The 111209-nt window shown below is 61.7% G+C and carries 116 protein-coding genes and 3 pseudogenes (1 of these 119 cut by a window edge); 77 read left to right on the forward strand and 42 right to left on the reverse strand.

The window, feature by feature from the left end:
* The 31 genes and pseudogenes from BLQ92_RS40680 to BLQ92_RS17550 all read left to right on the forward strand — a co-directional run.
* Positions 1–288 (forward strand): annotated as a pseudogene (locus tag BLQ92_RS40680) (DUF7666 domain-containing protein); the annotation flags it as partial.
* Between the two features lie 3 nt (positions 289–291).
* The gene (locus tag BLQ92_RS40035; RefSeq protein ID WP_176860767.1) at positions 292–432 is read left to right on the forward strand and encodes a hypothetical protein; all 141 of its coding nucleotides are present in this window, start codon (positions 292–294) and stop codon (positions 430–432) included.
* Positions 433–673: 241 nt separating this feature from the next.
* Positions 674–1006, forward strand: a complete 333-nt coding sequence (locus BLQ92_RS17405) for a hypothetical protein (protein WP_090685777.1) — start codon at positions 674–676, stop codon at positions 1004–1006.
* Position 1007: 1 nt separating this feature from the next.
* The gene (locus BLQ92_RS17410) at positions 1008–1355 is read left to right on the forward strand and encodes a hypothetical protein (RefSeq protein ID WP_090685778.1); all 348 of its coding nucleotides are present in this window, start codon (positions 1008–1010) and stop codon (positions 1353–1355) included.
* A complete protein-coding gene (locus BLQ92_RS17415; protein ID WP_090685779.1) occupies positions 1352–1582 on the forward strand; it encodes an acyl carrier protein in 231 nt (76 codons plus the stop codon). The genes BLQ92_RS17410 and BLQ92_RS17415 overlap by 4 nt, the downstream gene beginning before the upstream one ends.
* A gap of 281 nt (positions 1583–1863) precedes the next feature.
* Entirely contained in the window at positions 1864–2049 is a 186-nt protein-coding gene (locus tag BLQ92_RS17420) for a hypothetical protein (protein ID WP_090685780.1), read from the forward strand.
* Positions 2046–2468: a hypothetical protein gene (locus tag BLQ92_RS17425; protein ID WP_090685781.1), complete on the forward strand. Its 423-nt coding sequence runs from the start codon at positions 2046–2048 to the stop codon at positions 2466–2468. Before BLQ92_RS17420 ends, BLQ92_RS17425 begins: the two co-directional genes overlap by 4 nt.
* A gap of 211 nt (positions 2469–2679) precedes the next feature.
* The gene (locus BLQ92_RS17430; protein WP_090685782.1) at positions 2680–3075 is read left to right on the forward strand and encodes a hypothetical protein; all 396 of its coding nucleotides are present in this window, start codon (positions 2680–2682) and stop codon (positions 3073–3075) included.
* Positions 3072–3269, forward strand: coding sequence for a hypothetical protein (locus BLQ92_RS17435; protein WP_090685783.1), 198 nt, complete (start codon positions 3072–3074; stop codon positions 3267–3269). Before BLQ92_RS17430 ends, BLQ92_RS17435 begins: the two co-directional genes overlap by 4 nt.
* Before the next feature lie 3 nt (positions 3270–3272).
* The gene (locus BLQ92_RS17440) at positions 3273–3464 is read left to right on the forward strand and encodes a hypothetical protein (protein WP_090685784.1); all 192 of its coding nucleotides are present in this window, start codon (positions 3273–3275) and stop codon (positions 3462–3464) included.
* Positions 3461–4288: a hypothetical protein gene (locus BLQ92_RS17445; RefSeq protein ID WP_090685785.1), complete on the forward strand. Its 828-nt coding sequence runs from the start codon at positions 3461–3463 to the stop codon at positions 4286–4288. The genes BLQ92_RS17440 and BLQ92_RS17445 overlap by 4 nt, the downstream gene beginning before the upstream one ends.
* Positions 4289–4469: 181 nt before the next feature.
* A complete protein-coding gene (locus BLQ92_RS17455) occupies positions 4470–4757 on the forward strand; it encodes a hypothetical protein (protein WP_090685787.1) in 288 nt (95 codons plus the stop codon).
* The gene (locus BLQ92_RS17460) at positions 4754–4936 is read left to right on the forward strand and encodes a hypothetical protein (RefSeq protein WP_090685788.1); all 183 of its coding nucleotides are present in this window, start codon (positions 4754–4756) and stop codon (positions 4934–4936) included. Before BLQ92_RS17455 ends, BLQ92_RS17460 begins: the two co-directional genes overlap by 4 nt.
* Entirely contained in the window at positions 4933–6093 is a 1161-nt protein-coding gene (locus BLQ92_RS17465) for a hypothetical protein (RefSeq protein WP_090685789.1), read from the forward strand. Before BLQ92_RS17460 ends, BLQ92_RS17465 begins: the two co-directional genes overlap by 4 nt.
* A gap of 49 nt (positions 6094–6142) precedes the next feature.
* The gene (locus BLQ92_RS17470; protein WP_090685790.1) at positions 6143–6652 is read left to right on the forward strand and encodes a hypothetical protein; all 510 of its coding nucleotides are present in this window, start codon (positions 6143–6145) and stop codon (positions 6650–6652) included.
* A gap of 28 nt (positions 6653–6680) precedes the next feature.
* Positions 6681–7274, forward strand: coding sequence for a hypothetical protein (locus BLQ92_RS17475; RefSeq protein ID WP_143016621.1), 594 nt, complete (start codon positions 6681–6683; stop codon positions 7272–7274).
* Positions 7275–7353: 79 nt separating this feature from the next.
* Positions 7354–7638, forward strand: coding sequence for a hypothetical protein (locus tag BLQ92_RS17480; protein WP_090685792.1), 285 nt, complete (start codon positions 7354–7356; stop codon positions 7636–7638).
* A 58-nt stretch (positions 7639–7696) separates the two neighbouring features.
* Complete coding sequence (locus tag BLQ92_RS17485; protein WP_090685793.1) at positions 7697–8020, forward strand: hypothetical protein; 324 nt, start codon at positions 7697–7699, stop codon at positions 8018–8020.
* A complete protein-coding gene (locus tag BLQ92_RS17490; protein WP_090685794.1) occupies positions 8017–8331 on the forward strand; it encodes a hypothetical protein in 315 nt (104 codons plus the stop codon). The genes BLQ92_RS17485 and BLQ92_RS17490 overlap by 4 nt, the downstream gene beginning before the upstream one ends.
* The gene (locus BLQ92_RS40040; protein WP_176860768.1) at positions 8328–9737 is read left to right on the forward strand and encodes an HNH endonuclease signature motif containing protein; all 1410 of its coding nucleotides are present in this window, start codon (positions 8328–8330) and stop codon (positions 9735–9737) included. The genes BLQ92_RS17490 and BLQ92_RS40040 overlap by 4 nt, the downstream gene beginning before the upstream one ends.
* Entirely contained in the window at positions 9734–9973 is a 240-nt protein-coding gene (locus BLQ92_RS17500; protein WP_090685795.1) for a hypothetical protein, read from the forward strand. Before BLQ92_RS40040 ends, BLQ92_RS17500 begins: the two co-directional genes overlap by 4 nt.
* Entirely contained in the window at positions 9970–10269 is a 300-nt protein-coding gene (locus tag BLQ92_RS17505) for a hypothetical protein (protein ID WP_143016622.1), read from the forward strand. Before BLQ92_RS17500 ends, BLQ92_RS17505 begins: the two co-directional genes overlap by 4 nt.
* Complete coding sequence (locus BLQ92_RS17510) at positions 10266–10547, forward strand: hypothetical protein (RefSeq protein ID WP_090685797.1); 282 nt, start codon at positions 10266–10268, stop codon at positions 10545–10547. Before BLQ92_RS17505 ends, BLQ92_RS17510 begins: the two co-directional genes overlap by 4 nt.
* Entirely contained in the window at positions 10544–10828 is a 285-nt protein-coding gene (locus BLQ92_RS17515; RefSeq protein WP_090685798.1) for an RNA-binding protein, read from the forward strand. Before BLQ92_RS17510 ends, BLQ92_RS17515 begins: the two co-directional genes overlap by 4 nt.
* Positions 10829–11128, forward strand: coding sequence for a hypothetical protein (locus BLQ92_RS17520; protein WP_090685799.1), 300 nt, complete (start codon positions 10829–10831; stop codon positions 11126–11128).
* On the forward strand, positions 11125–11400 hold the full coding sequence (locus tag BLQ92_RS17525; protein ID WP_090685800.1) for a hypothetical protein: 276 nt from the start codon (positions 11125–11127) through the stop codon (positions 11398–11400). The genes BLQ92_RS17520 and BLQ92_RS17525 overlap by 4 nt, the downstream gene beginning before the upstream one ends.
* Positions 11397–11645 (forward strand): hypothetical protein, encoded by a 249-nt coding sequence (locus BLQ92_RS17530; RefSeq protein ID WP_090685801.1) that lies wholly within the window; start codon positions 11397–11399, stop codon positions 11643–11645. The genes BLQ92_RS17525 and BLQ92_RS17530 overlap by 4 nt, the downstream gene beginning before the upstream one ends.
* A complete protein-coding gene (locus tag BLQ92_RS17535; protein WP_090685802.1) occupies positions 11642–11944 on the forward strand; it encodes a hypothetical protein in 303 nt (100 codons plus the stop codon). Before BLQ92_RS17530 ends, BLQ92_RS17535 begins: the two co-directional genes overlap by 4 nt.
* Entirely contained in the window at positions 11926–12171 is a 246-nt protein-coding gene (locus BLQ92_RS17540) for a hypothetical protein (protein ID WP_090685803.1), read from the forward strand. Before BLQ92_RS17535 ends, BLQ92_RS17540 begins: the two co-directional genes overlap by 19 nt.
* A 72-nt stretch (positions 12172–12243) precedes the next feature.
* Positions 12244–12456 carry a DUF4224 domain-containing protein gene (locus BLQ92_RS17545; RefSeq protein ID WP_090685804.1) on the forward strand — a complete coding sequence of 71 codons (213 nt, stop codon included), beginning with the start codon at positions 12244–12246 and terminating at the stop codon, positions 12454–12456.
* A 35-nt stretch (positions 12457–12491) separates the two neighbouring features.
* The gene (locus BLQ92_RS17550; RefSeq protein ID WP_244896658.1) at positions 12492–13511 is read left to right on the forward strand and encodes a tyrosine-type recombinase/integrase; all 1020 of its coding nucleotides are present in this window, start codon (positions 12492–12494) and stop codon (positions 13509–13511) included.
* Positions 13512–13850: 339 nt separating this feature from the next.
* Here the strand turns inward: BLQ92_RS17550 and BLQ92_RS17555 are convergent, their stop codons facing one another.
* The 3 genes from BLQ92_RS17555 to BLQ92_RS17565 are packed head-to-tail and all read right to left on the reverse strand — an operon-like array spanning position 13851 to position 15848.
* Positions 13851–14282, reverse strand: coding sequence for a hypothetical protein (locus tag BLQ92_RS17555; protein ID WP_090685806.1), 432 nt, complete (start codon positions 14280–14282; stop codon positions 13851–13853).
* A gap of 40 nt (positions 14283–14322) precedes the next feature.
* Entirely contained in the window at positions 14323–15546 is a 1224-nt protein-coding gene (locus tag BLQ92_RS17560) for a type II toxin-antitoxin system HipA family toxin (protein WP_090685807.1), read from the reverse strand.
* Between the two features lie 2 nt (positions 15547–15548).
* A complete protein-coding gene (locus tag BLQ92_RS17565; RefSeq protein ID WP_175772954.1) occupies positions 15549–15848 on the reverse strand; it encodes a helix-turn-helix domain-containing protein in 300 nt (99 codons plus the stop codon).
* 392 nt (positions 15849–16240) lie between these two features.
* Between BLQ92_RS17565 and BLQ92_RS17570 the strand changes: the two genes are divergently transcribed.
* A complete protein-coding gene (locus BLQ92_RS17570; RefSeq protein ID WP_090685808.1) occupies positions 16241–16828 on the forward strand; it encodes a hypothetical protein in 588 nt (195 codons plus the stop codon).
* Positions 16829–16944: 116 nt separating this feature from the next.
* On the opposite strand, the gene BLQ92_RS17575 is transcribed toward BLQ92_RS17570, so the two are convergent.
* Positions 16945–17568 carry a hypothetical protein gene (locus BLQ92_RS17575; protein WP_090685809.1) on the reverse strand — a complete coding sequence of 208 codons (624 nt, stop codon included), beginning with the start codon at positions 17566–17568 and terminating at the stop codon, positions 16945–16947.
* A gap of 192 nt (positions 17569–17760) precedes the next feature.
* Positions 17761–17979 (reverse strand): hypothetical protein, encoded by a 219-nt coding sequence (locus BLQ92_RS39435; RefSeq protein ID WP_143016623.1) that lies wholly within the window; start codon positions 17977–17979, stop codon positions 17761–17763.
* 142 nt (positions 17980–18121) lie between these two features.
* Between BLQ92_RS39435 and BLQ92_RS17580 the strand changes: the two genes are divergently transcribed.
* Entirely contained in the window at positions 18122–18424 is a 303-nt protein-coding gene (locus tag BLQ92_RS17580; RefSeq protein WP_090685810.1) for a DUF4148 domain-containing protein, read from the forward strand.
* A gap of 65 nt (positions 18425–18489) precedes the next feature.
* On the opposite strand, the gene BLQ92_RS17585 is transcribed toward BLQ92_RS17580, so the two are convergent.
* Complete coding sequence (locus BLQ92_RS17585) at positions 18490–19194, reverse strand: alpha/beta fold hydrolase (protein ID WP_208449398.1); 705 nt, start codon at positions 19192–19194, stop codon at positions 18490–18492.
* Positions 19195–19566: 372 nt separating this feature from the next.
* Between BLQ92_RS17585 and BLQ92_RS17590 the strand changes: the two genes are divergently transcribed.
* Positions 19567–20130, forward strand: coding sequence for a YbaK/EbsC family protein (locus BLQ92_RS17590; RefSeq protein ID WP_090685811.1), 564 nt, complete (start codon positions 19567–19569; stop codon positions 20128–20130).
* Between the two features lie 184 nt (positions 20131–20314).
* Complete coding sequence (locus BLQ92_RS17595; RefSeq protein WP_090685812.1) at positions 20315–20950, forward strand: hypothetical protein; 636 nt, start codon at positions 20315–20317, stop codon at positions 20948–20950.
* Between the two features lie 66 nt (positions 20951–21016).
* On the opposite strand, the gene pstS is transcribed toward BLQ92_RS17595, so the two are convergent.
* From pstS to BLQ92_RS17615, 4 genes are all read right to left on the reverse strand, one after another.
* The gene (pstS, locus tag BLQ92_RS17600; RefSeq protein WP_090685813.1) at positions 21017–22108 is read right to left on the reverse strand and encodes a phosphate ABC transporter substrate-binding protein PstS; all 1092 of its coding nucleotides are present in this window, start codon (positions 22106–22108) and stop codon (positions 21017–21019) included.
* Positions 22109–22174: 66 nt separating this feature from the next.
* Entirely contained in the window at positions 22175–23617 is a 1443-nt protein-coding gene (locus BLQ92_RS17605; protein ID WP_208449397.1) for an MFS transporter, read from the reverse strand.
* 513 nt (positions 23618–24130) lie between these two features.
* Positions 24131–25528, reverse strand: a complete 1398-nt coding sequence (locus BLQ92_RS17610) for an MFS transporter (protein WP_090685815.1) — start codon at positions 25526–25528, stop codon at positions 24131–24133.
* 218 nt (positions 25529–25746) lie between these two features.
* Positions 25747–27318, reverse strand: a complete 1572-nt coding sequence (locus BLQ92_RS17615) for an amidase (protein ID WP_090685985.1) — start codon at positions 27316–27318, stop codon at positions 25747–25749.
* 252 nt (positions 27319–27570) lie between these two features.
* Between BLQ92_RS17615 and BLQ92_RS17620 the strand changes: the two genes are divergently transcribed.
* From BLQ92_RS17620 to BLQ92_RS17640, 5 genes are all read left to right on the forward strand, one after another.
* Entirely contained in the window at positions 27571–28746 is a 1176-nt protein-coding gene (locus BLQ92_RS17620; protein WP_090685816.1) for a glutathionylspermidine synthase family protein, read from the forward strand.
* 4 nt (positions 28747–28750) lie between these two features.
* Positions 28751–29227 carry a hypothetical protein gene (locus BLQ92_RS17625; RefSeq protein WP_090685817.1) on the forward strand — a complete coding sequence of 159 codons (477 nt, stop codon included), beginning with the start codon at positions 28751–28753 and terminating at the stop codon, positions 29225–29227.
* 70 nt (positions 29228–29297) lie between these two features.
* Positions 29298–30239 (forward strand): LysR substrate-binding domain-containing protein, encoded by a 942-nt coding sequence (locus tag BLQ92_RS17630; protein ID WP_090685818.1) that lies wholly within the window; start codon positions 29298–29300, stop codon positions 30237–30239.
* Between the two features lie 167 nt (positions 30240–30406).
* Positions 30407–31714 (forward strand): MFS transporter, encoded by a 1308-nt coding sequence (locus tag BLQ92_RS17635; RefSeq protein ID WP_090685819.1) that lies wholly within the window; start codon positions 30407–30409, stop codon positions 31712–31714.
* Positions 31715–31763: 49 nt separating this feature from the next.
* Positions 31764–33011, forward strand: a complete 1248-nt coding sequence (locus tag BLQ92_RS17640; RefSeq protein ID WP_090685820.1) for a metal-dependent hydrolase family protein — start codon at positions 31764–31766, stop codon at positions 33009–33011.
* Positions 33012–33047: 36 nt separating this feature from the next.
* Here the strand turns inward: BLQ92_RS17640 and BLQ92_RS17645 are convergent, their stop codons facing one another.
* Positions 33048–33974 carry a DMT family transporter gene (locus tag BLQ92_RS17645; RefSeq protein ID WP_090685821.1) on the reverse strand — a complete coding sequence of 309 codons (927 nt, stop codon included), beginning with the start codon at positions 33972–33974 and terminating at the stop codon, positions 33048–33050.
* A gap of 147 nt (positions 33975–34121) precedes the next feature.
* Between BLQ92_RS17645 and BLQ92_RS17650 the strand changes: the two genes are divergently transcribed.
* Together BLQ92_RS17650 and BLQ92_RS17655 are read left to right on the forward strand one after the other, a co-directional pair.
* A complete protein-coding gene (locus BLQ92_RS17650; protein ID WP_090685822.1) occupies positions 34122–35042 on the forward strand; it encodes a LysR family transcriptional regulator in 921 nt (306 codons plus the stop codon).
* A 106-nt stretch (positions 35043–35148) separates the two neighbouring features.
* A complete protein-coding gene (locus BLQ92_RS17655; RefSeq protein WP_090685823.1) occupies positions 35149–35544 on the forward strand; it encodes a PPC domain-containing DNA-binding protein in 396 nt (131 codons plus the stop codon).
* On the opposite strand, the gene BLQ92_RS17660 is transcribed toward BLQ92_RS17655, so the two are convergent.
* On the reverse strand, positions 35514–36314 hold the full coding sequence (locus tag BLQ92_RS17660; RefSeq protein ID WP_244106468.1) for a helix-turn-helix transcriptional regulator: 801 nt from the start codon (positions 36312–36314) through the stop codon (positions 35514–35516). The genes BLQ92_RS17655 and BLQ92_RS17660 overlap by 31 nt on opposite strands.
* A 102-nt stretch (positions 36315–36416) precedes the next feature.
* Between BLQ92_RS17660 and BLQ92_RS17665 the strand changes: the two genes are divergently transcribed.
* Positions 36417–37484: a zinc-binding dehydrogenase gene (locus BLQ92_RS17665; RefSeq protein ID WP_090685824.1), complete on the forward strand. Its 1068-nt coding sequence runs from the start codon at positions 36417–36419 to the stop codon at positions 37482–37484.
* A gap of 42 nt (positions 37485–37526) precedes the next feature.
* Here the strand turns inward: BLQ92_RS17665 and BLQ92_RS17670 are convergent, their stop codons facing one another.
* The 4 genes from BLQ92_RS17670 to BLQ92_RS17685 form a co-directional block, all read right to left on the reverse strand.
* Positions 37527–38390: a helix-turn-helix domain-containing protein gene (locus tag BLQ92_RS17670; RefSeq protein WP_090685825.1), complete on the reverse strand. Its 864-nt coding sequence runs from the start codon at positions 38388–38390 to the stop codon at positions 37527–37529.
* A gap of 114 nt (positions 38391–38504) precedes the next feature.
* Positions 38505–39056, reverse strand: coding sequence for a carboxymuconolactone decarboxylase family protein (locus BLQ92_RS17675; RefSeq protein WP_090685826.1), 552 nt, complete (start codon positions 39054–39056; stop codon positions 38505–38507).
* A gap of 173 nt (positions 39057–39229) precedes the next feature.
* Positions 39230–40024 (reverse strand): hypothetical protein, encoded by a 795-nt coding sequence (locus tag BLQ92_RS17680; RefSeq protein ID WP_090685827.1) that lies wholly within the window; start codon positions 40022–40024, stop codon positions 39230–39232.
* Between the two features lie 139 nt (positions 40025–40163).
* Entirely contained in the window at positions 40164–41135 is a 972-nt protein-coding gene (locus BLQ92_RS17685) for a LysR family transcriptional regulator (RefSeq protein WP_090685828.1), read from the reverse strand.
* A 102-nt stretch (positions 41136–41237) separates the two neighbouring features.
* Here BLQ92_RS17685 and BLQ92_RS17690 point away from each other — a divergent pair, with 102 nt between their 5' ends.
* From BLQ92_RS17690 to BLQ92_RS17700, 3 genes are all read left to right on the forward strand, one after another.
* Positions 41238–41933, forward strand: a complete 696-nt coding sequence (locus tag BLQ92_RS17690) for an SDR family oxidoreductase (protein WP_090685829.1) — start codon at positions 41238–41240, stop codon at positions 41931–41933.
* A gap of 96 nt (positions 41934–42029) precedes the next feature.
* Positions 42030–42821 (forward strand): SDR family NAD(P)-dependent oxidoreductase, encoded by a 792-nt coding sequence (locus tag BLQ92_RS17695; protein WP_090685830.1) that lies wholly within the window; start codon positions 42030–42032, stop codon positions 42819–42821.
* A gap of 86 nt (positions 42822–42907) precedes the next feature.
* Complete coding sequence (locus tag BLQ92_RS17700; protein ID WP_090685831.1) at positions 42908–43276, forward strand: single-stranded DNA-binding protein; 369 nt, start codon at positions 42908–42910, stop codon at positions 43274–43276.
* Between the two features lie 24 nt (positions 43277–43300).
* Here the strand turns inward: BLQ92_RS17700 and BLQ92_RS17705 are convergent, their stop codons facing one another.
* Positions 43301–44197 carry a LysR family transcriptional regulator gene (locus BLQ92_RS17705; protein ID WP_090685832.1) on the reverse strand — a complete coding sequence of 299 codons (897 nt, stop codon included), beginning with the start codon at positions 44195–44197 and terminating at the stop codon, positions 43301–43303.
* Between the two features lie 122 nt (positions 44198–44319).
* Between BLQ92_RS17705 and BLQ92_RS17710 the strand changes: the two genes are divergently transcribed.
* The 3 genes from BLQ92_RS17710 (at position 44320) to BLQ92_RS17720 (ending at position 48704) form a co-directional block, all read left to right on the forward strand.
* Positions 44320–46074 (forward strand): acyl-CoA dehydrogenase family protein, encoded by a 1755-nt coding sequence (locus BLQ92_RS17710; protein ID WP_090685833.1) that lies wholly within the window; start codon positions 44320–44322, stop codon positions 46072–46074.
* Positions 46071–47291 carry a CaiB/BaiF CoA transferase family protein gene (locus BLQ92_RS17715; protein ID WP_090685834.1) on the forward strand — a complete coding sequence of 407 codons (1221 nt, stop codon included), beginning with the start codon at positions 46071–46073 and terminating at the stop codon, positions 47289–47291. Before BLQ92_RS17710 ends, BLQ92_RS17715 begins: the two co-directional genes overlap by 4 nt.
* A 99-nt stretch (positions 47292–47390) precedes the next feature.
* Positions 47391–48704, forward strand: a complete 1314-nt coding sequence (locus BLQ92_RS17720) for an MFS transporter (RefSeq protein WP_090685835.1) — start codon at positions 47391–47393, stop codon at positions 48702–48704.
* A gap of 28 nt (positions 48705–48732) precedes the next feature.
* On the opposite strand, the gene BLQ92_RS40045 is transcribed toward BLQ92_RS17720, so the two are convergent.
* Positions 48733–48879 (reverse strand): hypothetical protein, encoded by a 147-nt coding sequence (locus tag BLQ92_RS40045; protein ID WP_175772951.1) that lies wholly within the window; start codon positions 48877–48879, stop codon positions 48733–48735.
* A 312-nt stretch (positions 48880–49191) separates the two neighbouring features.
* On the opposite strand from BLQ92_RS40045, the gene uvrA reads away from it, so the two are divergent.
* From uvrA to BLQ92_RS17780, 12 genes are all read left to right on the forward strand, one after another.
* The gene (uvrA, locus tag BLQ92_RS17725; protein WP_090685836.1) at positions 49192–55071 is read left to right on the forward strand and encodes an excinuclease ABC subunit UvrA; all 5880 of its coding nucleotides are present in this window, start codon (positions 49192–49194) and stop codon (positions 55069–55071) included.
* Positions 55072–55579: 508 nt separating this feature from the next.
* A complete protein-coding gene (locus BLQ92_RS17730) occupies positions 55580–56155 on the forward strand; it encodes a helix-turn-helix domain-containing protein (protein WP_090685837.1) in 576 nt (191 codons plus the stop codon).
* A 378-nt stretch (positions 56156–56533) separates the two neighbouring features.
* Complete coding sequence (locus BLQ92_RS17735; RefSeq protein WP_090685838.1) at positions 56534–59305, forward strand: TonB-dependent receptor; 2772 nt, start codon at positions 56534–56536, stop codon at positions 59303–59305.
* 444 nt (positions 59306–59749) lie between these two features.
* On the forward strand, positions 59750–61573 hold the full coding sequence (locus BLQ92_RS17740) for an extracellular solute-binding protein (protein WP_244106475.1): 1824 nt from the start codon (positions 59750–59752) through the stop codon (positions 61571–61573).
* An 8-nt stretch (positions 61574–61581) separates the two neighbouring features.
* Entirely contained in the window at positions 61582–62634 is a 1053-nt protein-coding gene (locus BLQ92_RS17745; RefSeq protein ID WP_090685839.1) for a microcin C ABC transporter permease YejB, read from the forward strand.
* Complete coding sequence (locus BLQ92_RS17750) at positions 62588–63700, forward strand: ABC transporter permease (RefSeq protein ID WP_090685840.1); 1113 nt, start codon at positions 62588–62590, stop codon at positions 63698–63700. Before BLQ92_RS17745 ends, BLQ92_RS17750 begins: the two co-directional genes overlap by 47 nt.
* Entirely contained in the window at positions 63700–65331 is a 1632-nt protein-coding gene (locus BLQ92_RS17755; RefSeq protein ID WP_090685841.1) for an ABC transporter ATP-binding protein, read from the forward strand. The genes BLQ92_RS17750 and BLQ92_RS17755 overlap by 1 nt, the downstream gene beginning before the upstream one ends.
* Complete coding sequence (locus tag BLQ92_RS17760) at positions 65328–66764, forward strand: TldD/PmbA family protein (RefSeq protein WP_090685842.1); 1437 nt, start codon at positions 65328–65330, stop codon at positions 66762–66764. The genes BLQ92_RS17755 and BLQ92_RS17760 overlap by 4 nt, the downstream gene beginning before the upstream one ends.
* On the forward strand, positions 66764–68125 hold the full coding sequence (locus tag BLQ92_RS17765) for a TldD/PmbA family protein (protein ID WP_090685843.1): 1362 nt from the start codon (positions 66764–66766) through the stop codon (positions 68123–68125). The genes BLQ92_RS17760 and BLQ92_RS17765 overlap by 1 nt, the downstream gene beginning before the upstream one ends.
* Positions 68126–68129: 4 nt before the next feature.
* On the forward strand, positions 68130–68702 hold the full coding sequence (locus tag BLQ92_RS17770) for a GNAT family N-acetyltransferase (RefSeq protein WP_090685844.1): 573 nt from the start codon (positions 68130–68132) through the stop codon (positions 68700–68702).
* Positions 68677–69231: a GNAT family N-acetyltransferase gene (locus BLQ92_RS17775; protein ID WP_090685845.1), complete on the forward strand. Its 555-nt coding sequence runs from the start codon at positions 68677–68679 to the stop codon at positions 69229–69231. Before BLQ92_RS17770 ends, BLQ92_RS17775 begins: the two co-directional genes overlap by 26 nt.
* 12 nt (positions 69232–69243) lie before the next feature.
* Positions 69244–72447, forward strand: a complete 3204-nt coding sequence (locus tag BLQ92_RS17780) for a multidrug efflux RND transporter permease subunit (protein WP_090685846.1) — start codon at positions 69244–69246, stop codon at positions 72445–72447.
* Between the two features lie 91 nt (positions 72448–72538).
* Here BLQ92_RS17780 and BLQ92_RS17785 read toward each other — a convergent pair whose 3' ends face one another.
* The 7 genes from BLQ92_RS17785 to BLQ92_RS17815 form a co-directional block, all read right to left on the reverse strand.
* Positions 72539–73924, reverse strand: coding sequence for a Fic family protein (locus tag BLQ92_RS17785; RefSeq protein ID WP_090685847.1), 1386 nt, complete (start codon positions 73922–73924; stop codon positions 72539–72541).
* A 325-nt stretch (positions 73925–74249) separates the two neighbouring features.
* Positions 74250–75452: a tetratricopeptide repeat protein gene (locus tag BLQ92_RS17790; RefSeq protein WP_175772950.1), complete on the reverse strand. Its 1203-nt coding sequence runs from the start codon at positions 75450–75452 to the stop codon at positions 74250–74252.
* 16 nt (positions 75453–75468) lie between these two features.
* Positions 75469–75897 (reverse strand): ExbD/TolR family protein, encoded by a 429-nt coding sequence (locus BLQ92_RS17795; RefSeq protein WP_090685849.1) that lies wholly within the window; start codon positions 75895–75897, stop codon positions 75469–75471.
* Between the two features lie 72 nt (positions 75898–75969).
* Positions 75970–76395 (reverse strand): ExbD/TolR family protein, encoded by a 426-nt coding sequence (locus tag BLQ92_RS17800; RefSeq protein ID WP_090685850.1) that lies wholly within the window; start codon positions 76393–76395, stop codon positions 75970–75972.
* A gap of 3 nt (positions 76396–76398) precedes the next feature.
* Entirely contained in the window at positions 76399–77322 is a 924-nt protein-coding gene (locus BLQ92_RS17805; RefSeq protein WP_090685851.1) for a MotA/TolQ/ExbB proton channel family protein, read from the reverse strand.
* A 75-nt stretch (positions 77323–77397) separates the two neighbouring features.
* On the reverse strand, positions 77398–78096 hold the full coding sequence (locus BLQ92_RS17810; RefSeq protein ID WP_090685852.1) for an energy transducer TonB: 699 nt from the start codon (positions 78094–78096) through the stop codon (positions 77398–77400).
* An 822-nt stretch (positions 78097–78918) separates the two neighbouring features.
* Positions 78919–79281, reverse strand: coding sequence for a DUF4148 domain-containing protein (locus BLQ92_RS17815; RefSeq protein WP_090685853.1), 363 nt, complete (start codon positions 79279–79281; stop codon positions 78919–78921).
* 405 nt (positions 79282–79686) lie between these two features.
* On the opposite strand from BLQ92_RS17815, the gene BLQ92_RS17820 reads away from it, so the two are divergent.
* The 5 genes from BLQ92_RS17820 (at position 79687) to BLQ92_RS17840 (ending at position 84938) form a co-directional block, all read left to right on the forward strand.
* Positions 79687–80364: a response regulator transcription factor gene (locus tag BLQ92_RS17820; protein WP_090685988.1), complete on the forward strand. Its 678-nt coding sequence runs from the start codon at positions 79687–79689 to the stop codon at positions 80362–80364.
* A gap of 115 nt (positions 80365–80479) precedes the next feature.
* Positions 80480–81775 (forward strand): HAMP domain-containing sensor histidine kinase, encoded by a 1296-nt coding sequence (locus BLQ92_RS17825; protein WP_090685989.1) that lies wholly within the window; start codon positions 80480–80482, stop codon positions 81773–81775.
* Positions 81776–81825: 50 nt separating this feature from the next.
* Positions 81826–82521 (forward strand): winged helix-turn-helix transcriptional regulator, encoded by a 696-nt coding sequence (locus BLQ92_RS17830; protein ID WP_090685854.1) that lies wholly within the window; start codon positions 81826–81828, stop codon positions 82519–82521.
* Between the two features lie 86 nt (positions 82522–82607).
* Positions 82608–82997 (forward strand): P-loop nucleotide/nucleoside kinase family protein, encoded by a 390-nt coding sequence (locus BLQ92_RS17835; protein ID WP_244106464.1) that lies wholly within the window; start codon positions 82608–82610, stop codon positions 82995–82997.
* Between the two features lie 594 nt (positions 82998–83591).
* A complete protein-coding gene (locus tag BLQ92_RS17840; RefSeq protein ID WP_218133041.1) occupies positions 83592–84938 on the forward strand; it encodes a hypothetical protein in 1347 nt (448 codons plus the stop codon).
* A gap of 71 nt (positions 84939–85009) precedes the next feature.
* Here the strand turns inward: BLQ92_RS17840 and BLQ92_RS17845 are convergent, their stop codons facing one another.
* Positions 85010–85942, reverse strand: coding sequence for a LysR family transcriptional regulator (locus BLQ92_RS17845; RefSeq protein WP_090685856.1), 933 nt, complete (start codon positions 85940–85942; stop codon positions 85010–85012).
* Between the two features lie 112 nt (positions 85943–86054).
* Between BLQ92_RS17845 and BLQ92_RS17850 the strand changes: the two genes are divergently transcribed.
* The gene (locus BLQ92_RS17850; protein WP_090685857.1) at positions 86055–87038 is read left to right on the forward strand and encodes an aldo/keto reductase; all 984 of its coding nucleotides are present in this window, start codon (positions 86055–86057) and stop codon (positions 87036–87038) included.
* Between the two features lie 98 nt (positions 87039–87136).
* On the opposite strand, the gene BLQ92_RS17855 is transcribed toward BLQ92_RS17850, so the two are convergent.
* The 4 genes from BLQ92_RS17855 to BLQ92_RS17870 form a co-directional block, all read right to left on the reverse strand.
* A complete protein-coding gene (locus BLQ92_RS17855) occupies positions 87137–88687 on the reverse strand; it encodes an efflux transporter outer membrane subunit (protein WP_090685858.1) in 1551 nt (516 codons plus the stop codon).
* Positions 88684–89760, reverse strand: coding sequence for an HlyD family secretion protein (locus BLQ92_RS17860; protein WP_090685859.1), 1077 nt, complete (start codon positions 89758–89760; stop codon positions 88684–88686). The genes BLQ92_RS17855 and BLQ92_RS17860 overlap by 4 nt, the downstream gene beginning before the upstream one ends.
* A gap of 12 nt (positions 89761–89772) precedes the next feature.
* Positions 89773–91398, reverse strand: coding sequence for an MFS transporter (locus BLQ92_RS17865; RefSeq protein ID WP_090685860.1), 1626 nt, complete (start codon positions 91396–91398; stop codon positions 89773–89775).
* A gap of 105 nt (positions 91399–91503) precedes the next feature.
* A complete protein-coding gene (locus tag BLQ92_RS17870) occupies positions 91504–92178 on the reverse strand; it encodes an antibiotic biosynthesis monooxygenase family protein (RefSeq protein WP_090685861.1) in 675 nt (224 codons plus the stop codon).
* Positions 92179–92428: 250 nt separating this feature from the next.
* On the opposite strand from BLQ92_RS17870, the gene BLQ92_RS17875 reads away from it, so the two are divergent.
* The gene (locus BLQ92_RS17875) at positions 92429–93361 is read left to right on the forward strand and encodes a LysR family transcriptional regulator (protein ID WP_090685862.1); all 933 of its coding nucleotides are present in this window, start codon (positions 92429–92431) and stop codon (positions 93359–93361) included.
* Here the strand turns inward: BLQ92_RS17875 and mug are convergent.
* Positions 93322–93852: a G/U mismatch-specific DNA glycosylase gene (gene mug / locus BLQ92_RS17880; RefSeq protein WP_090685863.1), complete on the reverse strand. Its 531-nt coding sequence runs from the start codon at positions 93850–93852 to the stop codon at positions 93322–93324. The genes BLQ92_RS17875 and mug overlap by 40 nt on opposite strands.
* Complete coding sequence (locus BLQ92_RS17885; protein ID WP_090685864.1) at positions 93849–94844, reverse strand: GlxA family transcriptional regulator; 996 nt, start codon at positions 94842–94844, stop codon at positions 93849–93851. Before BLQ92_RS17885 ends, mug begins: the two co-directional genes overlap by 4 nt.
* Positions 94845–95337: 493 nt before the next feature.
* On the opposite strand from BLQ92_RS17885, the gene BLQ92_RS17890 reads away from it, so the two are divergent.
* Positions 95338–95913: an AraC family transcriptional regulator gene (locus BLQ92_RS17890; RefSeq protein ID WP_090685865.1), complete on the forward strand. Its 576-nt coding sequence runs from the start codon at positions 95338–95340 to the stop codon at positions 95911–95913.
* A gap of 31 nt (positions 95914–95944) precedes the next feature.
* Positions 95945–96244, forward strand: coding sequence for an ArsR/SmtB family transcription factor (locus BLQ92_RS17895; protein WP_090685866.1), 300 nt, complete (start codon positions 95945–95947; stop codon positions 96242–96244).
* Positions 96245–96286: 42 nt separating this feature from the next.
* Here the strand turns inward: BLQ92_RS17895 and BLQ92_RS17900 are convergent, their stop codons facing one another.
* Entirely contained in the window at positions 96287–96649 is a 363-nt protein-coding gene (locus tag BLQ92_RS17900; RefSeq protein WP_090685867.1) for a DUF6176 family protein, read from the reverse strand.
* A 44-nt stretch (positions 96650–96693) separates the two neighbouring features.
* Here BLQ92_RS17900 and BLQ92_RS17905 point away from each other — a divergent pair, with 44 nt between their 5' ends.
* On the forward strand, positions 96694–97095 hold the full coding sequence (locus BLQ92_RS17905; protein WP_090685868.1) for a DUF302 domain-containing protein: 402 nt from the start codon (positions 96694–96696) through the stop codon (positions 97093–97095).
* 29 nt (positions 97096–97124) lie between these two features.
* Here the strand turns inward: BLQ92_RS17905 and BLQ92_RS17910 are convergent.
* The 3 genes and pseudogenes from BLQ92_RS17910 to BLQ92_RS17920 form a co-directional block, all read right to left on the reverse strand.
* Positions 97125–97421: pseudogene (locus tag BLQ92_RS17910) on the reverse strand (aromatic-ring hydroxylase C-terminal domain-containing protein); the annotation flags it as partial.
* 158 nt (positions 97422–97579) lie between these two features.
* Positions 97580–98548, reverse strand: coding sequence for a glycoside hydrolase family 18 protein (locus tag BLQ92_RS40050; RefSeq protein WP_244106400.1), 969 nt, complete (start codon positions 98546–98548; stop codon positions 97580–97582).
* Positions 98549–99548: 1000 nt separating this feature from the next.
* Positions 99549–100007 (reverse strand): tautomerase, encoded by a 459-nt coding sequence (locus BLQ92_RS17920; protein WP_090685871.1) that lies wholly within the window; start codon positions 100005–100007, stop codon positions 99549–99551.
* A 906-nt stretch (positions 100008–100913) separates the two neighbouring features.
* Between BLQ92_RS17920 and BLQ92_RS17925 the strand changes: the two genes are divergently transcribed.
* From BLQ92_RS17925 to BLQ92_RS17940, 4 genes and pseudogenes are all read left to right on the forward strand, one after another.
* On the forward strand, positions 100914–102320 hold the full coding sequence (locus tag BLQ92_RS17925; protein WP_090685872.1) for a selenium-binding protein SBP56-related protein: 1407 nt from the start codon (positions 100914–100916) through the stop codon (positions 102318–102320).
* On the forward strand, positions 102317–102997 hold the full coding sequence (locus BLQ92_RS17930; protein WP_090685873.1) for a hypothetical protein: 681 nt from the start codon (positions 102317–102319) through the stop codon (positions 102995–102997). Before BLQ92_RS17925 ends, BLQ92_RS17930 begins: the two co-directional genes overlap by 4 nt.
* A gap of 264 nt (positions 102998–103261) precedes the next feature.
* Positions 103262–103759 carry a GNAT family N-acetyltransferase gene (locus tag BLQ92_RS17935; protein WP_244106399.1) on the forward strand — a complete coding sequence of 166 codons (498 nt, stop codon included), beginning with the start codon at positions 103262–103264 and terminating at the stop codon, positions 103757–103759.
* 460 nt (positions 103760–104219) lie between these two features.
* A pseudogene (locus BLQ92_RS17940) lies at positions 104220–104486 on the forward strand (ABC transporter); the annotation flags it as partial.
* Between the two features lie 39 nt (positions 104487–104525).
* Here the strand turns inward: BLQ92_RS17940 and BLQ92_RS17945 are convergent.
* Positions 104526–105827 carry an aspartate aminotransferase family protein gene (locus tag BLQ92_RS17945; RefSeq protein ID WP_090685875.1) on the reverse strand — a complete coding sequence of 434 codons (1302 nt, stop codon included), beginning with the start codon at positions 105825–105827 and terminating at the stop codon, positions 104526–104528.
* A gap of 78 nt (positions 105828–105905) precedes the next feature.
* Here BLQ92_RS17945 and BLQ92_RS17950 point away from each other — a divergent pair, with 78 nt between their 5' ends.
* Positions 105906–106790, forward strand: a complete 885-nt coding sequence (locus BLQ92_RS17950) for a LysR family transcriptional regulator (RefSeq protein WP_175772754.1) — start codon at positions 105906–105908, stop codon at positions 106788–106790.
* A gap of 64 nt (positions 106791–106854) precedes the next feature.
* Here BLQ92_RS17950 and BLQ92_RS40055 read toward each other — a convergent pair whose 3' ends face one another.
* The 3 genes from BLQ92_RS40055 to BLQ92_RS40425 all read right to left on the reverse strand — a co-directional run bounded on the left by BLQ92_RS40055 (position 106855) and on the right by BLQ92_RS40425 (position 107619).
* The gene (locus tag BLQ92_RS40055) at positions 106855–107010 is read right to left on the reverse strand and encodes a hypothetical protein (RefSeq protein WP_175772753.1); all 156 of its coding nucleotides are present in this window, start codon (positions 107008–107010) and stop codon (positions 106855–106857) included.
* 53 nt (positions 107011–107063) lie between these two features.
* On the reverse strand, positions 107064–107336 hold the full coding sequence (locus BLQ92_RS17955; RefSeq protein WP_090685876.1) for a DUF4148 domain-containing protein: 273 nt from the start codon (positions 107334–107336) through the stop codon (positions 107064–107066).
* A 112-nt stretch (positions 107337–107448) separates the two neighbouring features.
* Positions 107449–107619, reverse strand: a complete 171-nt coding sequence (locus tag BLQ92_RS40425) for a hypothetical protein (RefSeq protein ID WP_218133042.1) — start codon at positions 107617–107619, stop codon at positions 107449–107451.
* A gap of 123 nt (positions 107620–107742) precedes the next feature.
* On the opposite strand from BLQ92_RS40425, the gene BLQ92_RS17960 reads away from it, so the two are divergent.
* A complete protein-coding gene (locus BLQ92_RS17960; protein WP_090685877.1) occupies positions 107743–108921 on the forward strand; it encodes a porin in 1179 nt (392 codons plus the stop codon).
* Between the two features lie 155 nt (positions 108922–109076).
* On the opposite strand, the gene BLQ92_RS17965 is transcribed toward BLQ92_RS17960, so the two are convergent.
* Positions 109077–110588 (reverse strand): efflux transporter outer membrane subunit, encoded by a 1512-nt coding sequence (locus tag BLQ92_RS17965; protein ID WP_090685878.1) that lies wholly within the window; start codon positions 110586–110588, stop codon positions 109077–109079.
* On the reverse strand, positions 110581–111209 hold the 3' portion of the coding sequence (locus BLQ92_RS17970; RefSeq protein ID WP_090685879.1) for an efflux RND transporter periplasmic adaptor subunit. 589 nt of this gene lie beyond the right edge of the window; only the last 629 of its 1218 coding nucleotides appear in the window; its start codon lies beyond the right edge, outside the window; its stop codon occupies positions 110581–110583. Before BLQ92_RS17970 ends, BLQ92_RS17965 begins: the two co-directional genes overlap by 8 nt.

Here is a 111209-nt window from a genome sequence, read left to right on the forward strand (position 1 = left end):
GGTGCTGCCACGGCCAGCGGCGACAGCGGTGCTGCCACGGCCAGCGGCGACAGCGGTGCTGCCACGGCAGAAGGCAAGCATTCCGTCGCGACCGCCTCTGGTTTTCACGGGAAGGCTCGAGGCGTCGAAGGTGCTGCGCTGTTCCTCGTCTACCGCGACGAAACATATGCCGACGACACACACGGCCGAATCCTTCACGCCAAGGCTGCAATCGTCGGACAGGCCGGAATCAAGGAGATGGTTTTTTACGCGCTGAATGCTAGCGGCGAAATTGTTGAAGCGGAGTAAATCATGTTCTACACCGAGTTCGGCTTTCGGACGTACCGCGTCCGTACATCGCATTACATTTTGCGGTTCGTGAATCACTACGACGAGTATGTCAACTCGGTCCTGGTGCGCAGCGCGGACTACAGCCAGATCTGTTTGCAGTGAGGACGACATGGATCAGAAAGAGCGAGACGCGTGGAACGCACGACCGATGGTCGTCACTGTGAAAGAGCATTGTCTGGAATGCAAAACACTGCAGGGGACGGTAGAGCCGCGCGAATACGCATCGTACTGGCCCACTGTTTCCTTGAAATTGACGAGTTGCGCCCCTTGTTTCGAGATCGCCAAACAAAAGGCGATTACCGAGGCCAAGGCTGAGAGTAGTGCTTATTGCTGAGGAGGTGAAATGAGCCCATTCGAAGAAGCGCTTAGCCACGCCGCCCAGCAATCGATTCTGAAGGTTGTCATGGACGGTCGCTGGATCGAGCCTGACTATGCGAACCGCTTCAAGATTCCCGCCGATCTAATTCGGGACATCTACGGCCTGGTCGACCGCGAAGCGTTAAAGGTGGCGATCGGCAAGCGTCTCGAAGAAGAACTCGCGGACCGGATCGTCAATGCGCTGGCCGCTGAAATTGCAACTGACATCAAGCAGATCCTGTCGGTCAAGGAGCGCCGCGAGGAAATCCGCGAAGTCGCACGGAAACATCTGCAGCACATCGCCAAAGAGGGGGTCTGACATGTCCAAATTCGAACTCGCCCTAGCTATCTGGGCATTCCTTGCGGTATTTGCTGTCGTATTCAACCACGGCGGTCATCGCCGGAAAATTGAGGGGGAGCAAATGCCGCATTTCACTGATGAACAACTGGCCGAACTTGAAACGGCGTTCGGTATCAAGCGCCAGGACTCGTTGCCTGTACGCGATGGTCGAGTGACGCGTGAATCGATGGTCTGGTGGCGCGCGTTGACTGGCCCGGAATGTGTGCGCGCCGACAGCGGGACGCATTGGCACAACATCAGCCAGTTTCCGCATGTGTATCAGATCACCAAGCCGATCTACAAAATTCAGTACACGGATGAATCATGATCCTTGCCGACCAGCTCCGCTCAATCGTCGCCGAACAACTCTGCATGTCTCCCGCCGAGATAGCCGACCACGATTCCCTGTCGCAGAAACACAAGATGGACAGCCTGGATCGCGTCGAGATCGGCCTGACAGTGGAGCATGTCCTGAAGGTCGAACTGGATGATGACGTGATGTTTCGGTTCGATACGATTGCCGCGCTGATTGAGGCGGTCGAAGTGGCGGCTTGAAGAATTGACGGGTTGCGGTCGCGCATCCCTTAACCGGTGGCCTGGTAATCAGGGCAATCCGGGGCCTTGAGCCCCGCGAGAAATACGGGTGCAACAGTTGGGCGACCGCGTGGTCCACGTCACGGACCGCCCTGACGAGTGCGTTCGCGTAGTCGCCAGGGCCAAAGCGGATTCTATCCGTTGATCCCGCAGCCGTTATTGCGCACCCGGGCGTAGGCGGGAAGTGCGCGGGTGAGGATGGTGTAGCGAGTAAGTCCTGACTAAATTTCGGAGTACACATCATGGGTAAGAGAAACAACGAACTGCTCTGGGAGCAATTCCAGCCCGCACCCGAGCCGGACGAGGAAAACTCCGGCGTCGCACTGTGGGACGACGACGCATGGGGAAACCGGAACGAGGCTGATACCCATCAGAAACGCCTGCAAGCCGAGGCTGCTGGAGTGGGGATAGGGGAGTGGTACGCATGAGCGCGCACGGAATCGAAGAGGGCGACGTGTGCGGTCGTGACGGGTGCGCAGGGCGAATCGAGTTCACGAAGCCCGATAACTGCTCTTGTCACCTTTCGGCGCCGTGTAGCGCCTGCACCAGAACCTATCTGCACTGTCCAGATTGTGACTGGGAGGCAGAACAGTACGTCATCAATGATTACTTGGTGACGGAGAATGTCAAGACGAATGTCTATGAGGATTGGAAGCCACGCCCACTGGACCCATCGAAACTCGACTGGCACAGCAAGCCGCATTCGAGCGCGTCGATGATTAAAGAGGGTGTTTATCCGCCTCACATGACTCACGCCGAGGTTGAGGAAAAGGTGCGCGGCACATTTGGCGGCCGATTCGAATATTTCGGCGACGGCAGATTCAAGTACGTCGCTTACACGGATTGAGGCCGACCATGCCAAGACCCTTCTTTCTCCGCCGCCCCTCCTCCCGCATCGCCCGCCAGATAAGCGGCGAAGAGCGGGAGCCTATAAGCGGTGCTCGCGGCGACGTATTTGCCGGTGCGCTAATTCTTCTCTGCTGCGTCGGCGTAGGTTCCGCAGTCTTAATCCTGGTGCTTGGTGCGCCGCTTCTAAATCTGGTTTGCTGGGGTGTGAGATGAGCAATCTAACTGATGAACAGGTCTCGGGCCTTCCGCAACTTCCCGAGCCGTTGGAAATCGACTGGCCGGAGCTGCATTCGCAAGGGCTCGGTTGCGGAGTCGAGGATCGGAACATTACGAACCGGTATGAAGCCGCTGAATATGGCTGGCAGCACGGCGTAGACCAAGCCATCGAGCGCGTTCCTGAAGACATTTTCACTACCGACCAGATGCGCGAGTACGCCCGCACCGCTCTCGAATCCGTGAGCAACGCGCTCTACAGTCACCTGATGGGCGGCACATTCGATATCGGCGAAGCGTATCTGAATCTGAAGTGCGTCGGCTCATGCCCGAGCAAGGATGACTTTCTGGCTGCGCTGCTGGCACTTGCTGCTGAAAAGGAGCCGACATGACCACCTGGACCATCGTCGACGACGACCGCGAAGGCGTCGTGACACACATCAGCGACGCCGGGCACACGGCCCTCGCCACCGAACAACGCGCAGACACCAACGCCAGGAATCACCAGGTCACTGCTGCAGTCATTGGCGGTCTGATCGTCGGCGCGATTTTGATTGAAGCGGTAAGACTGACTTTTGGAGGGTAGGCCATGTTTCGCACACCACATAAGAACGAAGACTTGCGCCACGTTGCGACTTCGCTTGAGCCGAGCGAGCGCCTCGCCGCGGTCAACGAGAACAAGCGGCTGCAGGCTATCCGGGCGCTGGGAAATCGCTGGTTGCTGGCGAAGGACTATGACGGCCACTATCAGCCGGAATTGCATGCGCGAGGCGCGCGATGAGCGAACTCAAACAGATGCAGTCTGGCGACGAGGTTTTTGATATTCGGGGCCGAGCCGCCAGCTACGTCGCGCTCACGCTGGACGGCCATGTCGTGCAGCCCATCTATACACGCGGCGATGAGGGCGACGAATACTACGGCGCGCCGGAAGTCTGGCGCGAGGTGTTCAGCACCCCACCCGTGGAGAAGCTGCACGGAGAGATTGCGGCGATGCAAAGCCGTCTCGCTACCGAGCGGGCATCGCTCGATGCCGTTCGCAAGACGCGCGGTGACGAAGACCGCGAATACGCTGCGCGCGCAGCCGAGCGCAAGCGCTTCACCCAGCTACAGACCCTTGACGACTTCATTGCAGGGAAGATCACGCATTTCTTCGTGGTCGAAGGCTATGCCGAACGCATGTCGATACAGACGTTCGAGCAATTCATGAAGCCCAAAGACAACGATGGATTCAGCTACGACCGGAAGATGCGGCTGCTGTCGCTATTCGGTGGGTCGAATGGCGATCTTGCCTGGTATGTCGATCGGTATTCGGACGGCTCTGGCGGCAGTAGCGGTCGTTGTTTCCCTGCTATTTCATACGAAGACGCGCTGGCCCACGCCGCACAGTGGATCAACGGGCGAGTCGCTGAAATCCGCAAACAGGAGAAAAAGTATCAGGCGCTTGACCTTGCTAACTCCGCCGAGAAACTCGGACTCGCTGTGCCAGATGACATTGCTGGTTGGGCCAAAGGCTTCGCGGACGAGCGCCATCAAGCCAGCCTCAAGGAGGCGCGCAAACAGTTTGATGCGGCCAAGGCCAAGCTTCAGGAATTGGAGGCATCGTGACCATGCTTGTTGACTGTGACCCCGACCCGGTTGAAGAGGCCGCCTACGGCTATTGCCGGCGTTGCGAGTGCGAAGTTCCGATTGAAGAGCGGGACTTCGGGATTGGCCGCGACGAGGCTTATGGCCGTCCGATCGTTCACGTGGATATGCAGTGGTGTTGCTGTGAGTGTGGAGACCAACTATGAGCGACTACACACGACTGACCACCAGCGCCGAAGTCTATGCAGTGATTATGGCGCGCCACCGTGACCAGATGGTTGCCTTCGCGACGTTCAGTGATCCCGATGGCACATTCAACGGTGGACCGGGAATCCGGGGCCGCATGGATACCACCTGGGGCATCGCCGGTTGTGACTATCCGATCCTCGAAATCAATACGTACTGGGACATTGACCCAACGCAACCACATAAGCGGGTCAACCAGACGCATTCGTATTTTCTGCTGATGGCGGAGAAGGACGAGACGTGAACGAAATATCCGCCTATCGCGTCGCCCAGGCCGTCAGTGCGATGAAGGCCATTGATGAAGCGTGGAATGCGAATCCGAATGGCGCGATGCGCTCTAGTCTCATAACGGATCTGGCAATAGCGCGAATAGATTTTGAGTCGACCTTGCTGCTTTTGAAATTAACTGTGGAGGAAGTGTGACAACCGAACTGACATTGCCCGAACGCGCCGCCCTGGCGCTAGGCACGGCAAAGCATGAAAAGGAGCTGATCGAACTGGCCGAGCAATCGAGGTCGATCACCGAGATCAAGAACAAGGATGCGCGCGAGCAGTGTCACAGCACGGCCATGGTCCTGAAGACCCGGCGCACCAGCATTCGAAAGGCTGGCAAGGATGCGCGCGACGACGCGACAAAGTTCTCTAAAGCCGTGATCGCGGAAGAGGACCGGCTAGTTGCTCTCATCGAACCGGACGAAACACGGTTGATCGCCTTGCGCGACGCGTGGGACGACGAGCGCGAGGCAGAGCGACAAGCCAAGCTAGCCGCCGAGAAAGCCCGTGTCGATGCCATCCGCCGAAAGATTGACGAGATCAAGGCTTGCCCCGCTGAATCTGTCGGCCACCCCTCCGCTAGCCTGGCCGCAGTCATCGAACTGATGGAGCGGCACGAAGTCACGCTTGAGGAATTCGCGGAATTCGCTGGCGAAGCGGAGATGGCAAAGGTTGCTGCGCTGGCGAGGCTTGGTGAAATGCTGACGGCACAGCAGGCACACGAAGCCGAACAGGCCCGCATCGCCGCCGAACGCGCCCAACTCGCCAAAGAACGCGAAGAAGCCGCCGAACGCGAACGTCAGGCCGCCGCCGAACGCCAACGGATTGCCGACGAAGAACGGATTGCCCGAGCCAAGGCACACGCCGCGATGCTGGCAGAGCAGCAGGCGCACGAAGCGCGACTCCGGGCCGAACGTGAAGCGGCAGAAGCTGAATTGCGCAAGCAGCGAGAGGCCGAAGAGGCGCGACTCGCAGAGCAACGTGCGGAACTGGCCCGTCAGCAGGCTGCGATTGACGCAGCCAACGCGGAACGCGAGAGAGTCGAGCGGGAGGCTAGGGAGGCGGCAGAGGCCGAAGCCCGAGCCGAAGCCCAGCGCATCGCAGATGAACAGGCCGCCGAGGAAGCGGCAGCCGAGGCTGAGCGCCAGCGTCGCGAGCGGGTCCAGTTTGAATTGAACGGTCCGGGCGATGTGGAAATCGTTACCACCTTGGCGCTCGAATATGCCACCAACACGACTGTCGTTGTCGGCTGGCTCGAAAAATTCAATGCGGCGGCGTTTAAGTCGCCGACCGAAAAAGCCGCTTAACCGTTTCACTTAGACCCTGTCGGATTACGGCCAAAAGGAGTGCCGTTATATGGACAAGCCACAAACCAAAACCCATTGGAAACGCCTCGTCAACCCGGATTACATCGGCGCCTATGCGCTGAACCCGGACGAGGATTTGACTGTCACGATTGATTATGTTCGCCGTGAGGAAGTTGTCGGGGCGGGCGGTAAGAAAGAGGAATGCACCGTCGCGCACCTGGTCGGGCATAAGCCACTGATTCTGAACGCGACTAACTCAAAGTCGATCCACAAGCTCTATGGGCCGTACATCGAGGAATGGGCGGGCAAGCAGATCACGCTATTTGCAAGCACGGCAAAACTGGCTGGCGATGTGGTCGAGTGCCTGCGGATTCGCCCGAATGTAGCCAGGCAAACGAAGCCCAAGATCATGCCGGATCGCCTTAAGAAGGCAATCGCATCGATTGTGGCAGGGCAGTACACCACCGAGAAGTTGCGCGCCCAGTTCGACCTGACGGATGCGCAAGAGAAGGAAGTCGAGGAAGCAGTCAAGAAAGCCGTGGAGGGCAGCAATGTTTAGGATCCGGTGTTCATCGCTCAGCAAGATCATGACCGAACCGAAAAGCAAGGATGAAGTCCTGTCAGTCGGAGCCAAGACGTACATCGAAGACCTTGCCAAGGAATTCGTCTACAACTTCCAGCGCATCGTCAGCAGCAAGGAAATGGAGAAGGGCACTATCGTCGAAGATCAATCGATTGCGCTTCTGAACGAGGTTCTGTTCACGAACTTTGTGAAGAACACGGAGCGCAAGACAAACGACTGGATCACTGGCGAGTGCGACATTTTTAGCGGCGTAAAGATTCACGATATCAAGTCGCCGTGGTCGCTCGCCACTTTCCCGGCAACGGTGTTCGCCGGCCGCGACAAGGATTACGAGTGGCAATTACGCGGCTACATGATGCTGTGGGACTGCGACCAGTCGGAAATCGATTACTGCATGGTCAACACGCCCGATGAACTGATCCGGTTCGAAGACGTGTCGATGCACTACGTCGATCACATTGACCCGACTTTGCGCGTTACGCGTGTCCCGTATGCGCGTGACAAATCGCTCGAAGACAAGATCAAGACGAAAGTCGATGCCGCGCGAGTCTATTTCGACAATATCTGCGCGCAGATCGCAATCGAGCACGCCGCCTGAAGTTTCACCGCCGCCACCTCTCTGCTAGGCGAAAGCGGGTCCAGAGTTTAAAGGGTGGCGGCACCTAATTGAGGTTCATATGAACAAAGAACAGATTTACGACGAACAGATTTCCCCGCTGATGACCCAGATCATCGCTATCTGCCGCGCGCACAAGATCGCGCACGTCGCATGCTTCGCGATCCCGACCGAAGATGATCCGGATCTTCGTTGCTCAACCGCTCAACTGACCTCCGACTTCGAGCCGCCCGAAGAATTCCTTCAGGCATGGAAGCATCTTCGACCGGCCAGCAGATCGTCGACGATGATGCTGCGCACCGAGAGCGGCGACGGCAACGTGACACTAACTACGATTGTCGAGTAAAGACCAACAGCGCCCCCGGCGCGGCAAGGGGCTGCGGCCCCGCTTTTCGAGATATGTGATGAGCGAAAAATTGAGCGACCATGAAATCGACAAAGTTTGGAACAGCCTTGACGGTCAAGCGATCATCAAGGGCCTGTCGCACAACCGTTGGAACGCAGCATTGCGCCGGGCATTCGCCAGAGCCCTTCAAGTCAAATTGCCAGCAGTCGAAAGCGATGCGCGCGAGTTGCTTCGCGAAGCCGCTGATCTGATCGAGTACGCCACCTACCACGATGGGCGTTACGACCAGATGGCGGGCGTGAACTGGCAGAGTGAGGCGCAAAAGCTGGTGCAGCGCATGGCCGTTGCGCTGGATCGCCAACCCTACGAGAGCCTGAAATGAGCGAAGAAACCAAGATCATCAACGCACCCGAGCGTATATGGCTTCAGGTCGGCGATGACTTTGAACCTGGCGCCGTCGACTTCAGCCAGTTGAGCGAGGTCACTTGGTGCGAAGAAATTCAGAACCCACTCGATATTGAATACGTGCGCGTCTCAGCCGAAGTTCCCTTCGTGGACTCGTACGGCTTCGAGGTTCTGCTGGGCGATCGCATGTACATCGACAACAGCATGCAATATCGCAACGGCACTACGGTACTCACCATCAAGCGCAAACCCCGCGAGATCGCAGCCGCTCCTACGGAGTCGAAATGACTGACGACCAAATCAAGCGCATCTACTTGGAATCGACCGGATTCGACCTTGACGAGAGCGATGCTGCATTGCTTGACTTCGCACGCACATTGCTCGCCACCCAAGCCATTGTGGGAGACGTGGTGCCTCACTGGCACGGCTACAATGCTCAACCGTCTGATGCTCAAGTCACGCTGACAACTACCATTGCGGGAGAGGGCGACGGGCGGCAGTTGCTGGAAGGTCTTGCGATGAGGCTGGAGTCGGGCCGATTTTTTAATGGCGTCGCCCAACCCAATGCGGACATCTATGCGCAAGCAATCCGTGCCGCTCTCGCACAGAAGGCTGTACCAACAGCGGGAGAGTTTCCGTATCAACGTACGTTCAACGCTATTGCAGCGGCGACCAAAATCGAGGGCGGCCACATCGCTATCTCGGTACGAGCGTTCTGCGAGACCTTTGGCAACGATCCCGCTCCAATAGCGTCAGCCTCGGAGGCGTTCCAGTCGCGCGTGCAACCATGGATGCTCGCGTGCTTCGGTGCCGAGATCGCAGCCGACAAGATGGAACGCAATCACAGGTTTTTCGAGGAATCGACCGAGACCGTACAGGCTAACGGCATGACGCGCAGTGAAGCGCATCAGTTGGTTGATTACGTCTACGACAGGCCGGTGGGCGAGTTGCATCAAGAGGTCGGCGGCGTCATGGTGACGTTGGCCGCGCTATGTCTCGCGAGCGGAATTGATATGCACGAGGCAGGCGAAGTAGAACTTGCGCGCGTGTGGACGAAGATCGAGAAGATCCGTGCCAAGCAAGCCGCCAAGCCCAAGCACTCACCATTGCCCGAGCACACCCATCCCGCAGCAGCGCAACCAGCGAGGGCGGAAGTGCTGGAGAACAAGCAGGAGCCGAAAGATGAAGCCAATGCTAACTTCCCCGGTTATTTCGTGACCGAGGCTGGAGAAATTTTCGGGCCGCGCGGCCAGATTAAGGGACATCCATCACCGAAAGGGTATTTGCGCGTCGATTTGCGCGACGGCGAGATCAAGAAAACCATGACGATACACAAAATCGTTCTGGAAACTTTCGTTGGCCCACGCCCTACCGGTCTTCAGGCTAGACATAAGAACGGCAAGAAGTTGGAAAACAACTTGGGAAATCTGTGCTGGGGAACGGCCACGGAGAACTATGAAGACAAGCGCCTGCATGGAACGCATCAGGTTGGTGAGCGCCATGGAGCTTCAAAGCTGACCGCGCGTGATGTGTTGATGATTCGCGAAGCATTCGCCAATCGTAACGGCCACGATTGGGGTGCAGCAAGATTTGCAAAACAGTTCGGTGTTCACCGGACAACAATCAGCGATGTGGCGCGCAGAGAAACTTGGTCAGACCCGACGGCGATTCGCGATCTTAAGGACAAACCATGAGCAAATACGAAAAACTCGACGATCTTATCGTGGCGTCACTTGGCGATCTCCCAAAGACGTTCGGCGTCATTCACACTGGCGAGGTCGCGAGCGAGTGTGAGCGGATTGCGAAAGAGGAGGGCACGAGACGATCGCCATTCGGTGTCGAGTCATTCCGAATCTGTGACCGCCGCCTTCAGGCGTTGCGCAAGGCTGGGCGGATCGTTTCAACGACTAGGGGATGGGTGTTGTCATGACAGCAGATCAGATCAAGGCTCTGGCGGCGATTCTGCGCGAGGATGCTCGCTGGGTTGGGAAGCAGTATAGCTCGCATATAGAGGATCGAATTGAAAATGCCGCTGACGCCCTCGAAGCCCTCTCGCTAGAAAACCAGCGGTTGAGGGTAGATGCGGAACGGTATCGCATGATCCGAAACCGGAGTGACTACTGGCGGCAGCATGGCCGTCAGGCTGTAATGCTGGGGATGTTTGAAGAATTCCTGGACGCCGTTATCGACGCCGCCCGGTCGCAGAGTGAGGAGGGTAAGCAATGACGAACGACGATATTAAGGCTTTAGTCCGACAGTTGCAGGAATGCAGTTGGGCCAGAGCAACAATTAGCCCAAAACTTAAACCTCAATGGACTGGGGATGATGCTCCAGAAAGAGCCGCCGACGCTCTCACTACCCTCCTGGCGCAACTCGAAATCGCCACGCAAGAGCTAAAGAACATCGCGAACGCCGATACCATCGAATGGGACGATCCGACCCAGTATGAGGCTTGGGCCAAGAGTCGGGCGCGGTGGGCGCTGGGGAAGGTGGATAAGCCATGACCGAACTCCCATCCCTAATCCTGCCCCTCAAGCGCCTGTACTTCGACCAGATCAAGAGCGGCGAGAAGGTCGAGGAATACCGCCTCTGCACGCCATACTGGCGCAAACGTCTGGAGCATCGCCACTATGGGCGGATTGTGCTCACCCTTGGTTATCCAAAAGCCGACGACCATGAACGCCGGATCGTGAAACCGTGGCGCGGCTACGTTGAACGAACAATCAAGCATCCGCACTTTGGGCCGCATCCGGTGCGCGTGTTTGCTATTCATGTGGGAGCATAAATGACACTCTACGCCGTATTCATGCCCGGTTCGGGCGAGCGATTTGCCGCTCCCACCGAGTGGTGGGCCGAACGTCTTGCCGACAAGCTCACCGCGCATTTCGCCGAGATCAAGAAACAGCGCGGCGACAACTACCCGTCAGTGCTCGCCGAGGTTGTCATCTGGCCGGAACGCTTCGCCGCGCTTCACGCCGAGGAACTGGCTAGGGATTGGGCCGAGCACGCCAAGTTCATCGGGCCGGTCGAACCCGAACCAGAGCGCGATACCCGGACGATTGATATGTTTTCGGAGGCTAAGTGACTAACCGGGAAGCATTCGAAGCGGCCATGACGAAGTTGGCCGAACAGCCGGAAGATGCATTTGAGAAGCCGTATCCGGATGATGACGTGAACGCTCATTGGGCGGTCTGGAGGGCCGCCGAGGCATCTGCGATTGAACGGTGTCTGAAGATCGTCGAAACCTACGAGGTCAGCGTCGGCAATAGCGCTGCTGGCGAGATCGCATGCGAAATGACGATGGCTAACTTGCGCGAGATCCGGGATGAGATGCGGGGACTGAGGGGGTCGACATGACCAACAACGAAATCACCGCGATCTGGGAAAGCATACCAGGCAAGTTCATGGTGGATTTTGGTTATCAGCAGTTCGCTCACAGGCTGCTTGAAGCGGTCGAGATACGGACGTCCGATATCAAACCGCTGGCGGCTGAACTCCGCTGGTGCCTCGCCAACGCACCGGGCCCGCGCACTGAGGCTGCATTACAGTGGGCGCTTGATACGCTCGAAGAGATGGAACAGACAACTGAGGAGCAGACGTGAGCAAGAAAACCAATGTCGCGCACGAGAACGTGAGCAAGCTTGCGTCGCTCGGAATCGCCGCGATGGAGTATGAGGCAGCCAGACGTTCAGCCTACGTAGAGCTTAAGGCTGTTCGCGATGCTCGCAAAGAGTGGAACATCGAAAATGGTCACGAAGAAGATTTGCCGCCCGAGGCGAAGCAGCAGTATTCGGTGGCAGCCAAACGCCGGAAGAACGCGCGCGAACGCCTGCAACGAATGATCTCGCGCTATCGGGATTGGCTGGAAGGAGTGAATACATCATGGAACGCCGCGAAGTAATCGACCTGTTCGGCGAAGTGCCGAAGCATCAGCAACGCCAGCCCAAGCTAGTCCGCATGCATGTAGTCGAAACGGGCGATGACTGCGGCTACTATCCGGTCGGCGTACCGGCTGCTGTGCGATTCGCCTGCCGCCAATGCAGCGAGGTAACGGACTGGATGTTCGTGATGGCGACGACTGCGAAACGCGGCATTCCATGCCCGAAATGCAATGGAGAAAAATCATGACTCTCGCCACCGGCAAGCGCATTAGTGCAAGAGAGGCGGTCCTGGGTGTGGGGTATTGGAAGGGGAGGGGAAATGGATTCGATGTTTCTGACCGAAAATGAACTTGCCGAGCTGACCGGTAAGCGCCGCCACAACGCCCAGGTGAAAGTCCTGCGCGGCATGGGCGTCGAGCATAAGATACGCCCAGACGGCTCTATCGTCGTCCTGCGCGCCCACGCCGAACGGATCTTGGGTGAGCGCGCGCCGAAGTCTAAAATCAAAGCCTGGGAACCTGCTTTCCACTGACCATGCCACGCGCCAAAAACAAGGAAAACCTGGGTTTGCCGAAGCGCTGGACGAACGTCCACGGGGCCTACTATTACCAGGTGCCGAAGGGGCTCGAGTCGGCGTGGGATGGGAAGAAGAAATTCCGGCTCGGGAAGACGCTGCCAGAGGCCTACAAGGTGTGGGCCGACAGGATTGGACGAACTGACAATGTGCGGGCGGTGGGCGACCTTCTGGACCGTTACGCGCTCGAAGTCATTCCCGGCAAGGCGCCATCCACGCAGACGCAGAACACGGCCAGCCTGAAGAATATTCGGACATTTTTCGGCACCGCTCCACTGTCCGAAGTGAAGCCGATGCACATTTACAAGTATCTGGACTGGCGGCCGGCAAAGACGTCGGGAAAGCGCGAGATCGAGATTCTGTCGCACGCATTCACGAAGGCGGTGGAGTGGGGCTATATCGAGAAACACCCGTTCGCCTGGCAGTTGCGGATCGAGTCCGACGCCCCGCGAACCCGTTATGTGGAGGATTGGGAGATTGTCGAGTGCCTGTCGATCGATTCGAAGCGCAAGAAGGGAAGCATCCTCGCCGTCCAGTCGTATATCCGGGTCAAGTTGCTGACGGGGATGCGCCGCGGCGATCTGCTGCGCCTGAGCATGTCTGATCTACAGGACGATGGCATCCACCTGACGCCGAACAAGACGAAGAAGTCTACCGGCAAGCGCGTCATCATCGGTTGGTCCGAGGAATTGCGGGAAGCGGTCGCCATGGCGAAGGCTGCGCGTCCGGTGATGATCGGCCCGTTTCTGTTCTGTAATCGCTCTGGTGAGTGCTACATCGACGAGGCGACGGGTAGGGCTGGAGGGTGGGAGTCTTTGTGGCGCGGATTCATGGCGCGTGTCCTGAAAGAGACCAAGGTGACAGAGCGGTTCACGGAGCACGATCTACGCGCGAAATGCGCGAGCGACGCCGAGACACTGGCGCATGCCCAGGCACTCATGACGCACGCGGACAGCCGGATCACCGATCGGATTTACCGCCGGAAACCGGAGATAGTGAAGCCGCTCAGATAGGGCGGGAAGTGGGCTATTCGAGGGGTGACGTAGTAAACGAATCAACGTGTTACGACGCATGATTGTGTGGCACAATAACCCACGTTGAAAGGCTGATAGCCTTGTTTGGCAAGGCGAAGAGATTAAAGAACGTACCGGTTAATAACCTATCCGGGGTTCGAATCCCCGTCTCTCCGCCAGAATTACCTTCCATGCGTTTTCAAGCAAACCCGCCAAGCCAAGCTGTATAGGGCTTCGCGGCGATCCAGTACCTCCACCAGCATTCAGTAAAAGTCTTAATCCCGCAATTTCCCGGGCACCTTTTGACGCCGGTACCGGTCATTCGATCTACGTGCGTAATCAGTGATATGTCGTCGTCGAGGATTGCAGCTTCGTCAGCGCACCTTGCTTGAATCGAAACCAGCCTTGCGCGCCTTGCATCACGACTTCATCGTTTTGCCAGAACACGCGCTTGACCGTCATGCGCGTGCTCAAGCGCTCCACCAGTGGCGGATGGTGGCGAAAGTCGTATAGCACCGGGCCGGAATCGGTCTGCACGAGCGTGCGCGCGACGGTGTCACTTGCATTGCCGATGTCATCGAAATGCGTAAGCGTGTTCGCGCCGAAGCGATCGAAAATTTTATTGTCGATCATTGCCACGAAACCGCTATCGACGCGCTCAAATTGCAGTTCGCCTGAGCGCGTAACGAGCGGACCGGATGCATTGCTTTGCGCATGAACGCAAGTCGCGAAAGAGGTGGCTGCGATCGCAGCGAGGAGCAGTCGTTTCATGTTGCCTTTCAGATTTTCTTGAGTAATCCATCTTCATCGCTCACAGCATGCGCAAGCGGTTCGCCTCTATCTTGCCCGCGATCAGGCTCACCGTCGCACGCCGAACAGGAAATCCCCGCGCGTGATCCCGAAACCGCCCAGCCACTTCCGCAGTGCGTTCAATGACCGCCTCCGCGGCGCGGGCCGGTAGCCCCGTCAGGCTGGCAAGCTGCAACAGATGCTGACGCGCCGGCGCGCGGCTTTCGCCGCACACGTCCATTTGATGTTCACCACCCGGGCCTTCGTTGAAAGTCAGGTCATAAGCCGGGGAGAATTGCCACTGGCCCTGCGCCGACAGAAGGAAAGAGAAGTTTTTGGTGTGATCGTCCCGGTTGTTGAAGATCACGTTGAACACGCAGCGCTCAAAAGCCCGCAACACTTCACGTTCATCGCGCGTCATGAAGCGCGTCAGTTTCAGAAGCGAACCATAGTCGACGGATGGATAGCGGAAGTTGGCGTTCAGTGCGCCGGCAGCGGTGTGCATCGGCACGCGCTGAGCGCCGAACCGGTCGAAGCGCTCGATGCCGAATGCCGAAAGACGGGATCCAAGGTCGAAGTACCTTGTTGCCGGCACCGGAATCTCAGACGCCTGTGCAAGCACGGCATAGAGCGCCTCGACTGCGCACACTTCCTTGTGCTCGTGCTGGGCCGGAAACTTGACCAGCCAGGGCGTGCCGGCACTCTGTTCCGAGTTCGACATCCGGCCAGTCTGCGGCTCGAAGTTGACCAGCACTTTAGGCCGGGCACCGTGTGGCGAGCCACCCATCAGGACGAGTTCGCGCAGCAACGCGGCACTGCCGTCCGTCATCACTTCGCGGATCTCCTGCGCAAGCTCGATAAGTTGCACGTCGGAAGGTTGCAGAACATCGCCTTGAGCCGGCTCGAAAGCAAGGGCGCCCATTGCCTTCTCGCCGATGAAGGCAAGACGGTCGAGCGGGGACATCCGCGCAGGCTCCCAGCCCCGCTGCCGAAACAGCCGGTCCATCAGTAGCATGCCCCAGCCGTCGGGCAGGGCATCGGAAACGAACCCTGGCAAGCGAAGCTGGTGGTCCGGGAAGCCCTCGTAGGCCGGCTGACGCAATGCCAGGTGCAAGGGAGAAAGCTCGAGACCGCGTTGCAGTGCTTCGGCGGAGTACTCGAATAGCAGGTTGGTCCCGTCGTCCCCGAGCTTGCCCAGCTCGAAACGCTCGCCCCAGCCGCGATAGACGACGCTCAGCTTTTTCATCGTCACCTCCGGGAGGCTCGCTCACGTATGTCGTTCGCGTTTTCCATCGCGCGAATGGAGTTCGGTCTGTATTCGAATAGAGGCGAGAGCGAGCCGGCCAGCCCAAGCGCCATGGCTACCCGGAGAAGGCTCTCGAGCGTTGCCTTCCCGGTACGTTCGAGGTTGCGTACCGCGCGCTCGGACACCCCGGCGCGGGCGGCCAGTTCGCTCTGTTGCAGATTCTGGGCGAGACGTTGCGTGCGGAGCCGTTGACCCAGTTCACGCGCAATTTCGTCCGCAGTAGCAAGATCAAACAGCAACATTTTGCCGGTTATCCTGTGAATTTACCAATAAGCATCAATATTTTACCGGTTAATGAATTCGCCAGCAAGTCATCTGGCATTAACCAGCAGATTTGTGCCTTTTAAGCGTGTTTTTCGGGGTCAACAGGCAAAAAAACAACGGTTATTTTCTTCTCTTGAGTTTGTGGGGCTGAGCGCCGGCAGCGCGAACGCATCGGCACACTTCCTCGTCGAAGTCCAGTTTTGCTGCGTTGGCATTTCCCTATGCGGTGACCATGTAAGGGACAGCACGGGGTAGAAAAGTGTTCGAAAGCGGGATAGATTGGTCACCAGAATAGGCGTGTTCCAAAAATCGATAGGAGACGCGCGGGACGTGGCAGTCGAGGCACGCGCGGGATTGAATGGAGCCTGACATGGTGCGCATCGATCTGGCGGTACTCGCGGGCGTTGGGATTCTCGCTCTGGCCTGTCTGGTGGCGTGCGGCATGTACGTCTACCGGTGCAGCGATAGCTACCGTGCCCGGAAGCGGCGAACCAGGGCGCAAAGGAGGGGCGGGCGCACGATCCCGCGCCTTGACGTGTCGTGTTCGCAAGCCGAGGCAACAATCGGCACGCAACTCAGCGATCGCTGCAGAACCTCCCTGTATCGGGTGATGTTCGGCCACGCGGATGACGAAAGCATTGTGTTCCTGATGGCCGCTAGCCGCGACGCCGCACAAAAGGAAGCGACCGAAGCGCTGGCCGCTATCCATTGCATTACGCCCGATGAAGTATGCCTGCATCACCTCGCCTCATTCCGCGAGCTGATTGCCAGCGGCGTCAGCGAGGATGAGGATCTGCGCTTGTTCGAGGTTGCGAGGCACGGTCCGGACGTCAGCCTCTGGGCCGAACATCCGCTTTTCCTCACCGATGACTCTACCTTGCTGGGCAAGTGGGCCGAGTTGTACGCGGACCTTGCGCGGCAGTTGGCCGCCAACGCAATCAGCCGGGCGCGAGCCTGACGAACCCGATACCCGGTGTGGAGTTGACATGCCGGGTTGCAGCGCGGGCGCGCGCCGTACTCATCACGGCGGCGCCACCGCACGCCGTCGACCCCATCGACGGCGCATAGCCAACATCAATGCGTTATGGATACTGTGAACGCGGATTCATAGACGATATGAACATGATCGTGACGCACCAGTGAATTCATCACGCTCACCAGGTCAGGTTGACTCACCTTGATCGAACGAGCCGCACCGGACGCGTCGACAATCGTCAGGAGATCCAGCTTCTTGTTGATCGCGGTGACTTCCACTATCCCGTCATAGGTCCGCACGGCGTGGAAACCGTCTTCGTCTGCCCCGGCCGTGGACTGGGTCACCTTGACGGTGTGGCTCACGCGCGTCAGCCGCGCGCCCTTGTCGCGGGTCAGACCGGTGACGTACGGCTCCAGATAGCTGATTGCGATTTTATCGCCGACGTGGACTCGATCTAATACGTCGGTATGGTCCTTCGCGTTGAGGCTCAACTCCTGACCACCGTCGACCGTCACGACAATGATCGAATTCTTCGTATCGATGAAAGTCACGGCACCGCTTTCGTGGTCAACCGTCTTGTCGCTTTGTGAAGCGGATGCCGGCTCAGAAGCCGTATTGTCTGCGGCAGCACAAACCGAAACCCATGACGACAGGCCCAGCACGACAGCGATTGCTACGTATCGCTTTGCGACGGACGAACGACCATTGGACTGATAAAACATTAGCGCCCCCCTGTATAGGCGCGTTTCCGGCCGACAAAAGACGCAGCATCGAGCCGTCCCGTGCGCGACCCATGAAACGCAAGTTCGAGATGGTAAGTACGTCCTGGTGGCGCCATTGCAGTTTCAGGCCAGAACCTGCCAGCCAGGATGCGGTGTTACGGTACCACATCCGTTTCCACACTATGTAATGTGTCAGCAGGAAACATTACGATGGTCTTCATTCAACTTCCAATCCGGTATATAGATAACCTGAAAGCCTTTTAAATCACCTGATAATTCGCAATCCGACATATTTGCCGAATTTACTTCACTGTCATGGTGGGGCTGAGCATCTTCATGGCCGATCGCCTGTTTGCCTTCTGAGGCTTGCTGTCTGTTGGCGCTGCCGTGCGAGAACCGATATCCCAGCATGAAAAAACCTTCACGCGTTCGAGGCCGGAACGACAAGCGGTCGTACCTATTCTGATAACGCAACTTCGACACCGGCCTGGTGGTTAGCGCAAGACAGGCCGTCTAGCCGAAGCGCGCTATGACAAACTGGAGGAAGACGCTCATGAAGACCCCTTTGAAGTACGCACTGCCCCTTGGGTTGCTGATGGCCAGCGCAGGCGCGCTGGCGTCGGGCCCGCTCACCCCGCACCAGTGCAGCTCCTATCCGTTCAGGCCCACCCACGGCGAGGTGACGCACCGCGACCTGATGCGCGAGCTGAACGAGCTGGAGTCGGTCGGCTACCGGCCGGCGCTCGACAGCTATTCTCCTGACATCACCGATGCGCGGGCGCGGCTGATGGCGAAGTACGCGACGGACTGCAAACCGGACCAGCACGCGGCGGGCGTTCCGCCCTCGAATAGCTGAGTTTTTATGGTGTAGGTAAGGCACGCATTTACCGCGTGGCGAGTAGCGTGCCTTTGCCGATTGCGTCACGCACCTACGTGCACCATCCACTCGGCGATATCGTCGACGACCTTGCCTTCGATACCGTAGTAACCATGCGGCGATAGCGAAGCGCATTGATTCGACGAACCCACAATGCCGCCTTGCACGAAGAGGACGCTCGCTTGGGTATTGCGCATCGACTGCGCGATCGCGTTCGCCATGGAAGGCGGCGCGACCTTGCATTGATCGTCCTTGTTCGCGACCACCAGCGCGGGGATGCGGACGTCCTGCGGATGCGCATCGAAGACCGTCTCATGCGAGCCGCCGAGGATCGACACTGACTCGGTCAGGATCACGCCCGCGAGCTGCGGGCCTTTCGCATGCGCAGCCGCGTTCATCGCCGCGATCGACCCTTGGCTTGTGCCCATCACCCAGACGGGTGCGTTGGCTTGTTCATGCGCGAACTCGACAATCTCGCGTGTCACTTCGGCGTAGGCAGCGGTACTGCGCTTGCCGCGCATCGATTGATGATCGATCGCATCGACTAGCACGACGCCATAGCCCCTGGCGGTCCAGAGATCACGCGAGCGGACGACGAAATTGTCGCCATGTTTGATCTGGCCATCCTTCTCGATGCCAATATCGTCCGCGCCGCCCGGAAACATCACGATCACGCCACGCACCGCCGATGCTGGCGCGTCGTAGAGCACGCGTTGAAACGAGCCGTCCGGCAGCGGCAAGTCGCGCACGAGCACGCCTGCCTGGGATGCAGCGCTGACCGTCTCTACGGCCGCTACTCTATGGTGATGGGGTTCAAATGCAGAAGCAGACGCAGGCGCGCAGGCGATTATCGAGCCCGCACAGCAAGCGAAGGCAAAGAGGGAAGAGCGAAGGCAACCGGTTTGATTTAAGAACACGCAAAGCCCCTGGGTCGTTATCTTCAGTTCGTCCGTGTCATCCGGGTGGACGGCTAGGGGCAGGATAAGAGACCGCGTGCCAAATTGAAAATACATATGAGTGAGGATTGCCATACCTATTGCATATAGCAAGGCCGTTCCACACACGCTGCGCGCAAAAGTATGACCCGCTAGAATAGCCACAAGCCAAACCGTCTGCCTGCCATGCACTCACACGAATCCCTGCAGAAACTCAACATCATTGCCCCCGACCAGCTCGCGGCTCATCTTCCGGCGCATGTCATCGAGCACTTGCCGCCAAACGAAGTGATCGTCTTCGCGGTCAGCGACGACGCTTCGGACACCACGGCGTTCAGCGCGCGTTACGGCTTCGGTCTGGAAGACTGCGCGAACACCATCGTGATCCGCTACAAGAAAGACGGTGCCGAGCAGTACGCGGCCATCGTGACACTGGGCTCGCTGCGCCTCGATATCAACGGGGCCGTGAAGGCGCACCTCGGTGCACAGCGGCTTTCGTTCGCCAAGCGGGAGGTTGCGGTCGAACATAGCGGCATGGAGTTCGGCGGCATCACCGCGTTTGGGGTGCCGGACGACTGGCGCGTTCTGGTCGACGCTGCGGTGATGGAGCGTGTGCAAGTCGTGATGGGGGCGGGCGTGCGCGAGGCCAAGCTGTTGCTGCCGCCGGCGGTACTGCGCAGTTTGCCGAACTGCGAGGTCGCTTCGCTGACCTTTCCCGAGGTCCCTGCGCAAGCCGAGCGCGACTCCTGAATTCTCAGTCACTTCAAACACTTGGCTCGTTTGCAGGCAAGTTATCCACATCCTTGTTAACAGATTGTGTGGACAACTTGCTGGCCGACGCTCGCCGGCTCACCGGCGAGCCGCCCGTAAAACTCCGGTGTTTAATTTAAACCGTATATACTGTTTATATTGTTTATGACCCGGAGATGACAGAATGAACGAACCCAGCATCAAGAAGCCGACCAAGAAGGCCTTTCACTTCCCGAAGGGCGCGACGGCGCAAGACGCCACGGCGGACAAGCAAGCCTCCGCGCCGGTTGAAGCGACTGTGAAGGCGAAGACGAAGACTGCCGCTGAACCGAAGGCATCGCGCAAGTCAGCCGGGAAGGTCGCAGCGGCGCCGAAGGCAGATGCCGCAGCCAAAGAAAAGGCAGCACCGAAGGCGAAAGCCGCACCGAAAGAAAAGGCCGTGCCGAAGCAAAAGGCTGCCCCGAAGCAGAAGGCCGCTCCGAAAGAGAAGGCTGTCGAAGCGAGCGTAGTAGTCGCCGCCGAGAAGCCGAAGCGCGTCAAGAAGGACCCGGCAAAGAAAGAAGCCGCGAAGAAAGAGGTCGCGAAGAAGGAAGTCGTGAAGAAAGAAAAAGTCGTGCGCGACAGCTTCACGATGCCCAAGTCGGACTACGCAAAGATTGCTGCCTTGAAGCAGAAGTGCCTCGACGCCGGCATTTCGGTGAAGAAAAGCGAAGTGCTGCGCGCAGGTTTACTGCTGCTGGAAGGTGCAACGTCGCAGCGTCTGCTGGCTGCCATCTCGGCGGTCGAAACCGTCAAGACCGGCCGTCCTTCGAAAGCATAACGCAGAGACATACCAGGCGAAACCGAACGGCGCACCCGATAAAAGGTGCGCCGTTGGCATTTCTGCTTAGCGAATCGACTGAATCTGCGCCTGACTCAGTTCCCACGTATGCGGCGGCAGCGGAATGAAGTGCACTGTATCCAGATACGCCTCATTGGTCTCGGACGGCACGATCGACCACAGCAGGAAGCGGCGCAATGCGGCGGCCGTCGCCGGGTCGGCTTGTTTCATCGAGACCACAGCATACTCGTAGTTCACGAGCGGATAAGAGCCCGAAGCCGGCGCATACACCAGGCTCAGACGTTCGTCAGCCGGTGTGCGCGGCCCCAGCGATGCGGCACCCGCCGTGATCGTCTCCTTGGTAGGTAGCACGAATTCTCCGGCCCCATTCTTCAGTGCGGCCGTACCCAATTGAGCGGTGGCCAGCTTGTCGCTAAAGCTGACGCCCACATAACCGATCGAGTAGGGCGTCGTCTGCAACGCCTGCACCATCCCCGCATTGCCCGTCGCCGTGGCGCTGCCCGGCACGTTCGGCCACGAGATCGTCGTGCCATATCCATTGGCGTTTTCCCAGTCCGGCGTCGCGAACGAGAGGAATTGCGTGAACACGAACGTATCGCCGGAACCTTCAGCCCGCCGCAGCGGCACGATGGCGTGATGGGGCAGCGTCACACCGGAATTGAGCGCTCCGATCTGCGGGGCATCCCAGCTACGGATCTTGCCGCTGTAGATTCCGGCTAACACCGGACCGTCCAGTTTCAGATGGATCGTGTTGAGGCCAGGCAGGTTGTAGTTGATCGTCTGCGCGGCGATCGCCAGCGGCACGTTGATGATCTGCGGATGCTGCCGCATCTCGGCATCGGACATATACGCGTCCGAGGCGCCGATCAGCACCTTGCCCGCCAGCACCTGCTGGATGCCGGCTTCGGAGCCGGTCCCGGCAACGCTAATGTGAATGCCCGGATGCGTCTTCGTGTACGCATCCACCCAGGTCGTAAACAGCGGGTATAGCAGGGTCGAACCGGTCTCGGTGAGCGTGAGGTCTTGTGCAGTGGCCAGCGCGCTCGTCATCATCGCGAGCGCCGCTACGCACAGCGGCGCGGCGGCCAAACCGCGCCAGCGCAGGCGCAGTGCCGGGTTCTTAACGTCGTGAGTCATGCCTCTCTCCGTCGCAATACTGGGAAGCCATCGTTGGTATGGGGAAACAGGGCGGTGCGCAAACGTCTAGTGTCCAATCTCGTCCAGGCTCACGCCGTTCGTCTCGATGCGGAATACCCACGTCACCACCGCGCCGAGAATCGAGGTGCCCACGAGGATATAGAGCAGCGGACCCGTACCGATGCCGGACAACAGGATCGGGAACAGGAACGCCGTTGCCACCGCGCCGATCTTGCCGACCGCGGCCGCGAAGCCTGCACCGGTGCCGCGAATCGCCGTCGGGAACACTTCGCCGGCCAGCAGATAGGTCTGCGCGTTCGGCCCCAGGTTGGTCATAAAGTTGAACAGCATGAAGCCGGCGAAGATGATGACCGTTTTGGTCGATCCTTCAAACCCATCGGAGAACGAAGCGATCAGCAAGCCCGCCGCGCAGCCGATGAAGCCGATCACCTGCAGCCAGATCCGGCCGACCCGGTCCGCCAGGATCACCGCGAAGACGATGCCGACGATCAGCAGCATTGTGATCAGCGCAGCGCCCTTGGCGGCGAGGATGTCGTTGAGGATCAGGTCGGTGATACTGCGTACGTGGTCGGGCTTGGCGCCGAATGCGGCGCCGAGGATCGTCGGCGTGAAGATACCGATTCCGTACGTGCCCAGATCCTGCAGGAACCATGGCACCGAGGCGAAGATCGTCGCGCGCAGATTGCGCCTGGCGAACAGCGCCAGGAAGCTCCCCTTACCGTGGCCGGTCGCGGCATCGTCGAGCTCGCGCGAGAGCGCGATGCTGGTCGGGTACTGCGGCGTGCGCACGAGCAGGCGTTTCGCGGCCTCTTCGGCGCGATCGACCGCACCGCGGATATGCAGCCAGCTCGGGCTCTCTGTGATGAAGAAGCGGCCAATCGTCACCGCCAGTGCCGGGATGATCGCCGTGCCGTACATCCAGCGCCATGCATCGAGGTTCGGGATCGTCGAGAGGACCAGAAAGCCCACAGCCGTGCCGCCCAGTGCGCCGAGCGCCTGGAAGCCGAACGCCGCCAGCACCAGTTTGCCGCGGCTGGTGCTTGGGATGCTCTCTGAGATGATCATGTGCGCCGTCGGATAGTCGCAGCCGAGCGCCACGCCGAGGCCGAACAGGCAGATCACGAGCGAGACGAAGTTGGTGCACATCACCAGCAGCACGAGGAACGCGACGAAGATCACCATCTCGACAATGAACATCCGCTTGCGCCCGAAGTAATCGGACATGCCGCCCAGACCCACTGCACCGACCAGAATCCCCATCAGGCTCGCCGCGCTGATCAGACCGTTCTGCGCCGCGCCGATGCCGAACTCGCGCGAGATCAGCGGCAGGGCCACACCGGTCATGAAGACGACGAAGCCTTCGAAGAACTTGCCGGCCGCCGCGAGCGCCCAGATGCGCCACTGCATGCCGGTCATCGGTACGGAGGGCAGGTGTGTGCCGTCCGGCCACATCGGACGCTCGTCGATGTACTGCTGAACGGATTTCATTTTGGCCTGCCGCAAGCTGTCGGAATCTGCCACATCATGCATACCAAGCTCCTTGTGGATGTGTTGCTACTGCGCTGGCGATGGGGCGCAGGAGGCGTGCCGTCAAGACGCGCACTCTTGCTTCGCGGCGTGTCACGCGCGCCCGCAGCGGGGGCGCTGATCTGTCAAATGGGACCTGGCGGGTGCGGGGCGGGCGGTTCGAGCAGCGACGCGACACCCTCGCATGGACTTGCGATGCCAGGCGCCCATGTTGCAGCGTATGGGTGTCGTGCAGATGACAGCAGGGCTATACGGGAGTGCTAAGAGATCGACGAAGCATCGATGTTGCGCCGCAATGGAGGATGCGGCAGGCGCGATGAGAGCGGTGTTGGCCACGACACACCGCGTGGTTTGGCGGTATGTAATCCAGGTGCAACGTGAATGTAAAGTTTGGGGCGGGTGATCGTGCTCTGCGCGCGATCAGGCGGGAAGGTTAAATCGCATTGTTAAACCCGCACGCTTGACGGGTTCATCTCACCCGCGACTGCCCCGCGAAATTTCTTCGCCAGCGCGATGCGGCAAGCGCAAGGTGACCGGAATCGAGGCGAACGAGCAGAGTCCCACTACGAGGAACGCCGGCCAGAAGTCGCTCCACACAATATGTGTATGGCCGTTCAGCACGCGCGTAATCTGCAGCACGATGCCGCCCACCGTTACCCCGAGGCCGAGCGACATCTGCTGCACGACGCTGCCGAGACTGGTGGCGCGGCCCACATCGCGGCTTGCGATCTCCGCGTAGGTCAGCGAGTTCAGACTGGTAAACTGCAGCGCTGGAAAGAATCCGCCGAGCAGCACCACGAACCAGATCAGCCAGGTGGGCGTACCGGGGAAAAAGGCGCCGCAGATCGCGATTGCGATACCGGAGAGCGCGGCATTGACCACCAGCACATCGCGAAACCCATAGCGCCGCAATACCGTCGACGCGATGGTCCGCATGAACATCCCGCCGAACGCCGAAGCACAGGTAATCAAGCCAGATTCGAAAGCGGTCTTGCCGAGTCCCTCCTGCAACAACAACGGCAACAGAAACGGCAAGGCCCCGAGGCCGATCCGAAACAGCGAGCCACCTGCGACGCTCGCCTGGAATGTGGGAATACGCAGAAAGCGCAGATCGAGCAGTGGCAATTTAATGCGCAGGGCATACGGCACGTAGGCCGCCAGCAAAAACGCGCCGCACACGCACATGCCGACGGCGTTACCGTTGGAGATGGTCTCACCGCCGATCAGCGACAGCCCGAGCAGAAACAAGGCCGCACCGCCCGCCGACAAAAAGAAGCCGATCCAGTCGAGCGGCCCCGGATGCGGCTCGCGCGTGTTGACGATATGGCGGTTGGTCAGATAGATGCCGAGCACCCCGATCGGTACGTTGATGAAGAAGATCAGGCGCCAATGCAGATAGGTGGTGATGAAACCGCCCAGCAGCGGACCGGCTGCTGGGCCGAGCATGGCTGGCACGCTCAGATAATTCATCGCGCGAATGAACTCGGATTTGGGCACCACGCGAAAGATGATGATGCGTCCGACCGGCACCATCATCGCGCCACCCACGCCTTGCACGAAGCGCGCGAGCGTGAAGGTGGCGAGCGAGCCCGAGGCTGCGCACAGCAGCGAACCGGCCACGAAGATGCCGATCGCGGTGCGAAACACGGTGCGCGCGCCGAAGCGGTCGGCGAGCCAGCCGCACACGGGGATGAACACGCCGAGTCCGAGCACATAGCTCGTTACCGCAATCTTGAGGGTGACCGGGTCGCGGCCGAAGTCGCGCGCCATCGAGGGCAGGGCGGTCACGATGACGTTCGCATCGACACTCTCCATGAACATCGCGCACGCGACGATGAGCGGGGCGAGAAGCGCTTTCTGGACAAGTGTCATGGATACGACGGTCTGAAGAAGGCCTGCGAAGTGCCGATTATGGCATCGGAAGGCGAGGAATTGCTATGAAGTGTTCCCTACATGAAACAGATTGAAACAGATGGCGCGTTGCGCAGACAAGCGCAACGCGCGAGAGCAGCGCGTGAAATCCTTTAGTGAATACGGGCCTTCACGCGCCGGAGACGGGAGATAGAGCGAAGCGAAGTGGTGCCGGTGTTTCAGGCCGCAATCGGCGGCATGCTCGACTGCTTGATGAACTGCGGCTCCTGGCGCCATTGGGTCGCCTGCTCGAACGCGTAGCCAAGACCCAGCAAACGCGCCTCGCTCCATGCTGGGCCGACGAACGACAAGCCAATCGGCAGGCCACGCACCAGGCCGGCCGGCACCGTCAGATGTGGATAGCCGGCCACGGCGGCTGGCGTGGAGAAACCGTCGCCACCACTATCGCCGTTGATGAAGTCGGTCAGCCACGTCGTGCCGCCGGTCGGCGCGACGATGGCATCGAGCCGGTGTTCGCGGATCGCCCGGTCGATGCCGTCCTCACGCGAGCCCTTGCGACAGGCGGCCAGCGCCTGCACATAAGCGTCGCTGTCGAGGCCGCCGAGCGCCTCGGCCTGAATCAGCAGCTCTTGACCGAAATACGGCATCTCACTGTCGCGGTGGGCGTTATTGAAGGCGATCACATCGGCGAGCGTGCGAATCGGCGCGTGCGGTGCAAACGTTGCGAGCCAGAGTGGCAGATCGTGCTTGAACTCGTGTAGCAGCACGGCCTGCTCTTCGCTTTCGTAGTTCACCTTCGGCAGGTTGATCGGATCGATCAGTTCGGCGCCCAGCAGCACCAGTTGGGCCAGCGCGTATTCGATGCGTTGGTCGATTTCATCATGGCCGGTAAAGAACTCGCGGGCCACGCCGATGCGCGCCCCACGCAACGCGTTCTTATCCAGCGCGCCGAGATAGTCGCCAGGCGGGGGGGCGCCGAGGGTGGCCGGATCGCGCGGGTCGGGGCCCGCCAGCGCGCTGAGCAGCAGGGCCGCGTCGCTGACGGTGCGCGTGATGGGCCCGGGCGTATCCTGGGTGTGCGAGATCGGGATGATGCCGTCGCGGCTGATGCGCCCGACCGTGGGTTTCAGACCGACCACGCCCATGATGGACGATGGCGACACGATCGAGCCATCCGTCTCGGTGCCGATCGCCATCCGGGTGAGGTTCGCCGCAACCGCCGCCGCCGAGCCCGAACTGGACCCGCTGGTGGAGCGGTCCAGCGCGTAGGGGTTGCGTGACAGGCCGCCGCGTCCGCTCCAGCCGCTCGTCGAACGCGTGGAGCGCAGGTTGGCCCACTCGCTCAGATTGGTCTTGCCGAGGATCACGCCGCCCGCTGCGCGCAGCCGCTCGACCAGATGCGCGTCGCGCGTGGCGCGCACACCGTCGAGGGCCAACGAGCCGGCGGTGGTCGCCATGCGGTCGCCGGTCGTGATGTTGTCCTTGATGACGACCGGCATGCCGTGCAGCGGCCCGCGCAGCTTCCCGGCGGCGCGCTCGGCGTCGAGCGCGGCGGCCGTCTGCATGGAGTCGGGATTGAGTTCGATGATGCTGCGCAACTCCGGGCCGTGCCGGTCGAGCGCGGCGATTCGCTCCAGATAGTAGTGGCTCGTGCGCACGGCGTTGGCCGGGTCAGGGGCGCCGCTTGGGCCGGCGTCGCGGGCGAGGCCTGTGGGCAGGGCAGACGCGTTCCGTGTGGAGATCGCGGAGGCCAGCAAGCCGAGTGAAGCGAAGAAACGACGTCGTCTCATAGTGAAGATCTTGTTGAAATGTGAACGTGGAAGCCGCGCGCGGTGTGCTTCCATGCTGTTGCCGTCGCACCCGGGTGGCCGAGGCGAATCGCAATCGCGCGAGATTACCTTAACAAAATTAGACGGCGGGGAAAGCCCGTGCTGCGGACGAGGCGAAGCAGCCGTTGGCGCGACAGCTTCTGCGCGCGCTGATTAGAGATAAGCGATGCGCTACCATATGGCGACGCAACGGACAGTACAACAACAAACGTCATGCAAAGAATCAAACAGGTTCCACGCGCGGACTGGCCGCAGCGTATGGACGAGATCGGGTTTCGCTTTCACTCCATCGACAAGGACGGCGTCGCCCAGACGCCCGACGCGAGCCAGTTTCCGTATTGGCTCGAAGACGCGGCCTACGTGTTCAGCGAGGCCGAAATCGAGGCATTGTGGGCCGCCACCTGCGAGCTTCATGCGCGCTGCCTCGAGGCCGTGGACTACGTGATCCGCGCCAACCTGTTTGCGCGGATGGCCATTCCCACCGCCTTCGAGGGCCTGATTCGCGCCTCATGGGAGCGGCGCGATCCGTCCGTGTATGGACGTTTCGACCTGACGCTCGATGCGAACGGCGTGCCCAAGCTCTACGAATACAACGCGGATACGCCGACCTCGCTGATCGAGTCGAGTCTCGCGCAATGGTTCTGGAAGACCGATGTGCAACCCGCGCATGACCAGTTCAACAGCATCCATGAAGCGCTGATCGAACGCTGGGGTGCGCTGCGCCGGCATTACCCGGACATCGTCACGCTGCACTTCGGTTGCATCTTCGATAGCCTCGAAGACATCGGCAACGTCGAATACATGATGGAAACTGCCGTGCAGGCTGGCTGGCGGGTCAAGATTCTCGACATGAGACGTGTCGGCGTGGACGCGGCCAGCCACTTCTACGACGAGCAGGATGAGCCGATCCAGTTGATGTTCAAGCTGTATCCGTGGGAGTGGATGATTCGCGAGCAGTTCGGCCGCCACCTGATTACGAGCCCTACGCGCTGGGTCGAGCCACCCTGGAAAATGATCCTTTCCAACAAGGCGATTCTGCCGATCCTCTGGCAACTGTTTCCCGATCATCCGAACCTGTTGCCGGCGTCGTTTACGCCGTATCAGTTCGACGGTGTGCCGCATGCGAAGAAGCCGTTCTACTCGCGTGAAGGCGCGAACGTGTCGCTGGTTATGGACGATGGGCAGGTGATTGCCCATGACGGCCGCTATGGCGAAGAGGGTTTTATCTATCAGGCCTTCGCGCCGTTGCCGCGTTTTGGCGAGCGCTACTCGACCTTGGGGGCCTGGGTGGTGGGGGATGATGCAGTGGGGCTGTGCCTGCGCGAAGAGTTTCATCCGATCACGAAGAACACTAGCTATTTCGTGCCGCATTACTTCGTCAAGAGTTGAACCGATGACAATGCACCGAACACAAAAACGGCCGACACTGTTACTGATCGGCGCGGCTGGGGCACTGGCCGGGGTTGGCCTCATTGCCGGGTGCCATAACGACACGCCGGTGCAGGTCGAACGGGCGGAGTATGCCTCGCTAGCCGATTGCGAACGCGACTGGAACCGTCCTGACGATTGCACGTCGGCCGCGGTCGGCGGCCAACCTGGGTCGGGGACTTCGGGTTCTGGCGGCGGGCATGGCGGATTTAGCGGCGCTCATTGGTATGGGCCGTACTACACCCGTAGCGGCATGGTATATCACGCGAACGGCGACGAAACCAATGAAGTCGTACGCGTTGGCCATTCGACCGGAGTGAGCGAGTCGACCCACACGGAGCGGTCTTTGACTGGGCACAGCGGCGGGGAGGACGGCATCTCCCGCGGCGGATTTGGCGAGTCGGCGCATGCGGGGGGCGGGGAAGGCGGGCACGGGGGGTAGGGGCACACGCAAGCGCTGTGGCAGCCCCCCAGCGTTATGATGACCCCACCGATCACGACACCCCCTCACCATGCGCATCGCTCCACTCCCGCCGCTCCAATGCCTGATCGCATTCGAATCGGCCATGCGTCATGCGAGCTTCACCAAGGCCGCTGCCGAACTGCATCTGACGCAAAGCGCGATCAGCCGTCAGATCGCGCAACTCGAAGATTTCCTGGGACGCTCGCTATTCATACGCGAGCATCGGGCGTTGCGGCTCACCATCGCCGGTGAACGCTACGCCAAGCACGTGCAGTGGCTGTTGACCAACTGCTCGGAAGCGACACTCGACGTGATGAAGCGCTACGGCGACCAGGAACTGACCATAGCGTGCTCCTCAGGCGTCGCCGTTCTGTGGCTGACGCCGCGCCTCGGCGCCTTCCGCGCGGCCTATCCGAACGTCCATGTGCGCATGATCGTGCACGACGGACTGGCCTCGCTGTCGCCGGCAGAATTCGACGTCGGCCTGTACTACATCCGGCAACGTGCCGAGCCACACTTCGCTGCGCGGCGGATCTTCGACGAAGAGGTCTATCCCGTCTGTTCGCCTGGCTATCTCGGCGGCCGCCAGCTTGACGCAGCCGATCTCGCTCAGGAGACCTTGCTGATGCAGGAAGACGGTCAGCGGCAGTGGATGTCGTGGCCCGAGTGGTTCCGGCTAAACAGCGTGCAAATGCCAGCTTCGCCGAAATCGGTAGTGGTGAATTACTATCCGCAACTGGTGCAGATGGCGATTCTCGGCCAGGGCGTGGTGCTCGGCTGGCGTCATATGATCGACGCGTGCCTCGCCGAAGGCTTGCTGGTGCGCGCCACGCGTGCTTCGGCCAGTCATGGCGGCGGCTATTATGTGGTGTCGCCGAACGATCGCTCGCAGAACCAGGCGGCGCGTCTCTTTACGAACTGGTTGTTCGAGCAGGCCGAGCAACAGATGCAGCAGGCGCAACAACCGCAACAACTGCAACAACCAAAGTAGACAGCGGCTTGCCGGGCTTCGCATGCGCTATACGCATGCATGCATGCGATTCTTTCGTTTCAGAAAAAAATCAGATCTCTTCTAGGATCGGCGTTGTGCATGTGGAGGCGCCGCTCAATCCCGAACCGGCGTGCTGCTGACAGCCGATTCAGATGAGGAAAGAGACCATGCAAGGAACGCTTTCACCGCACGTCGCACTGCCGCTCGATTCGCTGGCCCGGCAACGGCGCCGCGCGATTCTCGCCACGGTCCTTGGTAACGGCCTCGAGTGGTTCGACTTCACCGTGTACAGCTTCTTTGCGGTCATCATCGCCAAGCTGTTTTTCCCCACCGGCAATGAGTTGACTTCGCTGCTGCTGACGGTGGCGACTTTCGGTGTCGGCTTTTTCATGCGGCCGGTGGGCGGAATCGTGCTGGGTGTCTATGCGGACAAAGTCGGGCGCAAGGCCGCCTTATCGCTGACCATTCTGTTGATGGCGGCGGGCACCGCGCTGATTGGCCTCGCACCCACCTACAGCCAGATCGGCGTGGCGGCGCCGCTGCTGATCGTCGTCGCACGCCTGCTGCAAGGCTTTTCGGCGGGCGGCGAGATGGGCAGCGCCACCGCGTTTCTGACCGAGTACGCACCGCCTGGAAAGCGCGCCTATTACTCGAGCTGGATCCAGTCGAGCATCGGTTTCGCCGTGCTGCTTGGCGCGGCCGTCGGCACCTTCGTGACCGCCAGTCTGAGCGCCGATGCGCTGCATTCGTGGGGCTGGAGAATGCCGTTCCTGATCGGCATCCTGATCGGACCGGTGGGCTACTTCATCCGCAGCCGGATGGATGAAACGCCGGCCTTTAGCGCGCTAGCAGAGGAAGCGAAGCAAGACTCACCACTCGCCGAAGTGCTGCAACGCTTTCCGCGCGAAACCTTCGCCAGTTTTTCGATGGTGATCCTCTGGACCGCGACTACCTACGTGCTGCTGTTCTACATGCCGACATACTCGGTGCGCACGCTGCATCTGCCGCAATCGCAGGGGTTTCTGGCCGGCATGCTGGGCGGGCTGATGATCATGTGTTTCTCGCCGGTGGTGGGCAAGCTCGCTGACCGGTTCGGGCGCCGCGTATTCCTGTCGGGCGCCGCCGCATCGATCCTGTTGCTCGCATGGCCGATGTTCGCGTACATCAACCGCGTGCCGGCACTGGCGTCGCTGCTCGTGTTTCAAGGTGTGTTCGGTCTCCTGATTGCTGCCTACACCGGGCCGATTCTCGCTGCGTTTGCCGAACTCTTCCCGACCAAGGTGCTGTCGACGGGCCTCTCGGTCGCCTACAACTTCGCGGTGACGATCTTCGGCGGCTTTGCGCCGTTCTTCATCACATGGCTGATTGCCTCCACCGGCAGCCATATGGCGCCGGCCATCTACGTGATGATCGCGGCGGCCATCAGCCTCATCGGAACCTTCTACGTGCGCGACCCCCGCCGTTTGCGCGGTTGAGGCTGAGCGTCGCCACGGCAGGCTCCTTCAATAAGCCAGGAAGCTATTCATGACCATCACGGTAATCAAAGGCGGCAACGTACTTGACCTGTCGCAGGGTACCTTGCTTGAACATCATCATGTCGTGATCGAAGACGCTCACATCGTCGAAGTTACCGACCGGCCCGTCGACCTGCCGGGTGCGCGCATTGTCGAGGCGCGCGGCAAGACGGTGATGCCGGGCCTGATCGACTGTCATGTGCATGTGCTCGCCTCGAGTGCTAACCTCGGCAGCAATGCGACGCAACCGAACATCCTCGCCGCCATCCGTGCGCTGCCGATTCTCGCCGCGATGCTCGGGCGCGGCTTCACCAGCGTGCGCGATGCCGGCGGTGCCGACTGGGGGCTGACCCAGGCGCTCGAAGGCGGACTCATTCCTGGGCCGCGTATCTTCCCCTCGGGCAAGGCGCTTTCGCAAACCGGCGGCCACGGAGATTTCCGGCCGCGCGGCGACATGCTTGAGCCGTGCTCGTGCTGCTTCAGGGCCGGGGCGATTGCACGCGTGGTGGACGGCGTGGACGCTGTGCGGCTGGCGGTGCGCGAAGAGATCCAGAAGGGCGCCACGCAGATCAAGATCATGGCCTCGGGCGGAGTTGCCTCGCCGACCGATCCGATCGGCAACACCCAATACTCGGAGGACGAGATCCGCGCGATTGTCGCCGAGGCGCAGGCGGCCAATACCTACGTGATGGCACATGCGTACACGGGCCGCGCGATCGCGCGCGCGGTGCGTTGTGGCGTGCGCACGATCGAGCACGGCAATCTGGTGGATGAGGCGGCGGCGCGTTTGATGCATGAGCATGGCGCTTTCGTCGTTCCTACACTCGTGACTTATGACGCGCTGGCGAAGCACGGTGCCGACTATGGGATGCCCGCCGATTCGATCGCCAAGGTCGAGACCGTTCGGCAAGCGGGCCGCGACTCGCTGCAGATCTACGCGCGTGCCGGTGTGCCGATGGGTTTCGGTTCGGACCTGCTCGGCGAGATGCATACATTCCAGAGCGATGAACTGCGGATTCGCGCCGAGGTGCTAGGCAATCTGGAGACGCTGCGCTCGGCCACCACGATTGCGGCGCAGATTGTCGATCGGCCCGGCAAGCTCGGCGTGATCGCCGCGGGGGCGATTGCGGATGTGCTGGTGGTGGACGGCGATCCGCTGCGCGATATCGGCGTGCTGACCGGCCAGGGTGAGCGCATCGAGTATGTGTTCCAGCGCGGGGAGGTGGTGAGCCAGCGCGGACGGGTGGCGTCGAAGTAAGCCCGCTGCGTTTGCGGCATGCGGCGCCGCCCGAACTTACGCCTGCTGCGACACCCCCGACACCTCGACCGGCGCCGCCTTGCTCCAGCGCACGGTCGCCAGCAGCGACGCCGCCACGATCAACCCGCCACCCACCCAGGCCGTCGCCGAAATCCTTTCCCCCAGCCATAGACACGCGAACAACGCCCCGAACGCCGGTTCGCTGCCCATCAGCAGCGCGACGCGGGTCGGGCTGCTGCGTTTGATCGCATAGTTCTGCGCGAAGAACGCAAACAGCGTACAGGCGAGCACCAGATAGAACACGCAGCCCCAGAAGGTCGCATGCCCGGCGAAGGAGGGCACGTGCTGCCATTGCCCACGCGCAAACAGCAGCATTACCGCCGCGCTGCCGAACGCCACCACGCCCGACTGCACGGCGGTGACGGTCAACGGCGGCAGCGCGGCGTGGCGCATGATCCGCTTGGTGACGCAGACGGTCAGCGCCCGCAGGGCCGCGGCCCCGAGGATCAGGGCATCGCCGGGATTGAACTCGAACGCGCCATCGCCGGCAAGCAGCCACGCTCCCAGCAGCGAGAGCGCGACCGCGCACCATTCGATGCGGGTCGGCCGGCGCTTGAGCAGCGACCACTCGACGAGCGGTGTGAACGCCACGCACAGGCTGATCAGGAATGCCGCGTTCGCTGCGCGCGTGAGCAGCAGGCCGAAGGTCTCGCACAGATAGATGCTGAACAGCAGCACACCGGCGCCGAGCGCACCGCGTAGGGCGCGGCCATCGGCATGCCGCAGGTTGCGCAGCGCCGGCGACAGAACTACGAAGGTGATGGCGAAGCGCAGCGCGAGCAGCCCGAGCACCGGGTAATAAACGAGCGCGCTCTTGGCGACGCCATAGCTGGTGCCCCACACCACGGCGACGGCCAGCAGCGTCAGGTCGGAGAGTAATTGCAGGCGTTCTTGTCTGGACATGGCGAACCTCTGAAGACGAATTCGTATTGTCGAGTGTTGCGCATGGGATGATAATTGGGCCGCCGTGCACAGATTTTATGTCGCAAACGCACTAATCTGGGGTGAGGGCTGTGCGGCTCCACGATTGGCTATTTCCTCCGAGTCACAATGAATCCCAACGAACTTTTCGCGTTGCTACCCGACATGGCGGTGTTCGCACGGGTCGTCGAAGCCGGCAACTTCTCGGTGGCGGCGCGCCAGCTCGGCAGCACGCCGTCGACGGTGAGCCGCCAGATCAAGCGCCTCGAAGAAGCGCTGGCGACGCGTCTGCTGGAGCGCTCGACGCGCAAGGTGCGGGTCACGGAATCGGGCGCCCAGGTGGCGCGCTACTGCCGGGAGATGGTGAGCGCCGCCGCCGGCGCGGTGGATGCAGCAGGGCAACTGGCGGGCCGGCCGCAGGGCAGGGTGAGCGTGAGTGCGCCGACGCAGTTTGCAAGAACCGTGATCCATCCGCTCGTGCCGGGCTTTTTGCGTACGTACCCGGAGGTCGACCTGCAGTTGCTCTATGCGGACCACGACGTCGACCCGCTCGAAGCCGGTCTCGACCTGGTGATCCGCTTGACCGATCGTCCCCCGCCGGGTCTCGCCGGGCGCAAGCTCGGCGCGGTGCGCTGGGTGCTGTGCGCGTCGCGGGCCTATCTGAAGGCGCGCGGCACGCCGCAACAGCCGCGCGATCTGGCCCGGCACGACTGCATCTATCTCGGCGAAACGGCGGACGACCACCGCTGGCGCTTGCGGCGCGGCAACCAGACGCAGAGCGTCGAAGTGCGCGGGCGTTATATCGCCAACCATGCCGGCGCGCGGCTCGAAGCGGCCCAGCAGGATTTCGGCATTGCCAACCTGCCGGAGTTCGCCGCCGCCGGTGCGCTCGAGCGGGGCGAACTGGTGCAGGTGCTGGCCGACTGGCAACTGGAGATGCAGGCGTACGTTGGCGCGGTGTGGCTGCTCTATCCGCCGAACCGGTTTTTGCCGCTCAAGGTGCGGGCGTTGATCGATTATCTGGTGGAGCACTTGAACAACGGTGGGTGATGAGCCGCAAGCTCATGGTTCGATGATGGAAGCCTGGATGGCACAATAGCCGAAGCTGCGCAACGCAGCGTGCCTTTCGTGCCCGCTACCCACCTGGAGCCGAGCGATGCAAACCCATCCCGTCCGCCTGTTCCCCGGCGACGACCTGCGCGGCGCGCTTGAAGATACGCTGCGCGCGCTCGATCTCGAGGCGGCGTTCGTGTTGCAGGGGATCGGCAGCCTGAGCGTCGCGCAACTGCGCTTTGCGGGCGCCGAACAGGCCACCGAGTTGCGCGGCGATCTGGAAATCCTCACGCTCGCAGGATCGATCTCGCCGGACGGTGCGCATCTGCACATGTCGGTCTCCGACGCGCGCGGCCAGGTGCATGGCGGGCATGTGACGCCAGGCTGCACCGTTCGCACCACTGCCGAGATTCTGCTGGCGCTGCTGCCCGAACATCGCTTCACGCGCGAGCCCGATGCGGCTACCGGTTACCTGGAGTTGTTCGTTTCGATCCGATAGATCACTAGCTTGAGCGACGGATCGTCGTTCGCCTGGAACGTTGCATATTCCGCCCACAACCCTCCCTTCGTCGCATGATGAAGGCGCTTGCGTCCCGCAATGGCCGCCACAACGTCATGCGTTTCCCACCAGCCGGCGAATTCCGCGCAGCCCTCGTATAGCCGTTCCAGCAGTTCGATAAAGGCCGCATCGCCCGCCCACAGGTCGTGAACGGCGCGGAACTGCGCGACCATCCGCTTCGCTTCGCGCGCCCAGCCTGAACCGAACAGGGCTCGCGCATGCCGGTCCGTCAACATGTAGAGGAGGATGTTGCGCTCGGGCAGCGGGATCGTGCCGAAGTCCTTGAACAGATCCACCGCCGCTGCATTCCACGCGAGGATGTCCCAACGGCGCCCGGTGATATAGGCCGGTTCGGTGAGACTTTCGACCACTCGACGTACCGTATCCGGCACGCTTTCGAGTACGAACGGATGCCGTTGCGCGACGCGCGCCAGCGCTCGCAAATGCGCATGCTCGGCAGGTCCGAGGCGCAGCGCGTGGGCGAGCGCATCGACCGTGGAGGAGGAGGGGCTGACGTCGCGCCCCTGCTCGAGACGGATGTACCAGTCCACGCCGATACCGGCGAGTTCGGCCACTTCTTCGCGCCGCAGCCCGGGCGTGCGTCGGCGCCGGCTGCCGGCAATGCCGAGCGCGAGCGGATCCAGGCGCTCGCGGCGAGCCCGCAGGAAATTGCCGAGTTCGGCGCGGCTCGTGTCGTTCATGTCGCTCATGAAACATCCTTGGGAGGGACTCGCCAATCCTGGGATAATACCAGCCCTGTATGTGCCCTGAAGACGTGTCTACCATGACCTTTTCCCATAAGGAGAGACTCCATGAAGGCCGCTATGCTGAAGCAGTTCGGAACGCCGTTGACCGTTGAAGACCTGCCCGATCCGCAAGCGGGTGCGGGCGAGGTGGTGGTGGATGTCGTGGCTGCCCCGGTGTTGTCTTACGCTAACGAGGTATTCAGTGGTGCCAGGCAGTATCCGTTGCTGCTGCCGCTTGCGCCGGGTGTCGGCGCGATCGGCCGGGTGCATGCCGTCGGGCCGGACGCGACGCGTCTGAAGGTCGGAGACTGGGTCTTCTGCGACCCGACCGTACGTTCCCGAGACGACGCGATCTCCCCCGACGTCATGCTGCAAGGCTGGATCGCGCCCAGCAAAGGGGCGCAGCGCATGCAGGGTCATTTCCACCATGGACCGTTCGCCGAGCGCATGCTCGTGCCGATGGAGAACGCGTTCCCGCTCGGTGAACTGGACCACGTGGACGCGGGGCGCTGGTGCGGCTTGATGTCGATGCTGGTGCCCTACGGCGGGTTGCTCGCATCCGGTTTGCAGGCCGGCAACACGGTGCTGATCAGCGGCGCGACGGGCCATTTCGGCAGTGCGGGCGTGGCAGTTGCGCTGGCGATGGGCGCCGGTTGCGTGATTGCCCCAGGCCGCAACGAGCTGATGCTGGCCGACCTCGCACGCCGCTTCGGCCCGCGTGTGGTAACCGTGTTGCTGAGCGGCAAGGAGGCCGAGGACACGGCACGCATGCAGGAGGCCGCACGGGGGGCGATCGACGTCGTGCTGGATATCTTGCCGCCGTTGCGCGACGCGGCGCCGGTGCGCGCCGCCGCGATGACGGTGCGGCCTCACGGCACGGTGGTGCTGATGGGCGGCCTGCGGATCGGGGTGGAACTTCCGTACGCGCACCTGATGCGCAATTGCATCACCGTGCGCGGCCAGTACATGTATCCACGCGAGGCGCCGGCGCGTCTCGCCGCGTTGATCCGCACGGGGCTTCTGTCGCTCAACGGCTTCGAAGCGACGCGCTTTCCACTCGCTCAGGTGAACGATGCGGTGGTCCACGCGGCGGAGAATGGTGGACCGTTCCGGATCACGTATATCGAGCCGTAAGTGTGATGTCTGGGGCGGCGCACGGCGGTAGGCGGGCGTGCGCTAGCCGCGTTCCCCGCCATGCACGGCGTTGCCGACCATCAGCGCATGCTGCGCTTCGGTCGTCTCGTCGGCCGGGAACATGCATTCAAGGCGCAGTTCCTGCGCGGCGATGGTCTGCGGGGTGCCCACCGTCGTCACCATGGAGAAGTAGTTCAACCGCGCGCCGTTTTTTTCGAAGCTGATCGGGATCATCGGCAGCGCTGGACTGACCGGCACGGCGCCAAGCGTCTTGGGACTCCTCCAGTCGGCTTGCACGCCGGGATAGGCGAGCAGGTCGGCGAGCAGCTCGCGGGTCTGCTCGTCGATCACACGCCCGACCGATTCGCGATGCACCCGCTGAATCAGGCTCTGCGCCACCTCCGCCCAATTGGCTACGAACGGGCGCATGCCTTGCGGATCGAACATCAGGTGCAGCATATTGCGCGGCCCGGTGCGAGCCGCCATGTCGATGAAGCAGTTGAAAAAGCGTGGCGCGGCGTCATTGGTCATCAGCACGTTCCAGTAACGGTCCATCACCAATGCAGGAAACGGTTCGTGCTGACGCAAGATGCGGCCTAATGCGCTCGTTACGCTCTGCATTTCCTGTGCGTTCCAGGCGCCCTCCGGATAGAGCGGCGCATAGCCCGCCGCGAGCAGCAAGGTGTTGCGCTCGCGCAGCGGCACGTCGAGCGCCTGGGCCAGATCCATCAGGGTCTGGCGGCTCGGCACACTGCGTCCGCTTTCGATGAAGCTGATATGCCGTTGCGAGACGCCCGTGTCGAGCGAGAGGTCGATCTGGCTTCTGCCACGCGTGTCGCGCCATTGGCGCAGCAGCACGCCCAGATCGCTCGCGGGCAGCTTCGAATTGAGGTCCGGTGAGGTCATCGCACGCTATCTTGGCAAGAGAGGTTGTCCAACATTGTGCTGCTGATCTTAAAGGGTTGCCGCAGTGCGGCGCGCAGAGCCGCCCGTGAAGCGAACCCTGCGCGCACGTTCCGCTTAAGCCGGGGTCCAGGCTTGCGCCTGGAAACGCTCCTCGACCGGTGTACCCGCCATGTTAGTCGTGGTGGCGGCCATCGTGGAAACGCCGATGCTCGTGATCACCTCGAAAATCTGGCTCTGCAAATAGCCCGCGGACGTGAAGCGTTCGATCTCCGCGTCGGTCACATTGCCGCGCTTTTCGATCAACGCCCGCGTAAGCGCCGAGAGCGCCGCGTATTTCGGGTGGTCGGGCAATCGTCCCTCACGCATGGCCTTGACGTCGCTCTCCGCCATGCCGTCCTCGAGCGCGAAAGTCGAGTGTGCCGCAACGGTCCACGGGCACTTGATGGTGACCGCGTTGGTGAGCAGCAGCGCTTGCTTCTCGCATTCGTCGAGACTGCCGCCATGGAAACTGCCGAAGCTGCCGGCGAAGCCGTTCAGCAGAACGGGGTTGCCGGCCATGGTGGCCATCACGTTGGGCAAGAATCCGAACTTGTGCGAGAGCGCCTGCAGGGTCGGCTTCGACTGTTCCGGCGCCGATTCGATCGTGTGTACGGTAAAATTACGCATTCCTAACTCCTTGCTGCATTGATTGAACATGACTGCATCCGTATCTCCGTGGGGGTGCGTTGTTTTGCACCGCCGTCGAGAGGAGATGACTGCCATAGTAAAGATCGTGCGCAGGAGTTCAATTACATCGCAGGTAATAACGAAGTGACCCCGCTTCGGTCACGCAAGCACTGTCACGACTGCGCCGCGTCGGGCGGCGCCGGACGAAAGCGCTCCTGTACCGCGGCGAGCTGGTCGTCTGAAGTGGCCACCAGCCACAGGCGTGCGCTCTCCACCATCAGGCGGTTATGGTCTTTCAACACGCCCATCGAGACGGCCGTCTTCCACGTCACCGGCGCCACTTTGCTGGTTCGGCCCGACGGTGTGCCCACCAGCAGGCAGTAGGGGCCGAGCGGCAAGGAGACGAGCGGCAGCGCAGGCTTGACGCGCACCCGCCAGTCGATAAACGGCGTGTCGCCAAACAGCAAGGGGGCGGGCAGGCCGTGCAGCACCGTGAAGTCGTATAGCGCGAGGTGTTCCCGCATGCCCGCATAGACGCGGCGGATATCGCTAACGACCGCTGCACGGATCTCATGGTCGAACATGGCTTCTTCGGCATAGCGGGCCTCAGCTTCGCGAGCCTCGCGCTGATAAGCGCTGAAAACGGCCAGTTCCATGCAGTCTTGCGCCGCACGCTGCACGTCGGCGGGCGTTCCGGCTTCTTCCGGTTTACCCAACTGCGCCGCGCGCAGGAAGCGGGCCAACGCGGCTTCCTGAATCGCAGGACCGTCGATCTGCGGATCGTCGACGGCGTCCTTGCCGAGCGGTACGTAAAGGTATTTCTCAGCGGCAAAACGCGACTTCTTGCCATCGTCGAACTTGATCTCGCCGTCGCTGCAGTCGAGATAGCGCGTGCCGATTCGGCCATGCTCCCAGATGTAGTTCTTCAGCAGGGGGCGCAACGGATGCAGCGTCTCGCGGTCAGTCATGGACAACTCCAGGGCCTCGATGGGGTTCGGCAGACGGCTGACGCCACTGCGGGTTCGGATCCCATCATGGCACGGGAGCCTGAGCTTCGCGAGCACTTCACGCGCGCAGCCGGTCCGGCTTACCGCGCCACGCGCTCTGCTAACGCACCCGCGTCAGATCCTTCTGCAAACGTTCCGGCAAATACGCGAGATCGCCGAGTAACTCCTCACTCGCCTGTTCAAAGCGCTCGAGCAGAAAATCCAGCAACGCCCGCACGCGCGGCGCCATATAGCGATTGCCGTGAAACAGCGCGTGCACACCGGCTTCATTGGTGCTCCACTCCGGCAACAGAATCTTCAGCGTGCCGGCGCGCACATCCGCCGCAATGTCCCAGATCGACTTGTGGGCGATGCCATGTCCCGCCAGCGCCCACGCCCGCGCCAGTGCACCGTCGTTGGTTTCCCAGGACTGCTCGGTGGGCACCGTGTAGGTCACCCGCCCGGCGTCCTGAGCGAAGTGAAAGTCGTTCAGCGGGCCGGCCGCCGTCACCAGCACGACGAAACGATGTTGAGCGAGGTCGGCCGGGGTTTGCGGTTCGCCATGCCGCGCCAGATATTCCGGCGACGCGCACAGCACGCGCCGGTTCGGCGCGAGCCGGCGTGCCACCAGCGTGCTGTCGAGCGGCGCGCCGAAGCGGATCGCCAGATCGATGTCCTCTTGCAGCAGGTTCGACACTGAATCCGACAAGCTCAGCGCGTAGCTCACCTCCGGATGCAGCGTGCTGAATTCGTCGAGCCAGCGATACAGCAGGTTGCGGCCGAAGTCCGAGGTGGCGGAAATCCGCACCTTGCCACGCACCTGGTTTTGTCCCTCCTGCAGCGCGGCCTCGGCGTCTTCAATGGCTTGCAGTGCAATGCGGCAGTGCTGCAGGTAAAGCCGCCCCTCGTCGGTAACGCGCAACTGGCGGGTGGTGCGCTCGAACAGGCGCGCATGCAACGCCGCCTCGAGCTTCAGAAGCCGCGCGCTGGCGGCCGCCGGCGACAGGCCCAGCTTGCGGCCCGCCGCCGAGAGGCTGCCGAGCGCCGCCGCTTCCACGAATAACTGCATATCGCCGAGTCGATCGGTGGCCATTGTCTGTTTGTATTTGAAAGTTATTCAAATGCTACGCCAATTATCAAACGCGCGGCACACAATCAGAATGCCTCCATCGTCAATCTCCTGGGGAGACAGAACATGAAGCAAGCAACGGTGGTGGTGATCGGAGGCCTGTCGGGAATTGGCCGGGCGGTAGCGGAACGGGCGGCCGCCGAGGGCGCGCGGGTGATCGCGGTGGGGCGGCGCGCGGCGCCCCCCGGCTGGCCCGCGCAGATCGAAACGGCCACGCTCGATATCACCGACGAAGCCGCCGTCGAACGCTTCTTCAGCGAGCTGGGCGCGCTCGATCATCTGGTCGTGACCTCCGGTCCGGTGATCGGTTCGGCGAAGCTCGCCGAGCTGGACGTGAACGCCGCGAAAGAGGCGTTCGACGTCAAGGTGTTCGGCCAACTACGCGCGGCCAAACAGGCGGCGCGTTATCTTGCCAGGACCGGTTCGATCACGCTGACCTCGGGGCTGCTCGCACGCAAGGCTGTGCCGGGCGCACTGGTGAAGGCGACCATGAATGCGGCCATCGAGATCATGGGCAAGACGCTTGCCAAAGAGTTGGCGCCGCTGCGCGTGAACGTGGTGAGCCCGGGGATGGTCGAAACCGGCATGTGGGGCGAGATGTCGGACGAAGACCGCCAGGCGCTGGCCGCCAAGGCAGGTAGCGGCCTGCCGGTTGGACGGGTCGGCCAGCCCGCCGATCTGGCGCAGGCTTACTGGTTGCTGATGAACAACGGCTTTATGACCGGCGCGGTCGTCGATGTCGACGGCGGCGGTCTGCTGTAGATTGATACCGGATTGATCCCGTCACGCTTTGGGCGCATGCCGCCGTCGCGCCGCATGCGCCGCTTTCACCCATCTCACCGATAGAGAGGAAACAGCATGGATCTGCAACTGAAGGGCAAGCTGGCACTGGTTAGCGGCAGCACCGCCGGCATTGGTCTCGCCATTGCCACCGCGTTGGCGCAAGAAGGCGCACGCGTGATCGTCAACGGCCGCAAACAGGAAGCCGTGGATGCGGCGCTCGCGCAATTGAAGTCGAGCACCGGCGCTGACCTATTGGGCTTTGCTGGCGACCTGAGCAAAGCCGACGCGGCGAACGAACTCGCACGGCGCTATCCCGACGTCGAGATTCTCGTCAACAACCTCGGCATTTTTGAGCCGAAGCCATTTGAAGAGATTCCGGATGAGGACTGGGTGCGCTTTTTCGATGTCAACGTGCTGAGCGGCGTGCGGCTTGCGCGCCTGTTCCTGCCGTCTATGAAGCGGGCCAACTGGGGGCGCATCATCTTCATTTCGAGCGAGAGCGGTCTGCAGATTCCCGCGGAAATGGTCCACTACGGCGTGACGAAGACTGCACAGATTGCCGTGGCGCGCGGTATTGCCGAGTCGGTTGCGGGTACCGGCATTACCGTCAATAGCGTGCTGCCGGGGCCGACGAAGTCGCGTGGCGTGGGTGACTTCGTCGACAGTCTCGCCAAGGCCGACGGCAAAACCGCCGAACAGGTCGAGCAGGAGTTCTTCGAACACGTGCGGCCGACGTCGCTGATCAAGCGCTTTGCTTCGACCGAGGAAGTGGCTTCGCTGGTGGCGTATGTGGCGAGTCCGCTGGCATCGGCGACGACCGGCGCCGCCTTGCGTGTCGATGGCGGGGTGGTGAAGAGCGCGTTTTAAAGCGTCTTCTGCGTCCGCTCGTGGGATCATACGGCTCGTGCGAGGTGCTCACGCCTCGCGAGCCACAGGAAACAGGAGCGGATGAGATGATCGATGGACTGGTAGGCGGGCGGCTTTACGGGGAAGCCCAGATCCGCACTGGACAGAACGGCAAGCGTTTTGTGACGTGCAAGGTGCGTGCGACCACGGGCGAGGGCGACACGCTGTTCGTCAATGTGATCGCGTTCGACGATGAAGTGCAGACCGGCTTGCTGGCGTTAAGCGACGCGGACAGTGTGGCCCTGAGCGGCGCGCTCACGCCGAAGGTTTGGACCGACAAGAACGGTTTGGTGAAGCCGGCGCTCGATATGGTGGCGCATGGTTTGCTGACCGCTTATAACGTGCGGCGCAAGCGGGCTGTAGTCGGCGGGCAGCCGGCGGACGAGGACGGCGCTCATCCGGACGATCCGCTGTGATGAGTTAGCGGCGAAGGGCGGCGCTCACGCAAACCGCGACGCATGCGCCGCCTCCCGCAGGTACTCGCCGAAACGCTCGGCCACCGGCTCCGCCTCGCCGGCCCGGCGCAACAACCGCACTTCCGATTCGAGCGTCTTGCCTTGCAATGGGCGGTAGCAGACCCGCTCGTCGTGTACCTGGCGCAGCGTGTACGGCACCAGCGCCACGCCCATCCCAAACTCGACCATCGTCACCACCGTCTGCCACAGGCGCGCCTCATGGCGTATCAGTGGACTAAACCCCGCACCCACGCACTGCGCGATGATCAGATCGTGATAGTGGGGCGACACCGTGCGCGGAAACAGGATGAACGGCTCCTGCGCGAGCAGGCGCAGATCGATTTTCTTGCGCTTCGCGAGCGGATGCTGGGCCGGCAGACAGCACACGAAGGGCTCTGAAAACACCGGTGTCGACACCACATCCGCCGGGAAATTGCCCCAGTGCGCGCAGCCCATATCGATCTGCATGCGTTGGATCGCATGCACCTGCTCGCTGGTGTTCATCTCCTTCAGCACGATCTCTACACTCGGATGATCGGCTTCGAAACGCTTTACCGCGTGCGGCAGTCCACGGTACAGCATCGAATTCACGAAGCCGATCCGCAGACGCCCGGCGAGCCCGTGCGCCGAGCGCACCGTAATGCGTTCGGCTTCGCTCGCCTGCAGCAGCAGGCGGCGCGCTTCATCGAGCAAGACCTGGCCGGCATTGGTGAGCGCCACCGTCTTGTTGGTGCGCGCGAGCAATTGCACGCCTAGCTCGTCTTCGAATTTGCGAATGTCGAAGCTCAGGGCGGGCTGCGAAATGAACAGGCGTTTGGCGGCACGGCCGAAATGCAGTTCCTCGGCGACGGCCACGAAGTAGCGCAATTGTTTGAGGTCCACGGGCGTCTCCGGCGGTTCTTATCGATAAATGCCGTCTATCGTACCGGACAAATTCTGTATTAGACGATTATCGATCGCGCTTCTATGCTGCATCCACAAGACATATACATAGAGACAAGCGCATGAACGATATCGCCCGGGAGCCGCTCAACGGCTCGTCCAACATCCCCGATAGCCGGGGCATCAATTTCTTCACCTGCGATCCTGATCTCGCCCCTTTGCTGAAGCTGCATCTCGGCGACGCTTTATATGCGCAGATGGAAGCGGAACTGGTGTCGCTCGGTCAACGGGCCTCCGATCAACTCGATACCTGGGCGCTCAGCGCCGACAAGAACCCGCCCCAATTGCGCCACCGCACGAGGCGCGGCGAGCCGCTGCAGAGCATCGACAAGCATCCCGACTACGTCGCCCTTGAGCGCGCTGCCTACGCGGAGCTCGGGCTGGCCTCGATGAGCCATGTCGAGCACGCGCCGCCGCCGCTCGTGAAATACGCGCTGACCTTCCTGTTCGTGCAGGCGGAATTCGGCCTGTGCTGTCCCGTCAGCATGACCGACTCGCTCACGCGCACGCTGCGCAAATTCGGCACGCCGGAACTGGTTGCGCGTTTCCTGCCGATGCTCGCGTCGCGCGACTTCGACACGCTTTACCAAGGCGCGATGTTCATGACGGAGCAGGCGGCCGGTTCGGATGTCGCACAGATCGCTACCCGGGCCTCGCGCGAAACGGCGGCTGACGGCTCGATAACGTGGCGTCTGTACGGCGACAAATGGTTCTGCTCGAATGCCGACGCCGATCTGGCGATGGTGCTCGCCCGTCCGGACGATGCGCCAGCAGGCATCAACGGCCTCGCGTTGTTCCTGTTGCCGAAGACACTGGCGGATGGCACGCGCAACCGCTATCGCATCATCCGCTTGAAGGACAAGCTCGGCAGCCGCTCGATGGCGAGCGGCGAGATCGTGCTGGAAGGAGCCGAGGCCTATCTGATCGGCGAAGTGGGGCGCGGCTTTCATCAGATGGCCGACATGATCAATATGTCGCGGCTGTCGAATGGCGTGCGTGCCGCGGGACTAATGCGGCGAGCAGTGACGGAAGCGCTGCACATCGCGCGTCATCGCGAAGCGTTCGGCCGCAAGCTGATCGATATGCCGCTGATGCAGCGTCAGTTGTTGAAGATGATGTTGCCGGCAGAACAGGCGCGTTCGATGTTCATGCAGATCGCGCTGCTGCTGGCGCAAGCCGACAAGGGCGACCACCAGGCGGCGAAGTGCGTGCGCATCCTCACACCGTTGATCAAGTTTCGCGCCTGCCGCGATGCTCGCCGCGTGACCGGCGATGCGATGGAAGTGCGCGGCGGCACTGGGTATATCGAAGAGTGGAGCGACGCGCGACTGGTGCGCGACGCGCATCTCGGTTCGATCTGGGAAGGCACTAGCAACATCGTGGCGCTCGACATTGCACGCGCTGCGAAACGTGACGGCGCGCTTGAGCCGCTACGTGCCTATCTGCAGGATCTGCTCGGCGCGGCCGGTTTGCCTGCCGAGAGCCTCGCGTTATTGCGTACGACCTTGGCACGCGCGTGCGATGCGTTGATGAGCGTAGCGGATGCGGGCGACGATGCACCGGTCAGGCAAGCGGGCTCTGCGCTGTATCACGCAACGACCGCCGTTTTGATGGCATGCGAGGGCATGCGTCTCGCGCCGGACTATCGCCGCCTGGCGTTGAGTCATCTGGTACTGCGGCACAAGCTGCTGCCGGTCGATCCGCTTGCGCTGGATGCACCGCGCGATGAAGCGGACGTGCTCAACGCGTTGGTAAGCGCGCGGCCAATCAGTCAACAAGAGGCGAAGCAACTGCTGCCGGCCGGGAGTGCGCAATGACCGGCGCGCTGCAAGGCATCAAGGTAATCGACCTGAGCCGCGTGCTCGGCGGCCCTTACTGCACCCAGGCGCTAGCCGACCACGGCGCACACGTCATCAAGCTCGAACCGCCCACGGGCGACGAAACGCGCGGCTGGGGACCACCGTTCTTCGGCGACACCGCGTGGTACTTCGCCGGCGTCAACCGCAACAAGCAGGGCATCGCGGTCGACCTGTCCTGCGACGAGGGCCGCGCGATCCTCTGGAAACTGCTTGAAGGCGCCGACGTGCTGGTCGAAAACTTCAAGCCGGGCACACTGGCGCGCTGGGGCATGGACTACGAGCGCGATCTGCGCGAGCGCTTCCCCAGGCTGATTCACTGCGCGGTCTCCGGCTTCGGCCCGGACGGCCCGCTCGGCGGCTTGCCGGGCTACGACGCGGTGATCCAGGCAATGGCCGGTCTGATGAGCGTGAACGGCGATCGCGACGGCGAGGCGACCCGCGTCGGCCTGCCGATCGTCGATATGGTCACGGGCCTGAATGCGCTAGCCGGCATCCTGCTGGCGCTGGCCGAACGCCACACGAGCGGCCGTGGCCAGTCGATCGATATCGCGCTCTACGACTGCGGCGTGTCGCTGCTGCATCCGCATCTGCCGAACTATTTCGGCTCGGGCTGCACGCCGCAGCGCAGCGGCAACGCGCACCCGAACATCACGCCCTACGACAGTTATCGCACGGCCACCGCGCCCATCTTTCTGGCGGTCGGCAACGACCGGCAGTTTGCGCGGCTGTGCGCCCATCTCGGCGCGGCCGATCTGGCGGACGACCCGCGCTTCGTCGACAACCGCAGCCGTTGTGCGCATCGCGCCGAACTGAAAGCCGCCTTGGAAGCTTTGCTAGCCGAGCACGAATGCGAGCCGCTCGCGCGCGAGCTGATTGAGGCGGGCGTGCCGTGTGGCCCGGTACAGACGATCGACGTCGTCGCACGCCATCCGCATACGCTGCACCGGCAGATGGTGGTTGAGATGGGCGAGTACCGGGGCACGGCGACGCCGATCAAACTGTCGCGCACACCGGCGACCTACCGCAGCGTGCCGCCTTCGCTCGGCGGCGATACGCGGGCGGTACTGGACACATTGGGCATCGACGCCGCCACCCAGCAGCGCCTGTTCGAAGCTGGGGTACTGAAAGAGAGTGTGAAGGAGCACATGAACGACAGCGAGTGCAAGAACGGATAAGGGCGCAAGCCACTACGCGCACAACCGGTAAGCGGCAACGGCACCCAGAGGCTGCGCCGCGCGACACCTGAGTATCGACATAAGATCACGGAGACAGCTATGCACCCCCAGCCCCAGGACGATCCCGCAGTTCGCCAGCCCGCGCGCGCCGCCGCCGCGGCCTTCGTCGGCACCACCATCGAGTGGTACGACTTCTACATCTACGCGACCGCATCCGCGCTGATTTTCGGCAAGCTGTTCTTTCCGGGCAGCGAGCCGTTCTTCAGCACGCTGGCGTCGTTCGGCACCTTCGCGGTGGGCTTTTTCGCGCGGCCGTTCGGCGGTCTGGTGTTCGGCCACCTCGGCGACCGCATCGGCCGCAAGAAGGCGCTGGTGGCGACGTTGGCCATCATGGGTGTCGGCACGGTCGGCATCGGCTTTCTGCCGACTTACGCGAGCGCCGGTGTGCTGGCGCCGGTGCTGCTCGTGGTGCTGCGGGTAGCGCAGGGCATCGCGATAGGCGGCGAGTGGGGCGGCGCCGTGCTGATGGCGAGCGAGCACGCGCCGCAGGGACGGCGAACCTTCTTTGCGTCGTTCGCGCAGCTTGGCAGTCCCGCCGGACTGATTCTCTCGTTGATCGCGTTTCGCGCGGTCGCGTCGATGGATAAGGTGGCATTCATGGATTGGGGCTGGCGGCTGCCGTTTCTCGCCAGCGCGGTGCTGCTGATCGTCGGCCTGCTGATTCGCATGGGCGTAAGCGAGTCGCCGGAGTTCACTACGCTCAAGGCGCAGCGGCGGGTCGCGGCGCTGCCGGCCGGTGAGGTGGTGCGCGATGCGTGGCGCACGCTGCTGCTGTGTCTTGGCGCCAATGTAATCGGCGTGGCGGGCGCGTGGTTCGTCAACACCTTCATGCTGAACTACACGACGCAGACGCTCGGCCTCGACCGCGCGCTGATTCTCGATTGCCTGTTCGTCGTGGCGTTCATCCAGCTTGGCACCCAGCTTATGTCGGGGTACTTCGCGCAGCGCATCGGCACCGGCCGCTTCCTGAAGAGCGCCGCCGCGCTGGCGATGCTCTCGCCCTATCCGATGTTCGCGCTGGTCTCGAGCGGGCGACCGGCCGCGATCGTAATCGGCATTGCGCTCGCGGTCATGTGCATGTCCAGCTCGTACGCGGTGATGGCCGGTTTCATGGCGAACGCGTTTGCGGTCAGAGTGCGCTATTCGGCGATTTCGCTGTCGTATCAGCTGTGCGCGGCACTGGCCGGTGGCCTGACACCGTTGATCGGCACGATTCTCGCGCATCGCTATCCGGGCCAATGGTGGCCGCTGGCCGTTTTTTATAGCGTGCTGGCCGCCATTTCGCTGATTTGCATTACGACGCTGGAGCGGAAAAAGCCTGCTGCAGCGCAGGCGACGGCGGAGGCGTTCTAGCCGCGCTGCCGTGGGGCCGTCGGATCGCCTAGTGACACACGACCGCGCAGGTCAGCGCGGTCACGCCGGCCACCGCACCGAGCACGGCGCCAGTGGCAAACGTCTCGACCGAGGACGCGCAACCCTGCAGATTCAGCAGCCCCGCCAGCACCAGTACCTTGATTACGCGACGCATTCTTTGGGTCCCCCGTGAGTACCGCGCGCATGGTAGCAAGTCCTTGTCTTAATGGGGCTTTCTGAAAATATCGGCGCCTTACGGTGTATTTTTTCTGGCGTCCAGGAGCCGCCCGGCCCGGCAGGCCCGTGCCTTGCAACCGGCTGAACAGCCCGCATCCACACCGCCGATGGAAAACTGTATAAATATACAGTATAGTGTTTCCTTCAAATCCGCCCTGCGGCGATTGATCCGTATGGTCGGGCGCGGTGAATCTGTACGGTCGCAAAGCGGCCGTAAGATGTGGCCAACTCATTCAGACGGTCGGACAAATTGTCATCTACAGGAAAAATCCGCATTCGCGGAGCGCGTCAGCACAACCTCAAAAACCTCGATCTCGACCTGCATACCGGCGAGATGACGGTGGTCACCGGCCCGTCGGGGTCCGGCAAATCCAGCCTGGTGTTCGACACCCTCTACGCGGAAGGGCAGCGGCGCTACGTCGAAACGTTCAGCGCGTATGCGCGGCAGTTCCTCGACCGGATGGACCGGCCCCAGGTGGACCGCGTCGACGGTGTGCCGCCGGCCATTGCGATCGACCAGACCAATCCGGTGCGCAGTTCGCGCTCCACAGTCGGCACGATGACCGAACTCAACGACCACCTGAAGCTGCTCTATGCACGCGCCGCCGAGCTGTTCGACCGCAAGACGGCGCAGGCCGTGCGGCACGACTCGCCGGAGACGATCTACCTCGAACTCGCCGCCCGCACGGCGGAGAACGATCCGCGCCTCGTCGTCACGTTCCCGGTGGAGTTACCCGAGTCCGCGACTGAGGAAGAAGTCGAGCAGTGGCTGTCCGCGAGCGGCTACACGCGCGTGCAGGCGCAGCGCGAGGTGCAGTCGCCCACCGGGCCGCGCAAGCTGCTCGACGTGGTGGCCGACCGCTTCCGCCTGAGCGCGGTAGAAAAGGGACGTGCTGTCGAAGCGATTGAGGCGTCCCTGAAACGCGGCGGCGGGCGCGTGAACGTCTACGTGCTGCCGCAAGTACCGGAAGGGTCGGCCGAGCCGCAGATCTGGCGTTTCTCCACGGGCTTGCACAACCCGGATAGCGACCTGCGCTATGCCGACCCACAGCCGGCGCTGTTCTCGTTCAATTCGGCGTACGGCGCCTGCGAAACCTGCCGCGGCTTTGGCCGCGTCATCGGCGTCGACCTGGGCCTCGTGATCCCCGACGAGCGCAAGACCCTGCGTGGCGGGGCGATCAAGCCCATGCAGACGCCCGCATGGAAGGAGTGCCAGGACGACCTGATGCGCTATGCGGCGAAGGCCGGCATCCCGCGCGATACCGCCTGGTCGGCGTTGACCACGGAGCAGCGCGACTGGGTGATCAACGGCTCGCCCGACTGGGATGGCAAGTGGCAGAGCCACTGGTACGGCGTGAAGCGCTTCTTCGACTACCTCGAGTCGAAGGCATACAAGATGCACATTCGCGTGCTGCTGTCGAAGTACCGCAGCTATACGCCGTGCGAAGTTTGCGGCGGCGCGCGTCTGAAGACCGAATCGCTGCTGTGGCGTCTCGGCACCAAGCCGAATGCGGACGCCGTGCTGAACCCGGCGCAGCGTTTCCTGCCGCGTGGCGTGGACTGGAACCGCGCGCAGCTCGAAGCGCTGCCGGGCCTGACCGTGCACGACCTGATGCTGCTGCCGATCGAGCGCATCCGGCGTTTCTTCGACAACCTGAGCCTGCCGAGCGCGCTGCTCGACGACGCCTTGAAGCTGCTGCTCGCGGAAGTGCGCACGCGCCTCAAATATCTGTGCGACGTGGGCCTTGGCTATCTGACGCTGGATCGCCAAAGCCGCACGCTGTCGGGCGGTGAGGTGCAGCGTATCAACCTCACTACGGCGCTCGGCACCTCGCTGACCAAAACCCTGTTCGTGCTCGACGAGCCGAGCATCGGGCTGCATCCGCGCGATTTGAACCGCATCGTCGAAGCCATGCATCGCCTGCGCGACGCGGGCAATACGCTGGTGGTGGTGGAACACGATCCTTCGGTGATGCTCGCGGCGGACCGTCTGATCGACATGGGCCCGGGCCCTGGCGAGCGGGGCGGCACGATCATTTTCGACGGCGTGCCGGACGAGATCCGCTCATCGGGCACGCTGACCGGCGAATATCTCGGCGGCCATCGCCATGTGGCCGATGTCTCGCACTGGTCGAGCCGTCCGGTGACCAGGGACACGCCGCGCATCGTGCTGGAAGGCGCGAGCCAGCACAACCTGCAGGACGTGACCGTCGAGATCCCCCTGCAGCGCCTCGTGTGCGTCACGGGCGTCTCGGGTTCCGGCAAATCCACCTTGATACAGGACGTGCTCTATCCGGCGCTGGCGCGGCATCTCGGCGTCGCCACCGAATCGCCCGGCGCGTTTCGGCGTCTGGTCGGCGCCGAGCAGGTGAACGAGGTGGTGTTCGTCGACCAGTCGCCGATCGGCAAGACGGCGCGCTCGAATCCGGCAAGTTATGTCGGCGCGTTCGACGAGATCCGCAAGCTGTTCGCCAAGGTGCCGCTCGCGCAGCAGCGCGGCTATGGCCCGGGCATGTTCAGCTTCAACTCGGGCGACGGCCGTTGTCCGACCTGCGGCGGCTCAGGCTTCGAGCACATCGAGATGCAGTTCCTGAGCGACGTGTACCTGCGCTGCCCGGACTGCGACGGCCGCCGTTATCGCGCCGAACTGCTCGAAGTGAAGATCGAACGCGGCACGCCGGCGCGGGCGTTGAGCATTGCCGACGTGCTTGAACTGACCGTGAGCGAAGCCATCGCGTACTTCGCGGCGGATGCAGAAGTGTTGCGCGTGCTCAAGCCGATTGTCGACGTGGGCCTCGAATACGTGAAACTCGGCCAGCCGGTGCCCACCTTGTCGGGCGGCGAAGCGCAGCGGCTCAAGCTGGCGGGCTTCCTCGCCGAGACCGCGCAGGCCGGCACGTCTCGCGCCGCGAAGCAGGCGCCTGCCGCGCGGCTCTTCATGTTCGACGAACCGACCACCGGCCTGCATTTCGACGACATCGCCAAACTGATGCAGGCGTTCGGCAAACTGCTGGCGGGCGGTCATTCGCTGATCGTGATCGAGCACAACCTGGATGTGATCCGGGCGGCGGACTGGTTGATCGACCTCGGACCCGAAGGCGGCGACGGCGGCGGACGGGTGCTGTGCTCGGGCACGCCGGAAACGGTCAAGGCGTGCGCGGAGTCGTTCACGGGCCAAGCTTTGCTGCAGTACGACGAGGCGATGAGCGCGACTGCGCAATCCGCAGCACAAGGCCTGCCGCTGCAAAAGGCGCTGACGGCGGCGCGCGCACGCCGTGCGGTGGAAGGCGAGGACGTGGTGCGCATCGTCAATGCGCGCGAGCACAACCTGAAAGCGCTCGACGTCGATATTCCGCATGGCAAGTTCAACGTCATCACGGGCGTATCCGGGTCGGGCAAATCGACGCTCGCGTTCGACATCCTGTTCCACGAAGGCCAGCGCCGTTACCTCGAATCGCTCAATGCCTACGCACGTTCGATCGTGCAACCGGCGGGGCGTCCCGAAGTCGATGCGGTGTACGGCATTCCGCCGACCGTGGCGATCGAGCAGCGCCTCTCGCGCGGCGGCCGCAAGAGTACCGTGGCCACCACCTCGGAAGTCTGGCACTTCCTGCGCCTGCTGTACGTCAAGCTCGGCTTGCAGCATTGCATCCACGACGGCACGCCGGTGAGCGCGCAAAGCGTCGAGTCGATCGCAGCGCAGTTGCTGCGCGATCACAAGGGCGAACATGTGGGCTTCCTGGCGCCGCTGGTGGTCAACCGCAAGGGCGTCTATACCGACCTCGCCAAGTGGGCGAAGGCGCGCGGCAATAGCCATCTGCGGGTGGACGGCGAGTTCGTGCCGGTCGACCCATGGCCCAAGCTCGACCGCTTCCGCGAACACACCATTGAACTGCCGGTGGCGGATCTCGTGATCTCGGCCGACAACGAAGCCGAGCTGCGCCGCCTGCTCGACCAGACGCTTGAAGTGGGCAAGGGCGTGATGCACCTGCTTGCGCCGCTCGACGGCTTGCAGGACGCGTTGACGGGCGGCCGAGCCACGGCGAAGTGCGGCACGCTCAAGGTGCTGTCCACCAAGCGCGCCTGTGCGGTGTGCGGCACGAGCTATCCGGAACTGGACCCGCGCATGTTCTCGTACAACAGCAAGCATGGCTGGTGTACCACCTGCGTCGGCACCGGTCTTGCGCTTACCCGCGAACAGCGCGCCGCCTACGACGACACGGTGATCGCCGAAGACGGCCGCGGCCGCGAGCAGAGCCTGCCGTCCGAGGAGCAGGAGCCGGAAGGCGTGGTCGAGGAACCGTGTCCGGATTGCCACGGCACGCGCCTGAACCCGACGGCCCGCGCGGTCACGTTCGACGCGCAACCGATCGTCGACGTCGCGCAATGGACGGTGAGCGACACGCGCCGCTGGATTGACGCGCTGGAACTCAAGGGCCGCGACGCCGAGATCGCACGCGACGTGGTGAGCGAGATCGGCAGCCGCCTGCAGTTCCTGGAAGAAGTCGGGCTGGGCTATCTGAGCCTCGACCGCGCGGCGCCGAGCCTGTCGGGCGGCGAGGCGCAGCGTATCCGGCTGGCGGCGCAACTGGGCAGCAACCTGCAAGGGGTCTGCTACGTGCTCGACGAGCCGACCATCGGCCTGCATCCCCGCGACAACCAGATTCTGCTCAACGCGCTGCGCAAGCTCGGCGAGAAGGGCAACACGCTGGTGGTGGTCGAGCACGACGAGGACACCATCCGGCGCGCCGACCACATTATCGATATCGGCCCGGGCGCCGGCAAGCGTGGCGGCACGCTGGTCGCGCAGGGCAGCGTGGCCGACCTCTCCGCGCAAGCCGATTCGGTGACCGGGCAGTTTCTTGCCAATCCGATCGTGCATCCGTTGCAAGCGCGCCGCACGGTCAAGCCGAAGACCAAAACCGCCCCGGCCGTGCCGGAACAGTGGCTCACGGTGCATGGCGGCAAGCTGCACAACCTGCGCGACGTCACGGTGGGGCTGCCGCTGTCGCGCCTCGTCGCGGTGACCGGCGTGAGCGGCTCGGGCAAGTCGACGCTCGCGCGCGATGTGTTGATGGCGAACCTGCTGGACGCAGTGGGGCGCTCGGTGCTGTCGTCGCCCGCCACCCGGCGTGCCCGCAAGGCGGCGCAAGACGAACCGGCGGCCAACCGCCGCTCGAGCGTGCTGGCCCGTAGCGCGCCGCGCGCGCAACTGAACGTCACGCACGACTGGCAAGGCTGCGACGCGATCACCGGGTGGGAAAGCATCGACCGCGTGCTCGAAGTCGACCAGACGCCGATCGGCAAGACCCCGCGTTCGTGCCCGGCTACCTATATAGGCGTGTGGGATGCCATCCGCAAGCTGTTCGCCGGCACGCTCGAAGCCCGCGCGCGTGGTTACACGGCATCGCGCTTCTCGTTCAATACAGGGGAGGGGCGCTGCCCGGCGTGCGAAGGCCAGGGCGTGCGCACCATCGGCATGAGCTTCCTGCCCGACGTAAAGGTACCGTGCGACGTCTGCCACGGCCAGCGCTTCAACCCTGAAACGCTGGCGGTCACCTGGCGCGGCAAGAACATCGGCGACGTGTTGACCATGGAGATCGACGAGGCCGTCGAGTTCTTCGCGCCCATCACCAACATCGCGCATCCGTTGCAACTGATGAAGGACGTGGGCCTTGGCTACCTGACGCTCGGCCAACCGTCGCCGACTCTCTCGGGCGGCGAAGCGCAGCGGATCAAACTCGTCACCGAACTGAGCAAGGTGCGCGACGACATCACGCGGCGCGGCCAGAAGCCGCCCCACACGCTCTACGTACTCGACGAGCCGACTGTCGGGCTGCACATGGCGGACGTCGCCCGGCTGATTCGCGTGCTGCACCGGCTGGCGGACGGCGGTCACAGCGTGGTGGTCATCGAGCACGACCTCGACGTGATTGCCGAAGCCGACTGGATTATCGATCTCGGTCCAGAAGGGGGCGTGGGCGGTGGTTCGATTGTTGCGGCGACGGATCCGGAAGGGCTCGTGAGGGTGCGCGAAAGTCACACCGGAGCCGCGCTTCGATCGGTGCTCGCACGTGGCGAAAACATGCCCGTTGCATCGATTCGGGCCGGCGAAGGCACGCACGGATAAAGCCCAGGGAAGACCCCTGTCGCGAATTCGCGACGAGGGTTTTCCCCGCTTGTGGCTAACCGGCCGCTTAGCTTCGAAATTCAACTTACCCTGCTATTTGTGTCCGGAGTTCACCTCGTAATTGGAGGAAATGCTCTAAACACTGTCTGTTCCCATCAAAAAAAGTTTGACGGACGATTTTGTCTTGATATCGTCCTCCTCAGCAGGCGCATCAATGCGCTCGCGCCGGCCGGCGCAAACATCGCTGGCTGCGCGCATGCTGTTTTCTATTTTTCAAATCAACGATTCCAGGCTGGAAGGGAATGCGCTCGCACTTTAGTTGTGCATTCAACCTTCCAGGAGGCTGGATGAATTCACCCGTCGCCCAGGTAACCGGCCTCACCCGGTTTTCACCGAGGGCGAACGCCAACCCAATTTTTTTAACCGACTTAGCGCCTGACGACGCGCTTTCGATGAAACTTAATTTGCTTAGATCAAACAAATTTTGACTACTGGATTCTGTCTTGCTATGGTTCCGCCACTTGATAAGAAGGCATCAGCCGCACTCGCGATAGGCAGCAAGATTCGCGCGTTGAGACAGCGGCTTCAGCGCACGCTCGATGAAACGGCGAAGGCGGCGGGCATCTCGAAGCCCTTCCTTTCGCAAGTGGAACGCGGGCAGGCAACGCCGTCGATCACGTCGCTAGTCGGTATCGCGCAAGCGCTGGGCGTCACGGTGCAGTACTTCGTCGATACGCCGACTGAAGCGAAGTCGGTGTGCCGCGGCGATGAATTGAAGTTTTTTGGGTTTGCCGATTCGGCCAACCTGTTCGGCAGGCTGACGAACCTGTCGGTCGACAGGAAGCTGGAAGCGATTCTGGTGAGGATGCCAGCGGGCCAGCAACCGTCGGAAGTCACGACGCACGCAGGGGAAGAGTTCTTGTATGTGATGAGCGGTCAGATTGCTCTCACGCTGGAAGGTACGACGTTCGTGTTGCAGGCCGGTGACACTGCGCATTACGAGTCAACGGTCCCGCATGCATGGGCCAACACAGCGGGCGAAGAGACTGTGCTCGTCTGGGTGGGAACGCCAAGGTTGTTCTAGCCGCAACGCATCGTGTCTGAGATGCCACGGTCTGAATACATCCATAAGTAGTCCTGCAGGTTAACCCGTAGTTTGATGCAAGCAGTATCAGTCGGCTAACGAACGGTTCGGTCAAACCAGTTTTATTGGCAGATTGAAATGTTGTTGAAAGCAAAACGTATTAGTATGCTTGCATTAGTAGTCCGAAATTAAATAAGTTGGAGTGCCCCGTCTATCTCGCTGCAATGGTTTAGACGCTGTTCGGTTGGTGAAGTTATAGAACTGCGGGGCAACTTTGGCGGAACGCGGCGCAGCGTCGCTGCAAATCGAGTAGAGAGGTTGCTGAGGCCTCTCATCGCACAACAAGTGTGGCCTTACTGACGAGTGAGAAGGGGAAAAATGAAACAACGGGCATTGGCGCTGGCTATCAGAAGAATAATCTGGGCCGAACTTGCACTGACCACCGCATTCGCGATTCCGGCGTTTGCACAAAGCCAGCCGGCTACCACTGGAACGCCTGCTGCAGCCGCAGCGGCTTCGGGTACTGCAGCGGCGGCCGCACCGGCCTCAGGCGCGGCGGCCACCTCGGCAGGCGCGAGCAACACCAAGAACGTCAAGCAGTTGAAGACTTTCGAAGTGACCGGCTCGCTGATCCGCCAGGCGGACAAGACTGGCTTTAACGCAGTGCAGGTGATTTCGCAGAAGGATATCCAGCAGTCGGGAGCGACCACGACGGCGCAGTATCTGCGTGACGTGTCGGCAAACTCTGCTTCGAGTTTCAATGAAGCCAATCCGGATTCATTCGCGCCTGGCGGCGCGGGTATCGCCTTGCGGGGCCTCTCGGAGAAGTACACCCTCGTGCTGATCGACGGTCAGCGCGCCGCACCGTTCGCATTCGCGGTCAACGGTACAGATACCTTCTTCGACCTGAACACGCTGCCTACGAACATGATCGATCGTATTGAGATCGTCAAGACGGGCGCGGTGTCTCAGTATGGTAGCGACGCTATCGCGGGCGTCGTGAACATCATTACCAAACACAATTTCCAGGGTCTCCAGCTTGATGGGAACATTGGGGGCGCACAGCACGGCGGACAGGGCACCAGCAACCTGTCCGTGCTGGGTGGCTTCGGCAATCTCACAGAAGACGGCTACAACATCACTGCTGCGGCCAGCACGTATCACCAGAGCGGCATCATGCTCAGTCAGCGCGATACGACCAGCGGATATATGGGCTATACGCCCGATTCGTTTTATGTGAACCCGGCAACAAACACGGCTTATCCGCTCGGCTGCGGTGGGCCGAACACGCGTGTCGTACCTGCCGCTACCGCGATCAACACGAACGGCCAGCTTGGCGGTACGGTGTGCCAGCAGAATATGACGAACGTCACGTCACTTGAACCGGAATCGGATCGCAGCAACATCAAGGTTCACGGTGATTTCAAGATCAACGATCACGTTCAGGCGTGGGTTGATGCCTGGGAGAGCTACAACCGGACCACACTGCACGGTACGACTGCAAACAACCTGATTGCCTGGGAAAATCCCCCGCAGGTCTACAACCCTGCGACCGGTTCGCCTACGAGTCTGGTGACGCCGAATGTGATTGCGCCGGGCAATCCGTACAATCCATTGCCGGGTGTGGGCACGCCTTTGCAGTATGCGTTTCCGAATTATCCGCAGGACGTTACGACGACCGCTAACTTCTACCGTCTATCCACAGGGCTGAAGGGCGATTTCGATACGGACAAGTGGGGCACGTGGAACTGGGCAGCATCGTATGGTCACTCGCAGAGCGAAGTGAGTAATTCGAATTCGAATGTTCTGACCTCGGCGGGCTACAACCAGATCCTGGCGGGGGGCTATAACTTTCTCAATCCCGCTTCGACACCGAACGGTCTGACGGGTGTTTTCGGTACGGCAGAGAATCAGGCGATTTCGAAGCTTGATACGGTTGACGCCACGATTGCTACGCCGAATCTTTTCCACCTGCCTGCAGGCGACGTGGGTCTAGGTTTCGGTGCGCAATTCCAGCACCAGAGTTTGGCCATCGACACGGCTGCTGGCTACGCAAATGGTGACTTCACGACACCTGCTTACCAGACCGTGATGGGCCAGCGGAATGTCGCGGCTGTTTATTACCAGATCGATATTCCGATCATCAAGAACCTGACCTTTAGCCAGTCCTCACGTTATGACCACTACAGCGACTTCGGCGGCGCGTTCTCGCCACGATTCGCGTTGCGCTGGCAACCCGTGCAGGCGCTGACGACCTACGCATCGTTTAACCGCGGCTTCCGTGCGCCCACGCTGATCGAGAACGGCAAAGCGACCTCGTTCGGCGCACAGAGCGGAATCGACACCGACCCGGCGTCGCCGCAATATAACCAGCCGGGAAATTACTTCACCGAAGCTACGCAGGGGAATCCTAACCTTCAGCCTGAGCGCACCAAAAACTATAACGTTGGCTTCGAACTATCGCCGACCAAGACGACTGACGTCGGGTTCGACTGGTACAAAATCCAGATCAGCAACGTGATCGGCGTGGCTCCGATCCAGCCTGAGATCGATGCTAATAATCCTGCGGTTGTGGTGCGTAATCCGTCGAACAACCTGATTAACTACGTCAACACCCAGTACGTCAATCTCTCGTCGCTGGACACGAGTGGCCTTGAAGGAACGCTCAGGCAGTCGCTTCCGACCCCGATCGGCACCTTTACTTTGGCCGCTGACTGGGCGTACGTGCTGCACTTCAAGACGCCTGGACTGGCTGATGGCCAGACCGATGCAGCCGGTAATGACTCGTCGCAGAACTTGAGCTTTGGTGCATCGTTCCCGCGCTGGAAGGGGAACACCAGCCTGAACTGGAATTATCATCAGTTCAGCACAACGCTGACCTGGCAGTACACGGGTCCGTACGAGCAGGACCTGGTGCCGGTTGGCAATGGTGTGGAAAGCTCGGTGGCGTCTTATTCGCAGTTCAATCTTTATACCCAGTACACCGGGTTTAAGCACTGGACGCTGTATGCTGGTATCGACAACATCTTTAATCGCGCTCCGCCCTATGATCCGTACTGGTTTAATTCTGTGAACAACACGGGCTATGACGTGTCGCTCTATTCGTACGTAGGCCGCTTTGCGCAGATCGGTGCAACCTATAAGTTCTAACAAGTTGTAAGTTTGTTGACGACTGTCGCTCCGGCTCTTTTTTTGCCGCCGGAGCGACTTTTTTGTAAGTAGCACACTGTGGACTTCTCCGTACGTCGCCGCGGCCGGCATGCCCCATCGCCGGACCCGGCCAGCGCGAGAGGAACACAGGGATGGTTGTCGGCGGCGCGGTCTGCGGTTCTGGGCCCGTCGCGCGACACTAACCCGTAACCCAAGGCGCCATGCGACGCCTTAAGTGACCGGAGCGATGGCGGTTGGCATTGCTCAGGTCGATCCGACGAACCGCGCGACGGTCATAAGCTGGCGCGCGACTTACGCATAAAGATGATGAGACTTGTGAAGTTTCGGTTGCCGCGCGCTGCATGGACGATCTCTTGCGCATCGGCGACACGGCAAGCCGCCATGCGCGCCGCGCCGGCGCTGGCTGCCGCGCTGCTTGGCGCCATGAGCCTGGGCATCACGCCGGCCCATGCCGCCTCTGCGATCGCCCAATACGATCAGCCCAAATATCCCGCCAATTTCACGCATTTCGACTATGCGGACGCTGACGCGCCCAACACGGGCGATCTGAACTTCGAGAATTACAACGAACTTCAGAGTTACGACTCGCTCAATCCGTTTCTGGTCCGTGGCGCCCCTGCGCCGGACATCCAGAACCTGATGTTCGACACGCTGATGCAGCGGAGCTGGGACGAACTCGCCTCCGAGTACGCGCTGATTGCCGACGATGTCGAAGTGGCGCCGGATCTGACCTCCGCGACGTTTCACATCAACCCTGCGGCACGTTTCTCGAACGGCGACCCGATTACCGCCGCCGACGTGAAATATTCGCTGGATACGCTGAAAAGCCCTCAGGCGTCGCCGTTGTTCAATGCACAGTTCTCGGTGATCAAGAATGCGACGGTCGTCGACAAGCTGACCATCCGCTTCGATTTCGTTCACCCCGAGCGCGATGCGCCCCTGATTGCCGGTGATATTCCGGTGTTCTCGCCGAAATGGGGCATGACACCCGACGGCAAGCGGCCGCCGTTCGATCAGATCGCCAACGTGGCGCCGATCGCCAGCGGTCCTTATCTGATCGATGAGCGCAAGAACGACAAGCAGATTTCTTACGTTCGCAATCCGAACTATTGGGCTGCCAATCTGCCTTCGCGGCGCGGGATGTATCGCTTCGACCGGATCACGTTCCGCCTGTACCTCGATCAGTACACCGCGCTGGAAGCGTTCAAGGCCGGCAATGTCGATGCCCGCATGGAGTACAGCTCGAGCCAGTGGGCGCGCAAGTACATTGGCAAGAACTTCGACAACGGCCTGTTGAAAAAGGGCGAGTTCCCTGACGGTCCTGCGCAGATGCAGGGCATGCTGATCAACATGCGCAAGCCGATGTTCCAGGACGTGCGGGTGCGCCATGCGCTGAGCCTGGCGTTCGACTACGACTGGATGAACCGGATGATGTTCTACGGTCAGTACAGGCGCACCAACAGCTATTTCGATGCAAGCCCGTTTGCCGCCACCGGTATGCCGGGCCCGAAAGAACTGGCGTTGCTAGAGCCGTTCCGCTCCAGCTTGCCGCCCGAGGTGTTCGGTCCGATGGTGAAGCAGCCGACGACCATCGCACCGAATTCGCTGCGCGGCAACCTGCGCATCGCCCGCGACCTGTTGGCCCAGGCCGGTTGGCACTACCGCGACGGTGCGCTGCGCGACGCCAACGGCAATCCAATGACGATCGAGATCATGGACGACGAGCCTGGCATGGACCGCCTGTTGCTGCCGTACATGCAGGCGCTCGGCATGCTCGGTATTCAGGCGCATATGCGCGAAATCGACAGCGCGCTGTATCAGAAGCGTCTGGACAATTTCGAGTACGACATGACGACGTACATCTACGCGCCGGTCACGATCCCGGGTGCCGAACTGGAGCGCCGCTTCGGCAGCGCGGCCGCTTCGCAGGTGGGCTCGGAGAACTTTACGGGTCTCAAGTCGAAGGCCGTCGATTCGATCGTCCGCGCGGCGTTGAACGCGAATACGCTGGACGATCTGGAAGCGGCGACCCGTGCGCTCGACCGCGTGCTGATTAATACGTATCTGCTGGTTCCCGAGTACTACTTGCCTAACGCCCGCATCGGCTACAAGAAGACGCTCGGCTTCCCGAAAGTGGTGCCGACGACCTATCAGTACGAGGACTGGATCATCGACTACTGGTACAAGAAACCGCAAGCCGCGCTGAGCGCAGCCACGCCCGTTTCCTCGCCGACCGCAGCAAACTGAGGTTCACCATGCTTGCTTACATTCTTAGACGTCTGTTGTTGATGGTGCCGACCTTGATCGGTGTCGTGACCCTTACCTTTGTCGTCACGCAGTTCGTGCCGGGTGGGCCGGTCGAACAGGTGATGACGCAACTCCGCCACGGCAAAAGCCGTGGCGGAGAGGCGGGGGCGGGCGGTGGCGGCTATCACGGCAGCCAGGGCGTCGATCCGCAGCAGCTCGAGCAGATCAAGAAGCAGTTTGGCTTCGACAAGCCGCCGCTTACGCGTTACTTCCTGATGATGAAGAACTACGCGACCTTCAACCTTGGTCAGTCCTACTATCAGCACGACAGCGTGTGGGACGTGATCAAATCCAAGCTGCCGGTGTCGATCACGCTCGGCTTATGGACGGTGCTGCTTACCTACCTGATATCGGTGCCGTTGGGCATTGCGAAAGCAGTGCGCAACGGCTCCCGCTTCGACACGGTGACGAGCGTGCTGGTGCTGTCCGGTTACGCCATTCCAGGCTTCGTGCTGGGCGTGCTGCTGCTGATGCTGTTCGGCGGCGGCACCTTCTGGCAGGTATTCCCGATGCGCGGCCTGACCTCGGATAACTTCCAGGACCTGAGCGTCTTCGGCAAGGTGCTCGATTACCTGTGGCACATCGTGCTGCCGGTTACCGCTTCGGTGGTCGGCAACTTCGCTATCGTCACGATCCTGACGAAAAACACTTTCCTCGAGGAGATTGGCCGGCAATACGTGCTGACCGCAAGAGCCAAAGGGGCGCCGGAGCGCGACGTGCTGTGGAAGCACGTGCTGCGCAACGCCGCGATTCCGCTGCTGACAGGTCTGCCCGCTGCCTTCGTGGGCGCCTTCCTGAACGGCAACCTGCTGATCGAAACCCTGTTCTCGCTCGACGGTATGGGCCAACTGTCCTACGACTCGGTGATCCGTCGTGATTACCCGGTCGTACTCGGTTCGCTCTTCCTGTTCACGCTGATCGGTCTTGTAACCAAACTTATTGCTGACGTCTGCTATGTCCTCGTCGACCCCCGCATCCAATTCAACCGCCTGGGCCGCTGACCCGGCGGCGGTCACGCTCGTCGCGTCGGTCTCGCCGGCGCGGCGTACGTGGCTGCGCTTCAAGAGCCAGCGGCTCGGTTACTGGAGCCTGCTGATTTTCGGCGCATTGTTCGTGATCAGCCTGTTTGGCGAAGTCATTGCCAACGACCGGCCGCTGATCGTGCGTTACGAAGGCCACTACTACTTTCCGATCGTGAAGGACTATCCGGAGACGATCTTCGGCGGCGACTTTCCGGCGGGGACCAATTATCTCGACCCGTATATTCGCTCGCGCATCCAGGGTAATGGCAACTTCGCCGTGTACCCGCTGAATCATTACCACTACGACACGATCGACTATTTCGCGGCGCATCCGTATCCGGCGCCGCCGTCGTCGAGCAACTGGCTGGGCACCGATCAGTTCGGCCGCGATGTGCTGTCGCGCCTGCTGTACGGCTTCCGCCTGTCGGTGCTGATGGCGTTCGCGTTGACGATCTCGGGCGTGGTGATCGGCGTGCTCACGGGCGCGGTGCAGGGCTTCTACGGTGGGCGCACCGACTTGATCGGGCAGCGCCTGATCGAGATCTGGAGCTCGATGCCGGACCTGTACCTGCTGATCATCTTTGCTTCGATCTTCGAACCGACGCTGTGGCTGCTGTTTATCCTGCTGTCGATGTTCGGCTGGCTGGTGCTGTCGGACTACGTGCGCGCCGAATTCCTGCGCAACCGTTCGCTCGACTACGTGAAGGCCGCCCGCACCATGGGCCTGTCGAACTGGCAGATCATGTGGAAACACGTGCTGCCGAACAGCCTGACACCAGTGATCACGTTCCTGCCGTTCCGCATGAGCGCGGCGATCCTGTCGCTCACCAGTCTCGACTTCCTCGGCCTCGGTGTGCCGCCGCCGACGCCGAGCCTGGGCGAGCTGCTCGCCGAAGGCAAGAACAACCTCGATGCATGGTGGATTTCGATCTCGGCGTTCTCGGCGCTGGTGATCACGCTGCTGTTGCTGACCTTCATGGGTGACGCATTGCGCAACGCGCTCGATACACGTATGCGCAACTCGGCATTTGGGGGTGGTAAGTAATGAGCAAGCCTTTGCTGGAAATTGACCGCTTCTCGGTGCGCTTTGGCGAGAAGGTGGCGGTGCAGGAACTGAGCCTGTCGATTGCGCGCGGCGAGCGCGTCGCGCTGGTCGGCGAATCGGGCTCGGGCAAGAGCGTGACGGCGCTGTCGATCCTGCGCCTCGTGGACGGGGCGCAACTGAACGGGCGCATGCTGCTCGACGGCGAAGACCTGCTGCAGAAGACCGAACAGCAGATGCGCGGGATTCGCGGCGCGGACGTCGCGATGGTGTTCCAGGAGCCGATGACGGCCCTGAATCCGCTCTACACGGTCGGCAAGCAGATTGCCGAAAGCCTGCGGCTGCACGAAGGCATGCGCCCGAATGCGGCGCGCGAGCGCGGCATCGAACTGCTGCGCCGTACCGGGATTCCTGAGCCGGAGCGTCGCATCGACAGCTTCCCGCACCAGTTATCGGGCGGCCAGCGTCAGCGCGCGATGATCGCCATGGCGCTCGCGTGTCGGCCGCGTCTGTTGCTGGCCGACGAACCGACCACCGCACTCGACGTCACGGTGCGCCAGCAGATTGTCGATCTGCTGATCGAACTGCAGGAACAGGAAGCAGCCGAGCGCGGCATGGCCGTACTGCTGATCACCCACGACCTGAATCTGGTGAAGCGCTTTGCGCAACGCGTCGCGGTGATGGAAAAGGGTGTGCTGGTCGAAACCAACACCACCGAAGCGCTGTTCTCGAATCCCCAGCATCCCTACACGAAGCGCCTGCTCGACAGCGAGCCGCAGCGTTGCATCGATGAAGTCGCAGAGGGCGCGCCCCGCATCCTCGACGTGAAAGGGCTGGCCGTGGACTACCACGTGTCGGGCAAGGGCCTGCGTTCGATCTTCGGCAAGTCGACCTTCCGCGCCGTGCACGACGTGGACCTGAGCTTGCGCCGCGGCGAGACGCTTGGCATCGTCGGCGAATCGGGTTCGGGTAAATCGACGCTCGCGGCGACCGTGCTCGGCTTGCAGCATGCCGCCACAGGGCAAATCGATATTGACGGCATACCGCTGACGTCGCTGAAGAACGCCCGTGAAAAGCGCTCGCTGTACTCGCGCATGCAGGTCGTGTTCCAGGACCCGTTCGGCTCGCTGTCGCCGCGCATGACAGTGGAACAGATCATCGGCGAAGGGCTCGCCGTGCATCGTCCCGACATCGACGCCCGCGTGCGGCGCGATCGCGTCGGCGCACTGCTCGAAGAAGTCGGCATGCCGGTCGAATCGATGCTACGCTATCCACACGAATTTTCGGGCGGCCAGCGGCAGCGGATTGCGATTGCCCGCGCGCTCGCCGTCGAGCCCGAACTGCTGGTGCTCGACGAGCCGACCAGCGCGCTCGACGTGTCGATCCAGAAGCAGGTGCTGAATCTGCTCACCAAGCTGCAGAAAAAGTACCAGCTCAGCTACCTCTTCATCACCCACGATCTCGCGGTGATGAAGGCGATGGCGCATCGCGTGATCGTGATGAAGTCGGGCCGCATTGTCGAAGCGGGCGATACGATGGACGTGCTGCACGCCCCGTCGCATCCCTACACCCAGTCGCTGCTGGCGTCCTCGATGATGACGCCCGTATCAGCTACCCATGAGAAAATTGCATGATTGACGAACGGTGGGCGCAAGCCGCCCGCACGCTGAAAAGCGAGGCGGATTTCTGGTCGCTGCGCATCGTCGACGAAACGATCGACGATCACGAAGTGCGTGACGACGTAGCCCAGCCGCTGCGTACCGTGCGCGACCGCGGCGCAATGCTGATTGCATATGTCGGCGCCGGCGCCGGTTATGCGGCCACCGCCAATCTGTCTGCTGCAGGCCTGCAGGAGGCGCTTGCGATCGCCACCGCGCGCGCCAAGGCGAGCGCGGCGCTGTCGTTGATCGACCATCGTGAGGTCTCACGTCCGGCGACCAGCGGCCGTTATGTGTCGCCGAACGTCGAGCACGCCTTGCCGAACCGGCGCGAGTGGCTCGAGCGGCTCGCGCACGAATGCGCAGCGGCCAATATCGATCCGCGCATCGTCGAACGCAGCGCCAGCGTGCAGCTCACGCACACCGACCAGCTCTATATCACCGGCGACGGCGTGCGCATCGACCAGCACTTCCGCTTTGTGATGCCGCAACTGAGCGTCGCCGCGCATGCCGACGGCGACACCCAGGTGCGCACGCTCGGCGGCAACTACGGCACGCTCGCGCAGGGTGGCCTCGAGGTGCTGGCGCGCTATGGTTTCGACGGCGCCGGGGCACGCGTGGCTCACGAGGCGCTGCAATTGCTGGGCGCGCCGAACTGCCCGTCGGGCAAGCGCGATCTGCTGCTGATGCCGGACCAGATGATGCTGCAGATCCACGAGTCGATCGGCCATCCGCTGGAACTGGACCGCATTCTCGGCGACGAGCGTAACTTCGCCGGCTGGAGCTTCGTGAAGCCGGAGATGTTCGGCAGCTACCAGTACGGCTCCGAACTGCTCAACGTCACGTTCGATCCGGAACTGCGCGAGGAAGCCGCGTCTTACGCGTTTGATGACGACGGCACGGCTGCCGAGAAACACTATCTGATCCGCGACGGCCTGCTGGAGCGGCCGCTCGGCGGCGCGCTCTCGCAACAGCGCGCGCATCTGCCGGGCGTGGCGAATTCGCGCGCCTCGAACTGGAACCGGCCGCCGATCGACCGGATGGCGAACCTGAACATCGAACCGGGCGACCAGTCGCTCGACGAGATGATCGCCAATATCGAACACGGTATTTTGATGCGTACCAATACGTCGTGGTCGATTGACGACCATCGCAACAAATTCCAGTTCGGCTGCGAGTTTGGCCAACTGATCGAAAACGGCCAGCTCACCCAGATCGTCAAGCAGCCGAACTATCGCGGCATCTCCGCGAATTTCTGGCGCAGCCTCTCCGCGGTCGGCAATGCGAGCACCCGTCAGGTGTTCGGCACGCCGATGTGCGGCAAGGGCGAGCCGGCGCAGATCATCCGGGTCGGCCACGCGTCGCCTGCCTGCGTGTTCAGCAACATCGACGTGTTCGGAGGCGCATGATGAGCGACTCCATCGTGTTGCAAGGGGCCTCCGTGGTGGACTGGCACCGTCATTTCCTGCTGCTCGCCGATGCGGTCGAGCATGCGCAGCAGGGCGGCGAAATCACGCTGACGTCGTTTTCGGCGGAGCAATCCGATTTCATCCGCTTCAACGCGGGCAAGGTGCGGCAGATCGGCAGCGTCTCGCAAGGCAAGCTGACGCTGCGCCTGATCGACGGCGCGCGTCAGGCGTATTCGACGCTGACCGTGTGCGGCGACGCCGAGACCGACCTGCAAGAGGTGAGCCGCGCGCTTGTCACGCTGCGCGAGGGGCTGCGCGATGCGCCGGACGATCCTCACCTGCTGTTCGACAAGTCGCAGTGGGAGCGTTCGACGCGCCGCGCCGGCAAGGTGGCGGAGCCGCAAGCGCTGGTGCGTACGGTCGCCGAATGCGCGAAGGGCCTCGATTTCGTGGGCTTTTACGCGGGCGGCACACTGGTGCGCGGCTTCGCGTCGAGCAAGGGCAGCCGCGGCTGGTACGAAGTCGCCAACTTCAACTTTAGCTGGTCGCTGTACGACCCGAGCGGCCGCGCCATCAAGAGCAGTTACGCCGGCGACCACTGGAGCGACGCGACCTTCGCCCGCAAGGTCGAGCAGGCAGCGGCACGCCTGCCGATTCTGGCGCTAACGCCGCGCACGCTGTCGCCGGGACGCTACCGCTCGTATCTCGCGCCCGCCGCACTCGAAGAACTGCTGAGCGTGACCTCGTGGGGCGGATTTTCCGCGCGCGCCCAGGCCACCTCGCGCAGCTCGCTCTACAAGCTGCACACCGGCGAGGTTGCGCTCGATCCGCGCGTCACGCTGACCGAAGACCTGAGCCTTGGCATCACGCCCGGCTTCAATGAGGATGGCTATCTGCGCGCGAGCGTGCCGCTGATTCAGGACGGCCGCAGCATGGAGCGCCTGACCAATGCCCGCAGCGCTCGCGAATACGGCTTGCAACCGAACGGCGCGCTCGACTCCGAAACCCCGGTCGCGTTGTCGATGGAAGGCGGCGACCTCGCCGAAGACGACGTGCTGGCGCAGCTCGATACCGGCCTTTACATCGGCAACCTCTGGTACGTGAATTTTTCGGACCGGATGAATTGCCGCCTGACCGGCATGACGCGCTTCGCGACCTTCTGGGTGGAGCAGGGCAAGATCGTCGCGCCGCTCGAGGCGATGCGCTTCGACGACAGCATGTACCGGCTGCTCGGCGATCAGCTCGAACGGCTCACGGCCCAGCCCGAACTGCTGCTGAGCGACTCGACCTGGGGCGAGCGTGGCACCGGTGGCATGCAGCTGCCGGGGCTGCTTGCGCGCTCCTTCGAGTTGACGCTTTAAGTGAATGGATAAAAACATAACAACAAAATCCATTCCTGAGAGCCTGACGCTACGCGCTTTGCGCGTAGCGGACGCCGAACAGCTCCACGCCCTGGAGCGGCAGCCCGCGATGCTGCATGGCCATCCCAGTGCGCCGTATCCGACCCTTGAACGGACGTGCGACTGGATCAAACAAATTGCATCGCCGCAGATCGCCATTGCGGCGATGGTCGGCGATATACTGGTCGGCTTCGGAGAACTGTCGCCCGGCAAGTTGCGGCGCGCCCATACGGCGAAAATCGCCCTCGGCGTGCATGAGGCATGGCATGGCCGCGGTATCGGCAATGCTTTGGTGGCCGAAATGCTGGATCTGGCCGACAACTGGCTCGGCCTGCGTCGCGTCGAACTCTACGTGTTCACCGACAACGAACCAGCGATCGCGCTGTACCGGAAGCACGGTTTCGAAGTAGAAGCACGGCAGCGTGGTGCAACACTGCGCGACGGCGTGCTGATCGATTGCTACTTCATGGCGCGGTTTCGCGAACCGGCGCCATTCGCAACGGACCAAAATAATGAATACAAGCAGCGAGAGGTTTGAGAGAGAAGCAGGGGTCACACCGCACGTTATCGTGCGCGCCAGCGAAGCGTCGGATATGGAAGCGATCGCCGGCATCATGAATCAGCCGGGAGTACGCCGAGGCACGCTGGGGAGCGGCTATCGCACGGTGGAAGCTACAACGGCATGGTTCGCCAAACTGCCCAAGGGCACCATCAGCCTGTGCGCGGAACTGAACGGGCAGGTGGTCGGCCACGCCGGTATCGAGATCGCGCCGCCGCGCCGCGCGCATAGCGCAGTCCTCGGTATCTCTGTGCACGACGACTTCCAGGGCCGGGGCGTCGGTACTGCGCTGCTCGGCGCGCTGGTGGAATGCGCCGACCTCGCGCTCGGCCTGCGCCGCCTCGAGCTGACTGTGTTTGTCGATAACGCCGCAGCGATTGCGCTGTACCGCCGCTTCGGCTTCGTCGAAGAGGGGCGCTCGCGCGGCTATGCGATGCGCGACGGCCTGCTGGCCGACGTCTTGCACATGGCCCGTCTCGCCGACGCGCCGTCCTTCGTGCCGCACTGACAGGAAGCCTGCGTGCCTTCATTTTTCATCGACCGACCGGTCTTCGCCTGGATTGTCGCACTCGCCATCATGGTGGCAGGTGCGCTCGCCATTCCGCAACTACCTGTTGCTCAGTATCCGCGACTGTCGCCGCCGCGCATCGTGATCGTTGCGAGCTACCCGGGCGCCGCCACCGAAGTGGTGGACGGCAGCGTCGGCAGCATCATCGAGGAAAGTCTCGATGGCGCCGACGGCATGCTGTACTACGAGACCAGCAGCGACGGCCAGGGCAACCTCGAAATCGACGCGACCTTCTCGCCGGCCACCAATCCCGACATCGCGATGGTGGACGTCCAGAACCGTCTGAAGCAGGTCGAGCCGCGCCTGCCGCAACAGGTCGTGCAGAACGGCATCAGCGTGTTCAAGGCGGCGAACACGTTCCTGATGCTGGTGGCGCTGACGTCTAGCGACGGCACCCGCGATTCGACCGAGCTCAGCAACTACCTCAACCGCTATATCATGCGCGAGCTGAAGCGCGCGCCCGGTGTCGGTTCCGCTGAACTGTGGGATTCCGACCAGGCGTTGCGGATCTGGCTCGATCCGATGAAGCTGCGCGAATACGGTCTTTCCGCCGGCGACGTCAATGCTGCGATCACGGCGCAGAACGCTACTGTGACGGCCGGCACGCTCGGCGATGCGCCGTCGGTGCCGGGGCAGCAACTGGTGGCCTCGGTGAGCGTCAAGGGGCAACTGGTGTCGCCGGAGGAATTCAGCCAGATCGTGCTGAAGGCGAAGCCGGACGGTTCCGCCGTGCGCCTGCGCGACGTGGCGCGGGTCGAACTGGGCCGCGACGATTATTCGTTCTGGTCGCGCCTGAACGGCCGCTCGTCGGCCACCGTCGGGATTCAGCTTGGGCCGCGCGGCAACGCGCTGGAAACCTCGAATGCGATTCGCGCGCGCCTCGCGGAGCTCTCCAGGAGCTTGCCGTCGGGCGTGGAGATCGAGATTCCGTTCGACAGTGCGCACTTCGTGCAGATCGCGATTCGTGAGGTGGTGTACACGCTGATCGAAGCGGTGGTGCTGGTGTTCTTCGTGATGTGGCTGTTCCTGCGCGACCTGCGCTACACGCTGGTGCCGACGGTGGTGATTCCGGTCACGCTGATGGGCGCGTTTCTGGCGATGTGGGCGTTCGGTCTGTCGATCAACGTGTTCACGATGTTCGGCCTCGTGCTGGCGATCGGGATTCTGGTGGACGACGCGATCGTGGTGGTCGAGAGCGTGCACCGCGTGATGGAGGAGGAGGGCTTGCCGCCGCGCGAGGCGACCCGCAAGGCGATGTCGCAGATCGGCAGCGCGATTATCGGCGTGACCGCCGTGCTGACCGCGGTGTTCGTGCCGATGGCGTTCTTCCCCGGCAGCGTCGGCGGCATCTACCGGCAGTTCTCGGTGGCGATGATCGCCTCGATGCTGGTGTCGTCGTTCATGGCGCTTTCGCTCACGCCGGCGCTGTGCGCCAACCTGCTCAAACCGACCGGCTCCACGCCGCATCAGCGCGAGGTCCGGCGCGGCCTGCGTGGTCTCGTCGCGCGTGCCGCATCCCGCTTCGCCGATGGCTTCGAGCGCGCCTCGCAGGGCTACCGCTGGCTCACCAACCGCACCGTGCGGCGCGTGGGCCGGGTACTGGCCGTGTATGCGGTGCTGGTGGGCATCTGCGGGCTGCTCTACTGGCAGATGCCGGGCGGCTTTCTGCCGACCGAGGATCAGGGACAGCTGCAGGTGATGGTCCAGTTGCCGGCCGGCTCGACTCAGGCGCGCACGCTGGCCGTGATCAAGCGCGTCGAGCAGATCCTGCATCGCCATCCCGAGATTGCGCACGTGACGAGCCTGATCGGCTGGAGCTTCCAGGGCACCGGTCAGAACGTCGGCATGGCCTTCGTTGAACTGAAGGACTGGGACAAGCGCAAGGTCAGCGCGATGGAACTGCAGGACCAGTTGAACGACGAGTTCTCGACGATTCTCGACGGTCGGGTGGACGCGCAGTTGCCGCCGTCGGTGCCGGGCGTCGGCCACTCGGATGGCTTCGTGTTCCGCCTGGAAGACCGCGGCGGGGTGGGGCTCGATGGGCTGAAGGCGGCGCGCGAGCAACTGTTCGCCAAGGCCAAGGTGGATCCAGTGCTCGCCGACGTGCACTCTGAGGACCTGCCTGATGCGCCGCGCATCGAGCTGACCATCGACCGGGCCAAGGCGTACGCGCTCGGCGTCTCGTTCGACAAGCTTTCCGACCTGCTCGGCAGCACCTTCGGTTCGACCTATGTCGACGATTTCCCGGCGAGCGGCCGCATGCGCCGGGTGGTGGTGGAGGGCGACGCGAGCACGCGCATGAGCGACGACGACCTGATGGCACTGTCCGTGGAGAATGCGCAAGGCAACATGGTGCCGTTGTCGGCGATCGCGACGCGCAAGTGGACCGTGGGGCCGGTGGCGCTTAGCCGCTACAACGGCTATCCGTCGCTCGACGTGAGCGGCCGCGCAGCGCGCGGCTTCAGCTCGGGTGCGGCGATGGCGGAGATGGAGCATCTGGCCGCTGCGCTGCCGGTCGGCGTGGCGTACGACTGGGTGGACGCGGCGCGCGAGGAGACCGTGGCGGAGAAGCAGACGCCGCTCCTGATCGGCTTGTCGCTGCTGGCGGTGTTCATGGCGCTGGCGGCGCTGTACGAAAGCTGGACGATTCCGTTCGCGGTCCTGATGGTCGTGCCGCTCGGCGTGATCGGTGCGGTTTCGGCGGTGCTGATGCGCGGCATGCCGAACGACGTGTACTTCAAGGTCGGCATGATCACCGTGATCGGCTTGTCGGCGAAGAACGCGATCCTGATCGTGCAGTTCGCCCGCGATCTGCACGCTCGCGGCTTGCCGTTGGCGCGTGCAGTGATCGACGCTGCGGCCGCGCGCTTCCGGCCGATCGTGATGACATCTGCGGCGTTTTTGCTGGGCGTGGCGCCGCTGGTGGTGTCGGGTGGGGCTGGGGCCGAGAGCCGCCAGTCGATCGGCACGGGCGTGTTCGGCGGCGTGCTGGCGGCGACGCTGCTTGGGCTGGTGTTCGCGCCGGTGGCGTTTTACGCGGTGGTGTCGATTACGCAGGGCCGCCGCGGGCGCACTGCTGCGCCGCCTGAGCGCAAACCGGGTGAGCGTGAGCCGGATCCGGCTCGTTCGGATCGGGAGATGGAATCGAGTAAATGAGCGGCAAATAAGCGGCAAATAAGCGGCAAATAAGCGGTAAAGGGGCGGTGCGCTGTCGGCTCGCGTGACGGGAGGCCGGCAGCGCGCCGCTTTATTCGCTCAGCGGCCGGCCCGCTTCGACCCAACGCGTCAACTCCCTTAGCGTCAAACGATAGCGAGCGAAGTTGTGCTCACCGAGACGTGCGATATCTCCTTTCACGGTTTCGATGAGCCGCTCGGCGTCCTGCGGCGAAAGATGGAACTCAGCGACCGCTTGCCCGAGCGGGTGACGGTCGCGGACGATGCGGCTCACCAGTTCATTGATGGCATCGCGGTGTACCGCGCGAAACAGATCGGGCAGACCCGCCGCCTGTATCTGCACCGCATATTTCTCGATCGAGCGGCGATAAGTCCACGCGAACAGGTCCGCGGCGACGCTGGTGTCCAGCCGTTCATAGACGCCGATCTTGGCCCGGCTATAGTCCTCGTCGGTGACATCGAGAAAACTGAGCGGCGCGCAGTTGTACATCAGGAGCGGAATATTCGCGGCGAGCCGGCTGGTTCGCTTGTTGCCGTCCTCGAAGGGCTGCAGATAAGCAAGGTTCAGCCAGAGGAAGAAAGCAGCTTCCACGGGATTCTTGATGTCCCGAGCCTTGGCGACGATGATGCCGAGCATTTCTTCCAGTAACGAAGGCATATGCGCGGGTACATAAACCGTATTGCTAATGTTCACGATCTTCTGGCGAATCGCGCCGAGCGCATTTTCGTCATGCAGAAGACCCTGCATCAGCAGGGTATGAATATTCCGCACCACCATCACGGTCAGCCCATATAACGGTACCTCGTCAATCAGGAATTCGATCGCGCGCTTGTGATTGAGCAGCATGATCGCGTCCTTGTCTTGCGGGTTGGCATTGCCGGAGCGGAACAGCACCTCGGTATCGAGTCGCGTATATCGGTTGCCTTCGAGTCGCGACGACGAGAAGGACAGATCGATCAGCAGCGGCGCGATGACGTTTCGTGCGTAGGTGCCGGCTGGCTGTTGCCCCTGCATGCGTCCTTCCTTAAACAGATCGTTCGCCAGCGACTCGGGCAGCAGGAACGTCTGGTTCGGTTTGTAAGCGTCGACGAAGCTGCGTTGGTAGGTCACCGGCTTGCGCACGCCGAGAGGCGACTCGAGTACCGCGAACAGCTCCTGAGAAGGCCCCGACCATGATGGGGATGCGGTGGGTACGATGACGCCGGCGAGCCCGTCCTGCGCCACCTCGGTCGGCTTGGGTGCGACCTTCTGCGCCGGCAGCCCCCAACGCGACGCCGAAGTGCTGCCGGACTGCTCGACCTTGCCGTCGGCCTTGAGTCGCGCCAGATAGCGCAAGACCGTCGAGGGCGACTCGCCCAGCGCTGTGGCGATATCCGCTCTGGAGACCGGGTGATCCCCGGCGTCCCGCTGTTCGGCCAGATAGTTGAGGATGCTGTCGTAGAGTTCGCGCTTCGCCATGTCGTCGTCAGGAGGGTGCTGGAATGACCCAAGATTGGATCTTGAGCCAATCTTAGATCAAAATGGCCGAAAAATGAACCAAGAATGACTCAAGAATGAACCAAGAATGGTTCAAGATCCAAAAACTGACCTGAGATTGGTCTAAGCGGGCGTGAGCGAGGGACTGCGGACCGCGGGCGCACAACCGGATCGGGCGTCTGCGAACCGCGCGCTGGCAAGGAAATAGCCGGGGCAGGGGAGTGCAAAAAGAATCGCGCCGCAAACCGGGACTGCGAGAGTCCAGCTTGCGGCGCGAGATACAGCCTGTACAGCGGAAACGGTGAGCTTACTTCGACGCCACCAGCACCCACAAACGGGCCAGGTCAGCCGAACCATCGTCGCCCTTGACCGCACGGAACGCCTGGATCGCCTTGGCCTTCTGACCGGCTATGAAGTACGCCTCGCCCAGATGCAGTTGCGCCTGATCCGGATGCGGCAGACCGCCCTTGGCAATCAGCGCTTCCATCGCCGCCAGACCTTGCTGCGCCTGGCCCGCGAACACCTGATTGAACGCCAGGTCGAACGGCGGAATCGGCACACCGTTGCTGTCCACGTTGCTGGTCGCCCGCTTGGTCGCCAGCGCCTGCAGACGCTTTTCGCGGTCCGCACCGGCGTCGTGACCGAGCACGCCCGAGGAGAAGCCCTGGTCGATCACCTGCTTGCCTTCGGCCGAGGTGCCCGCAATGATCGCGAGCTGCGTCATCTGCATGTAGTCGTCAGCCGTCGTCAGCGAACCGGTAGCACGGCGCAGACGATAGGTGTCGATATCCAGATTCGACGCGTAACCCGGCTTGCTGCGGATCGCCGCGAACAGGTCGTCCCAGTACGACTGCTTCGGGTGGAACGCCACCAGCTTTTCGAGCGCACCGCGATAGGTGGCCGAATCGTTAGCCTTCTGCGCGCACGTGCCCAGCAACTGCAACTGCGACTCGTCCGGCGCATGGCCGGCGCGCGCCTGTGCGTCCACGGTGGGCTTGAGCATGTTGACCACGCTCGTGCAGTCGTTCGACAGGTAGTAGGACTGGATCAGCAAGGTCCGCATGTCCGGATCCGTACCACCGGCTTTCAGGTAACGCTGCCCAGTCTTGATCGCGAGCGGGTAGTTCTTTTCCTGAAAGTAGATGCCGGCCAGAGCAGCCGTGGTGCGCTGCTCGTCCGCGCCCGTCAGCTTGCCCGAAGCCAGCAGCGTTTCGTACGCCTTGGCTGCGGTACCGGAATCGCCCGCCGCAGCCGCAGCCGCACCGCGCATCTCTTCGACCATATAGCTTTCATATGGCGTCTTGTTCGGCACGGCGTCGGCCTGGGCGATCTTCGCCAGCGCGTCCTGATACTTGTGAGCCCGGTACGAGTCCTGCGCCGCGTTCAGCGGCTTGGCCACTTCGGGGCGCAGCGTGTCGGCGGCATGTGACACGGCCGGCAGCACGGCGAGGGCGGACAGCCCCCCGAACGCGGCTGCCAGCACGGCACGCTTGAACCTTGAATGGATCATTAGCACTCCCACTTCCTTATTGCATGTACTGCTCGTTGCCGATCAGCCCGATCTTGGTGGCGCCAATGCGCTGTGCCGAAGCCAGCACGGCGGCGACATCCTTGTACGGCACCAGCTTGTTCGGCAGCAGATGGATTTCGGCCTGCACCGGCTCGGCCGCCACCTGGGCGAGCTTCGCGTCGAGCGCGGCCTGGTCGGGCACGACCGTGCCGTTCCACATCATCGTGCCGTCAAAGTCGATGTCGATCTGCACCACTTCCGGCTGCACCGCCGGCGGGGGAGGGTTGCCGACCGGCAGATTCATCTTGATGGCGTGCGTCTGGATCGGGATCGTAATGATCAGCATGATCAGCAGCACCAGCATCACGTCGATCAGCGGCGTGGTGTTGATGTCGACCATCACATCCGGTTCGCCGCCACCGCCCGAAGATACATTCATTCCCATAATCGACTCCATGCAAAGCCGTTGATCGGACCTGATGCAAAGCACTGGGTCCGATCCCTGGCAAAGCTAACCTCAGCCTCCGCGCGGCGGCGGCTCAGTGATAAATGACACCTTGGCGATCCCCGCGCGCTCGCACGCGGTGATCACGCGGCCGATAAACTCGTAACGCGTGTTCTGGTCGCCGCGCACATTGACTTCAGGTTGCGGCATCATGACCGACACGGTCTTGAGTTGCGTCAGCAGCGTGGCTGCATCCACATGCTTTTCGTTCCAGAAGAAATCGCCATCGCGGTTCACCGCGATCACGATACTTTTGGGCGTGGTCTGCAGCGGCTGGATCGCCTCTTTCGGCAACTGCACCGGCACCGTATGCGTAACAACAGGAATCGTGATCAGGAAGATGATCAGCAAAACCAGCATCACATCGACTAGCGGCGTGGTGTTGATGGCGGAGATGACTTCGTCCTCATCCCCCTCTTGCCCAACGCTCATAGCCATGATTTAGCCCGCCTGTTCGACCAGCGTCGCCTTTTGACCTGCCACGCCACCGCGCTTCGTCGAGCGCTTGCTGCCAGCCAGCAGGACGGTGTGCAGTTGTGCACCGAAGGCACGCACACGTTCCATCACCGACTTGTTACGGCGAACCAGGAAGTTGTAGCCGAGCACGGCAGGAACTGCCACTGCCAGACCGATGGCCGTCATGATCAGCGCTTCACCGACCGGACCTGCAACCTTGTCGATCGATGCCTGGCCAGCGATACCGATTGCCGTCAGTGCGTGATAGATACCCCAGACCGTACCGAACAGGCCGACGAACGGCGCCGTGGAGCCCACCGTACCGAGGAAGGCGAGGCCGTCCTGCAGGCGGTTCGACACGTTGGTGATGGCGCGCTCGACCGACACGTCGATCCAGGTGTTGCGGTCGACGGCTTCGAGGAGGGCCTCGTCGTGGTGTTCGCCGGCTTCGATCGCGGTTTCGGCGATGAAGCGGAACGGCGACGATTCATCCAGCAGCCTGGCGCCTTCGGCGAGCGACGGAGCGGTCCACAGCTGTTCGTCGGCGCTCTTCGCGCGGCGGTTGGCGCGGTACTGCTCAAAGAACTTCGTGATCATGATGTACCAGCTGCCCATCGACATGATCACCAGCAGGATCAGCACGAAGCGGGCGACGAAGTCACCGTTTTTCCAGAGTGCGCCGAGACCGTACGGGTTGTTGACGGTTTCCGAGGTGGCCGGTGCCGGCGGCGGCACTGCCTGATCTGCGGGTGCTGCTGCAGGTGCAGCCGTCGGGGCGGTGGCGGCCGATGCGGCTACGGTTGCGTCGCTAGCTTGCGCGTAGGCAATTTGCGGTGCGACAAAGGTCGTCGCCGTGGTTACGGCGAACACCATGCTTGCCGCCACTGCGGCGAGAGAACGCTTTTTCATGTCTGCTCCAGTTCATGCGTTGAACTTGTACAACGTGACTAATAAATCGCTACCGGTACCGCTCAGTTCGTGGGTTCAGTTCAGGCTAAACGTGAACGGAACCTGGACACGGACAGGTTGGCCTTGGGAAACGCAACTAAACTTCTTTACAGCATTGAATGCCGCGCGGTCGAGTGAAGAGTCTTCTGACGACTTCGCGACATGCTCATCCGTAATATGGCCCTGCGGATCGACTACGAATTCAATAAGCACATCACCCGTGACGTTGTTTTCCTGAGCTTCCTTCGGATACACCACGGACGAGCGGATCTGGTCGGAGTTCGGGCAAACCACGCCTACTTCGGTGCTCGGCGCCTTCACCGGAGCCGGGGCGACCGGGGCCGGCGGCGTCGCGGGCTGGGCCACGACCGGGGCGGACTGGTGCGTAATGGTGGCTTGCGGCGGGGTCGGTACGTTGACCTCCGGCGGCGGAACGAACGGCGGCGGCGGCGGCGCGAACTTCGGCGGCGGCAACTGCACGGTCGGCATCGGCGGCGGGGGCGGCGGCTTCACCGGTTCGATAATCTTGGTTTCGATCGGATGCTGGATGACCTGCACCACCTTGGTGGCCAGGCCATTGAGCAGTGCATAGATCAGCACCACGTGGAGGAGAAGAACGACGGCAATACCGCCAAAGCGGCGCACGGGGTTCTGCTGCTTCTTGCCGAACTCGCGTGGGCGACCCGGCCTCTGAATCGCGGATGCGCCCGCCGGAAACTGCCCTTCAACTTTCATGACCACCTTCGATCCTCCCGGCGTGAACCGCCCATTTCCGTGACTGCAGCGTTCTTGCTACGTCGAAACATTGTTTACTTCAGCCCAATCAGAGCACGCAACATTCTCTTTGGACTCCAGATGGGGTGTACCGTGCCACTCGACTCGAGCCGTCAGGCTTGCGCCCCGAACTCCGATCCCGGGTTGCGACGGCCTCTCGCCGACTGTGTGCAAGGCGCGTGCCCGCTTCGGACAGATTCTGATTGGACCGCGGGGATGAGCGGAAGCAGCCAGGAATCTATCTGCGTAGAAGTACTAATAGACGGTATTTGATGCATCCCCTTCGGTTTGATACAGGCTGTGACAGACGAAAAGATGCTCGAGCGTCACACGTATTTCACAGGCCAGCTTTAGGTGTGCGGCTGTGATTCCTGCGACGGAACGATATCAGTTCAAAATCACGCGTCAAACTTTTTTTGATGGGGGCATACTGTGTTTAGAGGCGTCACTCTAATTGCGTGGAGTGCGCTAGAGTGCTTTGCTTACAATATCGCAGGGTTCCGGCAAAAAAGCCGTTTATCTTCAACGATATGCAGAATGATGTTGTAAGCTTATCGCGCTTCGCGTTAATACTTATATACGGCGCGATGAAAAGCGGTATGGGGTTTCAACGCTGCTTTAAAGGATTCTAAAGCAGGTGGGCGATTGACTGCACCAGGAAAAAAAAGTAGCACGGTGCGGGGGATGCGGGAGGGGAACGGCAGGGTCGATGCGAGGTGCATACGGGGCCGACGCGAGACCCAGGCAGCGCAGTCTCGCGTCTCGCGTGTTGCGGCCCGCCGGCTAGCTCGCCGGATTCGCCGCGCCTGTCGCGGCCGGGGCCGCAGCATTGCCGGCTCCCTGGGCATTCGTCATTGGCGCAGCCGTCGCGCAGTCGCTGCGGTACTCGGCCTGCAGTTTTTTCTGGGCCGCTTCCAGATCGGCCGGGTAGACGGCGTCGTCGGCGGCGGGGTTGTAGCCCACGGCCTCGAGTTCACCCAGTTCGCGCATCAGTTGACGGTGCGTCACCTCGGCCTTGAGCGGCTTGAACGGATAGTCGTTGCACTCCTGGGGCGTGAGGTGCGGGGCCGCCATGGCCGAGGCACTGCCTGCCAGCAGCAGGGCCATCAAGACGGTTCTGGTAGCGGTTTTCGTAGCGAGCTTCATGTCTGCATTCCTCCGGTTAAGGTCACACCAGCGAGAGCCGCGACGGGCCGCCGGATGCAGACAAGGCTAGGGGATGGCCACTACCGGACCGGCCTCGTAAGGATGAAAGTTGTTTCATCGTTACCCCGCGGCCGCTGCAGCGGGGCGCTCGCGCGCCGGCTGCTCACGCCCGCAGGTGCAGGCGCGAGGCGCCAACTTAAATATTTTTTAATGAAACCGATGTGCAAGCGTTAAAAGCGCGCGCGTAGCCTGTGCACATCGCTGTCCCCCATGCCGCGGCGCCGCACGCGCCGCCCGGTCTCGAACTCAACCCGCAAGCCGAATATGGCATCATGTCCTTCTGCTGATAACCAGTCGCGCACGCAGCTCAAGATGGCTGAGTTCGCTGCGGCGCGCGAAATCATCATGTCGCGAGTGCTGACAATCGAAGATGACGAGATCACCGCGAACGAAATTGTCGGTGAATTGAAAAGCCGCGGCTTTACCGTGGATTGGGTGGCCAACGGCCGCGACGGCATGGCGCGCGCCATCAGCGACGAATACGACGTAATCACGCTCGACCGCATGCTGCCGGGCGTCGACGGCCTGACCATCCTGACCACCATGCGCAGCATCGGCATCCAGACGCCGGTGCTGATGTTGAGCGCGCTCGGCGACGTGGACGAGCGCGTGCGCGGGTTGCGTGCAGGCGGCGACGATTATCTGACCAAACCCTTCGACCCGGAGGAAATGACCGCGCGCCTCGAAGTGCTGCTGCGCCGCAGTCAAACCCCGGCCACCCAGTTCGAGACGACGCTGCGCGTCGGCCCGCTCGAACTCGATCTGATCTCGCGCAAGGTCCAGCGTGATGGCGAAGAGATCGTGCTGCTGCCGACCGAGTACCGGGTGCTCGAATTCATGATGCGCCACGCCGGCCAGACCATCACCCGCACCATGCTGTTCGAGGCGGTATGGGGCTATCACTTCGATCCGGGCACCAACCTGATCGACGTGCACATGGGCCGCCTGCGCAAGAAGATCGACCCGCCCGGGGTCAAACAGATGATCCAGACCGTGCGGGGCTCGGGCTATATCCTCGCGTGAGCAGACAACCTTGACGGACAACTCTTTCCCCGCGCAATCCGCCCTGGGGCGCCGCTGGCATTCCACCACCTTTCGTCTGATTACGGTCTACGCCGTGATCTTTTCCATTTCGGTGATGTCGCTGCTCGGCTTTATTGGTTGCGCGGTAACGGGCGACATGGAGCGCGAGACCGACGTCGTGATGGAGTGGCAGTTCATCTACTTCGACTCGATGCCGCACAGCGAGCTGTCCGAAGCGATCCACCGGCGGCTCGAACATGAGCGGATGCATTCGAACTACTACGGCCTGTTCGCGGCCGACGGCCAGCATATCGCCGGCGACGTACTGACAATGCCGCCCAATCTGCCGGTCGACCGGCGCGGCGTGACGCTCGAGCACACCCTGCAGGTGATGGGCGGCGAACCGGCGCCGGTGGTGCGCGCCATGGCCGAGCGCCGCAGCGACGGCGAGACCCTGGTGCTGGCGCGCGATCTCACGCACATCCTGCGGATTCGCGAAACCATCGTCAATGCGCTGATCGGCGGCGGGATTCTCTGCCTTGTGGCCGGCGTGGTGGGTGGCCTCGCGCTGAGCGTGCGGCAGATGCGCCGCCTGAAAGCGATTCGCCGCGTCACCCAGCGCATTGCCCAGGGCGATCTCGGCCAGCGCCTGCCGATCGGCGGACGCGACGAGATCGACATGCTGGCGCATCTGGTCAATCACATGCTCGAAGAAGTCGAGCGGCTGATGAACGAGGTCAAGGGCGCCTGCGACGGCATTGCCCACGACCTGCGCACGCCGCTCGCTCATGTGCGAACCTTGCTGGTGCACGTCGCCGAGCGCGCCGACAGCGTCGACGACGCGGCGCTCTCGAGTCTCGTGGAGCGCGCCCGTAGCGAAACCGATGCGCTGCTCGACCGCTTTCGCGCCATGCTGCGCATCTCCGAGATCGGCACGCTGCAGCGGCGCGGCGGCTTTGCCGAGGTCGAACTGCAAGCGCTTGTCGACGAAGTTGGTGAGCTGTACGAACCGCTTGCCGAAATCCGCTCGCTGAAATTTACGGTGGAGTCCGTGGCCGTCGAGGCGATTCACGGCGACCGCGCACTGTTGTTCGAAGCGTTCAGCAACCTGCTCGACAATGCCTTCAAGTTCACCCCGCCGGGTGGAGCCGTGCGGATGTCGCTCAGACAAACGCCGGCTGGGCCGCTAGTGGAGATCGTCGATAACGGCCCAGGCATCCCGCTCGACGAGCGCGACGCCGTGCTGCTACGCTTCTATCGCGGCGAGCGTACGCGCCATCTCGCGGGCTCGGGGCTGGGGCTTTCCATCGTCTCGGCCGTCATGCGCGTGCACGACTTTACGATGCGCATCGGCAACGCTGACCCTGGCACGCACGTGAGCATCGAATGCTGGTCGAGGACGCTCGCATGACCATGCCGGTTTTCCTTCCTGGTCGCTTGCCTGCTCTTATGGGAGGCTGAATGCGCATTCTGTTCGTCGCCGCATCGCATCCTGAATCCGCGTGGCTCTATAAAGCCTTGCAAGAAAGTGCCCACAGCCTGCAGCGCGCCGACGATTTGCGCGACGGTGCGTTTCTCGCCACCCAGGAGCCGTTCGACGCGATCGTCCTCATGTCGCTCGAACCGGCTTCATATGACGGCCTGCTCGCGGCACTGCCGCAGTTTGGCGAGGCCGCGACGGGGGCCGCGATCGTCGTGGTGCTGGGGCAGTCGAGTGCCCAGGATCGCACCCGGATGTTGCGAGCCGGCGCGGATGCCTGCTTTGGACAGCCCTATTCGTTCATCGAAATGCACGAGCGCATGCAGGCGCTGCGGCGCAACGCCGTCTCGCGCGCGGCGCAGGATTTGCTGCCGGCGGTTGCCGCGGCGAGCGCGGCACTCACGCTCGATCCGCTCACCCGCGAACTGGTGGACGGCCAGGGCCGGCTGGTGGTGACGCGGCGCGAGTACCTGCTGCTCGAATGCCTGATGCGCCAGCCCAATGCGCCGGTGCCGCGCGATCAACTGATCCGCTACGCGTGGCCGGAGAAGGACGATGTCGATCCGTCGAGCGTGAATCTGGTGGTGTCGCGGCTGCGGCGCAAGCTCGCGCAGCATTTGCCGGACGTGCAGATCGAGACGGTGAGCCGCTACGGCTATCAGATCAGGACAGGGTAGCGCAAACGCTCGCTCGCAAGCTCGGCGCAGTCTATCTGCGTATCGATACGTTGGAGCAGGCATTCATCGCGTCCGGGAGCGGACCGGTGGATATCGGACCTGCCGGCTATCTGGCCGGATATGCAGTTGCTGCGGATAACTCACGTCTTGGGTTGAACGTCGTCGCGGACTCGGTCAATGCGTTGCACGTTACGCGCAGCGCCTGGAGAACTGTGGCGCTTGAGGCAGGTGTGCGCATCTTCGAGATTGAGCTGATCTGTTCTGATACAGCGACGCACCGTCTGAGGGTTGAGGCGCGACAAGCCGAGATTCCTGGCCACGAACTGCCGACATGGAAGAACGTGCTTGAACGTCGATATGAACCATGGGAATCGGAGCATCTTGTCGTTGACACGGCTAACGTTTCGGTCGAGCAGGCCGTTGAAACGATCACCCATCGCCGGTTGTTGTCGCTTCCTGAGACTCTAGTGATGTAGCGTGCAAAGCATTCGTTTCCTTTCCCGTTTGGAACAGGAGGTAGTCGAGGCAGAAGCTCTGTCGTTGTCGTTGCCGGGACTCAAACGTCCAATTACGGTTCGTTGAAGCTGACTTGTCAGAGCCCGGCTTGATGGGCTCGGAACGGCGGTTGGGGGCGCGTTGTGCCAATCGTCATCAGGCAGGTATCGTTAAGGGTTATTCGATGCCTGCCCACACGCGCCGCGGCACGCACATAGCCACCGGAGTGAGGGCAGGCATCGAATAACCCTTAACGAACTGAGCCGATCGTGAAGCGGACATTCACCGATGTCGGCGCAAACTGCTCAATCCCAGCAACAGATTATGGCTTCTCGCGCGGACGCGATTCAACTTTCCACCCGCCCGGCCGTTAGACAATATGGCGGTTTAGAATCGCCTGGCTTCGGCAACGGTTGATAGTTGCCCTTCAGCCCTTCGCTACTGAATCCACGTGTGCGGCCCTAACCCCGAAGGAGACCCACTTGCAGAATCTCGTCTTCGCAAACACACGGGTGGTTCCACCTTCGCGCTGGCTGTCTTTCCCACTTATTGCTGCATTGATTGGATACGGAGTCGTGCTGTTCACGCCTGCCGTACTGAACGATCCTGACACATACTGGCACGTTGCGTCTGGCGTGTGGATCCTCGAGCACCACAGCGTGCCGCATGTCGATCCCTTCTCGTTCACGATGGCTGGTCATCCATGGGTCGCGCACGAGTGGCTGTCCGAACTGCTGATGGCGCTTGCATACCGCGCCGGCGGCTGGAACGGAGTCGTCGTGCTGTTCGGCATCGCGACGGCGACGACTGCAGGCTGCCTCGCGTGGTACCTCGCAGGACGGTTGCGCCCGCTGGCCGCCGTTGTCACGCTAACCCTCGGGATGACGTGCCTGAGTTCCAGCCTTCTGGCGCGTCCACATCTGCTCGCTTTGCCGATCCTTGTGCTGTGGACGATTGGTCTGCTGTCCGCGCAGGAAAGACGCGCTTCGCCGCCGCTACGACTATTGCCGCTGATGCTGATCTGGGCGAACCTTCACGCCAGCTTCATCTTCGGCCTCGCACTGGTCATACCGATTGCCTTTGACGCCTTCTTTGAGGCAAAGCGTGATGGATGGCGCGTCGCACGCGCCTGGGCGCTGTTCTTCGCTGCCGCGCTAGCAACAGCGCTGCTCACGCCGCACGGATGGCACGGCTTGCTCTTTCCATTCCAGCTTACCGCAATGGAGAACGTCGCCAGTATCGGGGAATGGCAACCTCTCGATCTGCATTCGCTTCAGCCGATTGAAGGGGCACTCGCCGCGCTGCTGTACGTCGTCGTGTCGCGGCGCGTGCGGGTGTCTGCGCCGCGTCTCGTCATCGTCGCCGGACTCATGTATCTGGCGTACCGGCACAGTCGGCATGAGATGCTGGCCGGCATCGTCGGGGCCGCGGTGCTCGCCGAGCCGCTCGGGCGCGCGTTCGGCAGCAAGCAAGAGGCACTGGCCGTCCGCCGACTGCAGCTTCAAGGGGTGGCCGTCGGGTTGGCATTCGCGGCATTGCTGGCAGGGTTGCGTTTCGCGTTTCCGATCGTGCGTGGCGACGACCCGGTGTCGCCCGTTACCGCGATCTCGGCTGTGCCCGATAGCCTGCTGACGACCCCGGGCTTCAATAGCTACGAATTCGGCGGCTATCTAATCTTCAGGCGCGTGAAGCCGTTCGTCGACGGTCGCGCCGATATGTATGGCGATCCCTTCATCCTGGCGTATGTCGATGCCATGCGACCAGATCGAGCCGCGTTTGAAAAGCTCGTGGGGCAGTACAGGATCCGCTGGGCACTGCTCGCTAACCGCAGTCCTGCGGCAGAGATGGTTGCGAAGCTCCCTGGATGGCGGCGCATCCATGCGGATGCGGTAGCAGTCGCGTTCGTGCGCGACGGGCCGTGATCATCCCGGGGCGCGGCAAGGCGATTGCACAATCGCGCATCTTCGCAAGCTCGCCTCGTTACCGCCAACCGTCATCGCTTTCGACGCGCGGACGGTGCGACGTTTGCATTGTTTTCAGCCCAATCCCGGACTGCCTGCGCAAATAACCGCAGCGCTGTTGGAGGATGGCGATTCGCAGGGTAATAGAGGCACAGGCCGGGGAACGATGGGCTCCAGTCAGCGAGCAACGGGACAAGCCGTCCCGAGAGAATATGCTCGGCCGCAACATAATCCGGCACCCAGGCAATTCCAATCCCATTGAGGGCTGCCTCGATCATGAGGTTGAGGTTGCCTAGCGTCATCGGACCATCGACGTCAATGCTCGCGCTCTTGCCGCGACGTTCAAGATCCCATCGATATAGGGCGCCGCTCTCGAAACGAAAACGGATGCATCGATGTTGTGCGAGATCGTGTGGCGCCTGCGGTGCCGGATGTTGCCGCAAATACTCGGGCGATGCCACCGCTACGAAGCGCATATCCTGTCCGAAACGCACCGCAATCATGTCGCGAGGAACGTCTTGCAGGACGCGAATGCCCGCGTCGAATCCGTCAGCAACGATATCGACCAGCCGCGTATCCACAACGATTTCAACGTGGATGTCTGGGTATCGCGCGAGGAAGTCCGGCAAGACGCTGCGCACGAGCGGCTTCGCCGCGGATTCCGACGCGCTGATGCGAACCACGCCCGACGGACGATCGCGTGTGGAAGACGCTTCGCTCACGGCCTCGTCCAGGTCGGCAATGGCGGGACCGACACGCCGCAGGAATCGCTCTCCCGCCTCAGTGAGCGCCACCGAGCGCGTCGTCCGGTTGAACAAGCGCACGCCCAGGCGTGCTTCGAGCGCGCGCAGGGCATGGCTGAGCGCCGACGGCGACACGCCCAGATGACGCGCGGCCGCACTGAAGCTGCCCTGATGGGCGATTGCCACGAATACGGTCAATTCGGAGAGACCTGCTTTTTGCATTGTTGAAGTATGTTCATAAGCTCATGTAATTGTAGACCGATTGTTGAACGCGCTACAGCGGACTAAGCTTGGTCCTTCACACGCCGCATGGCGAACTGAAGGAGAGACAGCAATGCAAAAGCGCAAGCTGGGTAAGGTTGGACCCGAAGTTTCGGCTATCGGCCTCGGTTGCATGGGCCTGAGCTTCGGCTATGGGCCGGCCGTCGAGAGAGCGGACGGCATTGCACTCATACGCTCGGCGTTTGACGCGGGCGTCACCTTTTTCGACACGGCCGAGTGCTACGGCCCGTTCGTCAACGAGGAACTGGTGGGGGAGGCCGTAGCGCCGTTTCGTGATCGCATCGTGATTGCCACGAAGTTCGGTTTTCAAAATGGCGATTCGAAGAAGCCGGTTGATAGCCGTCCCGAAAGCATCCGGGCTGTTGCCGAGGCGTCCTTGAAGCGGCTCCAGACCGACCGTATCGACCTGTTCTACCAGCATCGCGTTGATCCGAATGTTCCGATCGAAGACGTTGCGGGAACCGTAAGGGACCTGATTCGGGAGGGCAAGGTCGGGCACTTCGGTTTGTCGGAGGCCGGCGCTCAAACGATTCGTCGTGCTCATGCCGTACAGCCGGTCGCCGCGCTGCAAAGCGAATACTCGTTGTGGTGGCGCGAGCCGGAGCAGTCCGTGCTGCCAACACTCGAGGAGCTCGGCATTGGCTTCGTTCCTTTCAGCCCTTTGGGCAAGGGCTTTCTGACTGGCGCGATCAACACGGATACGGTATTCGACAAAAGCGACTTTCGTAACGTCGTGCCGCGCTTTTCTGAAGAGAACCGCAAGGCGAATGCGGCGCTCGTCGACGTGCTCGGTGCGATAGCGGACGGAAAAGGCGTCACGCGCGCTCAGATTGCACTTGCCTGGTTGCTCGCACAGAAGCCGTGGATCGTGCCGATACCGGGCACCACCAAGTTGCATCGGTTGAAAGAGAACGTAGGGGCCGCTGCTGTGGAACTGTCGTCGGACGATCTGGCGGCGATCGAGTCAGCGTTGCGCGAGATACAGATTGTCGGCGAGCGCTATCCGGCGCATATACAGCAGCGCGTTGACCGCTAACGCGGAGCAATCGAACTAAAGTGGATGAGCGAACGAAAGCTGGACCTGTAGGGCAACATAGCCCTACGTGGCCAGCTGTCGAGCCCGGAGCCACTGCATCAACGCGAGGCTGATGAATTGGCATAAGTCGATTCCCAGCCGCCGCCGAGCGCCTTGCAGAGGGTGATGAGATTCGCGGCAGCGGTGGCCTTGCTTTGCTCCAGCTTGCTCTGGCCGTCTAGCAGTTGCTTCTGCACGTTCAGCACGTCGAGATAGTCAAGTGCCCCAGCCTTGTAGCGTTGCTGCGCGACCGAGAGGGCGCGCTGGTTCAAAGCAACCACCGCCGTCAGTCGATCGCGGCGCTGCTGCTCGGCGTCGTAGACGACGAGAGCATCGTCCACCTCGCGCCATGCTTCGAGTACGGTGCGTTGGTAGACGATCGCGGCCTCCTGTTGTTGCGCCTCGCGCAGGTGCAGTGTTCCCTTGAGACGCCCGCCTTCGAAGATCGGCATCGTGATGGAGGGGCCGACCACAAACTGTCCCGACGCCCAGTTGGCGAGGCTCGAGAGCTGAAGACTCTGAAAACCCGCGCTGCCGTTGAGCGAGATGCGCGGATAAAAATCGGCCTTTGCCATGCCGATCGACGCCGTGGCCGCATGCAGGTCCGCTTCCGCCTTCCTGATATCGGGTCTGCGTTGCACCAGCTCCGATGGAAAGCCGATAGGCACCTGTGCGGGCAGCTCGGGAACGTCATGCGGTTCGCCGAGTGTTTTCTGCAGTGCACCCGGTTCCTCGCCGAGCAAGACGCCAATCGCGTTGATGGTGGTCTCGCAGCGCGCTTCGAGCGTCGGAATCAGACTTTCGATTGACGCCGCTTGCGCGGAAGCGTTGGCCACGTCCAGATCCGTTGTCACGCCCTCATGCACGCGTACCTGGGTGAGCTTCGTGGTATCGCGAGCAATCTCGAGGTTTTGTTTCGCGATGCGAAGCAACGACTGGGTGTCGCGCAACTCGATATAGTCTCGCGCGAGTTCGGCGCGGGCAGACAACAACACGGCGTTGCGGTCTTCATAGGAAGCTTCCGTCAAGGCAGTCGCGGCTTCGACACCGCGTCGATTGCGGCCCCAGATATCGAGTTCCCAGGATGCATCGAAGCCCGCTTGATAGAGGTTGTAAGCCGGTGACCCCTTGGAGCCCGGCAACGGCGCCACGCCAAGCGGCGCACCACCCGAAGCGGATTGCGACTGGGTTTCGGTCGGGCTGACCCCGAGCAGCGACAGAATGCCGTTCTCGCTGCCGCGCTCGCGGTCATACGACGCAGCGCCGTCTAGCGTGGGATATTCGGCCGCACCCGCAACGCGCTGTTCGGCCCGGCTTTGCCGAAGGCGTGCCGACGCCGCGGCCACATCGAGGTTCGCATCGGCCAGTTGCTGTTCGAGCGCGTTCAACGTAGGGTCGTTAAACAGGGTCCACCAATCTGGGCTGAATCCTGCCTCGACGGCCTTGCTGGGTGCTTGTGCAGATTGCGTGCGCTCAAACACTTGCGGCGGTGTGGACGTGGTTGGACGTTGGAAATCCGGTCCTACGGTGCAGCCCGCTATCACGAGGCACGCCAATATCTCCAACGCTAACGCGCGGAACATGCGGAGAGAAAAATTGTTCGCCTTCATTTTCCATCTCCCGCTTGGGCTGGTGCGTCGCCATGCTGACCGACGGCCACTACCGTTTCGACAGAAAGCCCCACGCTCAACGCGGACGCCGCCTCTTGACCTCGGTCTATGGCGATCTTCACCGGTACGCGTTGGACGACCTTGGTGAAGTTGCCTGTCGCATTGTCGGGGGCGATAGGCGCAAAGCTCACGCCGGTCGCAGGGGCGAGGCTATCGACATGGCCGCGAATCACCACGCCGGGCGCGCTGTCGACCTTGATCCGCACGCTTTCGCCAGGCCGCATATAGGTGATCTGGTTTTCCTGGAAGTTGGCGACGACATAAGCGTCGGACAGCGGCACGATCGCGAGCAGCGGTGCTCCCGGCGTCACGAATGCGCCAACCCGGACAGAACGCCGTCCAACCTTGCCGTCGACCGGCGCGTGAATCTCCGTATAGGACAGATTGAGCTTTGCCTGCTCGAGCGCCGCCTCGGCGCGTGCGAGCGCGCCGGCCGCCTTATCGCGCTGGGTCTGCAGTACGTTCAGGTTCTGCTCGGTCGACTCCAGCGCGGCCTGGTCGTGAGCCTGCTGCGCGAGCTGCTCGGCAAGCGTGCTGGCAGCGTGCTGTTGCTCCTGAGTTGTGCCGGCGCCGGCTTCCGAGAGATCCTGGTAGCGCGCGGCGTTTTGCCGTGCAAACGCGATCGATGCATCGTCGGATTTCAGCGTCGCACGCGCCTGTTCGACCAGCGAAGGTTGCCGCGCGATCTCGGCGTCGTAGTTCGCGACGGACGCCTTTGCCGCTGCCACGTCTGCTTGCGCACTCATCAGTGCGGCCCTGAAGTCGCGATCATCGATGCGCACCAGCAATTGCCCGGCTTTGACCGCCTGGTTGTCGTCGACGAATACGTCGGTGACCTGGCCGGCGATACGCGGCGCCACGAGGGTGAAATCCGCCTCGACATAGGCATCGTTGGTGGATTCGGTATTGGAGCCGCCAGACAGGCTTGAGCAAGCCCATACGCCAACGCCGACGGCGACAACCAGAGCGGCAACACGAATGACTTTGAGGGGAGAGCGAGCAGCGGATGACATGATTATCGTCCCTTAACGAGAAGAGGGCGGCGTCGTGCACCACGGCGGGTAAATGCGCACGGGTAACACGGGCACCAGGAAAAGAACTGCGATGGCAACGCCTGCCAGGACGCGATAGAGATCCGCGGAGGTCAGGACCACGGCCTGCTCGTGGATCCGGTGGGCAAGTTCGCCGAGACCATGAGCCGCATCGATGCTTTGGCTCGTCATCAGCGCGTGATTGCCCAATTGGTCCACGAGCATGTTCGAATGCAGGCGTTCGCGATCGGTCCCCAAGCCTTCGATTAACGCGGTCGCCACAGCCGCCGAAAATGTCTTCAGCGAGTTGAACATCGCTGAGGCAAATGGACCCTCCGCCGGGGCGAGTCCCGTCGTCACGCCCATCAGGATTCCCAGAATCACCATCGGTTGCGCGACGATCTGTATCGATTGAAGCCAGTAGAAATCGTTGCGGATCCACTCGGAGGTGATGAAGCTCCCCATCAGGCATGTGGCGACCATGAGGCACAGTCCAATCGCCATGACCCACCGGTGGTCAACCCGCCGCAGATTCAGGACCGCAGCCGTCAGAGGAAGCGTGATCAACAGCGGGATCGCAACCAGCAGCGACAAGGGCGCAGCCTGCAGTGGCCGGTAGGCATGAACCTTGGCGAGGTATTGGGCGGGTATTGCCGCCACGCCGACCAGCAGGATCACCGCGCCCGCGAGTGTGGTCAGTCCGTGCGTAAAGTTTCTGCGCGCAAGCAACTGCAGCTTGAAAAACGGCAGCGGGTGAAACCACTCATTGACGAGGAATGTCGCAAACAGCAGCGTCCCGCCAATAAACATCACACGAATCAACCCGGAATTGAGCCAGTCAAGACGATCGCCTTGCAGAAGGCCGGTCACGAGCATGGCGACGGCTGGAAATCCCGTCAGAAACCCGGTCCAGTTGAATGCCTTGAGCCGTTCGAGTTTGAGCGGATCGTCCGGAAGCCCTTGCTGGATCGCCACGCAGACCGCGATACCAAGCGGCACGATTTGCCAAAAGACCATTTGCCAACCGACATACTCGGTCCACAAAGCGGCGAGCGGTGTGCCGAGCGCCGGTCCAAAAGTTGCCGTGAGGGCGTACCCGGCGAGTCCGTACAGCTTTACTTTTGGCGGAAGATAGCGCAGCGCGACGATGATCAACATCGGCGGAAGGCAACCGCCTGCAATCCCCTGCAGGACGCGCAACACATAGAGCGTAAGCAGGTTCGACGCGAAGGGGCAGAGGAACCCGAAGAGCATCGTCGCGATCACGGCGCCGATCGCGAACCGCTTGAGCGTGAACGTGATCCCAAACCACGGGGCAAACACCATCGTCGCGACATTGGCTGCTTCAAATAGGGCGGTCAGCCAGGTTCCATCGTCATGCCCAATCGAGAGCGCGCCCTGAATGTCAGCCATCGAGAGTGCTGTGACCTGCTCGTTGAGAATGGCCAGTAAAGACGCAAACAGCATCCCAACGAGGCCAACCGCGAGGCGAAGCGAAAGCGTGGACTGTGTGGGCGTTGGCTGCGCAGGAGCCTTTGCTGCCGGCACATAAGCGGGCGCCGGCGATCGTGCGACGGTCAGTGCTTCCGCTCCAGTTGTTAAAGGGTCGCCAGTAGTCATAGAACTCCCGCTGCTGCTTTAAGTGAATAGGATGGCTAAATATATACATTGGAGGTGGAAACAGAACGGCACATCCTCCAACACCGATAGCGCAATGCGGCAGGCTTACGCCTTCGGTTGCGCTGCTTTAAAGTACTGCGGTGCTTCCCGGCGGTCGAACATTCCGTATTCCCGGATGATGCGGATATTGCGCAAGCGCAAAATATCCGCAGCCGGCGCATTGCGTTCGAACGCTTCAGCTGCCGCATGGTCGCGCCACGTCACCACCGCGATCACGTCGCCCGGCGCCATCAGTGCGTCGAATACGTCCCAGGAAACGAGGCCGGGCGCGCTCGTATCTACGCCAAGCGATTTCGCCACCCCTTCTGCGCTACTTTGCTTGACCCAGTCCGGCGAGAGTTTCCCATCATGCAGCGTCACCGCCTTGCCTTGACCCGTCTCGGTGACATCCAGGCGCTGCTCGCGCAAGACCTGTCCCGCGGGCAGTTTGCTATCGCTGACGGTCTGGCCAATGCGCAGGCGATAGTCGGAAAACACCCGGTCACGCGCAGCTTGCATGATCTTGTGGTGCGTCTCCTGGCTGCGCCAGCGTATGAGCGACTTCTCGTCGCGCCAGCTCGACAGCGAAAGAAGCCATCCCTCGCGTGTGAGACTTGCATAGCGGTTGTTGTCGATAAACCCGTCGATCTTCTCGAGTTCGGGGCGCAGCATCCTGGCCATGCCGAGATAGGCGTCGAACTGTTCGGGTATGGGCTTCACTTCAAGCATTGCGGTAAACATAGGCACCTCTTTCGTTTGGTTGGCTGTACGACGTGTAGTGATTGTCCAGGATAGGCCCAATTAATTGGAGTCTGTGCTGGTTGGTATTGGGCCAATGAATTGAAGAATTTTGCCAGGCGGCGGTGAGGGGGGCTGATAACCATCGCGGCCTGAAAAAGTCTTTTTCAGGCCGATAGCACGAGTTTCTCTGATCGGATCACAACGCTTAGAATCTCGGCGTGTGGATACGGTGATCAGCGCGGGAGGCGGAATGGACAAATTGCGTGAGATGGAGATTTTCGTCGCCATCGTCGAGCGAGGCAGTTTTACTGGCGCGGCAGAGAAAGCGGGAATGTCGGCCGCCGCGGTCTCGCGGGCGGTCAATTCGCTGGAATCCCGCCTCGGCACACATCTGCTCGCCCGGACGACTCGAACGGTTCGGCCGACTGATGCAGGCATGGCCTACCTCGAAGCCTGCCGGAAGGTGTTGGACACCATTACGGATGCGGAAGCAAACCTGGCGGTCGATCAACTCAATCCCGTGGGGACGTTGACCGTTTCTGCACCGGTCCTGTTTGGCCAGCGATATGTTGCTCCGCTGGTCAACGCCTTCGCGCTGCGTTATCCAGACGTCAGCATCAATGCTGTGTACGTCGATCGAACCACGCGGCTGCTAGAGGAGGGGGTGGATATTGCCATCCGGATCGGTCATCTCGGAGATTCGTCGACATTCGCCATTCCGCTAGGATTCGTGCGGCGTCGAACGTACGCGGCTCCCTCTTATCTCACCGCGCATGGGGAGCCGCTTCACCCCAAAGATCTGACCCAGCATCGCTGTGTGTCCTTCACTGGCGTTTCGCTTCCGCTTGAATGGGTGTTCAACGAGAACGGTTCAAGATTGCCTGTGAGACTTCAGCCGCGGATGATTGTCGATCTGGGTCCCGCTGCTATTCTTGCCGCTGTCGACGGTGTGGGGATAACGCAGTTGCTGTCGTACCAGGCGGCCCCTGAGGTAGCCGATGGCCGGCTCCAACCTGTCCTGACTGCATTCGAACCCGAGTCGACCCCGGTGAGCCTGCTTCATGTGGAGCGGCGCAGCACCAGCGGCAAGATTCGCGCCTTCGTGGAATTCGTGACCGAGACACTACGCAACAACCCGCACCTTCAGGGCGTGGACGCTACTGCAATGCGAACTTCCCGGTAGGCGGCCACCAGCGCATCGAGGTCGAATGCCCGATTCAGTCCACTTGGATTGGGTACGACCCATGCCCTTGCGCCGCCGAAGGGCTTGGCCTGCAGGCCCCAATGGATATCGCGTGTGCCGGAGATCGCCGAGACCGCCATCTTCCCAAGGAAGACAATGTGCCGCGGGGCGTAATGCTCGATCTTGCGCCGGAAAGCATCCCCGGCCAGTTCAAGCTCGGCTCGCGACAGTTCGGCGGCCTGCGCTGTTGGTCGCTGGACCACCGTTGTGAGACCGCAACCATAGCGAAGGAGCGTGCGGTCGTCCTCGGGACGAATCTGCTCGGGAGTAAAACCTGCGAGATGCACGACCCGCCAGAACCGATTGCCTCTGCCCGCAAAGTGATGACCTGTGGATGCCGCACGGATGCCTGGATTGATTCCGCAAAATATGAGTGGCAGATGCGGTGCGATGATGTCAGGAAGAGATTGAAGAGTATCAGGGTCAATCACAGGTGAGCCACTCCTTGAAGCGAGACCTGCTTGCCTGCTTCGCCGCGAAAGCGTTGCCGATACTGTTTCGGTGTTACCTCCAGGCGCCGGGAGAAAGTCGTGCGCATATGCGTGGCACTGCGAAAGCCGCACTTGAATGCCACGGTCTTTAGCGGCGCATCGGTGTCTTCGAGCAACTTTCTCGCGGTGTCGACGCGCACCTGCTCGACAAACACGGATGGTGTCACCTTGGCATGCTTGGAAAATACTCTCGAGAAAGTCCGCCGGCTCACGGCAACTGCGCTCGCGAGTTCTTCGATCGATAGCGGATCGGTTATATGCTCGGTCACATAGCGGTGCACTTTGCCGATAATCGGATCTTCGTCCCTTCCTGTTCCCATATACGGGCTGTACTGGGACTGGCCGCCTTCGCGCTGGATATAGACGACAAGGCGTTTTGCGACACGCACCGCCAGCTCGTGCCCCCAGTCCTCGGCCACCAGCGACAGGCACAGATCGATTCCAGCCGTCACGCCTGCGGAGGTGAAGAGGCGCCCGTCACGCACGAAAATCTTGTCGGGCTGCACGGATGCCTGCGGAAATTCGTGGGCGAGGCGGTCTGCGTCCGCCCAGTGAGTCGTCACTTCCTTGCCATCAAGCAGTCCCGCATGAGCGAGCACGAAGGCTCCATTGCAAACGGAACCGAAGCGTGTCGCGTCTCGTGCCTGATTTTGCAGCCACGTCAGAAAGTCGCTTGATGGTTGGGCGTCGGGCAATTGAGGCCCGCCTGCGACCAGGAGCAGGTTCCATTGCGTGTCGACATCTGCATAACCAAACGGCACGGAAAGTTGCATCCCGTTCGAGCAGGTCACGGCGCCGGCCCGCGGTCCCACAAGAGAGACTTCATATTTCTGCTGTGCGGAAAGCATCGTGTTTGCTTCCGCAAACACGTCGAGGGGGCCCGCAACGTCGAGCGCCTGCACACCATCGAATATAACAATGGCGACTTTCATGCCGTGACCTTCAAGGAGTGAGTAGGCCCGTTTCCCATACCGGTGATTCGCTTGGCTTCACCGGGACGACTGGCTCAAGCCTGCAAACCTGTATTGACGAGCGGTACCCGAGCTTACCGCAATGGCCCGAAAACAGGGACGTACTAACCGGTAATTGTCTTTTGCGTCTGTGTAATGAGACCGGACTCGAGCGGCGCTCAGGAGACATTGACCCTCCTGCGGACCCCACGGAACCCAGCGCAACCAAACGTACGACGTTACCGCAGCGGCGCCGTTGGCCCAAATGTGACATTGATTGGCCCAGCATGGCGGCATCCGTGTGTTCCCTCTCCCGTGACGGCTGAATACACTTTGCTCAAGTGGACGCGGGACGATAACCCAGGACGGATTCATCATGTTGAAAGAAACCCATACTTCGCACCGGGTACTAACCGGGTGCAGTCGCAACAGATGCGCGACGCTCGTGCGCAGTCCGCGCGCGGAGTGACAGCACATGCATGTCGCAATGATGCTGTACGCAGGATTTCGGCTGCTCGAAGTGACAGGCCCGATGGATGTCTTCCACGAAGCGAACCGTCTGTGCGGCACAACCTTCTACGAGCAGCATCTCGTGGGGCCGTGGCCGGGACCCGTTCCGTGTTCGAATGGCGTGGCGGTGGGCACGACGGAGTCTCTGCTGGATGTGCCTGGTCTACTCGACATCGTCGTAGTGCCAGGTTCCCCGGCTGTCAGCTCGGCGCGCGAGCACGGCGAACTGGTGGACTGGCTCAGCGATGCCGGACGCAAGGTGCGCAGGCTCGCGTCGGTGTCCAACGGGGCTTTTTTAATCGCGCGCGCCGGCCTCGCCGACCATCGCTCGTTGACCACGCATTGGCGTGATTCGCAACGTCTGTCCAGCGAGTATCCCTTGGTGCACGTCGTCAGCAATCGAAGCTGCTTGAAAGATGGCAACCTGTACTCGTCGCGTGGTGTAAGTGACGGTATCCGGGTGGCTCTGGCTCTCGTCAAGGAGGACCTTGGCGAAGAAATCGCCAGCAGCATTGCAAGGTCATTGTCGAGGCAGCCATGATCCCAAACCCAATCATTGCTTCACACGCCCCATGGTTGACGAAAATTTAATTCACAGGGCACTCGCCAACCCTTTCAGGCGCGAGATTTTGAGGTGGTTAAAGACGCCGGAAAAGTACTTTGTGCGAGGGCACATCGACCTTGGTTGCGGGGTGCCGTCCAGTGCCATTCACGCGCGCAGTGGGCTGTCTCAATCGACCGTATCAGCGCACGTCGCGGCACTGGTCGACGCGGGACTGTTGGTTTCGACCCGCGTCGGCCAGTGGATGTTTCTGTCACGAAACGAGGCGGTGATTCGCGCCTTTGCGGCACAGATCAGCTTGCACCTGTAGTCGTTGAATTCAGGCGCGACGCACTGTGCTGCCACGCTTCGGTCATTCGTCCCTTTGTCTTATCAAGTTTTCAAGCTCTGCGGGGACAAAACTCACCACATGTTCAAACGTCTCAGGAGGAATCTCGCGGTCGATACATTGCTGCCAGTAATCTATGTGAATTTTGTCGATGGCAAGCGTAGAAGTACCTACATGAGCGCCTCCTGGACTCTGCACATCGAACCACGATAAGCGCATACGTCCGTCACGCGTGGATTTGAAAATGGTTTCGAAGTGCATCCGTTCCCGATCCAGCGTCTCGATGCATTCCGCTTTTCGTTCGATCAGTACGCGCAACCACTCATCGGCCTTGACTTCCATGCCCGTCTTCACGGTAAATGTGGTTAATGTCGTTCTGAAAGCCATCGTTCCCACCTTGTTTCTTGTTGTGACGATCTTCGGAGAAACCCATGTTCCCTCATCCTGCTGATAACGGCATCGTTACTGTGCCCACGAATCGCTCCGTTGAGCAAGCCGCTGACAAACTCGCTTCACTGATCGAGGCGAAGCAGATCGTCTTGTTCGCTCGCATCGACTTTGCAGCGGACGCGCAACGCGCGGGACTTGCGATGCTGCCGTCGCAGTTGCTCGTGTTCGGTAATCCGCGAGCCGGGACGCCGCTCATGCAAGCCGTGCCGACACTCGCGCTCGATCTGCCTCTCAAGGTGCTGGTCTGGCAGGACGGCGACGGCCGGGTCTGGCTCTCGTACAACGCAACGGACTATCTCCGGGCGCGGCATGAAGTACCTGCAGAATTGATGAAAGCCATCGACGGTATCGGCGCGCTCGTGCAGTCGGCTGCGCTCGACTGAGCTGATCGGGATCAGGCGTGTGCCGGCGATCATGCAGCGATGTAGCGGGGCGCATCATCCGAGCGGCGCAGGACAAATCCATCGGGCCGTACCGTCACCATGCCGTCGTCGGACAGGCTCGTCAGTGTGTACCAGTTGTCTTCGGCGTCAACGAATTCGAGATCCTTACCGATGATATACGCGACGGGTGTATCCGGGTTCAGGCAGGAACGGCCCGAGACCTGCACCGAAGCCTTTGGGCCGGCCAGCAATACATAGCCGTCACCGAAGAGGTCTAGCGTCGAGATCCGTTGGCCGTCACGCCGAATCCAGGCATGAGGGAAGCGCGTTCCGGTCTTGGCCTGCGTGGACTTGAGGGCCGGGGCGAGCGGTCGGCCGTTTCAGATCTGAGCGGAATCACTCAGGTCTGAAACGGCCGGTCTTGCCGTGATGCGCTGTGATGCGTTATGGCCTCAGCAGTAAGGGGCTCTCACAAGTGCTCGCATCACTTGCCGGCCGCCCGAGACGCGGCGGGCGCTCGAACCGCGCTAGACGCACCCGACGCGAAGGCATTGGCGAACTGGTTCGTATAGCCAAGCGTGCCCACGCCACCGATCGAGTTGCACGTCGACGATGCGGCACCGGGCGGACAATCCACGTCACGGTCAAACGACCAGAAGTGAAGGCCCGCGAGCCCATTCTGTTGCACAAAGGCGGCAGCGATACTTGCATCCGCAGGCGTGAAGGTTTCGCCAGCCACATCGTTACCGCCGATCATCGGAGTCAGTTCAATCTGGCTATACGGTACTCCCCAGTGATCGTGCAGGTTCATGGCCGCCTGAACGGCCGATTGCCCCATCTCGCAGGCGCCATTCGCGACCACACAGTTGCCCGGACCCGCCGAACCGTAGTCCATCGTCATCAGGTCGATGGTGTAGTTCTTGAGGCCGTACGTCTGGATTGCCTGCATGACCCAGTCACCATAGGTGTTGAAGCTGTCCTGTGCATTTGCGCCCAAAGAGGTGGCCGTGGTCGATCCCGGCTGGGACGGAGCAAGCGTCGCGAGGGTGAAGCTGAAACGTAGATTGGGATAGGTCTGCTGGGCCACCACCACGCGTTGCACCAGATCGTTGATCACCTGCTGCGTTTGTCCCCCCTCGATGTCGAAATCGATTCCGATGAGGTTATTCGACGCATAACGTTTGATGAACGCCGCCATGCCGGCATCCGTGCCGCATGTAAACGAACCTGCTGCGCCGCCGGTGGAAATCACGTAGTTGACATTGGCCGCGGTAAACAGCGACACGTTTGCAGCAGCCAGGGCGCCGCCATCGACGCCAGCCCAGTTCTCGCTGCCGCATTCACCGGTCGCGAAAGCGAGCGTCAGCGTACGAACATTGCTCGGCAGCACCGACAGCACAGGGCTGATCGTGCCGGTGACGTTCGACGAGATGACGTTGGTGTTCCAGTTCATCGAGATCGTTGCGTCCTTGTACGGGCTATAAACGAATGTTGGGGCCGTACCGGAACCCGAAGGACCCGAAGGACCCGAAGGACCCGAAGGACCCGAAGGACCTGATGGACCCGAAGGACCTGATGGACCTGACGTGCCCGTGCAGGCGCCTACAGCGGTCCACGGCTCGCCGCTACCGGCGCCTCCGCTGTTTGAGGCGGGATTCTGGTTTTCGGTCCACCAGTTGGCTTGGTAGTTGATTGCGTCGAATGACGCGACGTTGCCTTGTGTATAGGTCTGACTGGCACTCCACGCGGCTTGGCAGCTACTGGATGGCGAGGCTGAGGCGAGTAACGATGAAGCTGAAGGCGGTGTGGTTGTGGCGGCCCCTGCATCGAAGGGTGACCACACCAACAGGACGGCCGACGTGAGACCCAAGGCCGACCGCAGTACGATTCCAGATCGTTCTTTCTTCATTTCGTTGTCCTCTATGAGGTGATGGGTTTTATTTCTGATGCATACGCATTAAATCGATCCTTGTCACACTTTTTTATGCGAGCAACGAAAGATGCTCGCGGAGGTTTTGGGCAGGGGTTTTATAGTCTTTCCGGACTGATTTTTCAACGTGAAAGCGACGGCATACGACGCCGTACTGGGCGCTTCATGCCAGATAAATGAATTGGAGTTTTATGCTGGGCAAATGAATGTATCCTGCATATCGCGAAGGTAGAACGATGTATCCGATTCGCATTCCTGCATAAATATTTAAATCTAAACCGGTGCAAGATGATGCCGGTTCTTTTCGGATGTGTGGATCCGGCGATCAGCATATGTTTCGCTTTTCGCCTTGGCGGTCCAGTGGGGGCGGCGCGAGGGATGCATTCTTCTTGCGAGGGCCTTAAGGCAAACTCCTTCCGCGCGAGAGCGGCGACGCTGGTGCCACGGGTTGCCGAAAGGATGCCGAGCGACTATGCACCGGAGAACACCTCGGTCATCTAGCCGGAAACTCGGTAAGGTAGCGTCAGCTAGCGCAAGGAAGTGGTTTCAAGTGGGCGAAACCAACCGCGTCCACAAAATCTGGCAGGCGCCAGATCGCGCCGTTTGCTCCCCATGTACCCTCCACGACATCGTGCACGATCACCGAGGTAGCGAGGCGGCGTTGGTCTGTAGCGGGCAACGCCTGCCTGAATGCATCATCGACCAGCTTGACGAAGCGGGCGCGGCCGGCTGCGTCGAGCACCCCAGCAGGTACGTAAATCATCGCAATGCACGGCAAAACCTGTGCCGTCACATCGATTCCTCCACACATCCAGAATCCCGGCGCGACTTCGTCGACCAGGACCCAGCACAGAGAGCGTTTTTTCGGCTCGTCGGGAATCTGCTCTGCACTTGCAGCAGCGTGACTGAGCAGGCGCACCAGCGCCTCGCGGTGCTGGGCAGGAAAAGAGTCCTTGGGAAGCTTGACGAGAATGTTTGGCAAGTGCGCCCCTTCATTTGTGTACGGGAGCTTGCATTAGAGCGCCTGCGTGCGGAGAAGCCGAGTGTCTAATCGGACACCTTTCACGCGTATTCAGCCATTCTACGATTTCACGATTCTTGTCCTCAGCGGCACCTATCCATCCAGTCTCGCGCTAACACCGGACATTCTCTCGGCGGCACCATAGCGGCGTCCTGTTCTGCCGCTTTCCGGCTTCAGGCGGCCTCGAATGACCGTCAAGCAGATCGCCGGGCAAGTAGTCTATAACGACGCCGTGGCTGTCAGAAGAATGATGCGCGCAAGCTTGTCGGCGCGACGCCACGACAATTCAGACTGACCGCGTATGAAACGTAAAGTTAAACCCGTATCGGGATTAACATCCTTTTGACAGTAAGCCTGGCGACCGTAATCTGGCGCTGAACAGCATAAACGGGCGCCTGTCATGTTTTTCAGAGCGGGGCAGTAATTGCAATGCATAAATTAGCTGTGACGCATAAATCCTATTATTCTTGCTAGCCTTTCTCATTGACCAGGGCAATTTTTTGTGAAAATATCCGTTCGCTGTCTTCGTCCATAAGTCTGGCCTCTATTGGGTGACTCGGGAGGACTCGGGGATGCTACACGGTTGAGCATCATGCTATGTAGAGGAAGAGCGTCTCATATTGATCTGTTCGATATGAGATAAATAGTATGTGCGCAACGTTTATTTGTTTGGCTTGATGCTTAAGCCGGTTAAATTAAAATCAAGACAGAAAGAAATCGTTTTCGTGTGTTCGGCTGAGTGAGTTTAATAACAAAGAATAACTATTTAAAGATCAGAAGTGCCTCGATCGCCGGCGTGTTAAGGATTGAATGAATATCCGGATGCCTTGCGCTCCGAACCAGAAGATAACCAAGGAGATTCCCGTCATGGGTATGCGCCCAGATCCAACGTTCCACGCATCGCCGAAACTGGCGATGGATGCGCCGCCGGAAGACTTCGCCTACACATTGCTGTTCAGCCCGGATTTCTCGCAGCCCGACGCGCTCGCTGTCATCGACGTGAGGCCCGGCTCGCCGACCTACAGCCAGATCGTTCACACGGTGCCGATGCCGAACAAGGGGGACGAATTCCATCACTTCGGCTGGAATGCCTGCTCATCGTCCCTGTCGCCACTGACCGGTCACGCTTTCCTCGAACGACGCTATCTGATCATTCCCGGATTGCGTTCGTCACGCATCTACATCGTGGACACCAAGCCGCATCCAACCCAGGCGCGGATCCACAAGATCGTCGAACCTGATGAGATCTTCCGCAAGACCGGCTACTCGCGTCCGCACACGGTTCATTGCGGGCCCGAAGGAATCTACGTCAGCACGCTCGGTGGCGGGGGAGAGGATGGTACGGACGGACCGCCGGGCATCTTTATCATGGACTGCGAAACTTTTGAAGTCCTCGGCCGCTGGGAGATCGACCGCGGCTCGCAGGAAAAACATTACGATTTCTGGTGGAACCTGCCGCGCAACTACATGGTGTCGAGCGAGTGGGGGTTGCCGCCGCAATTCGAGAACGGGGTCGTCCCCGAGGAGCTTCTGTCGAATAAGTACGGGCACCAGATACATTTCTGGGACCTGCGGGCGAGGCGCAACGTGCAGACGATCGACCTCGGCGCGAACCATCAGATGGCGCTCGAAGTGCGGCCGGCCCACGATCCCCTCCGGGAGTACGGCTTCCTTGGCGTCGTGGTCGATACGACCAACCTTGAAGGGTCCATCTGGACCTGGTGGCGCGAGGGCGGGAAGTTCCACATCGAGAAGACCGCGACCATCCCGCCCGAGCCCGCAGACGCGGAACTGCTTCCGCGGATCCTTAAGGGATTCGGTGCCGTGCCGCCGCTCGTCACCGATATCGATCTCTCTATTGACGACAAATTCCTGTACGTCGCCTGTTGGGGAACCGGGGAGTTGCGCCAGTACGACGTGACGGAACCCCGGAAGCCGAAGCTCACAGGATCGGTTCACCTCGGTGGGGTTATACGGCGGACCCCGCACCCGAACGGAAAGACCTTCGGGGGCGGTCCGCAGATGGTCGAGATCAGCCGCGACGGGAAGCGTGTCTATTGGACCAACTCGCTCTATTCGACCTGGGACGACCAGTTCTACCCGGAAGGCGTGCCTGCGGCACAGGTCATGGCTCACGTCGAACCTGGTGGCGGGTTGGCGCTGGCCGACGATTACTGGGTGGAGTTTCCCGACGGATACCGGGCTCACCAGATCCGCCTCGAAGGCGGTGACTGCTCGACCGATTCCTTTTGCTATCCGTCGGTGGGGACTTGATCGGGAGCGGTTGGCCGCCGAGCGGCCTGTGGTTAGCCGTGGTGGCGAGCGGTCTCTATCACGGGCTCAACCCGGCGATGGGATGGCCGCTTGCTGTGTCGAGCGGGTTGATGGAGCGGCGGGCACGGGCTCTCCTCGGAGCGCTCTTATGTCTTGCGGCGGGTCACGTGTTGGCCATGTTCGTGGTGATGCTGCCGTTCGCCATGCTGGCGATCCTGCTCGCCTGGCAGCGCGAGATCGAGATCGGTGCGAGTGTGTTCGTGATCGGCTTCGGTGCCTTCCTGTTGATCTGGAGACGCCATCCGCGCGTACTCGCGCGCATCCCACCGTCGCGGCTTGCGCTCTGGTCCTTCGCGGTTGCTATTGCGCACGGCGCCGGACTCATGCTCGTACCGATCTACCTCGGACTTTGCCGGCCTTACGACATGGATCCAGGGCATCGAGCCGCGCAGGCCCTGATCGGCACCAATCTGGGCATGGCGCTGCTTGTCTCTTGCGTCCATGCCAGCGCCATGATTGTGGTCGGCGGACTCCTCGCCTGGTTGGTCTACCGCTACCTGGGATTGAAGTTCGTGTCGCGGAGCTGGTTCAATCTGGATGCGATCTGGGCATCGAGTCTCATCCTGGTTGGCGCGCTCTCATTGGCGATCAATGCCACGGGGCGTCAATACATTTGAGTAGAGACGCCAAGCGCCACCAGCTCTTAGCTTGAATGCGATTGCCGGTTGGTCCGCTCCAGAAACTCGGCTTCTGCAAGCGACCGAAGTTGAGCGATGACAGGGTAGGCCTGCATCCATTCCGCCGGCGACAACCTTCTGGTCGGCACACGGCACAAATTTGGCCGGTTATATTCCTGCAACACCCCACCCGTTGTTTGTCGACATTCCCCTCACGCCTATATGTTCGTCCCCGATACAGTCATCGAAACAGAACGCCTAGTAATGCGCCCCCCTGAACTGAAGGACTTCGAAGCCATCTACAGCATGTGGTCGGATCCGGACGTTGTCCAGCACGTGACCGGCTGCACGCTTACACGTGAAGAGATCTGGGCCAGATTGCTTCGAAGCATGGGCCATTGGGCTGCACTTGGCTTCGGGCATTGGGTCGTTACTGATAAGCGCAATGGAGAGTTTGTCGGAGAAGTCGGCTTTGTTCGACACATGCGCGGCATTAGCCAGGATTTTGACCGCGCCCCGGAGATAGGCTGGATGTTGGCGAGCTGCGCCCAACGACTGGGTTATGCGACGGAGGCAGTCGCGGCCGCGCTGCGATGGGCCGACGTGCGTTGGCCCGGCGCCGACACCGTTTGCATCATTTCCGCCGACAATATCGCATCACTGAAACTGGCTGATAAGTTCTCGTATCGAGCGGATAGCGAGACCCTCTACAAGAACCAAGCGGTGCTGGTCTTCCGGCGCACACCGGCGCGTTGCGCTTAGCGGCTCGTTTGAAACCAGATATCCCCGCCACCCAACGGTGCGTGACCGTCCATCAAACCGACGCCGGATGGACCGTTCACTGCGCAATATGATCGGGCTTAGTGCCGCCGGCATGGCTCAACCGGTCTTCATGAGCGATGCTCGGCTATCACCTGGTGCAAAGGAACTGGTCGCGACTCAGCCGGCTGTGGAAGACGCTCACGCCTCGCGCTATGTCGTGAGGTGACTGGCAAAGCGCAATTCGCCTTGCTTCACGGATCGCCGGGCCGGCGGCGCTCTCTGAAAGCAGCGGCTCCCAAAGGGCACGCCAAGTTTCCTCCAAGCCCTTTTCCCGAAGCGTTGCGAGGGTGGAGGCGTGGTCTTCAGGATCGGGCCGATGCTTAGCCTTGGTTCCGATAAGAACCAAGGCCGCGACACGATCAGGTGCGGCAACCGCCACTTCAAGTGCGCAGGATCCACCATCCTCTCAGGCATTCTGCGGCCCACTGCCGGTAAGGTCGTTATCGAGGGGCGCGTACCGTTCGACAATCGCATTGCTCACGTTGCCCGGATCGGTGCGGTCTTTGGCCAACGCAGTCAGTTATGGTGGGACCTGCCCATTATCGACGGCTTCGATCTCCTTCGTGATATCTATCGCGTCGAACCGGCCGCCTATCTGCGTACTCGCGACGAGTTGGTCGCCATGCTGCGACTCGAGCGCCTGCTTGATCAGCCCGTGCAGCCCATCGAACGGCCGTTCGTCACACCTCAATGAACCACGAGACGATTACAGCGAACGCTCAATCGCCTGTCCGAGCAAATCAAGCCCCAAATCGATCTCATCCTCATGGACGGTCAACGGAGGCGCGATCCGAAAGACCCCGCCCATACCGGGCAACTGCACGATGTTCATGCTAAGCCCCAGGGTCATGCATTCGCGGGTGATCTTTGCACCCAGCCCATCCGCCGGCTCTTTCGTTTGGCGGTCCTTGACGATCTCCATACCCAGCAGCAGCCCGCGTCCGCGAATGTCGCCGATGCACTCAAAGCGTTCCATCAGATCCAGCAGGCCGCGTTTGAGCCGCTCGCCCATCAGGTTCGCACGTGCGACCAGTCCCTCACGCTCGACCACATCGAGCACCCGCAGACCGACGGCGGCGGGAAGTGGATCGGACACATGGGTCGTATAGAACAGGTAACCCAATTCATGGGCCCGCTCCTCAATCTGCGCGGAGGTCACGACGGCCGCGAGCGGCAAACCGGCGCCGAGCGTCTTCGACAGCGTGAGAATGTCGGGCGTGACGCCGTCGTGCTGACAGGCGAACATCGTACCCGTGCGCCCAACCCCGGTTTGCGCTTCGTCGAGGATCAGCAGCATGCCGCGTTCCTCGCATTTGCGTTTCAGTGCGGCCATGTAGCCCGACGGCAGTTCGATGATCCCGCCGGAACTGAGGATCGGCTCTGCAATGAATGCGGCCAGATTGCCACTGGACTGACGATCGATAAGATCGAAGGCGTAATCCAGCTCTGCCAGGTAGTCGTATGTGCCATTGCGCTCGAAGCGCGGCCGGTACAGGAACGGGGCAGGGATCGCGAAGGAGCCGACGGCGGCCGGACCGACGCCCTTGCGACCGGCGCTATAGGTTGCGGATGCTGCGCCCCCCGTCATGCCGTGCCACGACTGCGCAAACCCAACGATTTCATATTTGCCGGTGACCAGCTTCGCCATGCGAATGGCGGCCTCGTTCGATTCCGCGCCGGTGCTGAGCAACAGTGCCCGGTCTAGCCCGTCCGGCGTGATCTCGGCCAACCGGGTCGCGAGATCGACCACCGGTCGCGACAGCATTCCGCTGAAGAGGTGGTCGAGCTTGCCGGCGTATTCGTTGATGACCGATACGATCTCCGGATGGCTGTGCCCAAGCACCGCGCTCATCTGCCCCGAGGTGAAATCGAGGATCGCGCGGCCGTCGGCGTCATAGACGAAGCAGCCCTGGGCGCGCTCGATGATCATCGGCTCGAAGGTGCCGCCATAGCGGATCAGGTGCTGCCTGGCGTTGCGCCAGAAAACTGCATCGTTGTTCTGGGACACCTTGCTTCTCCTTGGCGGGTGGCGAGAATAACTTGCAGTCTAGGTGGCTCTCTGCTTTCATGGAAACGAATAGTTCTTATGGAAGCTAGAAGCGAGCCTAATATCTTGAGTCTTTCACTCGAAATCGATCTGCTGCGTTCGTTTGTCGTCATCGCCGAAGTCCGGGCGCTCAGTCGTGCGGCCAACCGGATCGGCCGGACCCAGTCTGCGCTGAGTCAGCAGATGAAGCGCCTGGAAGAAATCGTCGCCCAGCCGCTGTTCCAGCGCACGGGGCGTGGCGTGGTGCTGACCAATCCCGGCGAACGCCTGTTGGTCCACGCCCAACGCATTCTGCGACTGCACGACGAGGCGATGGCCGATCTTTCCGGTAAAGGGCTATCGGGGACAATCCGTTTCGGCTGCCCGGACGACTACGCCGCCGTTTTCCTGCCGCATTTATTGCGTCAGTTCTCGAGCCAGCACCCGCATGCCCTGGTGGAGGTCATTTGCGCACCGACCCCGCGCTTGCTCGAACAACTGGAGATGCATGCGCTGGACCTTGCCATGATCTCGTTACCGGAGGATGCTCCGGATGACGACATCATTCGCCGCGAACCGCTGGTCTGGGTAGGCTATCCGGGACTGGATTCCGCGCACTACGACCCGTTGCCGCTGGCGCTTTCCGATCCGGACACGCTCGACCACGTTGCGGCCTGTGAGGCGCTGCAACGCGCGGGTAGGGCTTACCGCATTGCCTATGCGAGCAGCAGTCTTGCCGGGCTCACGGCTCTGGTGCGCTCGGGGCAAGCCTTTGCCGTCATCACCCAGACTGCCGTCGCGCCGGACCTCTACATACTGAACGGCGATCCCGCGCTTCCGCCATTGCCCACCATAGGCATTACTCTAAAGTTCGAGCGGGCGAGTCCCTCCCATCTGACTACGGCATTCGCGGAGCACATCAGACTGACGCTGCCATTGCTGTGAGCTAATAGATCGAACAGCGGGGCAGTCTTGAGAAATCTCAAGACTGCCCCGCTGTGCCGATGGTTCAAGAACCGAAATAAGGCTGGCAGAAACCCGGCGGTCCGACACAGCCGTTGGCGGCATCGGGGCCGGGCGCCGCGCAGCCGGATAACAGCAGGCCGGCGGTGGCGGCCGCGAGCGCGTAGAGCGCGGCGCGTTTGAGCAGGGTGCGATTCTTCATGGTTGCATCAGGACACGTGTTAGCGGTATCGGACGGCTTGGACAGCCGTGGCCTTAATGCGCGTAGATCGTCGAGTTGAGGTAGTTGAGTTCACCGTCCTGCTCGGCGTGCACCAGTTCCTGGTAGACCTGGGCTCGCGTCTTGCCAGCGGACGCCTCGCCATCCGGCGGCACCCATTGACCGTCCTGCTGCACGGCTGCAGACGAGTTCTGCGCCATTTGCGTGGCCGCAGCCGGTTGCTGGGTGGTCGACGGACTGGATTGTGCGAAGGCGGAAGCGGTAGCCGTAGCGCCCACGAAGGCGATAGCGATCATCAGGGTTTTCATGTTGGTTGTCCTTAGCATATGCGGGTTGGCTTACTTCAGGTTGATTGGCCGAAGCGCGAAGCAAGAGAGAGAAGAGGGAAGTTCTTCGCTGCCTGGTTGATGAACAGGATAGTCAACCGGGTATAGCGGATTGATGGTATGAAAGTGAAAAGAAATTCATCTGCGAGCCGATCATCGTCACGGCGCCATCACCCATGCGCCCTTGTCGGCGCGCCGTCGCCAACTTATCCGAATCGTGTCGCAAACCTAAAAAAGCTTTCATTAAACGACCCGCTTTGATCACGTCTGTGTCATCGGCCGCTCCTAAATTGTCGGCACCCGCACGCTACGCGGGATGACGGCGCATCGCCGGCGCGCTTCGTGCGCGGCAATGCGCGATCAACGGCTTCTCTCACCGGAATCAGACATGAATAAAGTATTGGTAACGACGCTGGTCGCGTTGGCGGGAACGTGCGCCACGGCCGCTTACGCACAAAGCAGCGTGACGTTGTACGGCACGATCGACACCGGCATCGACTATGTCAGCAACCAGAAGGCTGGCAGCGGCGGCCACAATAACTGGATGATGGAAAGCGGCAACATCAGTACCGACCGCTGGGGCCTGCGCGGCAAGGAAGATCTGGGTGGCGGCCTAAGCGCGGTGTTCGATCTCGAGAACGGTTTTAACGTCGACAACGGCAAGCTCGGCAACGGCGGCGACCTGTTCGGCCGGCAGGCATGGGTGGGTCTGTCGAGCAACCAGTACGGCACGATGACCTTGGGGCGCCAGTACGACTTCCTGGTCGACTTCGTGGCGCCGCTGTCGGCAACGGGTTCGGGCTTCGGCGGCAACATTGCCGACCATCCGTTCGACAACGACAACCTGAACAACGATTTCCGCATGAACAATGCGGTGAAGTATCGCAGCGCGACGTATGACGGTGTGACCTTCGGCGGCGCGTACGCATTCAGCAATGCGGCGGGTGGCTTCAGCAACAACAATGCGTATAGCCTGGGTGCGCAATGGGCCGGTGGTCCGTTCAACCTGGCGGTGGCGTATTTGCAGGCCAACCAGCCGGGCGGCGTGAACGACCCGACCAACACGGGCGGCGCGCTGAGCAGCAGCGATAACGACGCCACGCTGACCGGCGCACGCCAGCGCATCTTCGGTGCGGCAGGCCGCTATGTGTTCGGGCCGGCTACGGTCGGCCTCGTCTTCACCCGCACGATGCTCGACGATCCGCATCAGATCCAGCAGGGCGGTTCGTATGCGACGGTCAACGGCCAGTTCCTGACCTTCAACAACTATGAACTGAACGCGAAGTACGCGCTCACGCCGGCCCTCTCGCTGGGCGGTTCCTACACGTACACGGACGGTCATTTCAGCACGGCGGGCAGCGCCATTTCGCCGAAGTGGAACCAGTTCATGCTGCAGGCCGACTATGCGCTGTCGCATCGCACCGATGTTTACCTGGAAGGCGTGTATCAGCACGTGACGGGTGCTGACGGCGTGGCAGTGCTGGGTAACGCTTCGGTGTACTCGCTGGCGGCTTCGGCTACCAATAGCCAGGCGGTGGTCGCGGTGGGGCTGCGCCACAAGTTTTAAGCGTCAGCGCGCATAAGCGCAGGGCTGGATGAAAAACGTCGCCGGAGTGATCAGCGACGTTTTCGTTTGATGAGGCAGCGCGTGGGTTGTGTGTGGCAGCGTGGGGCCGTCCGGCGAACTGAAGACGCTTGAGCGCCCTGCAGTTCGCGCAAACGCTAGCTGGCATCGGCCAGCTTGTTGCTCCCAACCTCCGGTTGCGCTTGAGCTTGTACCGGCTTCGCAGGCGCCGCAGCCGCCACCGCCGCCTGACCCACCGACCACCCACCACCCAGCGCCTGGATCAACCCCACCGAAGCCAGCAAACGCCGCGTATTCACATTCAACGCAAGGATCTGCGTATTCAGTTCGGTGGTCTGCGCCGTCACCACATCCAGATAGCTGACCACCCCATCACGATAGCGCGACATCGAGAGATTCAAGGTGCGTTGCGCGTCGGTGAGCGCCTCGTTCTCCTGGGTCGCTTCATCGCCGAGGTGATGCAATTGCGCCAGATTGTCCTCGACCTGCTGGAACGCCAGCAACACGGCAGCCTTATACTTCGCGCCGTTTTCCGCCAGCTTGGCGCGCGCCTCCTGGGTCATCGCTTCGCGCCGGCCGCCGTCGAACAGGGTCATCACCAGGCTCGGGCCGATCGACCAGATCTCATTGGGCGCCATGATCCACGGCGATAGCGTATCGCTCTGGAAGCCGCCATCGAGTCCCAGCGAAACGTCAGGGAAGAGGGCTGCCTTGGCGACGCCGATCTTCGCGTTCGCTTCAGCTACGCGCCGTTCGGCGGCAGCGATGTCGGGACGCCGCTGCAGTAGCTCGGACGGCATGCCGGTCGGAATCGACGGCAGATACGCAAGGCCGATCGACGGCGCCAGCGCGAACGACGAGGCCGGCACGCCGGTGAGCGAGGCGATCGCATGCTCGTACAAGGCGCGGCGCGCCTTGACGTCCTCGGCCGAGGCCCGCGCCGACGCGAGCTGGGTCTGTGCGCGCGACACATCGAGATCCGAAGCAATGCCGCCGGCGTGGCGGCTCATCGTCAGCTTCAAGGCGCGCTCGTAGGTGCTGATGGTGTCGGCGAGAAGCTGCTGCTGCTCGTCAAGTCCACGCAAATTGAAGTAGGCATCGGCAAGACTCGCCTGCAGGCTAAGCCGCACCGATGCAAGATCCGCCGCGCTCGCTTCGGCCGCCGCGCGGCCTGCGCTCACTTCATTGCGCACCTTGCCCCATAGATCGAGGTCGTAGCTGATCCCCACGTCCACGGTGTTCGAGCCGTAGACGTTGGGTTGATTCGAACCGCGCAAGGGCCGGTTCTCGGATTGCCGGTTGCTCGACACGTCGGCCTCGGCGCCGATGGTCGGGAACAGGCCCGAGCGCGCCTGCGCCAGATACGCGGTGGCTTCGTCGTGACGCGCCACCGCTGCGGCGACGTCGGGGTTGGCCGTGGCCACCTGCGCTTCGAGTTTGTCGAGTACCGGATCGCGATACACCTGCCACCAGCCGTCGCGTGGCACCTGATCGGCGGGCCTGGCCGGTTGCCACGCACCGCTCTCCTTGAAGGCCGTCGGAATGGCGGTGGGCGGCACCTGATAGGTCGGCGCGAACGAGCAGCCGCTAAACAGCGCGGCGACCGCCAGCGCCACACAAACAGTGCGCTTGAACTTAAGCTCAACCATGAGCGCGCTCCGCCTCGCGATGGTCGGCCAGCGAGGTGGCGGGCGCGCTCGCTGCGTGAGTGGTGGAGAGCCGCACCGCGTCGCCGGTGGCGATGGAGTCGGGCGGGTTGTCGATCACGCGGTCGCTGGCGTCGAGCCCCGAGCCGATTTCGACCTGGGTGCCCAGATCGGTGGCGATGGTGACGGGCTTGAGGACCGCGTGATCGTCCTTGCCGACCACCGCCACTTGCAGGCCGCTCTGGCGGAAGATCAGCGAACTGGCGGGAATCAGCAGCGAGTGCGGATCGGTCGGCATCGCGAAGTGCACTTCGGTGTACTCGCCGGGAATCAGCAGGCCGTTCTGATTGTCGACCGCCAGTTGCACGAGCAGGGTGCCCGAAGACGGCGTGATCGAATCGTCGGTATCGACGAGCTTCGCGTCGAACTTCATCCCCGGGTGTTCCGGCACGGTTAGCGTCGCCGTCATGCCCGGCTTGATGGCGGCTGCGTCGCTTTGCGGCACGCTGACGTACACCCGCAACTGGCGTGCGTCGGACACCGTGAAGAGTTCATGACCGTCGCCGCCGCCCGCGTCGATCAGCGCGCCGATATCGGTCTTGCGCGCCGTCACGATACCGTCGA

Origin of the sequence: Paraburkholderia phenazinium, assembly GCF_900100735.1 — a bacterium.
GTDB classification, from domain to species: Bacteria; Pseudomonadota; Gammaproteobacteria; order Burkholderiales; family Burkholderiaceae; genus Paraburkholderia; species Paraburkholderia phenazinia.

What these genes read in the sequence shown, in the direction of transcription:
- BLQ92_RS17685 (WP_090685828.1), bottom strand. Translation starts at nt 41,135, where the DNA reads ATGGCCACCGATCGACTCGGCGATATGCAGTTATTCGTGGAAGCGGCG.
- BLQ92_RS17490 (WP_090685794.1), top strand. Translation starts at nt 8,017, where the DNA reads ATGAGCGAAGAAACCAAGATCATCAACGCACCCGAGCGTATATGGCTT.
- BLQ92_RS17745 (WP_090685839.1), top strand. Translation starts at nt 61,582, where the DNA reads ATGCTTGCTTACATTCTTAGACGTCTGTTGTTGATGGTGCCGACCTTG.
- BLQ92_RS17870 (WP_090685861.1), bottom strand. Translation starts at nt 92,178, where the DNA reads ATGTTTACCGCAATGCTTGAAGTGAAGCCCATACCCGAACAGTTCGAC.
- BLQ92_RS17965 (WP_090685878.1), bottom strand. Translation starts at nt 110,588, where the DNA reads ATGGTTGAGCTTAAGTTCAAGCGCACTGTTTGTGTGGCGCTGGCGGTC.
- BLQ92_RS17695 (WP_090685830.1), top strand. Translation starts at nt 42,030, where the DNA reads ATGGATCTGCAACTGAAGGGCAAGCTGGCACTGGTTAGCGGCAGCACC.
- BLQ92_RS17785 (WP_090685847.1), bottom strand. Translation starts at nt 73,924, where the DNA reads ATGGCGAAGCGCGAACTCTACGACAGCATCCTCAACTATCTGGCCGAA.
- BLQ92_RS17530 (WP_090685801.1), top strand. Translation starts at nt 11,397, where the DNA reads ATGACCAACAACGAAATCACCGCGATCTGGGAAAGCATACCAGGCAAG.
- BLQ92_RS17750 (WP_090685840.1), top strand. Translation starts at nt 62,588, where the DNA reads ATGTCCTCGTCGACCCCCGCATCCAATTCAACCGCCTGGGCCGCTGAC.
- BLQ92_RS17665 (WP_090685824.1), top strand. Translation starts at nt 36,417, where the DNA reads ATGAAGGCCGCTATGCTGAAGCAGTTCGGAACGCCGTTGACCGTTGAA.
- BLQ92_RS17500 (WP_090685795.1), top strand. Translation starts at nt 9,734, where the DNA reads ATGAGCAAATACGAAAAACTCGACGATCTTATCGTGGCGTCACTTGGC.
- BLQ92_RS17755 (WP_090685841.1), top strand. Translation starts at nt 63,700, where the DNA reads ATGAGCAAGCCTTTGCTGGAAATTGACCGCTTCTCGGTGCGCTTTGGC.
- BLQ92_RS17580 (WP_090685810.1), top strand. Translation starts at nt 18,122, where the DNA reads ATGAAGACCCCTTTGAAGTACGCACTGCCCCTTGGGTTGCTGATGGCC.
- pstS (WP_090685813.1), bottom strand. Translation starts at nt 22,108, where the DNA reads ATGACTCACGACGTTAAGAACCCGGCACTGCGCCTGCGCTGGCGCGGT.
- BLQ92_RS17520 (WP_090685799.1), top strand. Translation starts at nt 10,829, where the DNA reads ATGACACTCTACGCCGTATTCATGCCCGGTTCGGGCGAGCGATTTGCC.
- BLQ92_RS17800 (WP_090685850.1), bottom strand. Translation starts at nt 76,395, where the DNA reads ATGGCTATGAGCGTTGGGCAAGAGGGGGATGAGGACGAAGTCATCTCC.
- BLQ92_RS17875 (WP_090685862.1), top strand. Translation starts at nt 92,429, where the DNA reads ATGGACAAATTGCGTGAGATGGAGATTTTCGTCGCCATCGTCGAGCGA.
- BLQ92_RS17410 (WP_090685778.1), top strand. Translation starts at nt 1,008, where the DNA reads ATGTCCAAATTCGAACTCGCCCTAGCTATCTGGGCATTCCTTGCGGTA.
- BLQ92_RS17560 (WP_090685807.1), bottom strand. Translation starts at nt 15,546, where the DNA reads ATGAAAAAGCTGAGCGTCGTCTATCGCGGCTGGGGCGAGCGTTTCGAG.
- BLQ92_RS40055 (WP_175772753.1), bottom strand. Translation starts at nt 107,010, where the DNA reads ATGAAGAATCGCACCCTGCTCAAACGCGCCGCGCTCTACGCGCTCGCG.
- BLQ92_RS40050 (WP_244106400.1), bottom strand. Translation starts at nt 98,548, where the DNA reads ATGAACTGGAACACCAACGTCATCTCGTCGAACGTCACCGGCACGATC.
- BLQ92_RS17735 (WP_090685838.1), top strand. Translation starts at nt 56,534, where the DNA reads ATGAAACAACGGGCATTGGCGCTGGCTATCAGAAGAATAATCTGGGCC.
- BLQ92_RS17505 (WP_143016622.1), top strand. Translation starts at nt 9,970, where the DNA reads ATGACAGCAGATCAGATCAAGGCTCTGGCGGCGATTCTGCGCGAGGAT.
- BLQ92_RS17950 (WP_175772754.1), top strand. Translation starts at nt 105,906, where the DNA reads ATGGAAGCTAGAAGCGAGCCTAATATCTTGAGTCTTTCACTCGAAATC.
- BLQ92_RS17850 (WP_090685857.1), top strand. Translation starts at nt 86,055, where the DNA reads ATGCAAAAGCGCAAGCTGGGTAAGGTTGGACCCGAAGTTTCGGCTATC.
- BLQ92_RS17760 (WP_090685842.1), top strand. Translation starts at nt 65,328, where the DNA reads ATGATTGACGAACGGTGGGCGCAAGCCGCCCGCACGCTGAAAAGCGAG.
- BLQ92_RS17565 (WP_175772954.1), bottom strand. Translation starts at nt 15,848, where the DNA reads ATGTTGCTGTTTGATCTTGCTACTGCGGACGAAATTGCGCGTGAACTG.
- BLQ92_RS40040 (WP_176860768.1), top strand. Translation starts at nt 8,328, where the DNA reads ATGACTGACGACCAAATCAAGCGCATCTACTTGGAATCGACCGGATTC.
- BLQ92_RS17640 (WP_090685820.1), top strand. Translation starts at nt 31,764, where the DNA reads ATGACCATCACGGTAATCAAAGGCGGCAACGTACTTGACCTGTCGCAG.
- BLQ92_RS17655 (WP_090685823.1), top strand. Translation starts at nt 35,149, where the DNA reads ATGCAAACCCATCCCGTCCGCCTGTTCCCCGGCGACGACCTGCGCGGC.
- BLQ92_RS17900 (WP_090685867.1), bottom strand. Translation starts at nt 96,649, where the DNA reads ATGGCTTTCAGAACGACATTAACCACATTTACCGTGAAGACGGGCATG.
- BLQ92_RS17675 (WP_090685826.1), bottom strand. Translation starts at nt 39,056, where the DNA reads ATGCGTAATTTTACCGTACACACGATCGAATCGGCGCCGGAACAGTCG.
- BLQ92_RS17770 (WP_090685844.1), top strand. Translation starts at nt 68,130, where the DNA reads ATGGATAAAAACATAACAACAAAATCCATTCCTGAGAGCCTGACGCTA.
- BLQ92_RS17420 (WP_090685780.1), top strand. Translation starts at nt 1,864, where the DNA reads ATGGGTAAGAGAAACAACGAACTGCTCTGGGAGCAATTCCAGCCCGCA.
- BLQ92_RS17720 (WP_090685835.1), top strand. Translation starts at nt 47,391, where the DNA reads ATGCACCCCCAGCCCCAGGACGATCCCGCAGTTCGCCAGCCCGCGCGC.
- BLQ92_RS17625 (WP_090685817.1), top strand. Translation starts at nt 28,751, where the DNA reads ATGACAATGCACCGAACACAAAAACGGCCGACACTGTTACTGATCGGC.
- BLQ92_RS17815 (WP_090685853.1), bottom strand. Translation starts at nt 79,281, where the DNA reads ATGAAGCTCGCTACGAAAACCGCTACCAGAACCGTCTTGATGGCCCTG.
- BLQ92_RS17790 (WP_175772950.1), bottom strand. Translation starts at nt 75,452, where the DNA reads ATGATCCATTCAAGGTTCAAGCGTGCCGTGCTGGCAGCCGCGTTCGGG.
- BLQ92_RS17795 (WP_090685849.1), bottom strand. Translation starts at nt 75,897, where the DNA reads ATGGGAATGAATGTATCTTCGGGCGGTGGCGGCGAACCGGATGTGATG.
- BLQ92_RS17895 (WP_090685866.1), top strand. Translation starts at nt 95,945, where the DNA reads ATGGTTGACGAAAATTTAATTCACAGGGCACTCGCCAACCCTTTCAGG.
- BLQ92_RS17610 (WP_090685815.1), bottom strand. Translation starts at nt 25,528, where the DNA reads ATGACACTTGTCCAGAAAGCGCTTCTCGCCCCGCTCATCGTCGCGTGC.
- BLQ92_RS17440 (WP_090685784.1), top strand. Translation starts at nt 3,273, where the DNA reads ATGTTTCGCACACCACATAAGAACGAAGACTTGCGCCACGTTGCGACT.
- BLQ92_RS17775 (WP_090685845.1), top strand. Translation starts at nt 68,677, where the DNA reads ATGAATACAAGCAGCGAGAGGTTTGAGAGAGAAGCAGGGGTCACACCG.
- BLQ92_RS17575 (WP_090685809.1), bottom strand. Translation starts at nt 17,568, where the DNA reads ATGTTTTATCAGTCCAATGGTCGTTCGTCCGTCGCAAAGCGATACGTA.
- BLQ92_RS17650 (WP_090685822.1), top strand. Translation starts at nt 34,122, where the DNA reads ATGAATCCCAACGAACTTTTCGCGTTGCTACCCGACATGGCGGTGTTC.
- BLQ92_RS17515 (WP_090685798.1), top strand. Translation starts at nt 10,544, where the DNA reads ATGACCGAACTCCCATCCCTAATCCTGCCCCTCAAGCGCCTGTACTTC.
- BLQ92_RS17415 (WP_090685779.1), top strand. Translation starts at nt 1,352, where the DNA reads ATGATCCTTGCCGACCAGCTCCGCTCAATCGTCGCCGAACAACTCTGC.
- BLQ92_RS17960 (WP_090685877.1), top strand. Translation starts at nt 107,743, where the DNA reads ATGAATAAAGTATTGGTAACGACGCTGGTCGCGTTGGCGGGAACGTGC.
- BLQ92_RS17645 (WP_090685821.1), bottom strand. Translation starts at nt 33,974, where the DNA reads ATGTCCAGACAAGAACGCCTGCAATTACTCTCCGACCTGACGCTGCTG.
- BLQ92_RS17635 (WP_090685819.1), top strand. Translation starts at nt 30,407, where the DNA reads ATGCAAGGAACGCTTTCACCGCACGTCGCACTGCCGCTCGATTCGCTG.
- BLQ92_RS17470 (WP_090685790.1), top strand. Translation starts at nt 6,143, where the DNA reads ATGGACAAGCCACAAACCAAAACCCATTGGAAACGCCTCGTCAACCCG.
- BLQ92_RS17595 (WP_090685812.1), top strand. Translation starts at nt 20,315, where the DNA reads ATGAACGAACCCAGCATCAAGAAGCCGACCAAGAAGGCCTTTCACTTC.
- BLQ92_RS17825 (WP_090685989.1), top strand. Translation starts at nt 80,480, where the DNA reads ATGTCGCTGCTCGGCTTTATTGGTTGCGCGGTAACGGGCGACATGGAG.
- BLQ92_RS17425 (WP_090685781.1), top strand. Translation starts at nt 2,046, where the DNA reads ATGAGCGCGCACGGAATCGAAGAGGGCGACGTGTGCGGTCGTGACGGG.
- BLQ92_RS17740 (WP_244106475.1), top strand. Translation starts at nt 59,750, where the DNA reads ATGAGCCTGGGCATCACGCCGGCCCATGCCGCCTCTGCGATCGCCCAA.
- BLQ92_RS40045 (WP_175772951.1), bottom strand. Translation starts at nt 48,879, where the DNA reads ATGCGTCGCGTAATCAAGGTACTGGTGCTGGCGGGGCTGCTGAATCTG.
- BLQ92_RS17455 (WP_090685787.1), top strand. Translation starts at nt 4,470, where the DNA reads ATGAGCGACTACACACGACTGACCACCAGCGCCGAAGTCTATGCAGTG.
- BLQ92_RS17510 (WP_090685797.1), top strand. Translation starts at nt 10,266, where the DNA reads ATGACGAACGACGATATTAAGGCTTTAGTCCGACAGTTGCAGGAATGC.
- BLQ92_RS17925 (WP_090685872.1), top strand. Translation starts at nt 100,914, where the DNA reads ATGGGTATGCGCCCAGATCCAACGTTCCACGCATCGCCGAAACTGGCG.
- BLQ92_RS17405 (WP_090685777.1), top strand. Translation starts at nt 674, where the DNA reads ATGAGCCCATTCGAAGAAGCGCTTAGCCACGCCGCCCAGCAATCGATT.
- BLQ92_RS17475 (WP_143016621.1), top strand. Translation starts at nt 6,681, where the DNA reads ATGACCGAACCGAAAAGCAAGGATGAAGTCCTGTCAGTCGGAGCCAAG.
- BLQ92_RS17845 (WP_090685856.1), bottom strand. Translation starts at nt 85,942, where the DNA reads ATGCAAAAAGCAGGTCTCTCCGAATTGACCGTATTCGTGGCAATCGCC.
- BLQ92_RS17605 (WP_208449397.1), bottom strand. Translation starts at nt 23,617, where the DNA reads ATGAAATCCGTTCAGCAGTACATCGACGAGCGTCCGATGTGGCCGGAC.
- BLQ92_RS17430 (WP_090685782.1), top strand. Translation starts at nt 2,680, where the DNA reads ATGAGCAATCTAACTGATGAACAGGTCTCGGGCCTTCCGCAACTTCCC.
- BLQ92_RS39435 (WP_143016623.1), bottom strand. Translation starts at nt 17,979, where the DNA reads ATGCTGGGATATCGGTTCTCGCACGGCAGCGCCAACAGACAGCAAGCC.
- BLQ92_RS17590 (WP_090685811.1), top strand. Translation starts at nt 19,567, where the DNA reads ATGCACTCACACGAATCCCTGCAGAAACTCAACATCATTGCCCCCGAC.
- BLQ92_RS17830 (WP_090685854.1), top strand. Translation starts at nt 81,826, where the DNA reads ATGCGCATTCTGTTCGTCGCCGCATCGCATCCTGAATCCGCGTGGCTC.
- BLQ92_RS17545 (WP_090685804.1), top strand. Translation starts at nt 12,244, where the DNA reads ATGGATTCGATGTTTCTGACCGAAAATGAACTTGCCGAGCTGACCGGT.
- BLQ92_RS17630 (WP_090685818.1), top strand. Translation starts at nt 29,298, where the DNA reads ATGCGCATCGCTCCACTCCCGCCGCTCCAATGCCTGATCGCATTCGAA.
- BLQ92_RS17885 (WP_090685864.1), bottom strand. Translation starts at nt 94,844, where the DNA reads ATGAAAGTCGCCATTGTTATATTCGATGGTGTGCAGGCGCTCGACGTT.
- BLQ92_RS17765 (WP_090685843.1), top strand. Translation starts at nt 66,764, where the DNA reads ATGAGCGACTCCATCGTGTTGCAAGGGGCCTCCGTGGTGGACTGGCAC.
- BLQ92_RS17570 (WP_090685808.1), top strand. Translation starts at nt 16,241, where the DNA reads ATGGTGCGCATCGATCTGGCGGTACTCGCGGGCGTTGGGATTCTCGCT.
- BLQ92_RS17860 (WP_090685859.1), bottom strand. Translation starts at nt 89,760, where the DNA reads ATGTCATCCGCTGCTCGCTCTCCCCTCAAAGTCATTCGTGTTGCCGCT.
- BLQ92_RS40035 (WP_176860767.1), top strand. Translation starts at nt 292, where the DNA reads ATGTTCTACACCGAGTTCGGCTTTCGGACGTACCGCGTCCGTACATCG.
- BLQ92_RS17700 (WP_090685831.1), top strand. Translation starts at nt 42,908, where the DNA reads ATGATCGATGGACTGGTAGGCGGGCGGCTTTACGGGGAAGCCCAGATC.
- BLQ92_RS17890 (WP_090685865.1), top strand. Translation starts at nt 95,338, where the DNA reads ATGCATGTCGCAATGATGCTGTACGCAGGATTTCGGCTGCTCGAAGTG.
- BLQ92_RS17670 (WP_090685825.1), bottom strand. Translation starts at nt 38,390, where the DNA reads ATGACCTCACCGGACCTCAATTCGAAGCTGCCCGCGAGCGATCTGGGC.
- BLQ92_RS17445 (WP_090685785.1), top strand. Translation starts at nt 3,461, where the DNA reads ATGAGCGAACTCAAACAGATGCAGTCTGGCGACGAGGTTTTTGATATT.
- BLQ92_RS17680 (WP_090685827.1), bottom strand. Translation starts at nt 40,024, where the DNA reads ATGACTGACCGCGAGACGCTGCATCCGTTGCGCCCCCTGCTGAAGAAC.
- BLQ92_RS17620 (WP_090685816.1), top strand. Translation starts at nt 27,571, where the DNA reads ATGCAAAGAATCAAACAGGTTCCACGCGCGGACTGGCCGCAGCGTATG.
- BLQ92_RS17540 (WP_090685803.1), top strand. Translation starts at nt 11,926, where the DNA reads ATGGAACGCCGCGAAGTAATCGACCTGTTCGGCGAAGTGCCGAAGCAT.
- BLQ92_RS17955 (WP_090685876.1), bottom strand. Translation starts at nt 107,336, where the DNA reads ATGAAAACCCTGATGATCGCTATCGCCTTCGTGGGCGCTACGGCTACC.
- BLQ92_RS17865 (WP_090685860.1), bottom strand. Translation starts at nt 91,398, where the DNA reads ATGACTACTGGCGACCCTTTAACAACTGGAGCGGAAGCACTGACCGTC.
- BLQ92_RS17810 (WP_090685852.1), bottom strand. Translation starts at nt 78,096, where the DNA reads ATGAAAGTTGAAGGGCAGTTTCCGGCGGGCGCATCCGCGATTCAGAGG.
- BLQ92_RS17855 (WP_090685858.1), bottom strand. Translation starts at nt 88,687, where the DNA reads ATGAAGGCGAACAATTTTTCTCTCCGCATGTTCCGCGCGTTAGCGTTG.
- BLQ92_RS17710 (WP_090685833.1), top strand. Translation starts at nt 44,320, where the DNA reads ATGAACGATATCGCCCGGGAGCCGCTCAACGGCTCGTCCAACATCCCC.
- BLQ92_RS17555 (WP_090685806.1), bottom strand. Translation starts at nt 14,282, where the DNA reads ATGAAACGACTGCTCCTCGCTGCGATCGCAGCCACCTCTTTCGCGACT.
- BLQ92_RS17690 (WP_090685829.1), top strand. Translation starts at nt 41,238, where the DNA reads ATGAAGCAAGCAACGGTGGTGGTGATCGGAGGCCTGTCGGGAATTGGC.
- BLQ92_RS17905 (WP_090685868.1), top strand. Translation starts at nt 96,694, where the DNA reads ATGTTCCCTCATCCTGCTGATAACGGCATCGTTACTGTGCCCACGAAT.
- BLQ92_RS17805 (WP_090685851.1), bottom strand. Translation starts at nt 77,322, where the DNA reads ATGAAAAAGCGTTCTCTCGCCGCAGTGGCGGCAAGCATGGTGTTCGCC.
- BLQ92_RS17435 (WP_090685783.1), top strand. Translation starts at nt 3,072, where the DNA reads ATGACCACCTGGACCATCGTCGACGACGACCGCGAAGGCGTCGTGACA.
- BLQ92_RS17480 (WP_090685792.1), top strand. Translation starts at nt 7,354, where the DNA reads ATGAACAAAGAACAGATTTACGACGAACAGATTTCCCCGCTGATGACC.
- BLQ92_RS17615 (WP_090685985.1), bottom strand. Translation starts at nt 27,318, where the DNA reads ATGAGACGACGTCGTTTCTTCGCTTCACTCGGCTTGCTGGCCTCCGCG.
- BLQ92_RS17935 (WP_244106399.1), top strand. Translation starts at nt 103,262, where the DNA reads ATGCGCCCCCCTGAACTGAAGGACTTCGAAGCCATCTACAGCATGTGG.
- BLQ92_RS17485 (WP_090685793.1), top strand. Translation starts at nt 7,697, where the DNA reads ATGAGCGAAAAATTGAGCGACCATGAAATCGACAAAGTTTGGAACAGC.
- BLQ92_RS17715 (WP_090685834.1), top strand. Translation starts at nt 46,071, where the DNA reads ATGACCGGCGCGCTGCAAGGCATCAAGGTAATCGACCTGAGCCGCGTG.
- BLQ92_RS17730 (WP_090685837.1), top strand. Translation starts at nt 55,580, where the DNA reads ATGGTTCCGCCACTTGATAAGAAGGCATCAGCCGCACTCGCGATAGGC.
- BLQ92_RS17660 (WP_244106468.1), bottom strand. Translation starts at nt 36,314, where the DNA reads ATGAGCGACATGAACGACACGAGCCGCGCCGAACTCGGCAATTTCCTG.
- BLQ92_RS17820 (WP_090685988.1), top strand. Translation starts at nt 79,687, where the DNA reads ATGTCGCGAGTGCTGACAATCGAAGATGACGAGATCACCGCGAACGAA.